Annotated in this window: 110 protein-coding genes and 3 pseudogenes (1 of these 113 cut by a window edge); 52 read left to right on the top strand and 61 right to left on the bottom strand. The window is 54.7% G+C overall.

Going from position 1 to position 114775, the window contains the following annotated elements; translation table 11 throughout:
* Positions 1 to 1314: the 5' portion of a diaminobutyrate--2-oxoglutarate transaminase gene (locus OMR58_RS18090; RefSeq protein WP_200546499.1), read on the bottom strand. The gene continues 69 nt to the left of window position 1, outside the view; the window shows 1314 of its 1383 coding nt (coding positions 1-1314); its start codon is at positions 1312 to 1314; its stop codon lies off the left edge, out of view.
* Positions 1315 to 1676: 362 nt separating this feature from the next.
* Positions 1677 to 2276, bottom strand: a complete 600-nt coding sequence (locus tag OMR58_RS18085; RefSeq protein ID WP_264546582.1) for a helix-turn-helix domain-containing protein — start codon at positions 2274 to 2276, stop codon at positions 1677 to 1679.
* A 298-nt stretch (positions 2277 to 2574) separates the two neighbouring features.
* Between OMR58_RS18085 and OMR58_RS18080 the strand changes: the two genes are divergently transcribed.
* From OMR58_RS18080 to OMR58_RS18065, 4 genes are all read left to right on the top strand, one after another.
* Positions 2575 to 3225 (top strand): amino acid ABC transporter permease, encoded by a 651-nt coding sequence (locus tag OMR58_RS18080; protein WP_105593830.1) that lies wholly within the window; start codon positions 2575 to 2577, stop codon positions 3223 to 3225.
* Position 3226: 1 nt separating this feature from the next.
* Entirely contained in the window at positions 3227 to 3994 is a 768-nt protein-coding gene (locus OMR58_RS18075; RefSeq protein ID WP_264546581.1) for an amino acid ABC transporter ATP-binding protein, read from the top strand.
* A 26-nt stretch (positions 3995 to 4020) separates the two neighbouring features.
* A complete protein-coding gene (locus tag OMR58_RS18070; protein ID WP_264546580.1) occupies positions 4021 to 4815 on the top strand; it encodes an ABC transporter substrate-binding protein in 795 nt (264 codons plus the stop codon).
* Between the two features lie 216 nt (positions 4816 to 5031).
* Complete coding sequence (locus tag OMR58_RS18065; RefSeq protein ID WP_264546579.1) at positions 5032 to 6183, top strand: tetratricopeptide repeat protein; 1152 nt, start codon at positions 5032 to 5034, stop codon at positions 6181 to 6183.
* A 121-nt stretch (positions 6184 to 6304) separates the two neighbouring features.
* Here OMR58_RS18065 and OMR58_RS18060 read toward each other — a convergent pair whose 3' ends face one another.
* From OMR58_RS18060 to OMR58_RS18010, 11 genes are all read right to left on the bottom strand, one after another.
* Positions 6305 to 6760, bottom strand: a complete 456-nt coding sequence (locus tag OMR58_RS18060) for an acyltransferase (protein WP_264546578.1) — start codon at positions 6758 to 6760, stop codon at positions 6305 to 6307.
* 75 nt (positions 6761 to 6835) lie between these two features.
* Positions 6836 to 8821 (bottom strand): Fe(3+)-hydroxamate ABC transporter permease FhuB, encoded by a 1986-nt coding sequence (fhuB, locus tag OMR58_RS18055; RefSeq protein ID WP_264546577.1) that lies wholly within the window; start codon positions 8819 to 8821, stop codon positions 6836 to 6838.
* A complete protein-coding gene (gene fhuD / locus OMR58_RS18050) occupies positions 8815 to 9738 on the bottom strand; it encodes a Fe(3+)-hydroxamate ABC transporter substrate-binding protein FhuD (protein WP_264546576.1) in 924 nt (307 codons plus the stop codon). The genes fhuB and fhuD overlap by 7 nt, the downstream gene beginning before the upstream one ends.
* The gene (fhuE, locus tag OMR58_RS18045; RefSeq protein WP_264546575.1) at positions 9728 to 11917 is read right to left on the bottom strand and encodes a ferric-rhodotorulic acid/ferric-coprogen receptor FhuE; all 2190 of its coding nucleotides are present in this window, start codon (positions 11915 to 11917) and stop codon (positions 9728 to 9730) included. The genes fhuD and fhuE overlap by 11 nt, the downstream gene beginning before the upstream one ends.
* A gap of 202 nt (positions 11918 to 12119) precedes the next feature.
* Entirely contained in the window at positions 12120 to 13256 is a 1137-nt protein-coding gene (locus OMR58_RS18040) for an MFS transporter (protein ID WP_264546574.1), read from the bottom strand.
* 282 nt (positions 13257 to 13538) lie between these two features.
* Positions 13539 to 14192: a leucine efflux protein LeuE gene (gene leuE, locus OMR58_RS18035; protein WP_264546573.1), complete on the bottom strand. Its 654-nt coding sequence runs from the start codon at positions 14190 to 14192 to the stop codon at positions 13539 to 13541.
* A gap of 141 nt (positions 14193 to 14333) precedes the next feature.
* Positions 14334 to 15308 (bottom strand): tyrosine-type recombinase/integrase, encoded by a 975-nt coding sequence (locus tag OMR58_RS18030; protein WP_264546572.1) that lies wholly within the window; start codon positions 15306 to 15308, stop codon positions 14334 to 14336.
* Between the two features lie 58 nt (positions 15309 to 15366).
* Positions 15367 to 15963 (bottom strand): cytochrome b, encoded by a 597-nt coding sequence (locus tag OMR58_RS18025; RefSeq protein WP_264546571.1) that lies wholly within the window; start codon positions 15961 to 15963, stop codon positions 15367 to 15369.
* A gap of 419 nt (positions 15964 to 16382) precedes the next feature.
* Positions 16383 to 17219, bottom strand: coding sequence for a helix-turn-helix transcriptional regulator (locus tag OMR58_RS18020; protein WP_200558836.1), 837 nt, complete (start codon positions 17217 to 17219; stop codon positions 16383 to 16385).
* A gap of 88 nt (positions 17220 to 17307) precedes the next feature.
* The gene (locus OMR58_RS18015; RefSeq protein ID WP_264546570.1) at positions 17308 to 18180 is read right to left on the bottom strand and encodes an MBL fold metallo-hydrolase; all 873 of its coding nucleotides are present in this window, start codon (positions 18178 to 18180) and stop codon (positions 17308 to 17310) included.
* 96 nt (positions 18181 to 18276) lie between these two features.
* Positions 18277 to 19173, bottom strand: a complete 897-nt coding sequence (locus OMR58_RS18010; RefSeq protein ID WP_264546569.1) for a LysR family transcriptional regulator — start codon at positions 19171 to 19173, stop codon at positions 18277 to 18279.
* A gap of 109 nt (positions 19174 to 19282) precedes the next feature.
* On the opposite strand from OMR58_RS18010, the gene OMR58_RS18005 reads away from it, so the two are divergent.
* On the top strand, positions 19283 to 20701 hold the full coding sequence (locus tag OMR58_RS18005; protein ID WP_264546568.1) for an aldehyde dehydrogenase family protein: 1419 nt from the start codon (positions 19283 to 19285) through the stop codon (positions 20699 to 20701).
* A 68-nt stretch (positions 20702 to 20769) separates the two neighbouring features.
* Here OMR58_RS18005 and OMR58_RS18000 read toward each other — a convergent pair whose 3' ends face one another.
* The 13 genes from OMR58_RS18000 to OMR58_RS17940 form a co-directional block, all read right to left on the bottom strand.
* Positions 20770 to 21960, bottom strand: a complete 1191-nt coding sequence (locus OMR58_RS18000; RefSeq protein WP_264546567.1) for a cytochrome c biogenesis protein DipZ — start codon at positions 21958 to 21960, stop codon at positions 20770 to 20772.
* A gap of 146 nt (positions 21961 to 22106) precedes the next feature.
* Positions 22107 to 23417: an ATP-binding protein gene (locus OMR58_RS17995; protein ID WP_264546566.1), complete on the bottom strand. Its 1311-nt coding sequence runs from the start codon at positions 23415 to 23417 to the stop codon at positions 22107 to 22109.
* Positions 23414 to 24154 (bottom strand): response regulator, encoded by a 741-nt coding sequence (locus OMR58_RS17990; protein WP_200546501.1) that lies wholly within the window; start codon positions 24152 to 24154, stop codon positions 23414 to 23416. Before OMR58_RS17990 ends, OMR58_RS17995 begins: the two co-directional genes overlap by 4 nt.
* Positions 24155 to 24168: 14 nt before the next feature.
* Entirely contained in the window at positions 24169 to 25161 is a 993-nt protein-coding gene (locus OMR58_RS17985; protein WP_200558842.1) for an alpha/beta fold hydrolase, read from the bottom strand.
* 278 nt (positions 25162 to 25439) lie between these two features.
* On the bottom strand, positions 25440 to 25796 hold the full coding sequence (locus OMR58_RS17980; protein ID WP_200546430.1) for a cupin domain-containing protein: 357 nt from the start codon (positions 25794 to 25796) through the stop codon (positions 25440 to 25442).
* Between the two features lie 279 nt (positions 25797 to 26075).
* Positions 26076 to 27188 carry a TlpA family protein disulfide reductase gene (locus OMR58_RS17975; protein WP_264546565.1) on the bottom strand — a complete coding sequence of 371 codons (1113 nt, stop codon included), beginning with the start codon at positions 27186 to 27188 and terminating at the stop codon, positions 26076 to 26078.
* A gap of 45 nt (positions 27189 to 27233) precedes the next feature.
* Positions 27234 to 28121 (bottom strand): hypothetical protein, encoded by an 888-nt coding sequence (locus OMR58_RS17970; RefSeq protein ID WP_200558844.1) that lies wholly within the window; start codon positions 28119 to 28121, stop codon positions 27234 to 27236.
* Entirely contained in the window at positions 28118 to 28456 is a 339-nt protein-coding gene (gene trxA / locus OMR58_RS17965; protein ID WP_200558845.1) for a thioredoxin, read from the bottom strand. The genes OMR58_RS17970 and trxA overlap by 4 nt, the downstream gene beginning before the upstream one ends.
* Complete coding sequence (locus OMR58_RS17960) at positions 28453 to 31203, bottom strand: M16 family metallopeptidase (RefSeq protein ID WP_264546564.1); 2751 nt, start codon at positions 31201 to 31203, stop codon at positions 28453 to 28455. The genes trxA and OMR58_RS17960 overlap by 4 nt, the downstream gene beginning before the upstream one ends.
* A 30-nt stretch (positions 31204 to 31233) precedes the next feature.
* The gene (locus tag OMR58_RS17955) at positions 31234 to 33732 is read right to left on the bottom strand and encodes a TonB-dependent siderophore receptor (RefSeq protein WP_264546563.1); all 2499 of its coding nucleotides are present in this window, start codon (positions 33730 to 33732) and stop codon (positions 31234 to 31236) included.
* Positions 33733 to 33814: 82 nt separating this feature from the next.
* Complete coding sequence (locus tag OMR58_RS17950) at positions 33815 to 35611, bottom strand: ABC transporter ATP-binding protein/permease (RefSeq protein ID WP_264546562.1); 1797 nt, start codon at positions 35609 to 35611, stop codon at positions 33815 to 33817.
* A 197-nt stretch (positions 35612 to 35808) separates the two neighbouring features.
* The gene (locus OMR58_RS17945; protein ID WP_264546561.1) at positions 35809 to 36798 is read right to left on the bottom strand and encodes a FecR family protein; all 990 of its coding nucleotides are present in this window, start codon (positions 36796 to 36798) and stop codon (positions 35809 to 35811) included.
* A gap of 64 nt (positions 36799 to 36862) precedes the next feature.
* Positions 36863 to 37378: an RNA polymerase sigma factor gene (locus OMR58_RS17940; protein ID WP_200558850.1), complete on the bottom strand. Its 516-nt coding sequence runs from the start codon at positions 37376 to 37378 to the stop codon at positions 36863 to 36865.
* A 331-nt stretch (positions 37379 to 37709) separates the two neighbouring features.
* On the opposite strand from OMR58_RS17940, the pseudogene OMR58_RS17935 reads away from it, so the two are divergent.
* The 5 genes and pseudogenes from OMR58_RS17935 to OMR58_RS17915 all read left to right on the top strand — a co-directional run bounded on the left by OMR58_RS17935 (position 37710) and on the right by OMR58_RS17915 (position 42974).
* Positions 37710 to 38855, top strand: a pseudogene (locus OMR58_RS17935) (Gfo/Idh/MocA family protein).
* The gene (locus OMR58_RS17930; RefSeq protein ID WP_264546560.1) at positions 38855 to 39745 is read left to right on the top strand and encodes a carbohydrate ABC transporter permease; all 891 of its coding nucleotides are present in this window, start codon (positions 38855 to 38857) and stop codon (positions 39743 to 39745) included. Before OMR58_RS17935 ends, OMR58_RS17930 begins: the two are co-directional and overlap by 1 nt.
* Positions 39742 to 40584 (top strand): carbohydrate ABC transporter permease, encoded by an 843-nt coding sequence (locus OMR58_RS17925; RefSeq protein ID WP_264546559.1) that lies wholly within the window; start codon positions 39742 to 39744, stop codon positions 40582 to 40584. Before OMR58_RS17930 ends, OMR58_RS17925 begins: the two co-directional genes overlap by 4 nt.
* 24 nt (positions 40585 to 40608) lie before the next feature.
* A complete protein-coding gene (locus OMR58_RS17920) occupies positions 40609 to 41808 on the top strand; it encodes an ABC transporter substrate-binding protein (protein ID WP_200558854.1) in 1200 nt (399 codons plus the stop codon).
* 44 nt (positions 41809 to 41852) lie between these two features.
* A complete protein-coding gene (locus OMR58_RS17915) occupies positions 41853 to 42974 on the top strand; it encodes an ABC transporter ATP-binding protein (RefSeq protein ID WP_264546558.1) in 1122 nt (373 codons plus the stop codon).
* On the opposite strand, the gene OMR58_RS17910 is transcribed toward OMR58_RS17915, so the two are convergent.
* The 6 genes from OMR58_RS17910 to OMR58_RS17885 all read right to left on the bottom strand — a co-directional run bounded on the left by OMR58_RS17910 (position 42934) and on the right by OMR58_RS17885 (position 48632).
* Positions 42934 to 43566 carry an NrsF family protein gene (locus OMR58_RS17910; protein WP_200558856.1) on the bottom strand — a complete coding sequence of 211 codons (633 nt, stop codon included), beginning with the start codon at positions 43564 to 43566 and terminating at the stop codon, positions 42934 to 42936. The two genes, OMR58_RS17915 and OMR58_RS17910, sit on opposite strands and share 41 nt — an antisense overlap.
* Complete coding sequence (locus OMR58_RS17905; RefSeq protein ID WP_105593811.1) at positions 43553 to 44110, bottom strand: sigma-70 family RNA polymerase sigma factor; 558 nt, start codon at positions 44108 to 44110, stop codon at positions 43553 to 43555. The genes OMR58_RS17910 and OMR58_RS17905 overlap by 14 nt, the downstream gene beginning before the upstream one ends.
* Before the next feature lie 14 nt (positions 44111 to 44124).
* A complete protein-coding gene (locus OMR58_RS17900) occupies positions 44125 to 45357 on the bottom strand; it encodes a protein-disulfide reductase DsbD family protein (RefSeq protein ID WP_264546557.1) in 1233 nt (410 codons plus the stop codon).
* Positions 45358 to 45372: 15 nt separating this feature from the next.
* Positions 45373 to 45942 carry a peroxiredoxin gene (locus OMR58_RS17895; RefSeq protein WP_172606622.1) on the bottom strand — a complete coding sequence of 190 codons (570 nt, stop codon included), beginning with the start codon at positions 45940 to 45942 and terminating at the stop codon, positions 45373 to 45375.
* A 94-nt stretch (positions 45943 to 46036) separates the two neighbouring features.
* Complete coding sequence (locus OMR58_RS17890) at positions 46037 to 47374, bottom strand: glycoside hydrolase family 10 protein (protein WP_200546502.1); 1338 nt, start codon at positions 47372 to 47374, stop codon at positions 46037 to 46039.
* 238 nt (positions 47375 to 47612) lie between these two features.
* Entirely contained in the window at positions 47613 to 48632 is a 1020-nt protein-coding gene (locus OMR58_RS17885) for an alpha/beta hydrolase (RefSeq protein WP_264546556.1), read from the bottom strand.
* 172 nt (positions 48633 to 48804) lie between these two features.
* Here OMR58_RS17885 and OMR58_RS17880 point away from each other — a divergent pair, with 172 nt between their 5' ends.
* The 6 genes from OMR58_RS17880 to OMR58_RS17855 all read left to right on the top strand — a co-directional run bounded on the left by OMR58_RS17880 (position 48805) and on the right by OMR58_RS17855 (position 55937).
* Complete coding sequence (locus OMR58_RS17880) at positions 48805 to 49227, top strand: MarR family winged helix-turn-helix transcriptional regulator (RefSeq protein ID WP_264546555.1); 423 nt, start codon at positions 48805 to 48807, stop codon at positions 49225 to 49227.
* Between the two features lie 394 nt (positions 49228 to 49621).
* A complete protein-coding gene (locus tag OMR58_RS17875) occupies positions 49622 to 51058 on the top strand; it encodes an NAD(P)/FAD-dependent oxidoreductase (protein WP_264546554.1) in 1437 nt (478 codons plus the stop codon).
* A 227-nt stretch (positions 51059 to 51285) separates the two neighbouring features.
* Positions 51286 to 52215 (top strand): LysR family transcriptional regulator, encoded by a 930-nt coding sequence (locus OMR58_RS17870; RefSeq protein ID WP_200558860.1) that lies wholly within the window; start codon positions 51286 to 51288, stop codon positions 52213 to 52215.
* 306 nt (positions 52216 to 52521) lie between these two features.
* The gene (locus tag OMR58_RS17865; protein WP_234471657.1) at positions 52522 to 53709 is read left to right on the top strand and encodes an amino acid permease; all 1188 of its coding nucleotides are present in this window, start codon (positions 52522 to 52524) and stop codon (positions 53707 to 53709) included.
* 41 nt (positions 53710 to 53750) lie between these two features.
* Positions 53751 to 54932: a cystathionine beta-lyase gene (metC, locus tag OMR58_RS17860; RefSeq protein WP_444861327.1), complete on the top strand. Its 1182-nt coding sequence runs from the start codon at positions 53751 to 53753 to the stop codon at positions 54930 to 54932.
* A gap of 255 nt (positions 54933 to 55187) precedes the next feature.
* The gene (locus OMR58_RS17855) at positions 55188 to 55937 is read left to right on the top strand and encodes a YoaK family protein (protein WP_200558862.1); all 750 of its coding nucleotides are present in this window, start codon (positions 55188 to 55190) and stop codon (positions 55935 to 55937) included.
* Between the two features lies 1 nt (position 55938).
* On the opposite strand, the gene OMR58_RS17850 is transcribed toward OMR58_RS17855, so the two are convergent.
* Entirely contained in the window at positions 55939 to 56547 is a 609-nt protein-coding gene (locus OMR58_RS17850; RefSeq protein WP_200558863.1) for a TetR/AcrR family transcriptional regulator, read from the bottom strand.
* A 238-nt stretch (positions 56548 to 56785) separates the two neighbouring features.
* Between OMR58_RS17850 and OMR58_RS17845 the strand changes: the two genes are divergently transcribed.
* Complete coding sequence (locus OMR58_RS17845; RefSeq protein WP_264546666.1) at positions 56786 to 57964, top strand: MFS transporter; 1179 nt, start codon at positions 56786 to 56788, stop codon at positions 57962 to 57964.
* An 88-nt stretch (positions 57965 to 58052) separates the two neighbouring features.
* Here the strand turns inward: OMR58_RS17845 and OMR58_RS17840 are convergent, their stop codons facing one another.
* Positions 58053 to 59147 (bottom strand): Fic family protein, encoded by a 1095-nt coding sequence (locus OMR58_RS17840; RefSeq protein WP_264546553.1) that lies wholly within the window; start codon positions 59145 to 59147, stop codon positions 58053 to 58055.
* A 199-nt stretch (positions 59148 to 59346) separates the two neighbouring features.
* Here OMR58_RS17840 and OMR58_RS17835 point away from each other — a divergent pair, with 199 nt between their 5' ends.
* The 6 genes and pseudogenes from OMR58_RS17835 to OMR58_RS17810 all read left to right on the top strand — a co-directional run bounded on the left by OMR58_RS17835 (position 59347) and on the right by OMR58_RS17810 (position 62044).
* The gene (locus OMR58_RS17835) at positions 59347 to 59868 is read left to right on the top strand and encodes a hypothetical protein (protein WP_264546665.1); all 522 of its coding nucleotides are present in this window, start codon (positions 59347 to 59349) and stop codon (positions 59866 to 59868) included.
* 179 nt (positions 59869 to 60047) lie between these two features.
* On the top strand, positions 60048 to 60311 hold the full coding sequence (locus OMR58_RS17830; RefSeq protein WP_347710573.1) for a helix-turn-helix domain-containing protein: 264 nt from the start codon (positions 60048 to 60050) through the stop codon (positions 60309 to 60311).
* Positions 60292 to 60646 (top strand): annotated as a pseudogene (locus OMR58_RS17825) (ISNCY family transposase); the annotation flags it as partial. The gene OMR58_RS17830 and the pseudogene OMR58_RS17825, both read left to right, overlap by 20 nt.
* 194 nt (positions 60647 to 60840) lie before the next feature.
* A pseudogene (locus OMR58_RS17820) lies at positions 60841 to 61119 on the top strand (helix-turn-helix domain-containing protein); the annotation flags it as partial.
* Between the two features lie 170 nt (positions 61120 to 61289).
* Positions 61290 to 61565, top strand: a complete 276-nt coding sequence (locus OMR58_RS17815; RefSeq protein ID WP_264546552.1) for an ECs_2282 family putative zinc-binding protein — start codon at positions 61290 to 61292, stop codon at positions 61563 to 61565.
* Positions 61565 to 62044, top strand: coding sequence for a hypothetical protein (locus tag OMR58_RS17810; protein WP_264546551.1), 480 nt, complete (start codon positions 61565 to 61567; stop codon positions 62042 to 62044). The genes OMR58_RS17815 and OMR58_RS17810 overlap by 1 nt, the downstream gene beginning before the upstream one ends.
* Before the next feature lie 193 nt (positions 62045 to 62237).
* Here the strand turns inward: OMR58_RS17810 and OMR58_RS17805 are convergent, their stop codons facing one another.
* Positions 62238 to 62570 carry a hypothetical protein gene (locus OMR58_RS17805; RefSeq protein WP_264546550.1) on the bottom strand — a complete coding sequence of 111 codons (333 nt, stop codon included), beginning with the start codon at positions 62568 to 62570 and terminating at the stop codon, positions 62238 to 62240.
* A gap of 188 nt (positions 62571 to 62758) precedes the next feature.
* Between OMR58_RS17805 and OMR58_RS17800 the strand changes: the two genes are divergently transcribed.
* Both OMR58_RS17800 and OMR58_RS17795 read left to right on the top strand, forming a co-directional pair.
* Positions 62759 to 63490, top strand: coding sequence for an alpha/beta fold hydrolase (locus OMR58_RS17800; RefSeq protein WP_264546549.1), 732 nt, complete (start codon positions 62759 to 62761; stop codon positions 63488 to 63490).
* 60 nt (positions 63491 to 63550) lie between these two features.
* The gene (locus OMR58_RS17795) at positions 63551 to 64066 is read left to right on the top strand and encodes a hypothetical protein (protein ID WP_264546548.1); all 516 of its coding nucleotides are present in this window, start codon (positions 63551 to 63553) and stop codon (positions 64064 to 64066) included.
* On the opposite strand, the gene OMR58_RS17790 is transcribed toward OMR58_RS17795, so the two are convergent.
* Positions 64063 to 65016, bottom strand: a complete 954-nt coding sequence (locus OMR58_RS17790; protein ID WP_264546547.1) for a LysR family transcriptional regulator — start codon at positions 65014 to 65016, stop codon at positions 64063 to 64065. The genes OMR58_RS17795 and OMR58_RS17790 overlap by 4 nt on opposite strands.
* Before the next feature lie 97 nt (positions 65017 to 65113).
* On the opposite strand from OMR58_RS17790, the gene OMR58_RS17785 reads away from it, so the two are divergent.
* Entirely contained in the window at positions 65114 to 65548 is a 435-nt protein-coding gene (locus OMR58_RS17785; RefSeq protein WP_264546546.1) for a DMT family transporter, read from the top strand.
* Positions 65549 to 65557: 9 nt separating this feature from the next.
* Positions 65558 to 66043, top strand: coding sequence for a DMT family transporter (locus OMR58_RS17780; protein WP_200558873.1), 486 nt, complete (start codon positions 65558 to 65560; stop codon positions 66041 to 66043).
* A gap of 118 nt (positions 66044 to 66161) precedes the next feature.
* On the opposite strand, the gene OMR58_RS17775 is transcribed toward OMR58_RS17780, so the two are convergent.
* The gene (locus OMR58_RS17775; RefSeq protein ID WP_200558874.1) at positions 66162 to 67307 is read right to left on the bottom strand and encodes an MFS transporter; all 1146 of its coding nucleotides are present in this window, start codon (positions 67305 to 67307) and stop codon (positions 66162 to 66164) included.
* Between the two features lie 200 nt (positions 67308 to 67507).
* Here OMR58_RS17775 and OMR58_RS17770 point away from each other — a divergent pair, with 200 nt between their 5' ends.
* Positions 67508 to 68254, top strand: coding sequence for an IclR family transcriptional regulator (locus OMR58_RS17770; protein WP_105593790.1), 747 nt, complete (start codon positions 67508 to 67510; stop codon positions 68252 to 68254).
* On the opposite strand, the gene OMR58_RS17765 is transcribed toward OMR58_RS17770, so the two are convergent.
* Positions 68255 to 69097 (bottom strand): nitroreductase family protein, encoded by an 843-nt coding sequence (locus OMR58_RS17765; protein ID WP_200558875.1) that lies wholly within the window; start codon positions 69095 to 69097, stop codon positions 68255 to 68257.
* Between the two features lie 72 nt (positions 69098 to 69169).
* Positions 69170 to 69811, bottom strand: a complete 642-nt coding sequence (locus tag OMR58_RS17760; RefSeq protein ID WP_264546545.1) for a TetR/AcrR family transcriptional regulator — start codon at positions 69809 to 69811, stop codon at positions 69170 to 69172.
* Between the two features lie 112 nt (positions 69812 to 69923).
* On the opposite strand from OMR58_RS17760, the gene OMR58_RS17755 reads away from it, so the two are divergent.
* Positions 69924 to 70277, top strand: coding sequence for a hypothetical protein (locus OMR58_RS17755; RefSeq protein WP_105593787.1), 354 nt, complete (start codon positions 69924 to 69926; stop codon positions 70275 to 70277).
* Between the two features lie 272 nt (positions 70278 to 70549).
* Positions 70550 to 72115, top strand: a complete 1566-nt coding sequence (locus tag OMR58_RS17750) for an ATP-binding cassette domain-containing protein (protein ID WP_264546544.1) — start codon at positions 70550 to 70552, stop codon at positions 72113 to 72115.
* A 102-nt stretch (positions 72116 to 72217) separates the two neighbouring features.
* On the opposite strand, the gene OMR58_RS17745 is transcribed toward OMR58_RS17750, so the two are convergent.
* Both OMR58_RS17745 and OMR58_RS17740 read right to left on the bottom strand, forming a co-directional pair.
* Positions 72218 to 72835: a nitroreductase family protein gene (locus OMR58_RS17745; protein ID WP_105593785.1), complete on the bottom strand. Its 618-nt coding sequence runs from the start codon at positions 72833 to 72835 to the stop codon at positions 72218 to 72220.
* A 37-nt stretch (positions 72836 to 72872) separates the two neighbouring features.
* Positions 72873 to 73745 carry a DMT family transporter gene (locus OMR58_RS17740; RefSeq protein WP_264546543.1) on the bottom strand — a complete coding sequence of 291 codons (873 nt, stop codon included), beginning with the start codon at positions 73743 to 73745 and terminating at the stop codon, positions 72873 to 72875.
* A 74-nt stretch (positions 73746 to 73819) separates the two neighbouring features.
* Here OMR58_RS17740 and OMR58_RS17735 point away from each other — a divergent pair, with 74 nt between their 5' ends.
* Complete coding sequence (locus OMR58_RS17735; RefSeq protein WP_444861326.1) at positions 73820 to 74317, top strand: MarR family winged helix-turn-helix transcriptional regulator; 498 nt, start codon at positions 73820 to 73822, stop codon at positions 74315 to 74317.
* An 86-nt stretch (positions 74318 to 74403) separates the two neighbouring features.
* Complete coding sequence (locus tag OMR58_RS17730; protein WP_264546541.1) at positions 74404 to 75303, top strand: Rpn family recombination-promoting nuclease/putative transposase; 900 nt, start codon at positions 74404 to 74406, stop codon at positions 75301 to 75303.
* A gap of 99 nt (positions 75304 to 75402) precedes the next feature.
* Here OMR58_RS17730 and OMR58_RS17725 read toward each other — a convergent pair whose 3' ends face one another.
* From OMR58_RS17725 to OMR58_RS17715, 3 genes are all read right to left on the bottom strand, one after another.
* Positions 75403 to 76428, bottom strand: a complete 1026-nt coding sequence (locus tag OMR58_RS17725) for a Gfo/Idh/MocA family protein (RefSeq protein ID WP_264546540.1) — start codon at positions 76426 to 76428, stop codon at positions 75403 to 75405.
* 74 nt (positions 76429 to 76502) lie between these two features.
* Positions 76503 to 76979 (bottom strand): VOC family protein, encoded by a 477-nt coding sequence (locus OMR58_RS17720; RefSeq protein ID WP_244913767.1) that lies wholly within the window; start codon positions 76977 to 76979, stop codon positions 76503 to 76505.
* Positions 76980 to 77050: 71 nt separating this feature from the next.
* A complete protein-coding gene (locus OMR58_RS17715; protein ID WP_105593781.1) occupies positions 77051 to 77944 on the bottom strand; it encodes a LysR family transcriptional regulator in 894 nt (297 codons plus the stop codon).
* A gap of 305 nt (positions 77945 to 78249) precedes the next feature.
* Here OMR58_RS17715 and OMR58_RS17710 point away from each other — a divergent pair, with 305 nt between their 5' ends.
* The 7 genes from OMR58_RS17710 to OMR58_RS17680 all read left to right on the top strand — a co-directional run bounded on the left by OMR58_RS17710 (position 78250) and on the right by OMR58_RS17680 (position 86926).
* Positions 78250 to 78594 (top strand): helix-turn-helix domain-containing protein, encoded by a 345-nt coding sequence (locus tag OMR58_RS17710; RefSeq protein WP_105593780.1) that lies wholly within the window; start codon positions 78250 to 78252, stop codon positions 78592 to 78594.
* 42 nt (positions 78595 to 78636) lie between these two features.
* On the top strand, positions 78637 to 79800 hold the full coding sequence (locus tag OMR58_RS17705; RefSeq protein ID WP_264546539.1) for an efflux RND transporter periplasmic adaptor subunit: 1164 nt from the start codon (positions 78637 to 78639) through the stop codon (positions 79798 to 79800).
* Positions 79800 to 82931 (top strand): efflux RND transporter permease subunit, encoded by a 3132-nt coding sequence (locus OMR58_RS17700; protein ID WP_264546538.1) that lies wholly within the window; start codon positions 79800 to 79802, stop codon positions 82929 to 82931. Before OMR58_RS17705 ends, OMR58_RS17700 begins: the two co-directional genes overlap by 1 nt.
* 156 nt (positions 82932 to 83087) lie before the next feature.
* Positions 83088 to 84227, top strand: coding sequence for a multidrug effflux MFS transporter (locus OMR58_RS17695; protein WP_444861328.1), 1140 nt, complete (start codon positions 83088 to 83090; stop codon positions 84225 to 84227).
* A gap of 143 nt (positions 84228 to 84370) precedes the next feature.
* Complete coding sequence (locus OMR58_RS17690; protein ID WP_105593777.1) at positions 84371 to 85048, top strand: heavy metal response regulator transcription factor; 678 nt, start codon at positions 84371 to 84373, stop codon at positions 85046 to 85048.
* A 14-nt stretch (positions 85049 to 85062) separates the two neighbouring features.
* On the top strand, positions 85063 to 86445 hold the full coding sequence (locus OMR58_RS17685; protein WP_347710574.1) for a heavy metal sensor histidine kinase: 1383 nt from the start codon (positions 85063 to 85065) through the stop codon (positions 86443 to 86445).
* A 97-nt stretch (positions 86446 to 86542) separates the two neighbouring features.
* A complete protein-coding gene (locus OMR58_RS17680) occupies positions 86543 to 86926 on the top strand; it encodes a DoxX family protein (RefSeq protein WP_200558882.1) in 384 nt (127 codons plus the stop codon).
* Between the two features lie 157 nt (positions 86927 to 87083).
* On the opposite strand, the gene OMR58_RS17675 is transcribed toward OMR58_RS17680, so the two are convergent.
* The 3 genes from OMR58_RS17675 to speC all read right to left on the bottom strand — a co-directional run bounded on the left by OMR58_RS17675 (position 87084) and on the right by speC (position 91344).
* Entirely contained in the window at positions 87084 to 87389 is a 306-nt protein-coding gene (locus OMR58_RS17675; protein WP_234471635.1) for a DUF1471 domain-containing protein, read from the bottom strand.
* 381 nt (positions 87390 to 87770) lie between these two features.
* Positions 87771 to 89126 carry a putrescine-ornithine antiporter gene (gene potE / locus OMR58_RS17670; protein ID WP_264546535.1) on the bottom strand — a complete coding sequence of 452 codons (1356 nt, stop codon included), beginning with the start codon at positions 89124 to 89126 and terminating at the stop codon, positions 87771 to 87773.
* Between the two features lie 55 nt (positions 89127 to 89181).
* Positions 89182 to 91344 carry an ornithine decarboxylase gene (gene speC, locus OMR58_RS17665; protein ID WP_264546534.1) on the bottom strand — a complete coding sequence of 721 codons (2163 nt, stop codon included), beginning with the start codon at positions 91342 to 91344 and terminating at the stop codon, positions 89182 to 89184.
* A 259-nt stretch (positions 91345 to 91603) separates the two neighbouring features.
* Between speC and OMR58_RS17660 the strand changes: the two genes are divergently transcribed.
* The 3 genes from OMR58_RS17660 to OMR58_RS17650 all read left to right on the top strand — a co-directional run bounded on the left by OMR58_RS17660 (position 91604) and on the right by OMR58_RS17650 (position 94259).
* Entirely contained in the window at positions 91604 to 93049 is a 1446-nt protein-coding gene (locus tag OMR58_RS17660) for a sigma-54 interaction domain-containing protein (protein ID WP_264546533.1), read from the top strand.
* A gap of 78 nt (positions 93050 to 93127) precedes the next feature.
* Positions 93128 to 93763 (top strand): carbonic anhydrase, encoded by a 636-nt coding sequence (locus tag OMR58_RS17655; RefSeq protein ID WP_105593773.1) that lies wholly within the window; start codon positions 93128 to 93130, stop codon positions 93761 to 93763.
* Positions 93764 to 93839: 76 nt separating this feature from the next.
* Complete coding sequence (locus tag OMR58_RS17650; RefSeq protein WP_264546532.1) at positions 93840 to 94259, top strand: hypothetical protein; 420 nt, start codon at positions 93840 to 93842, stop codon at positions 94257 to 94259.
* 111 nt (positions 94260 to 94370) lie between these two features.
* Here the strand turns inward: OMR58_RS17650 and OMR58_RS17645 are convergent, their stop codons facing one another.
* Both OMR58_RS17645 and OMR58_RS17640 read right to left on the bottom strand, forming a co-directional pair.
* A complete protein-coding gene (locus OMR58_RS17645) occupies positions 94371 to 95474 on the bottom strand; it encodes a YncE family protein (RefSeq protein ID WP_264546531.1) in 1104 nt (367 codons plus the stop codon).
* 135 nt (positions 95475 to 95609) lie between these two features.
* Positions 95610 to 96539, bottom strand: coding sequence for a nucleoside recognition domain-containing protein (locus OMR58_RS17640; RefSeq protein ID WP_105593770.1), 930 nt, complete (start codon positions 96537 to 96539; stop codon positions 95610 to 95612).
* Between the two features lie 234 nt (positions 96540 to 96773).
* On the opposite strand from OMR58_RS17640, the gene OMR58_RS17635 reads away from it, so the two are divergent.
* Positions 96774 to 97523 carry an HAD hydrolase family protein gene (locus OMR58_RS17635; protein WP_264546530.1) on the top strand — a complete coding sequence of 250 codons (750 nt, stop codon included), beginning with the start codon at positions 96774 to 96776 and terminating at the stop codon, positions 97521 to 97523.
* Positions 97524 to 97562: 39 nt separating this feature from the next.
* Here OMR58_RS17635 and OMR58_RS17630 read toward each other — a convergent pair whose 3' ends face one another.
* Positions 97563 to 98165, bottom strand: a complete 603-nt coding sequence (locus tag OMR58_RS17630; protein WP_200558889.1) for a helix-turn-helix domain-containing protein — start codon at positions 98163 to 98165, stop codon at positions 97563 to 97565.
* A gap of 43 nt (positions 98166 to 98208) precedes the next feature.
* On the opposite strand from OMR58_RS17630, the gene OMR58_RS17625 reads away from it, so the two are divergent.
* Complete coding sequence (locus OMR58_RS17625; RefSeq protein WP_200558890.1) at positions 98209 to 98904, top strand: B3/B4 domain-containing protein; 696 nt, start codon at positions 98209 to 98211, stop codon at positions 98902 to 98904.
* 71 nt (positions 98905 to 98975) lie between these two features.
* Here OMR58_RS17625 and adhP read toward each other — a convergent pair whose 3' ends face one another.
* Complete coding sequence (gene adhP, locus OMR58_RS17620) at positions 98976 to 100001, bottom strand: alcohol dehydrogenase AdhP (RefSeq protein ID WP_105593766.1); 1026 nt, start codon at positions 99999 to 100001, stop codon at positions 98976 to 98978.
* A 27-nt stretch (positions 100002 to 100028) separates the two neighbouring features.
* Complete coding sequence (gene exaC / locus OMR58_RS17615; RefSeq protein ID WP_200546480.1) at positions 100029 to 101549, bottom strand: acetaldehyde dehydrogenase ExaC; 1521 nt, start codon at positions 101547 to 101549, stop codon at positions 100029 to 100031.
* A 278-nt stretch (positions 101550 to 101827) separates the two neighbouring features.
* Here exaC and OMR58_RS17610 point away from each other — a divergent pair, with 278 nt between their 5' ends.
* Positions 101828 to 103621 (top strand): sigma-54-dependent Fis family transcriptional regulator, encoded by a 1794-nt coding sequence (locus OMR58_RS17610; protein WP_264546529.1) that lies wholly within the window; start codon positions 101828 to 101830, stop codon positions 103619 to 103621.
* Positions 103622 to 103681: 60 nt separating this feature from the next.
* On the opposite strand, the gene OMR58_RS17605 is transcribed toward OMR58_RS17610, so the two are convergent.
* Both OMR58_RS17605 and parS read right to left on the bottom strand, forming a co-directional pair.
* Positions 103682 to 104140: an RES family NAD+ phosphorylase gene (locus tag OMR58_RS17605; RefSeq protein WP_105593764.1), complete on the bottom strand. Its 459-nt coding sequence runs from the start codon at positions 104138 to 104140 to the stop codon at positions 103682 to 103684.
* A complete protein-coding gene (parS, locus tag OMR58_RS17600; RefSeq protein ID WP_200546482.1) occupies positions 104137 to 104580 on the bottom strand; it encodes a type II RES/Xre toxin-antitoxin system antitoxin in 444 nt (147 codons plus the stop codon). The genes OMR58_RS17605 and parS overlap by 4 nt, the downstream gene beginning before the upstream one ends.
* A gap of 244 nt (positions 104581 to 104824) precedes the next feature.
* On the opposite strand from parS, the gene mqo reads away from it, so the two are divergent.
* The gene (gene mqo, locus OMR58_RS17595) at positions 104825 to 106480 is read left to right on the top strand and encodes a malate dehydrogenase (quinone) (RefSeq protein WP_264546528.1); all 1656 of its coding nucleotides are present in this window, start codon (positions 104825 to 104827) and stop codon (positions 106478 to 106480) included.
* A gap of 124 nt (positions 106481 to 106604) precedes the next feature.
* Here the strand turns inward: mqo and OMR58_RS17590 are convergent, their stop codons facing one another.
* The 5 genes from OMR58_RS17590 to OMR58_RS17570 all read right to left on the bottom strand — a co-directional run bounded on the left by OMR58_RS17590 (position 106605) and on the right by OMR58_RS17570 (position 110008).
* Positions 106605 to 107633, bottom strand: a complete 1029-nt coding sequence (locus OMR58_RS17590; protein WP_264546527.1) for a hypothetical protein — start codon at positions 107631 to 107633, stop codon at positions 106605 to 106607.
* Between the two features lie 171 nt (positions 107634 to 107804).
* Complete coding sequence (locus OMR58_RS17585) at positions 107805 to 108080, bottom strand: VF530 family protein (protein ID WP_200546485.1); 276 nt, start codon at positions 108078 to 108080, stop codon at positions 107805 to 107807.
* Between the two features lie 59 nt (positions 108081 to 108139).
* Positions 108140 to 108415 (bottom strand): barstar family protein, encoded by a 276-nt coding sequence (locus tag OMR58_RS17580; RefSeq protein WP_105593760.1) that lies wholly within the window; start codon positions 108413 to 108415, stop codon positions 108140 to 108142.
* 1 nt (position 108416) lies between these two features.
* Positions 108417 to 108977 (bottom strand): ribonuclease domain-containing protein, encoded by a 561-nt coding sequence (locus OMR58_RS17575; RefSeq protein WP_264546526.1) that lies wholly within the window; start codon positions 108975 to 108977, stop codon positions 108417 to 108419.
* Positions 108978 to 109090: 113 nt separating this feature from the next.
* A complete protein-coding gene (locus OMR58_RS17570; protein ID WP_105593759.1) occupies positions 109091 to 110008 on the bottom strand; it encodes a sugar ABC transporter substrate-binding protein in 918 nt (305 codons plus the stop codon).
* Positions 110009 to 110222: 214 nt separating this feature from the next.
* On the opposite strand from OMR58_RS17570, the gene OMR58_RS17565 reads away from it, so the two are divergent.
* A complete protein-coding gene (locus OMR58_RS17565; RefSeq protein WP_264546525.1) occupies positions 110223 to 110411 on the top strand; it encodes a hypothetical protein in 189 nt (62 codons plus the stop codon).
* Between the two features lie 70 nt (positions 110412 to 110481).
* Positions 110482 to 110799, top strand: coding sequence for a hypothetical protein (locus OMR58_RS17560; protein ID WP_200558899.1), 318 nt, complete (start codon positions 110482 to 110484; stop codon positions 110797 to 110799).
* Between the two features lie 93 nt (positions 110800 to 110892).
* Here OMR58_RS17560 and OMR58_RS17555 read toward each other — a convergent pair whose 3' ends face one another.
* Positions 110893 to 111036 (bottom strand): hypothetical protein, encoded by a 144-nt coding sequence (locus OMR58_RS17555; RefSeq protein WP_200558900.1) that lies wholly within the window; start codon positions 111034 to 111036, stop codon positions 110893 to 110895.
* 164 nt (positions 111037 to 111200) lie between these two features.
* Here OMR58_RS17555 and OMR58_RS17550 point away from each other — a divergent pair, with 164 nt between their 5' ends.
* Genes OMR58_RS17550 through OMR58_RS17540 form a run of 3 tightly spaced genes read left to right on the top strand, consistent with a single transcriptional unit; the run spans position 111201 to position 112615 of the window.
* Positions 111201 to 111524, top strand: a complete 324-nt coding sequence (locus OMR58_RS17550) for an antibiotic biosynthesis monooxygenase family protein (RefSeq protein ID WP_264546524.1) — start codon at positions 111201 to 111203, stop codon at positions 111522 to 111524.
* Positions 111517 to 111909: an amino acid-binding protein gene (locus OMR58_RS17545; protein WP_264546523.1), complete on the top strand. Its 393-nt coding sequence runs from the start codon at positions 111517 to 111519 to the stop codon at positions 111907 to 111909. Before OMR58_RS17550 ends, OMR58_RS17545 begins: the two co-directional genes overlap by 8 nt.
* Position 111910: 1 nt before the next feature.
* Positions 111911 to 112615 carry an ArsR/SmtB family transcription factor gene (locus tag OMR58_RS17540; protein ID WP_264546522.1) on the top strand — a complete coding sequence of 235 codons (705 nt, stop codon included), beginning with the start codon at positions 111911 to 111913 and terminating at the stop codon, positions 112613 to 112615.
* Positions 112616 to 112748: 133 nt separating this feature from the next.
* Here the strand turns inward: OMR58_RS17540 and OMR58_RS17535 are convergent, their stop codons facing one another.
* Positions 112749 to 113600 (bottom strand): restriction endonuclease, encoded by an 852-nt coding sequence (locus tag OMR58_RS17535; protein WP_264546521.1) that lies wholly within the window; start codon positions 113598 to 113600, stop codon positions 112749 to 112751.
* A gap of 421 nt (positions 113601 to 114021) precedes the next feature.
* On the opposite strand from OMR58_RS17535, the gene OMR58_RS17530 reads away from it, so the two are divergent.
* Positions 114022 to 114138 carry a small membrane protein gene (locus tag OMR58_RS17530; protein ID WP_146114155.1) on the top strand — a complete coding sequence of 39 codons (117 nt, stop codon included), beginning with the start codon at positions 114022 to 114024 and terminating at the stop codon, positions 114136 to 114138.
* Positions 114139 to 114775 lie beyond the last annotated feature (637 nt).

Raw genomic sequence — 114775 nt, 5'->3', positions numbered from 1 at the left:
GTCGCTGATCAGCAGGGAAGGCAGCAGGCGCAGTACGCAACCATCGCGTCCACCACGTTCCAGGATCAGACCGTTTTCAAAGCATTTTTTCTGCAGCAGCGCTGACAGCGCGCCGTCAGCCGGGTAGCAACCCATGTGATCCTGCGCTTCATTTGGCTTAACGATCTCAATACCGATCATCATGCCCAGACCGCGAATGTGGCCAATGACCGGGTAACGCTGCTGCATTTCAGCCAGCTTACCTTTCAGCCATTCACCCTGAGCTGCCACTTTACCGGCAATGTTGTGCTCTTTCAGATGCTTCAGCGTGGTCAGGCCGGTGGCCATTGCCAGCTGGTTGCCACGGAAAGTACCGGTGTGGTGGCCAGGAGACCAGGCATCGAACTCTTTCTTAATGCCCAGCACGGCCAGCGGCAGACCGCCGCCAACGGCTTTCGACATCACAATGATGTCTGGCTCAATGCCAGCATGTTCAAAGGCAAACAGCTTACCGGTACGGGCAAAGCCAGCCTGAACTTCATCAAGGATCAGCAGGATGCCGTGCTCGCGGGTCACCTTACGGATACGCTGCAGCCACTCGGCAGGAGCCGGGTTCACGCCGCCTTCACCCTGAACGGCTTCCAGAATCACCGCCGCAGGTTTACGCACGCCGCTTTCAACGTCGTTGATCAGGTTGTCGAAGTAATAGGTCAGTGCTTTAACGCCTGCTTCACCACCGATACCCAGCGGGCAGCGGTATTCGTGAGGGTAAGGCATAAACTGCACTTCCGGCATCATGCCGTTGACCGCTTCTTTCGGTGACAGGTTACCGGTTACCGCCAGCGCACCGTGGGTCATACCGTGGTAGCCGCCGGAGAAGCTGATCACGCCGGAACGACCGGTGACTTTTTTCGCCAGTTTCAGCGCGGCTTCAACAGCATCGGCGCCGGAAGGACCGGTGAACTGCAGGCAGTACTCTTTACCCTGGCCTGGCAGTAAAGAAAGCAGATATTCTGAGAAGCTGTCTTTCAACGGCGTCGTCAGATCGAGTGTATGTAACGGCAAGCCGCTGGTAATGACATTTTGGATGCTTTGCAGGATATCAGGATGGTTGTGGCCCAGAGCCAGCGTTCCTGCACCGGCCAGGCAGTCAAGATATTGATTATTCTCAACATCGGTAATCCACACGCCTTCTGCTTTTGCGATTGCAAACGGCAGCTTACGTGGATAACTCCTAACATTTGACTCAAATTCAGCCTGGCGCGCCAAATAGGTTTCATTGTTTCCTTTTAATGAATCTGCACCGAAAGTATCAATACGGACTTTATCCGTCATCATATCTCTCCTACAACCGTGAGTTTCAGAACGTCACAGTTGAATAAATGAATGAAAAGTTAACTGCTGTGAAAAAACGCGGCCAATATAGGCCATTTTAAGTCGCTACTCAATGATTAATTTTAATTAGTTGCGTTTATGATTTTATCATAGGAATCAATACGTTGTTGATTTGCTGAACAATCGCCTTTCAGGGGATTTGTTCCAGTCGCTTTATGCATAAATTTTCGATTTATGAATATTTAAGGCAATAACAGAGGAGGGGGTATTGTTTGCAAAAACCACAATAAGAGCAAAAAGTGAACAATATCAAGGCGAATTGCTCAGTTAATCAGCAAATAAAGCGCGGGAATTACGTAGATTTACAGATGATGATGTTGCTGGATTTGCATAATCCACAGCACTTTTGCTGTCTCAGAACCGTGATTAAATACGCTATGGGTTAAATGACTTTTAAACTGGAAACTATCGCCCGCCAGTAACGTGACGCTGTCACCTGATACGGTAAGCGACAGTTCACCTTCCATCAGCAGGCCCGCTTTTTCCCCGTTCCCCATCAGCATTTCCCTGGGGCCGGAGCCGGGTGGAATGGCGATCAGCATAAACTGTAAGTCATGTTCACCGCTTGGCGACAGCAGCTCTTTGGCAACGCCGCTCTCACCAACGTGAAAATGAGGACGGTCCTGTCGCCGCCGCACAAAATGCTCCGGCCCGCCAGCGGGCGGTTCGTCGGCATCCAGCAGGGCGGTCAACGGCACGCCGAGGGCAATACGCAGCTGTTCCAGCATCCGCACCGTGGGATTGGTCTGGTTGCGTTCTATCTGGCTGATGGCTCCGGCTGAAACACCGGCCTTTGCGGCAAGCTCATTAATTGTCAGGCCGCGCAGTTTGCGCATTTGCCGCACTCGCAGGCCGATGTTGGCCTCAAGGGATAACGCTGCTGACTGATTTTGTTTACTCATTATTGCCTGCCCCATGGCGCATCGGATTTGCGATTTATATTCACTATAATGAATTAAGTCTGACCTTTGTCAATCCCACACCTTTCATCGACCCGCAATTCCCAATAGGAATATAGATCCATATAATCAGATGCTTGTATTAGTAAAGCTCTCTGTTTGGCGCTAATCAAGGGACAATAAGTAATCCATATGTCCAAAGCCCCACCGCGCGTTGACATCTTTTTTAGTGAAGCGGATATTCAATATGTTGAATATTTGCTGGCTATTTGAGCGCTAACACTATCGCCGGGGAGAAAGAATGGACTGGAGCAGCGTGCATAATTATCTGCCTTTCTTGCTGAAGGGTGCCGAAATGACCATTACGATTACCGTACTGGCGCTGATCATCAGCACACCGCTGGGCCTGCTGTGGGCTGCCGGGAAGATGAGCGGGCTGCGTATTATTGTCTGGCCGGTATCGATTATTATTAACATCACCCGCGGTTTGCCAATGATCGTGGTGCTGTTTTATATCTACTTCGTGTTTCCCGATATTGGCATCACGCTGACCGCGTTTCAGGCCAGCGTGATCGGTATTGCCTTCTGTTTTTCCTCCTATATTGCCGAAATCTTCCGCGCAGGGATCGAATCCGTCGATCGCGGCCAGCTGGAGGCCGCGCGTTCCATGGGCATGGGATTCGGCAAAGCCATGGTGCGCGTGGTGCTGCCGCAGGCGTTTCACGTCGCGCTGCCGCCGTACAGCAATACACTGGTAATGATGCTGAAAGATTCCGCCCTGGCTTCCACCATCGCCGTCACCGAGATGACCCGCCAGGGGCAGCTGATGGCCTCATCCACCTTTGATAACACCACCATTTATACGCTGGTCGCCATTCTGTATCTGGCGATGTGTCTGCCGCTGATGGCACTGACCAAACGCCTGGAAACGCGCCGCCTGAAAGGAGCCTGAGATGATCGAAATTAACGATGTGCATAAACGCTTTGGCCCGGTTGAGGTGCTGAAAGGCGTCAGTTTCAACGTCAAACAGGGGGAAGTCGTCTGCCTTATCGGGCCGTCCGGCTCCGGTAAATCGACCATCCTGCGCTGCATCAACGGGCTGGAAAGCTATCAGGGGGGCGAGATCCGCGTGCTCGGTCAACGTGTGGATAATCAACAGCGTTCGATTAACGATCTGCGTCGCCAGGTGGGGATGGTGTTTCAGCGCTTCAACCTTTTTCCCCATCGTTCTGTGCTGGAAAACGTGATGGAAGGGCCAATTCACGTCAACGGTGAAGCGCGTTCCGTCGCCGAGAAACGGGCGAAATCGCTGCTGGATCTGGTCGGTCTGGGCGAAAAAATAAACGCCTGGCCACAGCAGCTCTCCGGCGGTCAGCAGCAGCGCGTAGCCATTGCCCGTACGCTGGCGCTGCAGCCGAAGGCCATTTTGTTTGATGAGCCCACCTCAGCGCTGGACCCGGAACTGGTGGGCGAAGTGCTGCAGGTGATGCGCAACCTCGCGCAGGAGGGGATGACGATGATCGTCGTCACTCACGAAATGCAGTTTGCCAGCGAAGTGGCCGACCGCGTGTGCTTCCTGCACAGCGGCAACATCGTTGAGCAGGGAACCACCGATCGGGTGCTGGGAAATCCGCAGGAGCCGCGCACCCGGGATTTCCTGCGCCGCGTACTGCGCGAACCGGCCATTCATCACTGTGAGCACTGCCGAAAAATTGCCTGACCTTCACTCTCAATGGGACGATAAAAATGAAAATGATCTCCAACCTCAAGCGTTCACGCCTGTCTTCTCTGCTGCTGGCCGGTGCACTGTGCTGCGGAACATTTGCCAGCGTTGCACAGGCCGAAACGCTGAAGCTGCTCGCCGGTTCCACGCCTGCAAGCCGTCCGACCTGCTTTATGGATCTTGAAACCGGTAAGTACCAGGGCTTTATGCCGGAAGTGGCGGAAGAAGTGGCGAAGCGGGCCGGATTTGAAGTGAGTTTTAACGCTATTCCGTTCTCTGCGCTGTTGCAGTCCCTGCTGTCCGATAAAATCGATATGATCGTGGCGGGCATGTCGCCGACCGACCAGCGTAAAACCAAAGTCGACTTTTCCGAAGGGATCACCGGCATCGGCGAGGGGATTTACGCCCGCGATGATAATAAAAAGGTCTACCGCACGCCTGCCGATTTCAAAGGGGAAACCATTGGCATCATGGCCGGTACCGATTACGGCCGCCGTATTTCTGAAATGAACATCGCGAAAGAGGTGAAATTCTATGAAAATGCGGCGGATCTGGCACGCGATGTGTCGCTTGGCCGGGTCAGCATCGGTATGAACGATTATCCCATCCTGAAAGGCCAGGCCAGCATTGGCAATCTGAAGGGCATGCACGTGGTGGAAACTTATCAGGCTACAAAAGTCTCGCCGGTGGCGTTTGCCGTGCGCAAGGGTAATGGCCCGCTGCTGGAAAAAATCAACGCGGCCCTCACCAGCATGAAACAGGACGGAACGCTGGAAAAAATCCTGAATAAATGGGGCATTCAGTATATCCCAGCCTGATTGGCTGATTGGCTGATTGGCTGATTGGCCAGGCTAATGTGTCGGCGCGGGCTTACAGGATTGTTGTCGCCACCTACAGACGGCAGGCGGCAGGCGGCAGGCGGCAGGCGGCAGGCGGCAGGCGGCAGGCGGCAGGCGGCAGGGAATCTATCTGCCGCCTCTGGTGGAAGGCAACCGGCAGCGTTAATATGTCCGAAAAAAACGACAGGGTTTTTTATGTCCCGCCCCGAACTGCAAGACAGTCTCAAATTTGCCGAGCATTACACCCATCCTGATTTTCCTTTATATAAGGCAACCTCGCTAAGCGCCGATGCCGACTACAGCGAAGCAATCGCCTTCTTCGTTAATGGCGTTGAGGATGATCCACAGTGCCAGAACAATCTGGCGATATTTTTCGCCCTCGGCATTCACTATCAGCAGGATCTGGAAAAAGCACGTACGCTGCTTATCTCGGCTATCGAGCTCAAACTGCCGCAGGCATATTTCAACCTGGGCCTGTTGGAGCACTACCGCCTGATACCGCGCACAGCATCGACGCTACATCGCTTTACCAGCGCGCTGTCACTGGGCATAAAAGAAGCCAGCTATTATCTTGGCCAGCATGAAGAACGGAACATCAGCCATGCGGATTTCGATGGCAATGCCATGGATCGCTCCGAGGCGTTTGGCGATGCACGAGTCAGATCGTTGAGATACTACGCCGTTGCTGCGGACGTCGGGCACGTTCTGGCGCTGACCCGCATGGGGGATATTTATCATAGCGAAATGGAGGTGAGAGACGATGCGCTGGCGATGAAGTATTACTCGCAGGCGGCGCAGAAGGATCATCTTCCCGCCATGTTTTCGGCGGCAACGTTATTGACCCGTGGCTACAGTCCGCGGCTCAGCGTGACTGAAACAGATAAGTCCGCGTTTTACGTCCACGAAGAATGCGACCCGGAGCGCATCACGGCATTGCAGGCGATAATTATTGAACAAACCCGCGATCCAGAGGCTGCAATCACGCTGCTGAACCGAGCCTGGAATATACACCGGTCCGTAGAAGCGCTGGAAATGATGGGGGATATCCGTAAAGAAGAAAAAGACTATCGCGCGGCGGGGGCGTTCTACATGACGGGGATGCACAAAGGCAGTATTCCCTGCCTGGCGAAGTGCGGCGAAATGTTTTTAATCTGTGATGAAATACGCAGTAAAACGATAGCGAGGGACCTGTTTAAACAGTTCAAAACGCGGCTGGCCGAGTCACGTATTCTCAATCCTAAGATGCTGGAGCTGACCGAAATGATTAACAGCTATAAGGAAGCGCTGAAGCCAATCCCGAGGAAGAAAAAAACGGTCGACGGAGATAGTGATAAGACCGCCGAATGAAGCAATCAAAGGCTCAATCTGGCTATTGATGAGAATAATGCGGCTACTGTTCGTGCCGGACAACTTATCACAAGGTTCCGGCACATTGAGCTTGGGGATTTTACTCCCCCGGCACAAGTTCTCAGGGCAGCTTTCTGATCAAGCGCGCCGGGTTCCCGGCATAAATCCCTTTTACCGTCACCGGACGGATCACCACGCTGCCAGCGCCAATCACCGCACCGCTGCAGATCGAAGTGGTCAGCACGGTAGCACCGCTACCAATAGTGACGTTGTCACCGAGAGTAATGGTAATCCAGCTGCTGGCATCCGGGTCCGGCGCGCCGCTGCAGAAAAGATCGTTGGCGAAGGTAACGTTATGGCCTATAAAGCAGTTTTCACCCACGGTGACGTTTTCGCAGAGAAAGCTGTGTGACTGGATGCGGCTGCCGCGACCAATCACGCAGCCTTTCTGGATCTCAACAAACGGTCCGACTAAAACATCGTCGTCCAGCCGACACTGGTAAATATTTGACGGGGTGATGATTTTGACGTTTTCCCCGGTTTTGACATCACGAATGCTGCACTCAATGGTTTTCATCTGCATTTCATCCTTAAACTGCGTTGATACGATAGCGGTTAAGAGGTCGATACTAACACCATCTGAAGCCGGCCGTCAGGCGCGACCTTTACCCTGCTGGCGCAGCAGATAAATAAACCAGGGGGCACCGATAAAAGTGGTCAGCAGCCCTGCGGGGATCTGGTTAGGGAACATCACGATGCGGCCGCACCAGTCGGCGATCAACATCAGCAGCGCACCGATAATCGCCGCCATCGCCAGCTGCGGCATCGCCCGGCGGAATCCCATAATGCGCGCCATATGCGGCGACATCAGGCCGATAAAACTCAGTGGCCCGACCGTCAGCGTGGCACCCGCGGTCAGTATCGACGCCAGTAGCAAAATTGTCATGCGGGACCCTGCCAGCGGTACGCCTAACGACCTGACCGTATCGTTGCCCAGCGGCAGCATCGCAAGCCAGCGTCGGCAGAGCGGCATCACCACCAGCAGCACCAGAGCGAGCAGCATACTGGAGGCCGCCTGCACAGGCTCCACGCCGTAGGTAGAGCCGGAAATCCAGTTAAGCAGATTGCCCAACCGCGGATCGCCGCTGGCCAGAAGCAGGGAAACGATCGCCGAAAACAGCGTGCCCAATCCCACCCCCGCTAACAGCAGGCGCTGGGAGGAGAAATGCTGCCGCCCGGCGACGAGAAGAATGGTGGCCAGTGTCAGGGCCGCACCGCCGCTCCCGGCGTATAGCAGAGTGGCAAAACCGGCGGCGGGCAGGAAAAACATCACCGCAATAACCGAAGAGGCCGCACCAGCACTGATGCCCAGCACTTCCGGGCTGCCCATCACGTTGGCGGTTAGTTTTTGAATCAACGTGCCGGCGACGGCCTGCATAATACCGGCACTTAAGGCAGCAAGCGTGCGTGGCCATCGCCACGGCAGAACGTGCCACAGATTATCACCCGCCCAGCTCAGCCCGTGACTGTTGCGGCCGACCATCAGCACAATGGCTAACGCCAGCAGCAGCAGCCCGGCCGCACCGGCTATCCACAGCCAGGGGCGCGCACGTTCAGCGCCAGGTGCTGAAACCGAAGTGGCAGGCGGGGCGGAATGCCGCAGGCGCGGCAGCAGCCACAGCAGGATCGGCGCACCGATCAGCGCGGTTGCGGCCCCGGTCGGGACCTCCTGCCAGAGCTGCGCCAGCAGCACCATCGACTGATCGGACAGCCACAGCAGCAGCGCCCCGACCAGCGGAGCCAGCAGCAGGCGGGGGATCAGGCGACGCGCACCCAAAAGCCTCGCCAGAAGCGGGGCAAACAGCCCGATAAACCCAATAACGCCAACGGCGTTAACCAGCAGGGCGCTGAGCGTAATAGCCAACCCAAGCGCCATCAGCCGTGCCAGGTTAAGCCCCAGGCCAAGGTTGCGCGAAACGTCGTCATCCACACCCAGCAGCGTCAGTGGCCGCACCAGCAGCAGCGCGATTATCAGCGCGATAGAAAGGCGGGGAGCCAGTGAAATGACCTGCTGCCAGTCAGTCTGATTCAGCGCACCGCTGCTCCATAAAAACAGGCTTTGCAGATCCTGGTAGTGGAACAGCGCCAGCAGGCTGTTTATCGCGCTGCAGTACAGACTGAGAACCAGTCCGGCAAGAATTAATGTCACCGGCGAAAGCCGTTTTCCCCAGGCGGTGCCGAAAACCGCCGCGCCGATAATCAGCGCGCCGAGCAGGGCGGCAACCGGCTGCATCGCCGCGCCGCCGGGTAGCATGCCCAGACTGAAAAGCGTGATTCCCAGCTGCGCACCGCTGGCCACCCCGAGCGTAGCCGGTTCCGCCAGCGGATTGCGCAGCACCTGCTGGAACAGCACACCCGCCAGCGCCAGCCCTGCACCAACCAAAAGCGAAACCGCCACCCGCGGTAGCGTTGTGTAATAAAAAATGATCTGACGGATATCATCGTGGTCAGGATGAAAGAGGGCATCAGACCATAATTGCCGGGGCAGAACCTGCTGCGCGTTATACAGACTGAGCAGCAGCGCAACAAAGCCCACCAGTGCCAGCAGCGCGAGGGATTTGTACTGAATTCTTACCATTGTTTTTCCTGTTGCTGCAGCATCCGGCAGAAACGCAGTGCGGAAAGGGTGGCACCGAAAATCCACAGGGCGGGCACGGTTCTCAGCATATTTTCCCTGACGAAGGGAATAGCCTGCCACAGCGGTGTGGCGGCTACGCGAGCCCTTGCCTGTTCATCGCGATGGTCCAGACAGATGGCGCGCAGCGGCGCAAGGCTCGCCAGGCGCTCAAGGCCAACCATCGCCGTACCCCAGCCGTTATCATCGCCCTGCCAGGCGTTTTCAATGCCCAGACGGGTCATGACATTACCAAACAGGCTGTTTTTACCGAGGATCATTACGTGGCGATCGTCAACCAGGGTGAACACCAGCAGCGGCTGGCGGCGAAATCCTGCAAGCTGCCCGCGCGCTTCTTCTAACTGGCGATCGAACCAGGCTAAATGATCATGCCCTGCCTGCGTTTTATCCAGCCGATCGGACAGCTTAAGCAGACCATCACTGACGGTGCGCAGCGGCTCTCCCCGTTCACTGGTAAAGCTAAATTCCATTGAAGGGGCGATGGCGTTCAGCTGCGATGAGCGTGGCCCGTAGCCTTCGGAAAACAGCAGCAGGTCCGGCTTCAGTTCGGCGATGTATTCCAGGTTGGGTTCGGAGCGTCGGCCAATATCCAGCACCGACGCTGGAATAGTCGGTTCACCTACCCAGATGCTGTAATCGTGGGTATCGGCGGCACCTAACGGCGTAACGCCAAGGGCAAACAGCATCTCCAGCGGCAGCCACTCCAGCGCAATAATACGCTGCGGTACGGTGGCGCTTGCTGGTGCCAGCGGCAAGAGCGGTAAAAGGGCCAGCGCCGTCAGCAAACGACGGCGCGGCAAATCAACCCAATGCGGAGACTTCCCGGCGAACCGCCGGGAAGAATAAACATCAGAAGGCATAGGAAACGCTGACCGAGTAGTTACGCGGCGCACCGTACACGGCGTAGTCGCTCAGCCAGGAATAGTAGCTGCGGTCGAACAGGTTATTGACGTTGGCCTGCACGGCTACCTGCTTGTTAACCTGGTAGCGGGCAAACAGGTTCGCCAGCGGGTAGCTGCTCTGATAAACGCGGGTCGTTTCGCCGTCCGGCCCTGTCGCATCCTGGAAGGTACGGCTCTGCCAGTTGACGCCGCCGCCGACGGTCAGCTCACGCAGCATCGGCAGCTGGTAGCGGGTGAACAGTTTGAACGAGGTCTGCGGCATATTGCTGTTGAAGCGGCCTTCCGTATCTTTCGCGACATAGCGCGTGGCGCCGAAGGTCATTTGCAGATTGTCGGTTACTGCACCGTTGATCTCAAACTCGGCACCCTTGCTGACTGCACCTTTGGTCGAATAGTACGCCTGTTCGCTTGATCCGTTAACGAAGTTGTCGCCGTCGGCCTGCGCGGCGTTTTCCTGCTCGATGCGGAACACGGCGAAGGTGGCGGTCAGACGGCCGTTGTACCAGTCCGATTTCAGGCCGGTTTCATAGTTTTTACCGGTGACCGGCGACAGATATTTACCGTCGCGATCGCGGTAGGTTTGCGGCTGGAAGATCGAGGTATAGCTGGCGTAAGCCGACCAGGTATCGTTAATGTCGTAGACCAGGCCACCGTACGGCGTAATGTTGTTTTTACGCACGTCGCCGCTGCTGCCCATGGTGCTCCATTCGGTATAGCGCGCACCCAGAATCAGCGCTAACGGGTCGGCCAGCGAGAGGCGCGCGGCGGTATAGACGGATTTCTGCCGAACAATGTCATCGGCGTTCTGATACCAGTCACCCCATTCTGGCTCCTGCGCGCTGCCGTCCCAGCTGTTAAAATCGCCCATCTGGTCATAATCCAGCGAGCCATCGGCGCTGTAGGTGGCATTATGCTGGCGGCTGTAGCTGACGCCTGCAACCAGTTCATGCTGGCGACCGGCCAGTTCAAACGGACCACTGGCGTAGGTATCCACTGACTCCAGCTTGCGCTTGCCGCGATCCTGGCTACCGAAGCCGGACACGCCCTGACCGGTGGTCACATCAGGGAATTCCATCACGTACAGCAGTTTATCGTTAAAGGTTTCTTCCGCGTGGGTGGCATTAACGCGGAACGACCAGCCGTTATCAAAGTTATGGCTGACGTTGGCAAAAATTTTACGCGAATCGGTGCTGTAGCGCGTCCAGTCTGCCGCCGGGTTGGTACTACGGTTAAAGTGGGTGCGTGAACCGTCGCTGTACCAGGTCGGCAGACCGCCCCAGGTTGGATTGCCGGTATTACTCTGCTGATAATCGTAGCCGAGCGACAGGGTAGTGTTGTCGGTGACGTCGGCATCAATCACGCCATACAGGAACTTTTTGGTTTTGTGGTAGCGATCCAGCCAGCTGTCCTGATCCTGATAACCGGCTACGATTCTGCCACGCACCGTGCCGGCTTCGTTAAGCGGGGAGGAGACATCGGCCACATAGCGCTGCTTGTCCCAGCTGCCATAGCTGGCAGTGAGATTACCGGTAACCTCTTTGCTGTCCGCATGCTTACGTACCATATTCACCGAGGCACCCGGGCTGCCAGCGCCGGTCATCAGCCCGGTCGCACCGCGCACGATTTCAATGCGGTCATAGATTGCGGTGTCTTCAGCGGCATCGCCGTAGTTCCAGGTATCGCTGACCGAGGTAGGAATATCGTCATAGGTGTAGCTGCTGATCTGGAAACCTCGGGCGAAATAGGCTGACCGTTCGCTGTCGATCAGTTCGGTGGCGATACCGGTGGCGTTATCCAGCACGTCGCCCACCGATTGCAGATCCTGATCCTGAAAGCGCTGTTTCGTCACCACGCTAAGCGACTGCGGTACGTCACGCGGTGCCAGCAGCATTTTCGTGCCGGCATGGGTGGTTTTCACCTGATAGTCCTGTTCTTCGCTGGCATCGCCATCGTCTGCCGTCGCCGTTACCACCAGGTCCTGCTGCGCTTTATCCTTTTGCGACGGGGCCGTTGAATCTGCTGCGTGCGCCGGGTGGGTCAGCGTATGAATCGCCAGCGCCAGCAGTGAAACGGTAAAAGTATGTTTAACAACCGATGCGCGCTTAGCGACACCGTTTTCCCTGCCAACAAAAGACATAAAAGCATTCCTCATGCGGAATAGTGGTTTAAATGATTATGATAATCATTTTTCTTTGCAGGCTCATTGTAAAGATTTCATTGTCTTGTGTAAAAAAATATAAAACATTAGATTTCAATGAATTAAAAGACAGTTAAACGAAAACATGCGCCGCACAATGGATGCCAGTGTAAGGACCCGGATCTGTGGAGTCGGCAAGACATCAAGGATGATTAATTCGCTGATTTCTCTGCAACATTACGATGAAAATCGGAAACAGTAGCGCCGCCACGGCAGCGATGATTAACAGCCTTTCAAGATGCCAGGCTGCCCCGTCTTCCCCAAGCAGCAGCGGAACCAAAAAGAATGCAACGGTGGTAGCGAGGTGCATTAATGACGTTTGTAGTGCCACAAATTGGGCACGCTGCCCCTCGGAGGGATACGAAATGGTGACCGCCGATGACACCACCAGACGACTATAGGATGCGGCGAGAAACAGGACAATAAACAGTCCAGACAGCGGGGAACCGGACGCAGCCATGCCGAGACTGAGCAGAAAAATAAGCGTAGAACTAACGGCCAGTTGTCGTGTATTAAAGTGCACCAACAGTTTCCCGGTTATTTTGGTGGCCAGCAGGCCTGCAATGCCTCCGGCAAGAAACACCCAGGGTAACAGCGGCAGTGCCAGCCCCATCTGCCGTGTCAACAACGGAACCAGAATCGGAATAATCAGCATCGGACTGAACTGCACCAGGGCATTTGCTGAGGCAAAGAGCAGTGTATTTTTACTTAACGTCAGCGGAGCAGGAGCATACCCAATCGACGTCTCCGCGGGAACGAAAAGGGTAACAAGTGGAATCGCAAGCAGGCACAGCAGGCCTATGGCGTTCAGTGAAAGATGCCAGCCGAAATGGGTACAAATCAGTAATATCAGCGGCATTCCAGCAATGCTTACCATCGAAAACGCGGCAATGACCGTCGCCAGCATCTTCCCACGCATATCGGGTGGGGTTTGATTGATCAGCAGACCGATGGCGACACCCATCGTTGTACCGCCAAGCATACCGGCTAAGAACCGGAGTATCAGCAGCACGCCGAAACTCTGCGTTAGCGTGGCCATGACCGTCAACGTGCCCAGCAACGCCATATTCAGCATTAAAAAACGTTTTTTATTCACCCGACCCAGCCAGTAAAAAGCGGAGAAGCCGGAAATAACTGCACCTGCGGTATACAAACCCGAGACATAACCTGAGTAAGAGACAGGGACGGCGAAATCAATCGCCATAAATGCGAACAGTGGATTAAAAACCATATATTCCAGCGCATTAGCAAACTGAACAAGTGCGATAACCAGTGCCATATGGCGCAGTTGACGGAGATGAGGATTCGACATGGCAGATAACCTGAGTTGAAAGAAGAACCCAGCTTAATCTCTATCAATAATGATTATTAGCCGCTGAAAATTAATCATTGCATTATCAAAAATGGGATAATGAACGCAAGGTTATTACCCGGATGGCGCACGATGTCGCTCGAATTTATACCGTTGAAATTAGCAAAACGAATTCAATTTATGCCAGGCGAGAACCCGGTTTACTGATAATCGGGGAGGGGAAGCGGGCCACTAAGGGCCCGTATATTCTCAGGCAGAAAGCGTCGCCAGACGGGCAGCGAAGCCCATAAACAGCAGTGCAATAATACCGTTTCCAGCGCGCGAGACATTCTGACGCTGGCGGAAAAATGTTGCCATCGCTGCGCCGCCAAATATCAGCAGGGAGAGATAAATAAAGCTGAAGGCTTCCAGAATAGCCGCCAGCAGGAAATAGGACAGGCCGGTATGTGCATAGTTATAATCAATAAACTGCACGAAAAATGAGATATAAAAAAGAATGGCTTTAGGGTTGGTCAGGCTGAGAGTCAGCGACTTTCTGAAAACATTTTCCTGACTAAGGCTGACCGTTTCGCTGCGATGACTTTTAGCAAAAAAATTGGCGTGAATAATTCTGATACCAAGGTAGAGCAGATAAAAAGCCCCCAGTAAACGCACCAGGGTAAATAACAGCGGCGACGCTTTGATAATCGAGGCTACGCCGATAAAGGACAGGAAAATCAACAGGGCATCGCCGGTGAACACGCCCAGCGCAGCGCGATATCCGACGGCAACACCTCTGGATGCGGCGGTCTTCAGCACGTAAATCGAGTTCGGGCCTGGTGCAATAATAATTAACAACAGGCCCGCAATATATGTCCAGAGATTGATAACGCCAAATTGTTCCAGTAACACCCTGACCTCCATGATAATCAGACTTGCGCAGACCTTTACAGCCAGACGCAGATTGCAGGTCAGTATTCTAGCGCCTGATGTCGTCAGGGTTAACTTCTTTCGCAAAATCAGTGAGGCAGCGTGTCAAGATCCTCTGCCATTATTGGCGCAGGTTTAGTTAAACCCGTTCTCCATAAAATCAACCATCGCACCTTTGTGTGCATCGACATTACGGATATAACGCATCAGGGTTTCCGGTTTTTTCCACGTGCCTTCCTGCATAATTTGCGGAACGGAATAGCCCTGCCGGGCCATATCCTGGGCGGCCCCGACGCGAGCACTGTGTCCGCTCCATCCCTGATAGCGACCTTTATTTTTCTTTGCGGGCGTAGCCGGGCCTACCTCGCGCCACGCCTGCAAAAAAATATTTTCCAGCGCCGGGAGCGTTAACGGCCTGGCACTGTTGATCCTGGCCGAATTAGAACGGTGAACGGGGCAGAACAGGTAAGCATCCGGTTCGGCTGCCAGCCCGGAAATCATCAGCCATTCCGTCAGGCGCTGGGAGGAGTGGCTGCTCAGCGCTTTAATCAGCCCGCCGGTCTGAACAATGGTTTTGGTCCACGCCACGTCCAGAATAATTCGTCCATCCTCCGTCCGGCTGATATCGCCCACCCGAAGCCGGGAAAGTTCGCTGACGCGCAGCAGGGTGTTGTAGGCCAGATGCAAAAAAGCCAGGTCCCGGACCTGCTGCAGTCGGTCCGATCCTGCCCAGCGTGCATCCAGCCGGGAAAGATCGCTCAGCCGAAAAGGCACGGCCTGGCCGGTGCGTTCGCCGCTGACGACCGCACTGCGGTTAATCTTTTTGAGGGTGCGAAACACCAGCGGCGAAGTGCCGGGAGACACCAGACCGGCATTACGATGCAGCATAGCGATCAGCGCGGCGTGGCTGGCAATAGTTGAAGAAGACCGACCGCTGCTCTGTAGCCAGGACAGGTAGTCACGCAGATCGGCAGGGGAGATCGGGAAAAACGTTCGGCCATGTTCTTCCGCCCAGCGATAGCAAATGCGCATCACGCTGAGTAACTGCCGCCAGGTGTTTGGCGAGAAGGCATCTTTGTCCTCGACGAATTCTTCAAGCGCTGTTCGCATTGCATCGCCAGCTGTTGAAGAAAGAAAAAAGGACTGATTCTGAATGGGTTTGGTCATTTTACTCTCTGCCTTCCCGTGACGACTTAAGACCGGCCATCCGGCCAAATGTACCGTCACGCAGAACGAACCGGTGGTAAAGCGCCGCCAGAATATGCACGGCCATGATTCCGCAGAGCACCCATGCCAGCAGGGCGTGCAGCGCATTGGCCGGTGCGATCATCCAGCCGATTTCCGTGCCGGTTTCCGGAATGAGGGGCAGTCCCCAGGGGCTCCATCCCTCGCCGCTGCCGTACACGCGCAGAAGAGCAATCGCCGGGATGATAAACATCAGGGCATACAGCATCAGATGAGCGGCGTGAGCGGCGGTGCCCATCCATCCCGCTGAACGGGGCGGGCGGCGGCGACGGTTGATGACTCCCCATGCGGCACGCACGACGACGAGCGCGATGGTCAGCAGGCCAACCGTGCCATGATCGGGACCGAACCGGGCGATATTTTCGACAGTTTCTGAAGGGCTGAACGCCTTCCAGCTCAACGCCATGATCAACTGCCAGAGAAGCAGGTAAGCCATTGCCCAGTGCAGGATGCGGGTGACCAGGCCGTAACGTTCGGGCGTGTCCATCCACTGGCGGCCGGTACGATTGGGGTCTTTCATGCTGCACCTTCCGGGGTCGCGGGGAGAAAAGAGGGCAGGTATTGGATGAATTCTGTCATATTTGCTGAATAAATCGCCTGTCATTACCATCGATCGCGCTACGTGAATTCTGCCGAATCGGCAGAGGGATAATGCGCAATCTTTCACGTAGCGACGCCATTTTTTACTGTAGAATTGCCCGGTTGCAGCCCGGGCAAAATCAGGTGCTCAGACGGACGGCAAAGTCCGATCCCGCAGCGGATCGTATGATAGCGGAATTTTGATCCCAGATCCTGACTTTATATAATGCCTATTATATAAAGTTAGAAAACGATCCGATAGATCTTCTTTATAATTATTGATATTTATCATCAGGTTAGATTGTGAAGGGCGGCTGCGGTTTTATCATCGCGATCCCGTGAACAGAATGCGAATCTGCATTAGCGGAATCCCGAGGGTTCAATACCGTATCGATCGCTGAACTGCCTGCTAAAGCTGGTCACGGAACTGTAGCCGACGCGGCCCGCCACCGTTTTTACCGGAAGATCGGAGGACATCAACAAACGCAGCGCTTCTGCCACGCGGGCCTCGATAATAATCGCCCGCAGGCTGGTGGATTCAGCGGCCAGACGGCGGCGCAGCGTGGCTCCACTAAAACCCAGCTGCTGTTCTATTTCAGCGGCATGCCATAAATGGGCAGGATCTTTTGCTACCATTCGGCGAATCTTCATTGCCAGGCCAGGATCTCGTGCGCGCAGCAATCCGTGGCAGCCCATGGCATAAAGCATCAGCACCACTTCGACCATGGCATGGAGAGAAAGAGGGCGTATACCGCCAGTCATCGCCTTAACCCAGCGCTTAAGCGGTGCAAGCAGATCGCCGACGGACACGGCAACCACATCGCCAATCTCCTGTGGCGCGGGGTCGGCAAGCAGCAGCCGCGCGGCCTCCAGCTGTTCCTCCGCCAGCGACAGGCTCAGCGCAACAAATTCTCCGCTGATTTTGCAGGGGGCATACTCGATGTCCAGGCTTCTGGCATTCGGAACCACCAGCATCTCACCGGGGTGTACGGTTACCCAGTCACCGTTTTCCCGATAGCTGAAAGTGCCCTGAAGTGGAAAAGAGAAGGTCGCGACTTCCGCCTCAAAGCGTTTTACCTGATGGGTTTTCACCGCGCGCAGGCAAACGCAGGGCAACGGCGACTGAGAGCGCGCAAGCTGGAGCAGCTGGTGAAGCAAATGCTGCACCTCAACATCATGGGTTTCAGAAACCTGCATAGGACCGTCAAAAGGGAAATGGAGATTTTACTATATGCCGCCCGGGTCTGTTTTCTCAAGCGGCCTGTGCTTTCATCGCGTTTTAACCTCAGATCGCTGGCGACCAGAGGTCGTAGTCCAGTGCAAACGTTGCGCCATCACGTTTTACTTTGCCGGTTGTGGGCAGATTAAAATGCATCCCGCTGACCGACAAATTATCACTGACCGCGCGGTCAAGCAGCTGATGACGCACCGCCGATGCTGAAACCGGATCGCTGTCGAAGGCAATAGTCACCTCCGGCTGGGCAATCTGAATATGAGGGAAATGTACAATATCTCCCCAAATCAGCAGCGATTCGCGTTCATCTCCCAGTAAATAACCGCTATGCCCCGGCGTGTGGCCAAACAGCGGAACGGCCTGAATACCTGGCAGAATCGCTTCCTGACGGAACGGCACCAGCCGATCGTCATAGGCGTTAAAGGCGTTTCTTGCCAGATCGATAAACGGGCGATGGGCGTCCGGCACGCTGACGTAGCGATTTTCATCCCGCCAGAAAGCCAGCTCTTTTTCATGCACAAACAGCTGCTGCACATTGCGGAAAAGAGGCGTTTGTAGCGGACCGGCCAGGCCACCGATATGATCGGGATGGGCGTGCGTCAGCAAAACGGTATCAATCTGCAGCGGATCGATACCTGCGGCGGCCAGCGCCACCGGCAGCCGCCCGCCCCAGCCGTTAACGCCACCGGCACCGCTGTCGATCAGAATGGTGCGATCCGGCGTCTGGATAACATAAACGTTGATATTGATACGCGGCACGGCTGGTGCACCGCGTCGCTCTAACAGCGCTTCTGCCCGCGAACCGTCGATGCCGGAAAGGAGTTCAAACGACACGTCCAGATATCCGTCGCTGAGCATTGTCACCAGCATGTCGCCGATTTTTTTGCGGTTAATGGCCGGTGCCTGCCAGGTAAGCTGAGTCATTATTTTCTCCGTGAGCCGATTTCATTCAGTCAAATCATGCCGTTAAGCATAGCAAGACCGATCTCATCGTTTCGCTCACTTTGGCTCGCCAAACGCTCAATCCATCGCATTCACTTCCTGTATAAGGTCAATCAACGCTCGAAGCGCGACTGGAATATGGTGTCTTCCTGCATAGTAAAGTGACAGACCGGGCATCGGCTGTAGCCATGGAGACAGCACGCTAACCAGCTCGCCGTTGCGCAGCTCATTTTCGATATACCAGCGCGGGATCTGCGCAATGCCTGAATCATGTCGTACGGCGGAAAGCATCAGCTGCGGGGAATCAAGGATCAGCGGACCAGGCACATGCAGCGTGAAGCGTTCCCCTTGACGATGGAACTGCCAGCCAGAAGGCAGACCTCCGGGCAGGCGTCCGCGAATGCATTGATGATGCATCAGATCTTCCGGCCTTTGCGGCGGGGGATGGCGCTCGAAATAAGCCGCAGAAGCCACCACTGCCAGCGGGATTTCATTGGAAATCGGCACCCGGATCATATCCTGCGGCACGCTATGGCTTGCCCGTATTCCGGCATCAAATCCTTCACCGATAACATCCACCATCCGTCCATCGGTAACGATATCCAACGTCATTTCCGGATAGCGTTGCAAATAGCGATGCAGAATCGGTGTAAAAATCATCAGTGCGGCACCCAGCGCACAGTTAATCCTTAACGTACCCGACGGCGACAGGCTTCGGCCGCTGGCTTCTTCCATCGCCTGCTGGATCTCGGCCACGGCGGGGCCAATCCGTTCGACAAACTGCTTGCCTGCATCCGTCAGTGAAACGCTGCGGGTAGTGCGGTGAAACAACCTGATGCCCAGTCGGGATTCCAGTCCGGCGACAGTATTACTCACCGCCGAGGTTGACATCGACAGCTCCAGCGCCGCCGCGCGAAATCCCCGCCGCCTGGCCACGGCCAGTACCACATTCAAGTCTGTCACATCTCTGGACATTGTTTCGATTTCCGGGATTCTTCATGCCTGATTAACTATATTATCAAAACAATAAGCCATCGATACACTCCATTCTTCTTCCCCATCAAGACAGAACAGGAGCCATGCCATGTGGTATATCGACAAGGCCTATATAGGCGGTAAATTTGTTGCAGTCAGCGGCAGCAAGGAAATTGAGAGTATTAATCCGGCAAATGAAAAGGTTATTGGCCGCGTGCGTCTGGCGGATCGCAATGATGCCCGGCGGGCGATTATTGCCGCATCACAGGCGCAAAACCGACTACGGGAAACCTCCCGAAAAGATCGTGTTGAGATGCTGATGGCGCTCAAGTCTGCCGTTTTACGCCGGACGGCAGATCTTCAGCAGGCCACTATTGAGGAATATGGCGGGCCGCTTTCTCGTTCACGCTGGGTCAGTCAGTATGCTTCGCAGTGTTTTTCCGATGCTGCGGATACATTACAAAATTACCCCTTTACGAAGAAAATCGGTGCGGCAACGGTGGTCATGGAGCCTGTTGGCGTGTCGGCACTTATCGCACCGTGGAACAGCGTGACGGGCTCGGTATGCAGCAAGCTGGCCTTTTCACTGGCTGCGGGCTGTGCATCGGTGATTAAACCCAGTGAACTGGGGGCGATGCAGACGCAGGTGCTGGCGGAAGCGCTGCACGAGGCCGGTCTGCCCGATGGGGTGTTTAACATTCTGCTGGGCAATGGCGACGATGTTGGCGATGAAATCTGCCGACATCCGCTGATTGCCAGAATCTCTTTCACCGGTTCAACGGCCACCGGTAAAAACATTTCCCGTACGGCCACTGAAACACTAAAACGCGTCACGCTTGGACTGACGGGAAAATCCGCTTCGATTCTGCTGGATGATGCCGATCTTAACGTTGCGATTCCGCTGGCGATAAACGCTGCATTTCTCAATAACGGACAGGCCTGTGTTGCAGGGTCTCGGCTTCTGGTGCCAGAGTCGCTCTTAGAAGACGTCATCACGCGGGTCCGATTGCATGTTTCCACGTTGAAAACGGGGCTGCCGGACGATCCGGCGACGGAGATCGGTCCTCTGGCTAACCAGAGCCAGTACGATCGCATCCAGCGCTACATCCGCCTGGGCATTGAACAGGGCGCGGAGATTATCGTGGGCGGTGAGGGACGACCGGACGGATTGGAAAAGGGTTTCTTCGTCAGGCCGACGGTCTTTGCAAAGGTGCAAAACCAGATGGATATCGCCCGTGAAGAGATTTTTGGCCCGGTACTGTCCATCATCAGCTATAGCGATCGGGACGATGCCATCCGTATTGCCAACGACTCGCTCTACGGACTTCAGGCGTATGTGTTTACCTCCAACACAGAAAGAGCGTTACACATTTCCCGCCATCTTCAGGCGGGCAGCGTGCTGATCAATCGCATTACCCCTGAACTTCTGGCCCCATTTGGGGGCGTTAAGCAGTCCGGTATCGGGCGCGAATTTGGTATTTTTGGACTCGAATCCTTCCTGGAAGCCAAGTCCATTGTAACGGGCTAGCGTTCGCGGAAAGGCCATGTCGGTGCCAGAGACATCATTTCGCCGATGCCTCTGGCCGCTGACCTCACTCAGCTACGTGCTTCGCTTAGCAGCTGTTGTATAACCTGCTCCTGCTGTTCGTAATCACCTTCGCCAAAGGCGGTATAGCGCAACTGGCCCCTGGCATCAAAAATGTAGTGTGCGGGCCAGTACTGATTACCGAAGCGGTTCCAGATGGCATAGTTGTTATCGGTGACCACGGCGTAGGGCAGTTTCCAGCGGGCGATAGCAGCGGAAACCGCCTGCGCATCGCGCTCCCAGGGATACTCAGGGGTATGAACGCCCACCACCACCAGCCCCTGGCTCTGGTATTTATTGGCCCAGTCGCGTACGTGCGGCAATGTGTGCTGACAGTTAATGCAGTCAAACGTCCAGAAATCGACCAGCACCACTTTACCCTTGAGCGAATCAGGAGTGAGGGGTTCACCGTTCAGCCAGCCGGTATCGCCGGTCAGCGATGGCAGTGCGCTGCTGGTTTGCTGAACGGCTACCGGCTGCAGTTTGATCTGCGGCTGCGGGCGGGAAAAGTGCTCGCTCAACCGCTGCTCCAGGCGCTGGGCAAATTCCGGTCCACTCTGTAGCTGGCTCTGCGCACCGCTGGCAACCAGCGCCACCGACCCGAGCATCAGCCCGCCCGCCAGCTGGCGAAAACGGGTGGTGATCATCATCCCCGGCCGTATCCGCGCCAGCAGTTCACGACCGGCAAACCAGAGCAGAGCCAGCATCGCGGCACATCCGCTGCCGTAAGCGGTCAGCAGCAGTGCAACGGATACCGATGATGTGCCGCTTACCGACAGGCTGAGGATTGCGCCCAGTATCGGCCCGGCACAGGGTGACCACAGCAGGCCAATGGCCATCCCGGATAGCAGGGCTGCGGCCAGCCCCTGCTGACGATAGCTTTCATCGTTAATCCGGTTGCCGAGGGCAAGCAGCGGACGGCTGAGCCACTGGGCCACTCGGGAGGAGAGCAGCGTTAATGCAACGAGGGTGAGAAAACCGAGTGCTATCCAGCGCCCGGCGGCGGTAACGCCGGTAACCCACTGACTGGTCACCGACACCAGCAGTGCCACGGCGGTAAACATCAACACCATTCCGCCGAGCAATGCGATAATTTTACCTCTGCTACCGCGCACACCGGCAAATACAAAGGGGATCACGGGCAGAGTACAGGGGCTGAGTAATGTCAGCATTCCGGCAATAAAAGCAATCAACAGCGTCATAGAGAAACTCCTTCAATAGCAAACGAGGTCAGGGTCTGCCTCCTCGGGCAGTGGGCCTATTTAACCGCTCGAATGTATTGGTGGTGTTTCTCGATCTGGCCGATTTTGTCAGCTCATTTATCTGCGGGCGATAGCGATACACTTTGCTACAAACGCGTCTCACGCAGCATTACGGCTGCCTGCAATCCTCCCTGAGGAAGGTTGCTGAGCGTCAGCGTGCCGTTCATCTGACCGACCAGCTGTGACGCAATCGCCAGCCCCAGCCCCGTGCCGCCGGTGTGGCGACTTCGGGAGTTTTCCAGCCGATAGAAGGGTTCCAGCACCGCCTGCAGCTCCCGTTCGGGAATACCGGGGCCGCCGTCGCGCACGCAGAATTCAACGCCGCCGGGGCCGGGCGGGAAAAGCACAATGTCGGCACGATGACCGAATTTAAGTGCATTATCGGTCAGATTAGTGATGACCCGCCGCAGCGCCTGCGGGCGAACGCTAAAGCGATCGTCGCCGCCACACGGTGTAAAACTCACCGGCAGCCCGATATCCTGATAATCGCAGGCAAGGGTATCGATAAAGGCATTCAGGCTGACGGTTTGCGGTTTCTCTTCCAGCCCACCCGCGCTGCGGGCGTAAGCAATCCCTTCACGAACCAGCCGACTCATTTGATCCAGATCGCTGAGTAGCTTATCGCGCAGATCCGGCTGTTCCGACATCTCCACGCGCAGCTTCATCCGGGTAATCGGCGTTTGCAGATCGTGTGAAATGGCCGCAAGAATTTGCGATTTCTCTTTCAAATGTTCCTGTATACGGTTCTGCATATCATTAAACGCGCGGGCGGCCTGGCGAACCTCCAGCGGGCCGCCTTCCGGCATCGGCTGGATAGCCGGTGAGGCTGGTTTCAGGGTATCAACTGCGCGAATAAACTGCGTGAATGGCCGTGTGACCTGGCGAACCGCAAACCAGCCGCAGCCGATCAGCAGCATCAGCTGGGCGAACAGGACTAGCGGTAACCAGGTGGCAATGGCAGGCATGTGAGGCCAGAGATTAATAGTCAGCGGGCTGCCATCATGCAGGCGAAGGTGAACCTGAATATGTTCGCGACTGCCGGGAAGGGAGACGATCGTCATCGGCCAGGTACTACCCAGCGCGGCCTTCAGTGAGTTAACCGCATCGCGCGAACGCAGGCTGGTAGGAGGATGGCCTGTCTCATCCGACGACAGCTCGTAGCTGTAGTTTCCTCGCGCCAGTCGGCTCAGCCACTGCGGGCGTTCGGCCGCAGGGAGCCTGTCGAGGATCGCCACGCTGGTGGCAACATCGTACTCCAGATTCCCCAGCATCACCGTTTTGGCGCTGCTCATGCGTTCAATCAGCAGGCTGGCCAGCGTCATGCCATTTGCCAGCAGCAGGCCAAGCGTAACGATCAGCAGCAGGCGGGCCAGCAGTGTTCGTGGCCACAGCCTCATTCGAGAGCCTCTTTGATAATGGCGGCGGCAGCCAGTACATAGCCTTCACTGCGGACCGTCTTGATCAGCAACGGTTCCCGCGCATCTTCCCGCAGCCGCTGGCGGAGCCGACTGACCAACAGGTCGATGGAGCGTTCAAACAGCTCCGCATCGCGCCCCTGGGTCAGATTCAGCAGCCGATCGCGGGACAGCACCCGCTGCGGATGATCGAGAAAAACCCGCAGCAGTCGATATTCCGCACCGCTCAGCGCCACCACCGTTCCCTGCGTATCCAGCAAATGTCGGGAGGTGGTATCCAACTGCCAGTCGCCAAAAGCAATGATCCGTCCGGCTTCCGTCACCTGCAAATTCGGCGGCAGGGCGCGCGTGCGGCGGAGGATCGCTTTGATCCTCGCCAGCAGTTCCCGGGCAACAAACGGTTTCACCAGGTAATCATCAGCGCCCATCTCCAGCCCAAGAATACGGTCAGCGTCTTCTCCGCGCGCGGTGAGCATCAGTATGGGCATATTTTTCTGCGGGTCGCTGCGCAGCTGACGACACAGCGTCAGACCGTCATCGCCCGGCATCATAATATCCAGTACGACCAGGTCGATATGCCTGTTCCCCAGTACCGACCGCATCTCGCGACCGTTCGCCGCCCCGGTTGCGGCGTAGCCTGATTTAATCAGGTAGTCGACGATCAGCTCACGAATGTCGCGATCGTCATCCACCACCAGTATGTGATCGATATGTTCCAGGGGAGGCTCCTTAGTTACATGCCCGCTGCGTCAACGACGGCCTGAACGAATCGCTCAGGATCTTCCTGCGGAGGATTGTGTCCGATATTACCGCTAAACGTGCGGTGTTCATATTTCCCGCTGAACTTAGCCCGATAGGCCGCCGGGGCCGGATGCGGTGCACCGTTGTTATCGCCTTCAATGGTGATGGTCGGTACGCCGATAGTGGGGAGCGCCGCCAGCTTTTGTTCATAGTCCGCGTACTTTTCTTCACTCTTTTCCAGACCTAACCGCCAGCGGTAGTTACTGAGAGTGATCGCGACGTGGTCGGGATTGTCCAGCGCGCGGGCGCTTTTCTCGAAGGTGGCATCGGTGAATTTCCAGCCTGGCGACGCCTGCTGCCAGATCAGCCGGGCAAAATCTTTGGTGTTTTCAGCATAGCCTTTAGCACCGCGTTCGGTGGCGAAGTAAAACTGATACCACCACTGCAGTTCGGCCTGCGGCGGCAGCGGTTTACGGCCAAGCTCCTGGCTACCAATCAGATAGCCACTTACCGATACCAGAGACTTAACGCGTTCCGGCCACAGGGCCGCGACAATATCGGCGGTGCGTGCCCCCCAGTCATAACCGGCGAAAACCGCCTGCCTGATATTCAGGGCATTCATCAGATCGACCACGTCCTTCGCCATTGCCGCCGGTTCGCCGTTGCGCGGGGTTTTATCCGACAGGAAGCGCGTGGCGCCGTAGCCGCGCAGCCATGGAACAATCACCCGATAACCTTTAGCCGCCAGTTGCGGTGCCACCCGGGAGTAACTTTGAATATCGTAGGGCCAGCCGTGCAGCAGAATAACCGGCTGACCATCGCGTGGGCCGATATCCACATAGCCGACGTTCAGCACGCCCGCATTAATCTGCTTAATCTGTTCAAATCCGGTGCTGTAGTCCTGAACCGTCTGCGTTGCTGATGCCTGGCAGGCTGCAATCATAGCCATGGTGCCCAGCAGTAATGGCGATATGCGTGTTTTCATTTTTTTACCTCAGGAGTTGTTTTGTTTGTTGAGGCTATGAAAACACGCTGATGTATGCGGAATGTTTTTATCTTTGCGGGTTGTGCATCAACCTGTATCGCTTAATAAGGCAGATACAGTGTGATACAAAAATCCCGCAGGACAGCCCGGAGCGAGGATTGCGTGCGGTGCGTGATAGTCATGTTCGGTGGGGTCAACACGTTAATTTGCGGTCAGCCACTGTCGCTGACCGTTGCGCGTGTTGATGGGGTAAAAATGGAGGATAACTTTGGGGCCGATCAGTTGGCGTCAAAAATCACATAAACCTTACGCATCTGCGTTTCCACCACCCAGGTTCCCTGCGTATTGGCTTCGAAAAACAGCGTATCGCCGCCTTTAAAGCTGACCGGTTCTTCACCGTCGGTGGTGAAGGTGCCGCTGCCGCTGAGAATATGCATGACTTCCGCCTGCTTCACGCCGCGACGATAGCTGCCCGCCGAGCATTCAAAGATACCGGTATCGATATCCTCCTTGCCGGGGATTTTTTTCTCCAGCCCAAAGACCTTAATCGGCGGGCTGCCCGGTAAACCTTCCACGCTACCACACGCTTCAAGGGATTCAATGGCGGCGGGCTGTGCAATTTTCTGTACTTTCATTTCAGGGTATTCCTTGCAGTGGATGCCGGAGCAATATCGTAAGGTGATGAAAAAAATCAGGTTAATGATGTGATGGCATTAAGATTAGCGAATTGATTAAGCAGATGGTCTGATTTATCGGCGGGGGTTTAACATTTTTACGCGAAAATTGGCGGGGTTAAGGCAGGAAATTTTTGCTGCGCCGGGAAAAGGTCGCCCGTTGTCCGTCAGGAGCGGGGCAACCTTTATCAGTACCTGGCGACAGAGGCTTATTGCCCGGTCGTCGCCCGTTGGCGTAGCTTACTCCAGCCAGCAGCGATCGCCGTCGCAGACTACCTTTTTACCTGGTTTATCGTCCGCCGGGATATTCTTCTGGCACTGCGCAGCCAGATCGTTAAGCGCCTGAATAATATCCTCATGCAGACCCGCGTGCTGCGCCGCGTCTATTGCCTTCAGCGCATACTGGTGTGCATCCTGCCAGGCTTCCTGCCGGAATCTGACCAGCGTCAGGCTGCGGGCGATATGGCACCGGGTGATCCATTCACCGCTTTCCACCGCCTGGCTTTCAGCTTCCAGAAGCGTATCGGCGGCAAAGGCGAGCAGGGCATCCTGACGATCGATTTCCGGATTCACCTCTATACCGTCAACGATGATATAGCCGAGTTCCTGGCGGAGTCTTTCCGTCGAGTCGCCGAATTTTTCTTTCAGTTGGCGGGCGTAGCTCAGCGCCGCATCTCCGCCGGGCAGCCGCAGCATCAGGGCCAGTTTCTCCAGCCCCAGCACCTGTTCCAGGCCTGGATTCTCAGCAAATGCGGCCTCGCAGGCGGCAATCGCGCCAGGCAGATCTTTATCGGCGGAGAAGGCCATCAGCTGCTTTTCCAGCACTTTCCTTTCCGCCACCATGCTGTCTTTTACCCACTGCCGGTACTCGCTGGCCGCACGTTCAATATCAAACGTACCGGCGACAACCTCGGCCAGCGGCGCATCCAGCTCCATCGGGTGACCAAACCAGGCGATACGGCCCTGCTGGTCAATCAGGAAAGCCGTAGGGATACCCTCCTGCCAGCTTGGCTTCAGCCAGCTGCCGGGGATATCACCCGGCTGTTCTGCCGTTGCCGCCGGGTTAAAGGCCAGGGTATAGCCCATTTCAGCCTCGCGTTCGCTGGCGAATTGACGCACTTCGTTAATATCGTCTTCCCAGATCGCGGCACCGAGTATCGTCACCTGCGGATATTGCTGCTGTAGCTGGCTGAGATGCGGGAAGGTGGCGACACAAGGCCCGCACCAGGTAGCCCAGCACTCCAGTACATAAACCTGGCCGGGTTCAAACGCGGTAAACGCCTGCCCCTTGATAAATTCCAGGCGTGGGAATGAAGGCGCGGCATCGCCGATAAATAACGGGTTAACTGACATAGTGACTCCGGTAATGTTAACTGCCTGCTTATTCGCGCAGGGGATTTAATAGTGACCTGCCAGCAGGGTGATGAATTGCGCTTTCAGCCGTTCGCGATCCTCTCGGATCTGTTTCTCTATATTGTCGATCAGTGTGAAATAATCGGGATTGTCGGCGATAAGCCTGCCGACAATATCGCTGCGCAGTGTTGTCAGCTGCTCTTCTGAATATTCTCCGGCTTGATTGGCAGTGTGATTCGCCAGCGCTTCTTCAAAGCGTTGATTAATTTCCTGCTCGCGCTGCTGCCACTGAGCACTCCAACCGCAGCGTATCCTGGCAACATGGTAGTTAAGGCCCTGTACGGGCGACAGCAGGTCGGTAAACAGGGTGACCGACTCAGCGAGCGGCCAGCACAGCGCTTCCAGAAGTGCGATAAGGTAATAATTCAATATCGAATCATCCGGCGACTGCGGCAAATCCATTACCGCCTGCTGCACACTCTGCCAGGGCGCAGCGTTCCCCGGCAGCGGCGGGCTGGCGCGATGCAGCGCCGTCAGCCTCTCCAGCAGAGTCAGGATCGGCGGTGCAATCTCTTCGCGGCACACTTCCAGTTGTTCCTGCACCGTGCCCAGCAGTGCGCTTAACATCGCGGGTTCAATGCCGCTGAGATCCTGGCCCGCAGCCAGAGAGGTAAACCACTCTCGCGCCCAGTGGATATCGAACGCCTCATCCTCAAACGCAAGCCGGTCGGCGAGCAGGGCAAAAGACGCGGGGAGGCCGGTCACGCTAACGTAATCGTCCAGCCCGCCGCGCACCGCGCAGCCGCTGAAGGTGCCGGACTCGCCCTGCCAGAAAGCGCCGTGAGGATGAATTTTTCCGCTCAGCCAGCTGTTTTCAAGCTGGCTGAGCACCTGCTGTTTTCGTTGCGGGCTGCCGCCAAAGGCGATACTCATACGGCGGGTCCCTTGTCTGATTGTCCCAGCCAGGCGTTCAGGCGCAGTTTATTCATCACGCCGCTGTAGCGCGCCACTTCACTACCGTGACGGAACAGGATCAGCGTCGGAATGCTGCGAACCGCCAACAGGCTGGCAATCTCGGGCCGCTCGTCGATGTTGACCTTCACCACCGCCAGTTCTCCGTTGCGCTGCCGCGCCGTTTCATCGATCAGCGGGGCAATCATCTGGCAGGGCTGGCACCATTCTGCCCAAAAATCCAGCAGCACCGTTGCCTCACCGGCCAGCAGATCGCCCAGCAGGTCCGCATGTTGATCGTCGGTTTTTTCTGTCACAGCGTTGGCTCCTGCGGTAGAACGTTGAGCGGGTTCAGTCCCGGTAAGTCGTTGTCTTTCAAGCGGATGACCGGCAGTCCTGGCGGCAGTGCGCGGCAAATATCCGCTTCTGCCTCAGCCATGTCCGCCACCACCACCCACGCCATACCCAGCGGCTTGATTAAGGTCGCCGCCAGCCGTTGCAGATCGTCGGTGGTCAGGGCGGACAGCTGTTGCGCATATCTTTGCCAGTAGTCATCGGTTTTTTGCTGGACAACGATAAAGCGGACATCCTGCAGCTGCTGACCTACGCCTTCCGAACCGCCGCGCAGCCGCAGCAGCTCTCCCCGGCGGAATTTTTCCAGCTCTTCCACCGTTACGGGCCGGTCGCCGTCGATCGCCGTCAGCTGATGCCAGACTTCATTCAGGGCATCGCCGCTGCAGTCGGCCTGCACGGTGGTGTAGAACCCCTGAATCCGTGCGGCTCTGGCCTGGGTCAGGATGCCGTGAACGCCGTAGGTCCAGTTATGTTCTTCACGCAGAGAGGCGTTAAGCCGGGAAGCGAAGCCGTTGAGCAGCGCCTCATGCAGCAGGTTGAAAGCCGCATCGTCCTGCGTTTCACCCGGAGGGATCAGCGAGGCGGCGGCGATGGTCGTCTGGCTTACTCCCGGTTTATCAATCAGATACACGGCAGCCGTACTGGCAGTCAGCGCTGGCAGAACCAGGCTTTCGCTGGCGGATTCACTGCGCCAGTCGCCAAACAGCGTATTCAGCTGGCTGATGAGGGCATCGAAATCACCGCTACCGGCAATCACAAACTGCGCGCCGTCCGGCACCAGCAGCCGCTGCTGATGTTCTGACAGACCGGTAAAGCTCATCTCCGCCAGCGTGGCGGGCGTGCCGGAGCCGAACAGCGGCTGGGCGTAAGGGTGCCCGGCGGAGAACAACGTCTGCGACAGCAGCAGGGAAACCATGCCGTCCGCCGTGTTGAGGTGGGATTCCAGTCGATTAATTTTACGACTGCGGCTGCGCTCAAACTCCTGTTCGGTAAAGTGGCTGTGACGCACGCGGGCAGAGAACAGTGCCAGCGATTCGCCCAGACGAGAAGTCAGCGCCCGCAGCGTAACCAGCATATTGTCCTGGCCGATGCTGACATCCATATCCGCGCCCAGGCGCTCAGCGCGATCGGCTATCTCATCGGCGGTGAAATCCCCGGCTCCGCATTCAGAAAGCAACTGGCTCAGCAGTTGCCCGGCCCCCGCCGTGGCAAATACATCCCACGAAGAACCGCGCGGGATAACCAGTGAGATCAGCGTTTCCGGCTGCTGTGGGCGGGAGGAGAAAATAACCGGCATGCCGTTATCCAGCCGCGCACGGCGCAGTTCAGGCTGGGCGAACTCACCGGATAATACGATCGGCGGCACCTCTCGTGGCGGCGACGGAATTTCCGCGCTGCGGGCGGTAAACGGAATAATATGCAGACTGTAGCGGTCTTCATTTAACCAGCGTGCGGCAGTCTGACGAAGCGTCTCGCCGCTGACGGTCGCAACGCTGTTCAGCAACCGGCTGTAACCCTGCGCATCGCCGAGCATGCCGACGCTGAAAGAGAGCAGATCGGCGATATCCGTCACCGTCGAATAGCTCTTCAGCGCGCTGGTCAGATAAACCTCACGTACCCGTTCCAGGTTGTCTGCCGGGGTGCCGCTGGCGGTAAAATCGGCCAGAATCGCCAGAATCGCCGCTTCCAGTTCAGCGGGAGAAGCACCGTTCTGGACCTGGGCCGAAATGGTCAGCTGGCTGCACACCAGCCCCGGATCGATCCACGCATTAACAAAGGTCGCTATCGCCGACTCCTGTACCAGCTGCCGGTGCATCACCGACAGCACGCCGTGGGTCAAAAGCTGCGGCAGCAGCAGCAGGGCGGTGGTATCCGCATCACCGTACGGCGGTAAATTCCAGCTCAGCATCACGCGGGCATGAGTTACCCGATCTTCCAGGATCTCCCTGCGCCCGCCCTGGATCGCACTGACCCAAACTGCGGGGCGCTGTAGCGGCTCGCCCGTTGGGATATGTGCAAAAAATCGGCTGACTTTTTCTTTTGCCGTTGCCAAATCAATGGCCCCTGCCAGCGTCAGCACCGCGTTTGAAGGGCGATACCAGCGCTGGAACCAGGCGCGGGCATCCTCCAGCGTGGCATTTTTAAGATCGGCTTCTTCCCCCAGTACGGTATGCGCGTAGGGATGGCCGACCGGGAAGCAGGCTTTGATACTACGTACCGACGCCATGCCATAGGGGGCGCTTTCACGCTCCTGTTTTTCGTTCAGCACTACGTTTAGCTGGCGATCCAGCACGTCCTGCTGGAGTCCTTCAAGAAAATGCCCCATGCGATCGGATTCCGCAAACAGGGCAAAATCCAGCGCCTCCAGCGGTACGGTCTGATAATAATTGGTGCGATCGCGGCTGGTGGTGCCGTTTACCTGTAATGCTCCGGCCTCGAGCATCCGTTCCAGATATGAACCGGGCAGGTTGCCGCTGCCGCCAAACATCAGATGCTCGAACAGATGGGCAAAGCCGGTTTTCCCTGCGGGCTCATCCTTGGCTCCCACGCGATACCAGACGTTCACCGCCACCACCGGCGACTGGTGATTTTCGTGAACGATCACGGTTAAGCCGTTTTCCAGGGTGAATGTTTCACAGGGAATGGCCAGCGTATCGCTATCCGACAGCGCTCCTGCGCTATGCTGTTCGTTCAGATTTTGTGTATTCATGCAAACTCTCGATTAACCTGCTGCTGATTATCAGAATGTCCCGTCAACGCTAACCACCACATTGCGCGGCGCACCGTACCAGTTACCGGAGTCCACGCCGCCGGTGGTGCCGTAATAGCGGCGATCGAACAGGTTGTTGACGTTGAGCGCCACCGACCACTGGTCGTTAAACTTGTACGCGGTGCGGGCAGAAAACACGCTGTAGAAACCCTGACCAAACTGGTAGGCCACGTAGTTATCGTCGCAGGTGCCGTCGGCATTGACCTTGCCGCACACTTCACCGGCGGTGAAGCTGCGGGTCTGCGCAATCACGCCCAAACCGACGCGGGTTTTATTCAGATATTCGTTGCCGCTGAGCTGAAAATCATTCCACAGCTTGAACATATGCTTCGGTGTAAAGGACGACAGCGTTTTGTCCTGACTGGTGCTTTCCGGGTCGGGACGGGTTTTATTGTTGTTATAGGAATAACCAAAATTCACCGACCAGCGCGGCAGTGGTTCACCGGTAATATCGAAATCAACCCCTTCACTGGTTTCTTCAGCACTGCTCAGGCGATAGCAGCCGAGAGAGCAGTTGAAATTCAGGCTATCGAACTGCGCACCGTCACGACGCAGGGCGCGGTAGGCGGAAAGCGAGGCGTTGGTCGATCCGTTGCTGTATTTCACCCCGATCTCTTTGGTACTGCCGGTCATCGGCGGCAGCGGCGTATCGTTGGCGGTGCGCATATAGGCCTGGAACTGATAAAGATCGGTATAGCTGCCGTACACCGACCATTCCGGTGAAAAGTCGTAGCGCAGCGCGTAGTAAGGCACCGACGTGCGTGACGTTTTCACATTAAGCCCGACGACATCCACCACCTGATAGTTGGCGTCGTAGCGATCCCAGCGAACTGCGGACTGGAAGTGCAGATCCGGCAGAAAGGGCAGCAGTACGGCGTCAATTTTCGCCACCAGGTTCGCGCTGTTATAGCGGGCGAGGGTTGAGCCTTCTGGCTCCCAGTCGGGTTCGGGAACAGAGAGAGAGGCATCGCCGTAGGCGCGGTTATATGAGGTGCCGGTATACTTGTTTTTCTGATAGCTGCCGGAGAAGGAAACCTGCTGCGGCAGGGAGAAAACATCAAACTTTCCCACCAGATTGGCATCGGCCAGATACTGCTTGCCGATGGCATCCTCCGCGTTCATATCGGTATAGCGCGCATCGTCGATCAGATCCGGCACTGCGCCCACCAGCGATCCCTGGCGATTGGTGTAGTCCTGACTGAAGTAAGTCAGTTGAGAATTCAGCGCCCAGTGTTCCCCCAGCTCCTGTTTCAGTTGGGTAAACAGTTCGCGGGAGATCAGCTGACGATGGCTCCACGGCAGGGCCAGGCTGGTATCCCGGGCGTAATGCGCGTCCGCGCCGGACTGATAGCGCGACAGGCCGCCTTCCCACGGCAGATTCTTTTTCTGCGTGTAGCTGCCGCCGACAGAAAACAGCGTGGTGGGCGTCAGATCGGCTTCGAGAATACCGTAAAGCAGGCGGGTGCTGTCGCCGGAGGGATGATAATACTGATCCTTATCCTGCCAGGTGGCGACGGCGCGGCCGCGCAGTTTGCCATCAAACGCCAGCGGGCCGGTGACATCAACCGACGAGCGATAGTCATTCCACGAACCGGCCTGTACACTAATCGCAACCTGGCCGTGATCCAGCGGTCGTTTACGAGTCAGGTTAATACTGCCGCCGGGAGAACTGCTGCCGACGCTGTTCAGGCTGTCGCCGCCGCGCAGAATTTCCGCATGGTCAAACATCGACATATCGAAAGAGGAGAAAGAACTGTCGCCGTTGGAGATATTGTCATACAGCTGAATGGGCGTGCCGCCGTCCAGCTGAATATTGGTGACCCGCCAACCGCGCGAATAATATTCCTCGTTACCACCGGTTTGCCTGACGGTGATCCCGGCCACTTTTGACATTACGCCATCCAGATCGGTCAGGTTCTGATCTTTAATTTGCTTGCTGGTAATGACGCTAACGCTTTGCGGCGTTTCCTTCAGTGACTGCGGTGTTTTCGAGCCGATGCTGACCGCCGTGGTGGTGTAGCTGTCGCTGCCCTCGGTGGCTGTCACATCGGTACTGCCGTTGCCGCCGCCTTCCGCGACGGTGGCATCGCCGTCCACCCTCACCGCATCCAGCACATTTGCACCGCCGCCGGACGGCGTGCCGATCAGCGTGACGGCGTTATTCTGGCTGTCAAGAGTAAAGCTTAACGCGCTACCCGCCAGCAGCTGGTTCAGCGCCTGCGTTGCGCTGAATTTCCCACTCACTCCCTGAGTTGCGTGTCCGTCGGTTAAGCTGCTGGGCGCAATTAACTGTAGCCCACTCTGCATACTGAACTGCAGCAGCGCGGTGCCTAAATTACCGGCCGGTATGTGATATTCCGTTAGCGAATTCGTCGATTGCTGCGTATTTTCCGCCGAAGCGGAATAAACCACTGATGAGGGTAAAAATAACGCTACTGCTATCATTAACGACAATGTTTTTATATTCATCTTGCCTTGCTTCACCATTGAATCCCCAGAGTCATGACTGTTTTAAATAAAACGTAATGACTATTTAAAAACCTCACTGCCTTTAAAAAATAACTTCTTCACGGTTTTTTTCAGGCGGATTTAATTGATGTTCCTGCTGCTGCTGAACATCAATAACGGACGTATTCAGGCCAATACACCATTTTCCTTTCGGCTGTAATAGCAGCATTTCTTTATGGAATTCGGTAATTGAAGGGCGATGCCCGACGCTGATAAAGGTGGTGCCGATATCGGCCAGCAGCAGATAGAGACGGCGTTCAGTATCGATATCCACCGCGCTGGTGGCTTCGTCGAGGAAGGCGAACCGGGGCCTGGCGAGCAGCACGCGGGCAAAGCCAATCCGCTGCTGCTCGCCGAGCGACAGCACTTTCCCCCAGTCGCGCACGCTGTTGAAATCGCCGTATTTCTCGCAGAGGTCGGGCAGGCTGACCTTCTCCAGGCAGGCCTGAAGCTCATCATCCGACACCTCGCGTTCAGTGTTGGGATACAGCAGCTGGGCACGCAGGTTAGCCAGAATCATGTAGGGACGCTGCGGCAGGAAAAAGCACTCTTCAATCGCGGGCATGACGATTTCTCCGCGCCCACGCTGCCACAGCCCGGCCATCGCGCGCAGCAGCGAGCTTTTACCGATCCCGGTCTGCCCCTGGATCAGCAGATGTTCACCGGGCGACACGGTCAACGAGAGATCCTGCACCAGCGCCTGCTCTCCGCCCGGCGTTTCCAGGCTGACGTTATGCAGGGCGATCAGCGGGCCGCGCCGGATGCGGATGCTGTGCTGCTTTTCATCTTCACGCTGCTGGTCCAGTTCATCAAAGCGTTCGACAATCTGCGCAAGGCGTACCGCGCTCGGTGCCATACTGGCGATAGTCGGGATAAACTGGGACAGGGTGGTCAGGGCGGTCATCATCTGCGTGGCGGCGGTGGTGGCCATGGCAATGGCACCGAACTCAATTTTGTTTTCAAAAAACAGCGGGGCGATCAGAAAGAACGGCGCCAGGTTCCACAGCTGGCCCATACCGAAGTTGATCATCGACATTTTCAGCTGGTAGATCAGAATGGCCATCCGGCTGTCGGTGGCGCTGGCCAGCCGTCCGTCAATCTGCTTCTTTTCCGTCTTTTCACCGCGATAAAACGCCACGGTTTCCGCATTATCCCGGACGTGCAGCAGGCCGTAGCGTAAATCGGCTTCCGCCACCGTGCTGTTAAAATTCAGCCGAATCATCGGGGTGTACATCACCAGGGTTATCGCCGTGGAAATCACCGCGTAGATAATCACGTACCACATCATCGTTTCGCTGATCGACGCGATAATAATTCCGCCGGTGAGCAGCCCCATCAGCTGGCTGATGATTTGCAGTGGGATGCCGGTCAGTACGGTGACAAACGGGTCAACATCGCCCTGAATACGCTGGTCGGGGTTATCCAGATCCTCATGCACCGTGATGTTGTAGTAGGTGCGGTGGCGCAGGTAGCGGCTCACCAGCCAGTCGGTCAGCCAGCTGCGCCAGCGCACAATCAGCACGCTGCTCATGTAATACATCACCGACTGAATGAACCAGGTCGCCACAGTAACGGCGGTGATCAGCCAGAACAGGCTGGCGTAGGTACTCTGCTTGCGCGCCACAATGGCGTTGGTCATCTCGGCCGTCAGGTTAGCGGTCCAGTAACCGATGGCGGCAAACGAGGGCGTCATCAGCAACAGCACCGACATCAGCAGCCACCAGCGGCGGTGATCGCGCTGCCGCCAGAACGGAAACGTCAGCATTCCTATCCGGCGCATCAGCAGGCGGGAGATACGGTAATCTTTTTTATTGATTTCGGGGGTTTTGCTGTCTTTCATCGCACAGCTCCCGGAGAGATCTCGCAGGCAGGATCGTTGCCAGTACGCATTACTTCACCTTAACGTTTAGACGGTTTGGCATCCTCCCCGGTTACGGAGAGGATGAACGTGTCTCATTTAGAACGCGTGGGGTGTAGCGAATCTGCAATCAGCAGGAGGGAAAAAATTTTGCGGCGGCGACTGGCGTGCTGCGAAAATCAGCCTGCGTCAGGTGCCTGACGTATCCAGATCACCGGGCCAAGGCGGGTCACACGCAGCGGCAGCGCTTTTTCCAGCTGGCTGTACCAGTCGTCAACGCGGGCAATATTGATGCTGGCATTCAGGCGCAGCGTATCTTTCTGCGGATAATCCAGATACACCGCCCGGCTGTCGTAGTGGCCCAGGGTGTGAACAATTTCGTTAAGCGTGTTGTTTTCAAAAATCAGCAGGCCTTTCTGCCAGGCGAGCTGCCGCGCGGCGTCAACCTGCGCCACCGTCAGGCTGTTATCGCTGGGGTTCAGGGTAACCGACCGGTCCGGGTCAACGGTCACGGTTTTCTGCCGGTCGCCGGACACGCTGACTTTGCCGCGCTGCACGGTAACCACGGTATTTTCGCCGTCAATCTTCACGCCAAACGCGGTTCCCAGTACGCGGATATGGCCGCTGCCGGCGTCAACGGTGAACGGGAGTTGCTCATCGTGCTTCACGTCAAAAAAGGCTTCGCCGCGCGCCAGGGTCACGTGACGCTGGGAGCCGCTGATCTCAACGTTGGCCGCGCTGTCGGTATTCAGCCACATGGTGCTGCCGTCATTGAGCGACACCTCACGAAACTCGCCCAGCCGGGTAGCATAGTTAAAGCGCCAGTAGCTCATCCACTGGTAGCAGCCCATCGTGCTGATAACCAGTAAAAAAAGCGCCATCATCGCCCGTTTTGGCGGCAGGGCAAAAGGCCAGCCGGAGGCAACAACACTGTCGGCAGGATAGAGGATCGCACGATGGCTGGCTTCCAGCGGTTTGCCGAGCTGCACCCACAGATCGGTCGCTCGCGAAAGCGCAGCCTGATGCTCCGGGCTGGTCCGACGCCAGGCTTCAAACTGTTTTAATTCGGCGGACGAGAAGCTGCCGGACATCATTCTGACCAGCCAGTGGATGGCTTCATCTTCCAGAACTTCGTCCTCGGGCCTACAGGGATCGTTATTGAGCGCCACAGTTATTTTCCGTTTCGGAGCTTAATATTCCATAAATTCATGGTGTTGCCAAAGCGTGAAGCGGTCATCCCCCGGACTTTTTAATCACGTCACGGCACTGGATCAGCGTTCTGACCGCATATTTTTCAACCAGACTGATAGAGATATCCATCCGTTTGGCGATCTCTTTATGGGTCAGCCCCTCAACGCGGTTGAGGTAGAGGATCTCGCGGCACTTTTCAGGGAGTTCAGACAGCGCGGCATCAAGAAGATTAATTTTCTCCACGCTGTAGTGGCTGTCTTCCGGTGAGGGCGAATAGCTCTCGAACAGATGGAGTGCGCCGCTGAGGATCTGCTCCCGTCGCTTTTCGTTACGACGATAGTCGTTTGACGCATTTAACGCAACGCGAATCAGGTAATTCCTGGCATCGCTGTACTGCGGGAATTCATTGGCTACGTTGATGATCTTGAAGTAAATCTCCTGCGTAATGTCCTGGGCAATATGGGTTGCGCCAGTGCGATAGCTCACAATTTTAAACAGCGTGGCGTAAACGTCGACAAAGACATCAACAATGTTGACGTCAGCTTCTTTGGCTAACATAGCGGTGCCTTATTAGAATGGTTGAAACCAACCCCGGTTGGCGACAAAGTGGCACAGCGCATGAAAAAGTTACAGTCTTTGCGTTATATGATATTCGTATATCATTTTTCAACGGACGGAAAAGTACCGCAACACGCGACATTACGAATCGGTTAAGAATATTTTAATTGTCATCACCCATGATTATTTAAATCTCTAACTTTATGAATTGTAATGAGTTGGCTATATCTGTAATTCTGCATACGTAACCCGTAATTATTATTATCTTTCAGATAACAGGCTATTTACCCTCTGCCGTTGTTTAATTCAATCCATACGGCGGATGTAAAAAGTGAAAATTGCAATTATCGGTCTGGGGCTGCGCCTGGGCTATGTGGCAAGGATTTTTTCCGAACTGGTGCCCAATCTGGAGATCGTCGGCTATGCCGATCCTGAGCCGGTTGGATTGCCCTACACCAAAGAATTTGGGGTAAACACCGGAAAAGCGTTCTCCGCGATCGATGAACTGCTTGCCGTGCCCGATCTGGATTTAGTGCTGATCGGGTCGCCGAATCATCTGCATCTTGAACATATCACCGCCGCGCTGGAAGCCGGCCACCGGGTGCTGTGCGAAAAACCGATCGTCGCCAGTGAAGAACAGACCCTGGCGCTGGCCCGTCTGATCCATCGCTTTAGCGCAGACCGCATTCTGGTCGGGCTGGTGATGCGCTACACGCCGCTGTATGCCGACCTCAAATCCCTGAAAACCAACGGTACGCTGGGCGAAATCTCCAGCATTGAAGCCTCTGAACATATCCCGCCTTATCACGGCGCGTTCTTTATGCGCGACTGGCGGCGCTATGAGAAATATTCCGGCGGTTTCCTGCTGGAGAAATGCTGCCACGACCTGGATATCTACCAGGGGATCGTCGGCGCGCGCGCCGTTCGCGTGGCCAGCTTCGGCGGTAGAAAGCTGTTCGTGCCGGAAAATGCGGCGCTGGAGCGGGAAGATATTCACCACAGCAAACCGGCGGGCTGGCAGGGCAGCACAGCCGTATTTGATAACGACGGCGATATCGTGGACTACCAGACGGCGATTATTGAATACCAGAACGGTGCAACCATGGCATTTCACGCCAACCTCAACGTGCCGGATCTGTTCCGTCGCTTCTGCATCGTGGGTACTACGGCCACCGCAGAGGGCGATTTCATCCGCAATACCCTGCAGGTGCACCGCTCGCCGGACGGGGAGAAAATTGTCGACAACCATCACTATTCCCGCACCGAACTGGGCCATCACTACGGTGGCGATGAGCGGATGGTGAAGGACATTGTCGATCATCTGCTGCATAACTAGCCGCTGCCGGTATCGGTGATCGACGCGCTGGAAGCAGGGCTGACGGCGATCAAAATAGATGAAGCGCGCCGCAGCGGCAGCCTGCTGGATCTGACCGAAAGCTGGCGGCGTTTTGACGTGGCGCTGAACGGCGAAGCCTGATGTCCCGCTCGTATCGCCGCGACAGGCGGCTGGCGCTGCTGCTGATGGCTCCGGCCGTGTTCTATCTGCTGGCTCTGGTGCTGTGGCCGCTGATTAACACCGTGATCCTGTCGTTTACCAATGCCTCGCTGCGGCAGAGCTATCAGTGGGTCGGCTGGCAGAACTACCGGACTCTGCTTAACGACGACTTTTTCAGCGTGCTGCTGCGAACGCTGCTGTGGACGCTGTTTGCCGTGGCAATGAAACTGCTGTTTGGCCTGATTGGCGCACTGCTGCTGAATGCCTCACTGGCGGGAAAAAAGCTGTTCCGGCTGCTGATTATTCCGCCGTGGGTGATCCCGGTGGCCATCAGCATGTTCATCTGGAGCTGGCTGTATAACGGCCAGTTCGGCGCGATTTCCGGCCTGCTCCAGCGCAGCGGCCTGCTGGAAGGGCCGTTTGAGTTTCTGGCCTTCCCCAACAGCGCTTTTTTTGCCTCAGCGATTGCTGATATCTGGGTCGGTATTCCCATGGTCGCGCTGTTTCTGCTGGCAGCCCTGCAGGGTATACCGGGCGATTTGTATGAGGCGGCATGGGTGGACGGAGCAGGGCGCGGCTACCGCGTGCGGCGCATCACGCTGCCGCTGATGTGGCCCGCAGTCGCCAGTATGGGTGTGCTCTCTTCGCTGTTCACTCTCAATGCTTTCGATGCCATCTGGATACTGACGCGCGGCGGGCCGCTGGATGCGACCAACACGCTGATTATTGACGCTTACCGTACGGGGATTGGCAGTTTCCGCTTCGGGCTGGGTGCCGCAAAAAGCGTGATGATCGCCGTGGTGACGCTGCTGTTTGCCTTTGGCTATTTTGCGCTGCTGCGAACCCGGCAGCCGGGAGAAGTACGTCCGTGATTAACCGCTATCGTCTGCATGAAAAAATCGCGCTGTATGCGGCCATTTTCCTGTTTCTGCTGGTGCTGCTGTTTCCCTTTTTTGAGGCGGTCAAAGCCGCATTCAGCCCGCTGTCTTCGCTGTTTCGCACGCCCTGGCATCCTTTGCCGCAGCACTTTTCACTGGAGGCCTGGCAAAACATGTGGCAGCGGGTGCCGTATCTGCCACGTTACATCTTTAACAGCGTGCTGATCGCCGGTGTTTCAACGCTGCTGACGCTGCTACTGTCCGTGCCTGCCGCCTACGCGCTGACCCGGCTGCCCATACCCGGCGTGCGCTACTTCTGGGCGCTGTTTCTGGGGGTGAACGTCTTCTCAGGGGCGGTACTGCTGATCCCGCTTTACCGCATGATGAAAACGTGGGGGATGCTGAACAGCTATGCCGGGATGATCGTTCCGGGCACGGCGTTTTTAATCCCCACGGCGGTGTGGCTGCTGCGGACTTATCTGGTGCAAATCCCGCGAGATCTGGAGGATGCTGCGCGCTGCGACGGCGCAGGCCGGATCTATATTCTGCGCCGTGTCATCCTGCCGCTGATCAAACCCGGGCTGGTGGCCGTGGCGGTGATTACCTTTATCAACAGCTATGCCAATCAATTTATCTTCGCGCTGACCTTTAACTCAAAGCGTGAATACATGCCCATCGCGGTCGGCATCTTCGACTTCTTTGGCCGCAATACCGTGCAGTGGAATGAATTAATGGCGGCCTGTCTGGTCGGCATCGTTCCCGCACTGCTGATTTTCGTCGTCCTACAGCGGTATTTAATCGATGGGTTAACCAAAGGTGCCGTTAAGCATTAATTTTATCTTTCATTCAGGGGAAATATGAACAAGTTAGCCATGGGGATTTTACTGGCGCTGGCGGCATCCGGTGCGCAGGCGGCCAATGAAAAAATTATCAATTTCATCCAGTGCGGCAGTAAAGCCTCACCGGGAATTGAAGAGAATATCAGCGCGTTTAACCAGGCCAATCCCGGTTACAAAGTCGTGCTGGAGGTGGTCGGCTGGGATCAGTGCGAGCAGAAGGTCACCACGCTGGCCTCTGCCGGTAATGCCCCGGCGCTGGCGCAGGTAGGCTCGCGTACGCTGACCCGCTTCTATCAGAACGACCTGATCGTACCGGTGCCGCTCAGTGCGGCAGAAAAGGGCAGCTACTACCCGGCGGTGCTGGATACCGTAAGCTACGAGGGCCAATATCTTGGCCTGCCGGTGGCGCTGTCCACCCGCGCGCTGTTCTGGAACAAAGCGCTGTTTAAGCAGGCGGGCCTGAACCCGGAGCAGCCGCCGAAGACCTGGCAGGAACTGCTGGACGATTCGCGCATTATCAAAGAGAAAACCGGCGCGGCGGGCTTCGGCCTGACCGGTAAAGCCTTCAGCAGCACCACGCACAGCTTCCTGCTGTGGCTGTACAGCAACGGCGGCGCGGTGCTGGACGGCGACAAAGTGGTGTTTAACTCACCGCAGGCGGTGGAAACGCTGGAGTGGTACAAGAAGATCCTGCCGTACGCCGAGCCGGGTCCGGTGGCCTACGATGCCGAAGCGCTGCGTCCGCTGTTCCATCAGGGCAAAGTGGCGATGTTTATGTCCGGCTCGTGGGAGCGCGGTCAGTTCCCGGCGGGTCTGGAGTGGGGCGTTGCGCCGCTGCCGTATGGCCCGCACGGTAAGCCGAGCAATCTGCTGGTCACCGACAGCCTGGCGATTTTTAAAGGCACCGGCGTGGAAGATAAAGCGATTGCCTTTGCGAAATTTATTACCACCCCGGACCGTCAGCTGGCCTATGAGAAGGGCTACGGCTTTACCCCGGTGCGCCCGGATCACGGACCGAAACAGCTGGTGGCGGAAGATGCCAGCTGGAAGCCGTTTATCGACGGCGTGGCCCTGGGGAAAGCGGAACCGCTGTTCTACGATCCGGAGCAGTTCCAGCAGACGATCAACACCGCTATCCAGCAGGTGTTACTGAATCAGGCCACGCCTGAGCAGGCCGTGAAAACCGCCGCCCAGGCACTGGAACAGAACGGCAAATAAATGCCGGTGGCCCGCCTGAGTGCGGGCCATGACCTGAGGAAGCTATGCGTCAGTTACGTATTGAACATCTGGAAAAACGCCATCAGGGTCAAATAATCCTGCATGACATCAATTTAACCATTCAGCAGGGCGAATTTGTGGTGTTTGTCGGGCCGTCCGGCTGCGGGAAAACCACGCTGCTGCGCAGCCTGGCGGGGCTGGAGGAGATCCACGGCGGCCGCATCCTGCTGGACGATCGCGACGTCAGCGAGGCATCGCCCATTGAGCGTGAAGTGGCGATGGTCTTTCAGTCCTACGCGCTCTATCCCCATCTCAGCGTCTTTGAAAATCTGGCCTTTCCGCTGCGGGTTGCAAAGCTGCCGGAAGCGCAGATCGTCGCGGCGGTCCACGCGGCGGCAGAGTCGTTACAGCTGACGGCATATCTGCGGCACAAGCCCGGTATGCTCTCAGGCGGGCAGCGTCAGCGGGTGGCTATCGGCCGCGCGATCGTACGTAAACCGGCGATTTTTCTGTTCGATGAGCCGCTGTCTAACCTTGATGCCGGGCTGAGGGGCAGCATGCGGCAGGAGATCTCACGCCTGCACCGTACGCTGGGCGTCACCACGCTGTACGTCACCCACGATCAGATTGAGGCGATGACCATGGCCGATCGTATTGTGGTACTGAACAAAGGTCGCATCGAGCAGAGCGGCACCCCGCAGGAGCTGTACTTCCAGCCGCGCAGCCTGTTTGTGGCTCGGTTTATTGGTCATCCGCAGATCAACAACTTTACCACGGCGATTGAGCATCAGCGCGACGGGCGCTTACAGCTTGCGCTGCCGTCATTACCACATATCCCGCTGCTGACGCTGTCTGAGCCCCCTTTAAGTGACAATGTCACTCTGGCGATCCGCCCGGAGCATATCCTTCTCAGCCCGACGGCGACGGGCATTGAAGGTGAGCTGCCGTTTGAGATCATCAACGTGGAATGGCAGGGAAATCAAAGCATGCTGTACGGCGAAATCGGCGGGCAGCCCGCTTGTTGCGTGACGGCGGACTACATTGACAGGTCACAGCTTTCCCGCTGCTATGTGCGCTTTCCGGCTGACCGCATTCTGTTGTTTGACGCCGGGGGAAATCGCTGCGTTACTTATCCAGCGCCACCCAGCGTTTGCCGACCAGAATAGTCAGCGCCACAATCGACACCACTGCGGCAAGGTGCATGACAAAGTCCAGTACATGCAGATGTATCGGGTGACAGAAGGCCAGCAGGCTGACCGCCAGGCTGGAAATGCCCACACCCGCCATCGCCAGGCTGCGTACCGGATGCAGCGAACGGCTGCGGCGCAGGCTGGCAATCATCAGCAGCATCATCGGCGTACTGACCACCATCAGGAAGGTGAAACAGCGCGTGCTGTCGTCATCATGCAAGATCGCGCCGTTGCCCTGCATATTTATTACGCTCAGCCCGAACCACATCAGCGCAATCGGCAACAGCGCTTTCCAGCTCAAGGTTCGGCGCCCGGCGATGCTCAGGGTAAAAGCACCGCGGATGGCTAGCGTACCGAGTAAAAAGGCCAGGGCAATTTGAAGGATCGCCAGCTTTGCGCCGGGCTGCGACCAGTCGGTCAGCCCGCGCGGCACCAGAAAGCTGGCGGCGACGGCGCAAGGCAGGGCGACGGCAAGCCAGGCCATCACCCGCAGACCCGTGGGCCAGATACGCCTGACGGGCTTGATTTCCCGCCCGAGTTTTTCAATTAAAGCATTATGATCGGTCATGGTTGGCTCCAAAACGGCGCAGATTTTTTAGCGCCCGGTGCAGCAGGGATTTCACTGCGGCGACCGTCAGATGGTTATGCGCGGCGGCTTCCGTCAGGCTCATTTCGCGCAGGTGAACGTGTTCAACAATTTCCCGCTGCCGCAAAGGCAGCTGGCTCAGATAGCCTTCCAGCTCCTGCTGGCTTTCCGCACGCTGCATGTTCGGCTGGCTTACCGGCTCCGGCAGCGTCTCTTCCGGAATTTCCCATTGCTGGTAGCGCCCGCGCCGCCGCAGGGCATCGATCGCGCGTGCGGAGATAATGGCCATCAGCCACGGCAGAAAGGGAAAGGCGGGATCGTAGGTATGGCGCACACGATGTACCGTCAGCAGCACATCCTGCACTACATCCTCGGTTAACACATCGTCAGCAACCTGTCTGCGCACCTGTGAACGGATCACCGGCACCAGCGCTTTCAGCAGCCGGGTATAGGCAGGCCGATCGCCTGCCTGCGCCTGTTCCATTAGCGCGGGCCAGCTTTCGCGCGCGCTGTCGTTCATTTCCATCTTCCGCCTTGTTATTACGCTTTTTTACCGGCTGCCTGGTTCAGTGCATTGACCACAATACCCGGCGTCAGCACCTGCGGCAGCACTTTCGGTGGTCCGCCGTCGGCGGGATACACCACGTACAGCGGCAGGCCGCCCTGACCAAACTCGTTAAGGGCATCGTCCACGTCGGGGTTAAATTTGGTCGAATCCGCCACCATATACCGCGTGCCGGTTTTGGCCAGCACGTCTTTCACCGCCTGGGTGGAGAGCGAGGTTTTCTCATTAACCTGACAGGTTATACACCAGGAGGCGGTAAAGTTCACAAAGATGGCTTTACCCTGTCCGCGCTCGGCGGCAACGGTCTGCGGCGTCCATTTTTCCTGAACAACTTCCGCTGTGGCCGTTTCTCCGGGCAGTGCATCCCCCGGTTTGATCAGGCCAGGAAGCGGGGCCAGCACGGCCACAATCAGCACGGCGGTGAGCGCATACATCAGCCTGTGGCCTTTCCCCTGCAGGTGGCGATGTTGTGCCATACCGTACAGCCAGGCTGCGAAACTCAGCACCACGGAAGCGGTCAGCAGGGTTGCCAGCGCGGCGCTACCGGCCTGCTGCGCCAGTACCCACACCAGCCACGCGTAGGCACCAAACATCGGGAAGGCCAGCCCGCGCTTGAGGATATCCATCCACGCTCCCGGTTTCGGCAACAGCCGTGCCAGCGCCGGGAACAGCGAAATCAGAGTAAAGGGCGCGGCAAACCCCAGCGCCAGCGCAAAGAAGATCACCAGCGCCACCGCCGGCGGCTGCACCAGTGCATAGCCAATCGCGCTGGCCATAAACGGTGCGGCGCACGGCGTGGCGACGATAATTGCCAGCGCGCCGGTCAGCGCGGAGCGAACAAAAGCGCCACGGCCCACATCAAGCGCACCCACGCGCTGCGCGGATAAGCCAACTTCGAAAACGCCCAGCAGATTCAGCGCCGCCGCAAGGATCACCAGCGACAGCAGGGCGATAACCAGCGGCGACTGTAGCTGGAATCCCCAGCCCACCGCCGCGCCTCCTGCGCGTGCCGCAAGAAGTATCCCCGCCAGTGCCATCATGGTCACCGTTACGCCCAGCAGAAAGCCCAGACCTTCGCGACGGGTGCCGGCAGAGTTATCCGCATGGCGCAGCAGCCCGAATGCCTTCAGTGAGATCACCGGAAACACGCAGGGCATAAAGTTCAGAATGATGCCGCCAATAAAGGCGGCCAGCATGGCAGTTAACATCGCTGGCCTCGTTGCTTAGTGGGTACGTGGATGAGCCGCGTCGTACTGCTTCACGGCGGCCAGCGTCTTCTCGATATGGGTTTCCGGGTTTCTGTCAGTGTAGCTCAGCAGAATGTTGCCATCCGGTGCGATCACATAAGAGGTACGGTCCGAGAGGGTTTTGCCCTTCATCTGCATCTGGGTCTGGTATTCACCGGCGACTTTGGCTCCCGGATCGGCGGCCACGGCAAATTTATCCCGGCACTCCAGTTTGGAGAAGTCGCTGACCTGCTCGGTATTTCCGGCGGTTACGCCAATGACCGTTGCGCCCATTTTCGTAAAGTCATCGGTCGCTTCGGCAAAGTCGTGGGCTTCAATCGTGCAGCCCGCGCTGAAGGCTGCCGGGAAGAAGTACAGTACGACCGGGCCTTTTTGCAGCGCTTTTTGCAGCGAGAAGGTGATCGGCTTACCGGCCAGTGCGCCCTGCAGCTCAAAATCCGGGGCCTTCGCCCCGGCGGGCAGAGCGGCTCCGGCATTAAAGGCAAGGGCGGACAGGCCCAGCGCGGCGGAGAAGGTCAGTGTAGAGGCGAGTTTTTTCAGTTTCATTATCTGCTCCTGCGAAGTAAGTGAGTACCGGTTTGGTTGACTCCTTAATCAGTTCGCAGCAGCAGACAGAAAAGTTGCGCCGGGCAGAAAATAATTATTCTCCCCAGCGTTTCCTCAGATAGTTAACCGCTTCCTGCGTCTGTGGCTGATTCAGGTAGTTCTCCCGGAACAGGATGGTGCCACTGATTTGTGGCAGCGACTCATTCAGATCGAGCTGTTTCTTCAGCTCCGGCACGCCGCCACCGATGGTCCAGTCCGGCTCGTTCTTCGATGGTTCACCGACTTTATACAGCGCAATGCCGATATAAAGACGGGTTTTGGTCGGTTTCACTACCTCCGCCCACCACTTTGCCAGCACGTCATAGCGGGCGGCATCGCGGGCGAAAGGCCAGTAGATTTGCGGGGCAATGTAGTCCAGCAGCCCCTGCTGCACCCAGCGGCGGGTATCTGCATAGGATTCGTCATAGGCGGCAGCGCCGCGCGTGTCGGAGCCTGCGGCGTCATGGGAACGGTTGCGCCATACTCCGGCCGGGCTGACGCCAAACTCCACATCTGGCTTCAGCTGTTTAATGGTGCGTGAAACCTGTTCAATCAGCAGCTGGGTGTTATGCCGCCGCCAGTCGGCTTTGGAGGCAAAGCCCTGGCCGTACTGTCTGAAGGTCTGGCTGTCGTTAAGGGCAGATCCTGGCGACTCGGTATAGAAATAATCATCAAACTGCACGCCGTCGACGGGATAGCGCGCGACCACCTCTGCGACAATGCTGGTGATCCAGTCGCGGGCGTCGGGAATGCCCGGGTCAAGCACATAGCGATCGCCGGAAGTACGAATCCAGTCGCGGTGCAGCACAAAAACGCTGGCCGGATTCTGCGACAGAGTGCGGTTCAGTTCGGCAACGGTTCCGGGTTTAGTATTGACCGTGACACGATAGGGGTTAAACCAGGCGTGAACCTTGATGCCGCGCCGGTGCGCTTCATCCAGCATAAACTGCAGCGGATCGTAGCCCGGGTCCCGGCCGATTTTGCCGGTCATCATATCCGACCACGGCAGGATTTTTGACGGCCACAGCGCAGTGCCATCCGGTTTCACCTGGAAGAACACCGTATTGATGCCGAGGCTTTTCAGCTTGTCCAGCTTATCGGTCAGCGCTTTTTTCTGCTGGCTGATGCGTACGGCATCGTTGCTGATATTAACCGACGCGATCGGCGGCCAGTCCAGGCGGGAAACGGTGGTTAACCACACGCCGCGCATCGGCTGCTGGCTGTGTGGCGATATCGGCGGCTGAGGCTGATTCGGATTCGCTACGGGCGGTAGCGGCGTGACCAGAGAAACCGGCGGTTTGCTGGCACAGCTGGCAAGGAGCAGCGCGGCGGCGATAAGCAGGCCGGACTGACATTTAGCCCGAGGCGAGAGGTGACGGAACCGGACGATGATTGACTTCCTTTTTCATACCGACGTTGAGTGAAAGGTATTTTCTTATTATCTGCAACGTTGTCAATGTAGCATCTTGCGGATGATTTCGTGTTTCGCACTATGGCGGCAGGAAAGATTAAGCAGGCAGTAACATCGGGGACTGAGGCGGGGACAGGAGAATTCTTTGTTCAGGTTCCGGGCAGGCTCAGCCATTATCGCTGTGATTAACAGACGAGAGCTGAGCCTGCCCGTGATGAGATTATTTCAGATGCTGTTGCAGTTCGGCACCCGCCTGCGACAGGGCGGTTTTCACCGTTGGCTCTTCACTTAACGGATTCAGTAAACCGTAGTCATGGATCATGCCATTGTAACGGGTGACGGTCACCGGCACGCCTGCGGCATCCAGCTTACGCCCAAACGCTTCACCTTCGTCACGCAGCACATCCAGCTCCGCCGTCTGAATCAGCGTCTGCGGGAAGCCTTTCAGCTGTTCAGTGCTGGCACGCAGTGGGGAGGCCAGAATGTTGTTACGATCCGCGGCACTGGTGGTGTAGTTATCCCAGAACCACTTCATCATGTTGCGGGTCAGGAAATGGCCGTTGGCAAACTGGTGATAGGACGCATCATCGAAGTTCGCATCGGTCACCGGCCACAGCATCACGTTATAGCGAATTTTCGGTGCGCCGAGCTGTTTGGCCTGCAGGGCAACCGCCGCCACCATATTACCGCCCACGCTGTTGCCCACCAGAGCCAGACGGCTGCCGTCAACGCCGATTTCACTGCCGTGCTCGGCAACCCAGCGGGTGGCCTGATAGGCCTGATTAATCGCGACCGGGAAATGCGCTTCCGGGGAAGGGGTGTAATCGACGTAAACCGCCGCCGCGCCAGAATCACGGACCAGATCGCGGATCAAGCGTTCATGAGTCGGGTAGTCGCCCAGTACCCAGCCGCCACCGTGGAAGAACATAAACACCGGAAGGGTGCCCGTCGCGTTTTCCGGTTTGACGATTTTCAGCCTGATGTTCTGACCGTTCACCTGAATTATTTTATCGCTAACCTGCGCGGCAGGCAGCTTCGCACCCTGCTGGGCACCGATCAGCACCTGACGGGCTTCATGCGGGGTCATCTGTTCCATCGGTTTACCTTTGCCTGAATTCAGCACGTCCAGGAAAGCTTTTACACCGGCGGTAGGGGCAGGCGCGTTCAGTGGCTGAGTGGTCGCTGCGGAAGCGGCTGAAGCAAAGACGGCGGATGTTAATAAAATCGATGCAATTTTCATTAGTGTAGCCCTCTGTATTTTTTGAATAAAAACTTAGTGTTGGTTTATCCCGGTTAGTGATGTCTGACTGCTCGCTCACTTGCCTTGTGCGAATAATACTTGCACGCAAGATACTTATGGTCAAACTTTATTTATAATAAAATTCTGCAACCTCGTTCAGCTGGTGGAAAAAATGAAAAAAAACAGCATATTAGATGGGCAACTTTGTTTCTCACTCTATTCGGTCACCAATGCGCTTATCCGTCAGTACCGCCCGTTACTGAAAGAATTCGATCTGACCTACCCGCAGTTTGTCGTGCTGCTGGCGCTCTATGACCAGGATGATATTCCGCTGCGTGAACTGAGCGAAAAAACGCTGTTCGACTCGGGGACGTTAACGCCTTTGGTACAGAAACTGGAGGCGAAGGGGTTCCTTAACCGGGTATCGATCGCCGAAGACGAAAGGGTGAAAAAAGTGGTTCTGACGCCAAAGGCGAGGGATCTTCAGGATAAAATCGTCGCCATTCCGAAGCAGATGCGCTGCTTTATGCGCATGGACGATGAAGAACTGGAAATGTTACGAATCTTCTCGAAAAAGCTTCTTCTCGACCTCTGACAGACGCGATCTGCGCTGAATTTCATTTTGCGCAGATCGCTGTTTTTACCTTCATCTCTATCGTTATCCTTTGATCCCGTTATCCCATTCTGGCATCTGTTCCACGACCCCTATAGCCACATTGAACGCCTCGCTCCCGTCTGAGATCTCACGCCCATAGCCACGGCATCGATCTGCTATAAGCAGGACGCAGAGTCGTACTTCAACACAGCCTAAACCCCTGATCTTAGTGTTACAAATTGGTTGAAAGTTTGCATGGTTAGTTGACAGAGTATTTACAAATGTAAATAATAAAAATACTTGGTGTATACATGCAATACACAAAAGAAATGCATGAAGCCTCGCTTTCGGGTTCTTCAGGGCAGATCTGTTCTCATCACGGAGTTTATTCTTAATGGGTATTTTACGAAGAAAATTGCTGGTTGGCACCGGGATCGGCGCTGGTATCGTCGCGGCGGGTGGGGGAGCTTCCCTGCTGACCGACAATCTGCCCGCAGCGCCGGATTCACTGCTGAAAATTGATGCGCTGCCTTCCGACGATCCAACGCCTGGCTGGTTCCACACCAGCCGTAAACGCCAGCCGCAGCCCGCGCTGGTGGGCGATGCGAAAGCACCATGGGTAGTGATTGGTGCCGGTTTCACCGGACTGGCCGCCGCACGTCAGCTGGCACTGAACTTCCCGGACGATCAGATCATCCTTGTTGAAGCGCAGCAGGTTGGATTCGGCACGTCCGGCCGTAACGCCGGATTCCTGATCGACGTACCTCACGATATCGGCGCACCGGACTATATCGGCGATAAAAAAATTGCCCGTAATATCCTCAATCTGAACCAGACCGGGCAGCGCATCCTGAAAGAGCAGGTGGAAGAGCACAATATCGTTGATGCCCAGATGCGTCATTCGGGTAAGTACCAGGCCGCAGTGGAAGACAGCGGTATTGCGGTGCTGGAAGCCTATCGCGGCGGTCTGGAATCGCTGGGGCAGCCATGCAAGATTATCGACGGTAAGGATCTGCCCGATCATCTCGGCACGAAATTCTACCGTAAGGCGCTGTACACGCCGGGAACGATTCTGGTTCAGCCATCAGGACTGGTAAAGGGCCTTGCGGACAGCCTGCCGGCCAATGTTAAGCTGTACGAAGAAACGCCGATCACCGCCATTGAATACGAACCGCAGATTGTGCTGCATCACGCAACCGGCCGCATATTTGCCGATAAGCTGATCCTCGCCAACAATGCCTTCGGTACACACTTTGGCTTCGGCGAGCGCACCATTTTCCCGATCTTCACCTACGGCAGCCTGACCCGCCCGCTGACCAAAGCGGAGCAGGAAAGCATTGGCGGCCAGGAATTCTGGGGCGTTATTCCTGCCGATCCGTTCGGAACCACCTCGCGTCGTACCCACGATAACCGCATTCTGATCCGTAACAGCTTCAGCTTTAACTCGGACGGGCGCTACAAACCGGGCTACACCCAGAAGTATCGTGAAACCCACCGTCAGTCGTTTGAGCGCCGTTTCCCAACGCTGCAGGACGTTAACTTTGAACATACGTGGGGCGGTGGTCTGGGCATGACCCGTAACGGATCGAGCCTGTTCGGCGAACTGAGAAAGAACGTCTACGGCTCGCTGGGCTGTAATGGCCTGGGGACCGTGCGCGGCACCGCGATGGGCACCATGCTGGCCGACTGGCTGGCGGGTAAAAGTAACGACACGATTAACTTCCTGCTGTCGCTGCCAAAACCAGAGTGGAACCCGCCGGAACCGCTGCTGACCATGGGCGTTAACTTCACCCTGCGGAAAGGCATGCACGACGCGGGCCAGGAAGCGTAAATCCGACAGTAAGTCGACATCCAGGCTGTGTTCGTTAACCGAATGCAGCCTTTTTTTATGCGTTATCAAATGCATGATCTGCATTGCATGTTGAAAACAACACACTGCATAAAATGTGTGGGATAGATTAGACTCGATTTTTAATATTTGATTATATTGAAAAAAGAGAAAACTATGCACATCAGGGACATCCGCATATCACATTTATCAACGCGCGACGGTGATAAATGAACATTCCCAACCTCTCAGGCTATCTGAATCAGTTTCAAATCTTTATTAAAATTGCCGAAACCGGCAACCTCTCGCGAGCGGCCAGGGAACTGGGGCTGACGCCGTCGGCGGTAAGCAAGAGCCTCTCCCAGTTAGAAAGCATCACCGGCAATCTGCTCATCAATCGCGAAAGCCGCCCATTCCAGCTGACTCTGGATGGACGGCGTATTCTACAGCTGGCGCAGCGGGTTATTGCCGATATCGAAAGTATTGCCGACGGCAGCCGCGTGCCGGGTATGCAGGGCGAAACGCTGCGCATCAGCTGCTCGGTGGCCTTTGGCTGTACGCATATTCCCACGCTGTCGAGCGATTTTCAGGCCCGGTATCCGGGCATTGGTATTAACGTGATGCTGGACGATCGCTTTATCAACCTCGATCGTGAGGATATCGACGTGGCGTTCAGAATTACCTCAGAAGCGGCAACGCAGAACGAGGATGCGGAGCAATTGATGGATATCCGCTGGTTTTACTGCGCTTCCCCCGAGTATTTACGCTGTCATCCACCGATTACCGTTCCCGCCGATTTACGTTTCCATCACTGTCTGGTTTACCCGCAGATGACCCATGATGGTAAATGGATGTTCCGCCATCATACCCGCAGTGAAACGGTTGCGGTGACCCCACATCTGTCCTGTAACTCCAGTCTGCTTTTGCTGCAAAGGGCACTGCTGCATGGCGGCGTGGCCTGCCTGCCGGATTATCTGGCCTGTCATTACATTAATAGCGGCAAGCTTGTCCGCGTGCTGTCGGACTACGATCCAGGCGTCACCCATCGGCTACAGGCAAGAGTCCGCCATTCGGCCAGAGATAATAAAACGCTGAATCTTTTTCTGGCGTTTATTAAAAGCCGCCTGGTGCAGAACTGTGACCCGACAGCCGATATTTAGGAAACTAACTGTGAAAGGCATTCACAGTTGACGGAGAGAAAGCCGCGCACATCACAAATCATCTTTGCCGTGGAAAACACTTCATGGCAAACGATCGCCGTTCACGGAATATAAGCCTGCGGAACGGAGAGTTAAAAACTTCGAGCGCGTTTTCTACGTTAATGCGGCTTTCTGCAATGCAGATAATTCGCGGGCATGTCTCTTGAACCGAGGTTTAAAATGACGATAAATAATGAAGAGGCGGTAAATCATCTTAAGATCCCATTCACCAGTTACGATCTTGGCTGGGTGGTGTTATGTATTGGCATGGCGATTGGGGCAGGGATTATTTATATGCCCATACAGGCCGGGGTGAAGGGGATTTGGGTCTTTGTTTTCGCTATTGTCCTGAGCTATCCGGCGATTTACTGGTTGCAGGATCTGTATCTGAAAACGCTGACGCAGACGGAATCCTGCGACAGCTACGCCGAGATTATTACCCAGTATCTGGGGAAAAACTGGGGAGGACTGCTGGGCATCGCCTATTTTCTGATGCTGCTGATGGGTATTCTCAATTACTCGATGAGCCTGGTGAACGACAGCGCAACTTACTTACACAGTTATCATCTTACCGATACGTTTCTTTCTAAAACCAGCTGGTATCCGTTGATTCTTCTGGCGATTATTGTGGCCATCGCCAATCAGGGCGAAAGGCTGCTGTTCCGTATTTCCGGGCCAATGATTCTGTTCAAGCTTGGGGTGATCGTTTTCCTTGGTCTGGTGATGCTGCCTTACTGGAGCCTGAGTAATATTTCAGCTTTCCCTCCGCTGCTGCCGTTTTTACGTGATGTGCTGCTGACGTTACCGTTCACGCTGTTTTCTATTCTGTTTGTGCAGATCCTCAATCCGATGAATATCGCATTTCGTAAGGTTGAGCGCGATCCGCTGGTGGCCTCGTATCGCGCGGTTCGGGCAACCCGCATTGCCTATATCGTCCTGGCGGTCAGCGTGCTGTTCTTTGCTTTTTCCTTCAGCTTTGCGATTAGTAAAGAGGAGGCGATTTCGGCATTAGACCAGAATATATCTGCACTGGCGCTGGCTTCCCAGATTATGCCGGGAAACATGGTGAATATTTTATCGGTGACGCTAAATATCTTTGCCATACTTACCGCGTTCTTCAGTATTTATCTTGGTTTTAAAGAAGCCGTTATTGGGCTGGCGGTGAATATCATTTCGCGCATTGCCGGAACGAGTCATATTAACCGTGCAACGCTATCGCTGTTCGTGGCGGTCGGCATTGTTATCTTCCTGTGGATCTGGGTCAGCTTTGACTTTTCCGTGATGCTACTGATGCAGATTTCCGGTCCGATATTTGGGCTGGTGGCCTGTTTAATTCCTTACTATCTGGTATCGCAGGTTCCCGCCCTGGAAAACCTGCGAGCTAAACGAAATTACTATATTGCCTTCTACGGCATCCTCCTGTGCATATCGCCTTTTTTGAAATTCGTAGAGTAATCCGCCGGCAGAGGCTGGTGGCACACTGAATGGACATAAATATGAAAAATCTTAATCCCGAAAAATTAACCCTGGCAACCCGGTTAACCCAGTTAGGCAGGAGCACGCAGGATCAGCGGGGCTTTGTTAACTGCCCGGTGTATCGCGGATCGACAGTGGTGTTTAACAGCGTCGAGGACCTTGAACACAGCCGGGCGGAGTTCGCCTACGGCACGCTGGGTACGCCAACGATTAAAAACCTTGAAGATGCCTGGACCGAACTGGCCGGTGCGGCGGGAACGGTGATGTCACCCTCTGGCCTCGGGGCCGTGGCGCTGGCGCTGATGACCACGCTTAAGGCGGGCGATCATCTGCTGATGCCGGACACGGTTTACCGGCCGACCCGCAGCTTTTGCGATCTGACGCTGAAAAAATTTGGTGTGACAACCACCTATTACGATCCGCTGGTGGGAGAAGGTATCGTCAGCCTGCTGCGGCCGGAAACCACTACGCTATTCCTTGAGTCCCCGGGGTCGCAAACTTTCGAGATTCAGGATGTGCCGCTGATGACCCGCATCGCCCGCGAGCGCGGTATCAAAACGATTATCGACAATACCTGGGCCACGCCGGTGTTCTTCCAGGCGCATCGTCACGGCTGCGATCTCTCGGTGGAAGCGGGAACCAAGTACCTGAGCGGCCACTCGGATCTACTGATGGGGATGGTGAGCGCCAATGCCGAAACCTGGCCGGATTTACGCGCTACCTATGACAGCATGGCGATGCTACCCGGCGCGGAAGACTGTTTCCTTGCCCTGCGCGGGCTGCGAACGCTGCATATCCGCCTGAAGGAAGCAGAAACGCGCGCGCTGAACATTGCTGCCTGGCTGGCGGAGCAGCCGGAGGTTAAGACCATTTTACATCCCGCCTTTGAGAGCTGCCCCGGGCACCATTTGTGGCAGCGTGATTTCACGGGTTCGACAGGGCTGTTCTCAATCATCCTCGACCCGGCATTCGATAAACCAGCGGTCACCCGGCTGCTTGATGGCCTTGAGCTGTTTGGCATGGGCTATTCGTGGGGCGGTTTTGAAAGCCTGATCATCCCGTTCAACTGCCGTGATTATCGCACCGCAACGCAGTGGAATGAGCAGGGCGCAACGCTGCGCCTGCAGATTGGCCTGGAAGATCCGCAGGACCTGATAGCAGATTTACGGGCGGGGCTGGATCGCCTGCACGTCGGGGGATAGCCTTGCAGTGCATAACCTGAGCGGTGAGTTAATGTAATTTTCCCGGAGCTGATTAATAACAATCAGCTCCGGGAATAAATTTTTAAACGGGAGATAAGTCGTTATCTCGCTGCTGACATTAATTTAATTATCTTTTATATAATTTTCATTATCCATTTCAGGTATAGGATTTATCTATTTTAACATTCTACTCCACGAACTTGCCCTATACTCAGCTTCTCAGAGGGTTATGCATTACCTGTGGAGACATTAACGATGTTGCAGATGTTGATAAAGCGAAAGAAGGGCCGAACGCATAATGAGGATCGTAACTTAGCCTTATTATTAGCCACCACCGCCGGAATTCTCAACGCGATGGCGTTGGGTGCTTTCGGTATATTTCCTTCCCATATGTCCGGCAATACCTCACAAATTTCTTCTGAAGTTTCTAATTCCGACTTAAGTGATTTATCGTTTCTTGCTGCGATTATTTTGGCGTTTGTCGTCGGGTCGATGGCTTCACGAATGCTGGTGATTAGCGGTGTCAGAAATAATATCAGAACCATTTTCAGCATCATTCTGCTGCTGGAAGGTATCGCGCTGGCGATGATGTCGCTGTTTGAAAAATTCTACTATTCCCACGCCAACAACCGTGAAGTGATCGTGTTCCTGGGCTTTCTGATGGGGCTGCATAACTCCACCTCCACCCAGCTCTCTAACGGGCGGGTGCGGTCAACTCATATCACCGGAACGCTGACCGATGCCGGTATTGCGCTGGGATCGCTGCTTTGCGTCAGCCTGCGCCGGGACCCGTCGCGCGATCTGAAGGCGCACAGCAACCAGCTCTTTACGCACCTGGTCACTATCGTTTCCTTCCTCGGCGGCGGTATCTGCGGGCTGCTGCTGTTCAAGATTTTCGGCTTTAACTCGATGATCGCCATGGGCGTATTTCTTACCCTGGTCGCCGTGCTGTCGATTACCGCAACGGTTTATCAGGTAAGACGGCGCGGTTTGAGCACCTGCTGATTCACGCCGATGCATCCCACAGCTGCATGATCTGTGTAATCGCGTTATTCAGCTGGTCGAGGCTGGCACCATCACGTGCCTGGATCGACAATCCGAACAGGAAGGTGGTGAAAAGGGTGGCGAGAGCGTTGACATCAACCCCTTTTTTCAGCTCGCCGCTGTCGGCCGCTCGCTGAAAAGCAGCCAGAATTCCTTCACTGGTGCGGTGACGCGAACGGGCCAGCGGTTCGGCAACATCGGCGTGCTCGGCGGAGGTGGCGCTCATTGTGCCCAATGCCACCATACATCCCGGCGGGTGACTGGGATCGCACTGCATTTTCGCTGAAGATCGCAGCGTGGTTTCAATCGCTTCACGCGGTGACAAACGGCTGTTCCACAGAAATTCAGTTACCTGGCCATGGGTAGCCAGATATCGCTGCACGCACTCGCGAAATAGCGCCTCTTTAGAACCGAAGGCCGCATAGAAGCTGGGCGCGGAGATGCCCTTGTTAATTCTGGCCTTGAGCTGGGCGAGAGAGGTGGACTCGTAGCCGTGCTGCCAGAACAGGTGCATGGCATCTTCAATCGCTTTATCACGGTCAAATGTTCTTGGTCTTCCCATCGCAGCCATGTCTGCCTCCGTTACCTGAGTGATCGGATTACTATACTAAACGATACATATATCGTTGACAAAAAAATCCTCGCCCACTAATGTACCGATCGATACACATCGCATCAGCCGATAAATAATCGTGGCTGAGGGATCGCTTATCGCCAAATACATACCAATCGATACATATACTAGATAAGAAGGGCATATGGAGAAAGAAATCGCGCTACCTTGTTCACATAAAACCGATGTCTCACGAATGCGAACGGAAGTGCCTGCACTGCCGGTTTCCGCGCTGCTGGCGCTGGCGATGACGGGGTTTATCTGCATCATAACGGAGACGCTGCCAGCGGGATTATTGCCGCAGATAGCGGCAGGGCTGAACATTTCTAACTCACTCGCAGGACAAACGGTTACCGCCTATGCGCTGGGATCGTTGCTTGCCGCCATTCCTCTCACCATCGCCACACAGAGCTGGCGACGCAGAAATGTGCTTCTGCTGGCCATTGTCGGATTTTTTATTTTTAACACGATTACCGCATGGTCATCCGACTACTGGCTGACCCTTGCCGCACGGTTTTTTGCCGGTATGGCAGCCGGACTGTCGTGGAGCCTGCTGGCCGGTTACGCCCGACGGATGGTGGCCGTTCATCAGCAGGGGAAGGCGCTGGCTATTGCGATGGTGGGTACACCGATCGCCTTATCCCTGGGGCTACCGCTGGGTACCTGGCTTGGCGGCATAACGGGCTGGCGCAGCATATTTACGGCGATCTCCGCGCTGACGATCGTACTGGCAATATGGGTACTGGCCAGGGTGCCTGACTATCCCGGGCAGCAGCGCCATGAACGCATGCCCCTGCGGCAGGTGCTAACCACCAGAGGGGTACGGCCGGTGCTTAGCGTGGTCATTGCCTGGATGCTGGCGCATAACATTCTCTACACCTACATTGCGCCGTTCCTTGCATCCGCCGGTCTGGCGTCCTCCGTGGATATTGTGCTGCTGATCTTTGGGTTATCCGCGCTGTTGGCGATTGTCGTCACCGGGAAGTTAGTGGATCGGCATCTGCGCAGCAGCGTACTGGTGAGCCTGGCGGTATTCGCGCTTGTTTCACTGGTATTTATGTTCTGTTCGCAGCAGCCTGTTGCGATCTACCTCGGTGTCGCGGTCTGGGGATTAAGCTTTGGCGGTGCGGCCACGCTACTGCAGACGGCGCTGGCGGATACGGCAGGCGAGGGTGCAGACATCGCGCTGTCGATGAACGTGGTGGCCTGGAATGGTGCGATTGCTGCGGCGGGTATTTCCGGCGGGATACTGCTGGATAACTGGGGCGCACCGGCGCTGCCGCCGGCACTGATTCTGTTGCTGGCCGTCGCTTTTGTTATCACCTGGCGGGCACGGCAGCATGGCTTTCGAAAAGGAGCGCGAATGGGGCATTAATTGACACGCGATTCGCTCTGCGGAAAATATCGTCAGGCCGTGGCAGATCTCGCAGGTAACTGAATAAATTACGGTTCGTTTCCTTCATTTAGAGACGATTCAAACCATAACGAGCGCTGCGCCCGCCGCCGGGACAGGCCAGCAGATATCCGAGCTCAACCAGCTGTGCCAGATGGCGCGTGGCGGTGGCGCGGCTGACCTTCGCCACCGCCTTGTACTGGCTGTTATTGATGCCGTCGCTAAAATCGCCGTCCAGCAGGCGGTTCAGCACTTTAATCTGCTCGGTTCCAATCTGCGCGGCGTCGAACTGCTGCCAGTAGCGAGTTTTAAACACGGTTTTATCGATAACCGCCAGCGTTTCTTCAATCGAGGCTCTGAGCATGTCGATAAACCAGCTCAGCCAGACGGTGATATCCAGCTCGCCGCGCTGGGTATTTTCCAGCACCTGATAGTAATCCTGCCGGTGGATATTAATAGTGCGGGACATCGCGTAGAGCCTGACTGTGTTGCTTTCCGCCTGGGCCAGCGCCAGATCCATAATCAGGCGGCCAATCCTGCCGTTACCGTCTTCAAAAGGATGAAGCGTTAAAAATCTCAGATGGGCAATCCCGGCGCGCAGCAGCGGGTCTAGTTCCGGATCGTTGCGGCTGTCGTTAAACCACTGTAAAAATGCATCAACGTCGTCGGCAATCGACGCGCTATCCGGTCCTTCAAAATGCACAACCGGTTTTTCAAGACGGCCCGAAACGACCTGCACCGGGCCGCTGCGTAACTGGCCGCCGACAATGGGATAGAGCAGGCCGGAACCGGCGGGGAAAAGCAGGGCGTGCCAGTGCAGCAATCGCGCCATAGACAGCGGCTGGTCGAGGTTTTCAATAGCGTCCAGCGCCGATGCCACCAGGCCTTCGGTTTTTTTATCCACGGCATAGGTCATGCCGTCCTCAATACCGAGATGGTGCGCCAGGGAAGATCGTACCGAGTGGGCGTTAACGCGTTCTCCTTCGATATCACTGGAGTAGAGAATGTTGGCCAACACATTATCCAGCGTGCTGTTTGCCTCATCCAGCAACATGCTGCTACCGTAGAGTTTTCCCTGCAAAAAACGCGTGGCGCGCAGCAGCGGCTCGATGCGCTGACGATCCCAGCTGAACGCTGGCCAGTTTTCCTGCTGCCAAATCCACATATGCGGCTCCTGAGCTGAATAGATGTCTTATTCTACTCACAGAATGAGTCAAATGTAATGCGTATTTGCATCATGGCGGGATGAAGATCAACTGATGTCGCTACGTGAATTGTCGCTGGTTATCCCACACGATAAACTTCAGAATTCGCGTAGCGCGATCGGTTTTAAACGGAAAAATAGAGACAGAAGGGTCATCACAGTGCGTATTCATCATTCTACTAAAGCCAGGAAGCTTTACCGCAAGATCAATACAACCACCAGGGGCGTTGATCGCAACGATAACGGCGGTGAGTACCGCTGGCAACGACACAGCAAAAATAAGGTGGATGAAAATCTGCCATCGCGTGAAGGCATGCATGGCCAGCGTGGCCGAGGCCGTGACTACACGCCGTTATATAAATTTCTGCTCAGCAAAGTGGGCCAGGTCTGGGACGACGTCTACAGTGAGGCGGTCAGCCGATTGGACAAGCCAGATCCGATTTTCTACATGGTCATGCTGCGCAGAAAAGAATGGCGCAGCTATGTTCGCTGCGATGAATCGAGTTTTTACAGTGGGCTGTGCATCGATGATGCAGGTTTATTGCAAAAGGTGAACCCGGCATTTACCGCAGAAGACATCCCGGTGAGGTGCGATTGCTGCACTTATACATTTAACGGCGAACCAGTACCGGTAAGCAGTAAGAACTGGATGAAGCCATATGAAGAGGAGAATTGGGAATGAGGGATTCTGGTGATACAGCGAGCCGGTGGAACGGTCTAAGAGGGAGCAACTCAGGTCGTTACTTGAGAGGAGGTAATGTGGCTGGGTGTGGTGCTGCTACCAATAGCTGATTTAACATAATATACATTATGCGCACTTTTATTGTAAGTCCCATTTGATAATGTCACTGCTAGTTTATAATGTCACCCAGATGCGGCGCGTTTGCCACCTTTTCTGGGAGATTTCTGCTGATGCTGGTGACCATGTCGAATAAAGAACTTCACCGTCTTCCCGTCATTCAGGCTGTTATCGAAAAACGTCTGCGCCGCCGTGATGCAGCTACACAGTTGCAGCTCACTGAACGTCAGGTTCAGCGGTTGATGAACCGCTATCGCGAGTCCGGCGCTGCCGGGCTGACGAACGCGCGCCGCGGTAAACCCGGTACAAATTTTATATCTTGTTGAACCTACGGAGGAAAACTCACGTATTGCCGGAAAAAAGATCCTTGCGTTTGATTACCCGGACGGTACGCTCGCATTCCGCCACGGCAGCAGAATCCTGGAATATCAGATGTTCGATAAGCTGGAGTGCATTAGTCAGGGGCGCATCGTTGACAATAAAAAGGCTCGACGCAGTGCTGAAGCTCACGCAGGAAAAGCAGGATGAACTGGAAGCCGCAGGAAAGAGAAATCGCAGCCGTCATATGCCTAAAAGACGGGCGCAGGTTCAGGAACAACTCAGAGCAATCAATCCGGTTCTGGCTGACCCGTCACTATTCAAATCCAGCCTGAAAAAATGAGCTCACTGCCCTTTTCTTTCCATTGGGAAACAACAGAAAGTGACATTTACAACCGGGAAATCAGGGTGACATTTTAAACTGGGATAGACATGCCTCAGGCTTTATTGAGATGTCCGTCATGTAGATTCACCATTGAGGGATTCTGATGACGGCTCATGCAGCGGAGTTTTTCACTTTGAGCGGACTTTTTCACTTTGGATGAAGTTAACCGACTCAAAATCATTCAGGATGTTGTCGACCGGCGTCTGACCACACAGATGGCCGCACTGCGGCTGGGTATCTCCGATCGCCAGTGCCGACGTCTTCTTTCACGTTACCGCGAACATGGCCCGCTTGGTATGGCTAACCGTCGACGTGGAAAACCCAGTAATAATCAGCTTCCCGAAGGTCTTGCCCGGTATGCACTCAACATAATTCGTGAACGTTATACCGACTTTGAGCCAACGCTGGCGTGTGAAAATGATGACGATATGCTCGATGCATTGAAGACATTACAGTCACGTTCTGAGGAAATATTCGGTACAAGGTAATAGCTTCAGTGTTATGATATTAAAGGGGAGTTAAAGCGAGCCTCCAAAGTTTTAATTCAATAGCATCCATATCGTCAGAAACTAACAATGACATATAAGAAAGGTGAAAACATATGAAATTGAATCCTGAAAAATATGACAGAGAAATCACTCTGTTATGCCCTGTATGCGGGAACTCAGAAATGGAACATGACGTAGATTCTGAGATCGTCAAATGCATAGGATGCGGAAAAGAACTCGTTTGCGATGAGTTAATCCAAGAAAATGGCGTAAGTGTTGATTCGTATGTTAATGAAGTAAAAGAAGAATTGACAAAGGATATACAAAAGCAGTTTAACGACATGTTGAAAAAAGCTTTTAAGGGAAGTAAAAATATAAGGATAAAATAATGACGACAAGTGACTTCATCGCTTTGGGTGCGCTTGCAGTATCAATTTACACCATCATATCATCCGAGCTTAAATCAAGAAAAAGCGGTAGAGAACAGAAAGTTATTAAGGAAGAGCAAGATAGATTACGTAAATTGCTTCTGGAAAAAGAAACAAAGTCAGCTATCAATGAAATGAAGGCTGAGCTTGGTGCTCGCTTGGTAAAAATAGCCAGAAATAATTACAAGCTAAAAATATACAATAGAGGCAAAGTCGAAGCTAGGAATATAGAAATTCACTTTCCTGATAATGACGGTGATGAATACCTTGTAATATCGGATGTAGAAGACAAGTTCCCATATGAGATACTGCACCCGCAACACGGAATTGAGATCATTGCGGGACTAAGTTTCGGTAGTAAAACCAAACATCGAATAAAGCTCATATGGGATGATGATTATAAGAGAAGAAATGAAGAGGAGTTTTTCATTTCAATATGAATTGACTCACTCAATGACTGCATGCCAAAAAGGTCGCTGTGGAAGATATTTTCATAGCGGCCTTTTTAACTTTGCTGGCAGGTGGACATTTGAACTTAGCCTTGACATTTATTGTTAGCGCAAAATAGGCGTTCAGACCCAGTCTGAAACGCCAGCCCCCTGCTCTTTTGGTTGGATGCCGGTTTGGGCAAAATCAATGCTGTTTCTCACCCATGATCTCTCGACATCGCTGCTGGTCTTCGATGATAGCTGATTGCTCCTGTGTACTAAGCTTCTTCCAGGTGCTGAGCATCCTTTCACCCAGTGCGGGGATATAGTGATTTTTATGCAACGCGTAATCAGAGTTTCCACCTTCGACGAGGTTTTCCATATCACGCAAAAAAAACTGCGAGTCACTGTGATCAATCGAGCAGAATACCGCGCGGTAATAGCTTTCATCTTCCTCGGAGTAGTGCGGTGTAAGCCAAAAAGCGATAACGCCGCTCAGTGCAAGTGCAGGGAGAATGAAACGTATTTTTTTTATCATTGGTGCATTTAGCAGAAAGAATTAAGCGCGCAGTGTACCTTATTGGCCACCGCGCACTACGTTTTTTTCTGGTACCAGCCCTTCCCATGGAGTAAAAAAGACCGGGACGGGTAAAAAAACGGCTGCGTGAAACTTGCTGAGCACCTCAGACCCGAAGTCAAAATTCTGTCCCACCTATGGAGCTATTTATGACGGTAAATGAAGACCACACTCTCTTGCACTACGGTATTACTGGCGACGGTCCCCTGGTTATCCTGCTGCATGGCCTGTTAATGGATGGCAATAGCTGGGTTTCCAATGGACTGGTCGATGCATTACGTGATGATTTTACGGTTGTTTATCCTGATTTATTAGCCCATGGCAAAAGCGCAAATATCATCAACGCTGCATTCGATCAGAAAAGTCAGGCAGATGGCATCAGGCGCTTAATTGACAGTTTGGGCGCTAAAAAAGCCCATGTTGTTGGCTATTCTTCTGGCGCATGGCTGGCGATTAGCCTGGCCAAATATCATCCAGAGAAGTTATCTTCATTAGTCATTGGTGGATGGGATGTGCAGAATGGCTTACCCGAGGGACCAAACGGTCGCCTTGATTTCGATGCATTTTTCGCCTTTGCTCAGGAAACGGCTCCCGCATTAACAACATGGGTATCCGCTGAAAATAAAGCACCACTGCGCTCAACCTTTGAGGCATTAGCTGGGTATGAGGGCTTACAAGACGCCCCGCAGATCGCTGATATCAACATTCCCAAACTGTTTTGGGCAGGCGAACAGGATATCTATTATCAACCGTTAAAGCACTGGTCGGAAAAAAATCGGCAGGCATTTATATCCGCGCAGGGCGACCATGTCAGTGCGATAACAGAACTTGCACCGGATACTATTGCGCGAATTCATCACTTCATGAAAGACGCGCGTTAACCACAATCGGCAGGAATAGCCGCCTGCCTGATTAACCCCGTAATCACTGATGGAGCAAATGTGCGCCCCGAACGTATCGTCATCTTAGGTAATGCAGGAAGCGGAAAATCAACGTTGTCCCGAATCCTTGGTGCAAAAACGAATTACCCGGTGGCGCATCTGGATCGGTTATTTTGGGGACCACAGTGGACAAAACCAGAACCGGCAGCTTTCCGCGCCCGGGTGAGCGATGTGGTAAACACGGAAACATGGATCAGCGAGGGAAACTATCCTCGCAGAACGTTCGACCTGCGTATACCTGCTGCCGACCTGATCGTCTGGATGGACACGCCCCGTATCATCTGCCTGTTCAGGGTATTAATGCGGTCACTGCGTAATCAAAAAAGATCTGATTTACCAGACGGCTGCACGGAGAAAATCAATGCCGAGTTTTTCGCATTTCTGCACTACGTCTGGAAATTCGAGAGTAACGACAGGCCAAAAATCGAGAGGCTTCGCCTTGAATATGGCCCGGAGGTGCCGGTGATCCACCTTAAGAATAAACGCCAGATCGAGCAGTTCCTGTCTTCTCTTTAACTTCCCTGCCCCATTCCTCCCAGCTGCCAGTAAGGTGGCGTTCCGTAAACACCAACGAAATGGTCAATCACCGCCCGTACATTCAGCGGTGGATGGCGGGCGTTGGGATAGATGGCGGCGATATGCTGCGGCTCGGTGTGAATGGCCGCCTCGAAGTCGGGCATGATGCGCACCAGTCCTCCTTTATTCAGGCTGTCATTGATCAGCCAGTCGGGAAACAGCACCAGTCCCATCCCATCAAGTGCGCTGGTCAGCAGAGATTCCGCATTATTGGAAGTCAGTAACCCTGCCACCGGATAGTGTGTCCAGCCCTCCCCTGGCTGACGGAAAAGCCAGCGATTGGGGCCGGAAGAACCGCGGTAAACCAGACACTTGTGCTGACTGAAATCGGCAGGCGTCGCGGGCTGGCCGTGCTGTTCTAAATACTCGGGTGATGCCGCCAGATAATAACGCTGCGTGGCGAATATACGCGCATGGAAAGAGGAATCGGTCAGCGTGCCGATCCTGAACAGCACGTCGGTGGCATCACGGTGTGGATCGATAAAATCATCCGTCAGCATCAGCTCCATCTGTAAGCGGGGATATCGCCGGGACAGCGCAGTCAGCCAGGGCGCAATATGGCGCTGACCGAAGAAAACCGGCGCGTTAATACGTATCAGCCCGGCGGGTTCGAGGGATCGGTCCTGCATCTCTTTACGGGCTTTATTCAGCTGTTCGGTCATGCTGCGGGCGTAGTCAATAAACAGTCGGCCAGCTTCGGTTGGGATAACGGCGCGGGTATTGCGGTAGAACAGCTGCTGGCCAAGCGAGTCCTCTAACTGAATGATCACGCGCGAAACCATAGAAGCCGACACACCTTCCCGCCTGGCAACGGCGGAAAAGTTCTGTTCATCATACACGCCGATAAAAAATACCAGCGTGCGGAAATTTATGCTGCCAGCATCAAACATTATCCCGATTCCTGCAAAGGTGTTTCCTGAATTATACCGTTTTTCATGATTCGGTGCTGCTATACCATCGCAACCCTAAATTATCGGGGACTGATTTATGCAGCTTATTTTTATACTACTCGTCGTTGCTGGCGGCATGGGGTTATCGGTTGAGGCGGGATTGCTGGGGCCATTAGGAAATGAAGTCGGCGGGCTGTGGGCAACGTTCAGCGTTTTTGGCGTGGGTGCCGCGCTGACCTTCCTGCTGATGCTGTTCTTTAGCCCCCGCAGCAGCCCTTCCTTCTTCACGCAGCCATCATGGACCCTGCTGGGCGGTATTCTTGGCCCGGTGTACGTGGTGATCCTGACCGTGGCCGTGCCGGTGATTGGTATTGCGATGACGATGATCGGCATTCTTGCCGGGCAGGTTTTCAAAAGCGTGGTGATTGACCACTACGGGCTACTCGGTACGGCGCATCGCAAAATTGACCGTAAGCGGTTTATTGCGCTGATCTTTATTATTGTCGCACTGATTCTGGTGGCAAAGGGCTAAGGTGAAACAATGAATATAGTGATGATTATTCTGGCCGTGATCGGCGGTGCGGTTCTGAGTATTCAGGCTGCGATAAACGGTAAATTAGGCAGCGAGGTCGGCGTATTTCGCAGCGCATTTCTGACTTTCTCACTTGGTGCGCTGGTCAGCGCCCTGCTTATTTTCTTCTTTGAACCGGCGCATGACTTAAGTCTACTGGACGTGCCGAAATGGCAGCTGCTGGGTGCACTTTGTGGCGTACCTTATATCGTGATCATGGTGCTGGCCGTTCAGCGTATTGGGGCAGCGGTGGCAACGGTGGCGGTTATTTTTGGTCAGCTGGCAATGAGCATGCTGATTGATAATTTTGGCTGGCTGGGGAACGAATCGATCCACTTTTCAGCAACACGGCTGGGGGCGGTTATCTGCCTGGGGATCGCGCTTTACTTTATTTATTCCAGCAATAAAACAGATGCCGAAAAATCTGGCGACAGTCAGGCTTCAGCAGAAGCCTGAAGCCTGAAGCCTGAAGCCTGAAGCCTGAAGCCTGAAGCCTGAAGCCTGAAGCCTGAAGCCTGGTAATATTCGGCACCACGAATGCCCTGCGGTAACAACTATCTCGTTGCCGCCGGGCTTAATCTTCCCGCATCCCGCGCCGCAGTAAATACAGCATCACCATGACCGCGATGCCAATCAGAGCCGCACCCGCAAAAATCACCGATGCATTGCCGGGGATAAACTCCATAAAGGAGGACAAAAACTGCCCGGAAAAAATCGCCATTGACAGCCAGGCAAGATTTCGCCCACGTACGTGCGCTTCGCTCAGTTCGACGGTCATGTGATTAACCAGCGGCACCGACAGGCCGAAACCGCATCCCATCAGAACCCCTCCGGCGATAAACGGCACTACCCCAGATGATGCAGAAAAGATCAGGTGCGCCGCGGCATAGCAGGCAAAAGCGGCGTAGAGCGTACCGAACTCCCCCAGACGTTTTACCATTTTGGGCATGATTGCTGCGGCGATGACGGCGATTAGCGAGACAAATGACAGGAAATAGCCCGTTTCCGCCGCGCCGATATTAAGCTGATGAAACTGCTGCGGAATAACGATTACCCCGGTAAAGAAGCACAGCATAGAAGCTGTTGCAGCAAATAATACCGTTTTGAGCTGACCGATAGCGGGCGAAAGATCTCTGATTTCATTCCCAATTCTTTCTTCCTCCGGCTCGGCGGATGGTCTGGGCACAAACATTAACTGCATCGCCAGCAACAGCCAGGCGACAAGATAAAGCAGAAACGGCCAGCGCCAGCCCAGGCTGGCCAACAGTCCGCCGATGAAAAGGAAGATCACACCGCCAAGTTCGATCGACATGCCCTGAGCAGCGATCATTTTCATCCGCGCCTGTCCGCTGTAGAACTGAGAAATCAGCACAGTACCTGCTGCCATCACCACCGCCGTTGCACCGCCAAGCAGTAACCTGTCTACCATTACCGGGAGCGTGCCGTGAAGAAGCACGCCACCGCTGCCTGACAGACCGTAGCAAAATAGCCCCCACAATAGCGCCCGGTAAGCCCCTACCCGGTCAATAAAGCGGCCAGCCAGCGGCCCAAAAATTACCACGCCCAGCGACGGAACGGTTACCAGCCAGCTGGCCGCTGAAGGCGCGCCCAGATTTTCAGCGACCGCCGTTAATCCGGGTACGATTACACAGCCCACCATGATGGTCAGACAGGCTACCGCCAGTAGCGTGAACGCGCCCGCTGTTTTTAGTTGATGCATTATTGCCTCGGATTGTCCGAATGATGGATGAATAATCCAATATGTGGACAATATTTTTAAACCATCTGTTTAACAAGTCAACGAACAAAAGGTAAATCGAATGTCAGCAACGTACGTTCAGCCCGGCAGGCAAGCAATATGTCCACCAGGCGGATAACGCGTGGTATCCTGCTGCAGGATGTTTTAAACCGGAGATGAAGATGAGCAATGATGCAGACAGCAGTGGTTCACAGGTTATTGCCCGGGCCGCCACAATTCTGCGGGCGCTGGAGCTACAGCCAAAAGGCATGACCATCTCCAGCCTGTCGCGCGAGACGGGTTTGCCCCGCACCACCGTTCACCGACTGGTCACCTCGCTGGAGTCACAGCAGCTGCTGATATCGGGTAGCACCGGCGTTCGGCTTGGACCAGCGCTGGCACGCCTGGCGGCCTCCGCGCACACCGATGTGATCGCCCTCGCGCAGCCGTCGATGGAAACGCTGGGACGCCGTACGCGTGAAACGGTGGATTTGTGCGTTTATCGCGGTAGCCATGCCGTCTCCGTCAGCCAGTTCGTTTCTGACCAGGAGCTGCGCGTGGTATCCGCTGTGGGTACGGCGTTTCCCTGCCATTGCACCGCACACGGTAAAGCGATTCTGGCGATGCTTGCCGATGAGAAAATTGCGGACCTGCTCGGCGGCCAGCCGGATGTGAGAACGGATAATACCCTGCGAACGCTGCCTCTGCTGCTGGATGACATCCGGCAAACCCGCGCGCGACGTTATGCGATCGATCGCGAGGAACATGCGCGTGGCGTCTGCGGGATGGGCGTTTATCTGAATACCGGGGCCGGTGAACATTACGCGATTTCGGTTGCCGTCCCGGCCCTGCGCTTTGAGGAGAAGTTCGATCACCTGCTCAGTTCGTTGATGCAATGCAAAGCGGAGATCGAAGCGCTAACGAGCTAACTATTTAAACCCGAAGCCGCTTTTTTCCAGCGTTTCTCGCAGATTCTGGCGGCCATCCATGTACTCCAGGCTGACAGCGGCAGACTGCACCGCCTGTTTCCACGTTTTGTCCTTCATGCCCAGGCCTTCACGAAAGGCATGAAAAACCGCCTCATAGCGATCAATCTGTACATCCAGGTCATCAGCCTGATAGAGGTTATGGTGTGCAACCACCGACTGCGGTAAGCGGGGTCGAATATCGCCGGGATGCCGGTCATCAGGCCAACCGATCAGCAGTCCGCAGACAACATAGCTTCGTTCAGGCAGGTTAATCAGTTCCGCCAATTCTTTCGCTTTATTTCTGGCCGCACCAATGTAAACCGTTCCCAGCCCGATGGATTCCGCGGCAACAGTGGCATTCTGCGCCGCAAGCGCGGCGTCAACGGAAGACATCAGAAAAGCATCCAGATAATCATGAACCTGCGGATAAAGCCCGTCGGCGGAGGTGATAGCGTGGTTGCGGGAGAGATCGGCAATCCACAGCAGTATCGCCGGAGCCTGTTCAATATAGCCGTTCGCCAGGCCGTTATCACCGGCAGCGAGCATTCGTACCTGTGCTTTCAGCGACGGTTCAGTGACGGCGACAACGCTCCACTGCTGTAGGTTAGAAGACGTAGAAGCCGACTGCGCAGCGGCAACCAACGTTTCCAGCCAGCCGGCCGGCAGTGGCCGATCGGTAAAGTTCCGTACGGAGCGATGACGTAAAAGCCCTGCTATCTGTGTATTCCAGATGATGTTTTCAGGCTGCTGGTCCGCACCATATCTGGCTGCAAGTAGCTGTTGCTGAATGAGTTTGTCAGGCATGTTTTCCTCTTTAAATAGTGGAATGATCGTTAAAGAAATAGGTAAATAAAAAGCCGTGAGGCTTTTTATGGCTTAAATCGTTCTTAACAGCGCGTCGATTGCCTGCTGTTGGTAATCCGCTTCGTGAACAATGCGGCCAAATACTCTGAAGCCGAAATAACCACACATAAAAGATTTCGCCATCACGCTGGCATCTCTATCAGCCGGAAACTCACCGGACGTAATACCCTGAGCGAACAGTAAGGCAAACATCTGTTCAAGCTGTTTAATGTAGTGGCGGCTGAGCCGATCAACGGTCGCATCTTTGGCGGACCTTTCGAGCGGAGAGAAAATCGCCATACAGCCATTGCGTTCAACATTGCTCAGATCGATTTCGGTCCCCTTTTGTAAAAGCAGGCGCAGGCGCTCAGCTACGCTGCCTGAACGGGCGAATATCTCCTGATGAAAATCGATACTGTTTTGGTGATAGCGGCGCAGTGCCTCGTGATAAAGCTTTTCTTTATTACCAAAAGCCGCATACAGGCTGCCTCTGCCAAGACCCGTGCTTTCGACCAGAGCCTGAGCAGACGTTGCCTCATAGCCATCACGCCAGAAAGCATCCATAGCAGCGTCGATCACCTGCTGGTCATCAAATTCTCTGGGTCTTCCAGCCATAGTTATCAGCTCTTTCAGTTGTGGATTGCACAACTTATCAATTATGGAATGAACAGTCAATAATCGTGGGCAGTGTACTTTTTACAGTTTTTTCCTAAAGCCATTGGTCGCTTCGCGTGGCATTGTTGACCACGTTGTTAACACTAATGACGTATTTTATGAGGGAATATTTATGAAAAAGACGATTATCGCCCTGTCAGCCATTTTACTGGCCACTTCCGCATTTGCCGCCACACACGCAACCGATGAAACCGTCGCCAACGCGCAGGCCGGTGCAAATACCGCTAAAGAAAAACTGCACGAAGCGCAGCATCAGGGCCAGGAGCAGCAGCTCAAAGCTAAACATGCTGCCGAAGGCAAAAGCGACAGCTTCACCAGTAAAGTGAGTGAAGGCTCGCAGAAGACCTGGAATAAAACCAAAGAAGGGACTGAGAAAGGCTGGAATGCGACCAAAGAAGGCGCGCAGAAAGGCTGGAACAGTACCAAAGAAGGTGCCAGCGACCTGAAGAAAAAAGTGACCGAGTAAACGCTCCTCGCTGATTTACCGTTTGATGCCGCAGCCCGTCTGCGGCATTTTCTCGTTCACCACCGGGTTTACAGCCTGCACGATTTTTGCCACTATACCTCCTTCACCTTCCCTGAGGATGTCTGCCGACATGATTTAATGCCTGTATTCCATCGCAATATCTCCCACATCTTAACCGATGTGAATTTTGATATTGGGCAGGCAGCTATCCTCGTCAGCGTTAATTTCCGATCCGGCATTTCGGCCTGCCCTGTTTATTCAGGAGCACAACTATGCCTGTACACTGCCATTTTTCTGAACTCTCAATTACGTTCAACGACACCGCTCTGTTTCAACAGATTAGCGGCACTCTGACACAGCAAAACCAGGGGCTGACCGGAATGAACGGCTGCGGCAAGTCAGTACTGATGTCGTTACTGGCACAGCGTCGCCAGCCTTCAAGCGGCACGATTAACTGGCTGACACCTTTTTATTACGTCCCGCAGTTAACACGTTTGCCCGGACTGACTCTGGCAGATGCGTTGGGGATCGCCGATATCCGTGCGGCTTTTCGCAGAATGGAAAACGGCAGTGCCAATGCCGATGATTATGATTTCCTTGCCAACAAATGGCATTATCCACTCCGCTGGCAGTCACTGCTGGACAGTGCGGCGCTGGGTCATCTTTCGCTGGAAAGCCCTTCCTCACAGCTAAGCGGTGGCGAACAGACCCGCCTGGCACTGTGCCGGGCATTTTTGCAACAGGACTCATTTTTACTGCTCGACGAGCCGGAAAACCATCTCGACAGCACCGGTCGCCGCTGGCTGAGCGAACAGCTGCAGCGGCATCCTTCCGGGTCGCTGGTGATTAGCCACGATCGGCGGCTGCTGAATGAAATGCAGCGCATTTACGAACTCAGTTCTGGCGGGCTGGTGGAATATGGCGGTAATTACCGCGATTTCTCGCAGCAGAAAGAGCGTCAACTCAATGCGTTACGCAGTGAGGAAAAGCAGTTACAGTCCGGCCTGCGTAAAGAAAGGGATGAGCTACAGCGCACGCTGGAGAAAAAAGCCCAGCGACGGCGTCAGGGCGATCGCGTCCGTTCTTCGGGGTCGCAGTCTCTGCTGCTGCTGGATATGAAGAAGAACAAAGCGGAGAAGCAGCAGTCAAAAATTACCCAGCGCCACGAACGCGTCATGGCCAGCCTGGCTGAGCAACGAAGTGTAGTTAACGAGAAAATCGAGCACGTAACACCGCAAATGCTGAAATTTGCCTACACCGAAGAGCAAAAGCGCGTTCGCGTTAACACTCAGGATTTACGTCTGCCTTTTGGCTCGTCGCAGCCGCTTTCCCTGACCATTTCCGGCGGCGAGCACTGGCATATCGCCGGGCGTAACGGCAGCGGAAAATCTACCCTGCTTAAAGTGCTGACGGGCCAGCTGGCGGCAGCGTCGGGGCGTTACTCACTACATGGCCACTGGCGCTATCTGGATCAGCACCTTACCCTGCTGAATTCCGCACTGCCGGTGGTTGAAGCCTTATGCGAATTTGACCCTTTAGTTACCGCTGAAAGCTGGCGTACCCGCCTGGGTGCTCTGCGCATCAGGGGCGATAAAAGTCTGATTCCGCTTGAGAAGTTGAGCGGCGGAGAACAGCTGAAAGTTATCCTGCTGGCCTTAACCTGTTCATCCCCCCTGCCGGATATCCTATTGCTGGATGAGCCGGACAATCATCTGGATCTTGATTCCCGTCGGCTGTTAGAGGGAGTGTTGAAATCATATAAAGGGGCGCTGCTGTTAGTCAGCCATGACGAAGAGTTTGTGAACAACTGCGGCGTGACGCAGACTTTGAAATTATGATCGGGCGGACTTGATTTCAACCGTAATCAGATCCGCCCTGTATTCTGACTCACCGATGCTGGCACAGAATCTATTCATCGCCAGCATCGGTAAAGTATTTCATTAAGCCAGGGTTAACACGTCCGCGACGGGTTTACGCGGCTTCTGCGGCCAGTTGTTATCCAGCGGATAGCCCACGACGACCACCATCAACGGCAATTCCGTTGGCAGCAGAGCAAAGTCTTTTGCCACCTGTTCAGCATCAAAGCCAATCATCGGGCATGAACCCAGCCCCATCCCCTCGGCGGCCAGCATCAATGTCATCGCCCCCAGAGAAGCGGAACGCACGGCCTCATCACGCTGTAACACCGCGTTATTTTCATGGGACGCCGTAGCCTGCTTTACCCAACCTTCGACAGTACGCTGCTCCATGATCTGCGCGTCCACGCTGGGCTGGAGTGCCGCCGCCAGCTGCTGATGTGCAGAGAGCGTACCGCAGATGATGAAAGCCACGGAAGCGTCGACGATCTTCTGCTGGCCCCAGGCGGACTCTTTCAGCAGATTTTTCCCCTCAGGCGAGCGCACGGCAATAAACCGCCAGTTCTGCATATTAAATGCCGTTGGGGCTTTGGTTGCCAACGTGACCAGAGAGGTAATTGTTTCATCATCAAGAGGACGATCGGCCTGAAAACGGTTAATGGAGATACGTGATTCAATAGCGTTCTGTACGGAAGATTTCATGTAATTACCTTATATAATAGCCGGTTAAAGAGGGTCATTATCCACGGCGAACCGTTGTCCACTGCACGGCGAATACGCTGAGCAGCACGACGATTAGCCCAATAAAGGCGGTACCGGTCATTGACTGGGAAAGCACGATCCAGCCCAGTGCTACGGCGGCCAGTGGGCTAAGCAGACCGAGTGAGGCAACGGCCACGCCGGGAAGCCGGGTTATTCCACGGAACCACAACGCATAGGCAAGTAGCGCACCGGCAAGGCTGAGATACGCATAGGCACACCACTGCGGCAAGGTCAGCACCGGTAGTGGCGCATCGACCAGCCACGCAACGGGGGCCAGCATCAGCCCGCCAATCACCAGCTGCCATCCAGTAAGCGACAGTACGGGCAGATCGACCTGCCAGCGCCGGGTCAACCAGACTCCGGTGGCCATACAGGCGGCACCCAATAGCGCAGCGATCACCCCTATTGGTTCAAAGGTGGTTTGCGGCGACAGCAGCAAAACCGCCATTCCGATCACCCCGGCCACGGCGGACCACAGCGTAATTTGTGCGGGTGCGCGCCGGTCAACCGCCCATGCCAGCACCATCACCAACAGCGGCTGAATGGCACCCAACACGGCGGCCAGTCCTCCCGGCAGACGGTAAGCGGCAACGAATAACAGCGCCTGGAAAACCCCGATATTCAGCGCGCTCAGCACCACTAAGCGCCACACATCGCCCCTAAGCGGAATGCGGCGAGTGAACAGCAACAGCAGCAAACCCGCCGGTAAAACTCGGATCAGCGCAGCGGTAAATGGCCTGTCCGGCGGCAGGATTTCCGATGTGACGATATAAGTAGACCCCCAGATCGCGGGGGCCAGCGCCGTGAGGATCACGTCACGCCAGTAATGCATTGAGGATGTAATGTTCATGACTTTACCTTCAGTTCAAGATATTATCAGTGTGTCGATCAGTTATCTTGAAGTCAAGACAAATGGATGTACCTATGAAAAATCGTGAACATGATGCCGTGGATGCCATTCTGCAACAGTGGCTGCGCGAACGGCCCGATCTGGACGCCAGCCCGATGGGACCAATTGGACGTATTAATCGATGCGCGGCCCTGCTGCAGCAGAAACTGGAAACGGCCTTTGCCCGATTCGATCTCAGTATGTGGGAGTTCGATATGCTGGCAGCTCTGCGCCGTTCAGGTGAGCCAAGCCTCAGCCCGACCGAACTGTTTTCAACGCTGATGGTCACATCGGGGACGATGACACATCGGCTTAAGCGGCTGGAAACTCGTGGATTTATCGAGCGAGTGCCCAATGCTCAGGATGCGCGCAGCATGCTGGTTAAACTGACGGAGAGCGGGCGGGAGCTGATCGATCGGGCGATTGAAGAACACATCGAGAATGAGCGGCAGATCCTGTCGGGGCTGTCATCTAATGCACTAAGTGATCTGGATAATTCGCTTTCGGCGTTTTTACGCACGCTGGAGGAGTGATTTTATCCTTTTTTGGATAGCGTCTCGCAACCTCTCTTTTGATACGTTGCTAAACTGACTTTTCCTGAGGGAAACAGGTCAGAACAATGAATTCAATGAGATTTATACCGCATGATGCGGTTTTCAAAGCATTCCTGACGAGCCCGGATACGGCCCGCGATTTTATTGAACTTCACCTTCCGGTGGAGTTCAAATCCGTCTGCGATCTGCGTACGTTAAAACTTGAATCAGGAAGCTTTATTGAAGAAGATCTTCGCGCCAGCTATTGTGATGTTCTCTACAGCTTAAAAACAACGTCGGGCGACGGCTATATTCATGTACTGATTGAACATCAGTCTACTCCAGATAAGCATATGGCCTTCCGCATGTTGAGATATGCTATCGCGGCAATGCAGCGACATTTAGATACCGGGCATCATAAACTACCGTTGGTTATTCCATTATTATTTTATACCGGAAGCCGAAGTCCCTACCCCTGGGCTTTGAACTGGCTAGACGAGTTTGACGACCCTGTGCTGGCCAAAAAACTCTATACCCGTGATTTTCCTCTAATCGATGTTACCGTCATACCCGATGATGAAATCATGGAGCATAGAAGTATGGCAGCCCTGACTTTGTTGCAGAAACATATCTATCGCCGAGATCTGTTAAGTCTGGTGGAAAGACTGTCCACGATCATTCTTGCCGGGCATTTGACAGGACTTCAGCTGGTTGCACTGATAAACTATCTTTTACAAACTGGCGAAACCGCTGATGCTAAAACATTTCTTCATCAGTTGGCACGCCGGGTACCACAGCATGGGGAAGAACTGATGACCATAGCACAACAGCTGGAACAAATTGGCATCGATAAAGGATTACAGCTCGGTAAAATAGAAGGTAAACGGGAGATTGCCCGTAAACTGTTGCAGAGCGGTATGCCTTTAGAGAAGATCAAAGAAGTAACCGACCTTTCTGATGCTGAACTCGAAGAGATTAATCGATAAGTCTGCTTAATACTGTGGCCAATCATCGTAGCCGTATTCAATCAGAATTACCGTAACGCTACCGATCGGGCCCGCCTTTACCGACGGGCCTGATGTTTTTTACGCCAGCGTTACCGGGCGGCCCTCGCGCGCGCTGATAAGCGCAGCATCCAGCACGGCCAGCGTCTGGATAGCCTGCTCGGTGGTCACCGGGGGCTCCACACCGCTGCGGACAGCTTCAACAAAGGCTTCATAGTAGGCATGGTAATTCCCCTGCTCGGAGGGAATGGCCTCTTCGCCGTTGGCGGTGCGCAGCACTCCCCACCGCTCCTGTTTTTCATAACCCCAGGCCACCAGATCGTCAGCCGGGCGCTGACCGGCGAAAATCGCCTGCGCCTGCACATCGGTGCCGTTAGATGTATAGCTACCCTTGTCGCCATAGATTATCAGCTCGCGGGTGGCTAACCGGTTGAGTTTGCTGGCAGAGATATGTGAGTGAACGCCGCTGGTATGGGTCAGCGTAATAACGAAACTGGCATTGGTCGGGCCGTCTGGATGGTCAACAATATCCGTATGAGCATAGACCGATTTAACCGGCCCCAGCAGCCAGAGGGTCTGATCGACCAGGTGGCTACCGATATCCCGCAGCAGGCCGCCCGCTTCACCGCCTTCCAGCGTATGCGGATCGTCAAGATCCATGCGATTATGCAGACGCCACAATTTGCCAACGCGCTGCTGTTCAATCACCTTGCGCAACGTCTGAATGTCAGCATCGAAACGGCGGTTATGATAAACGCTCAGCACCACGCCTTTGGCCTTCGCCGCATCGGCAAGCTCGCGACCGGTTTTCGCATCCGGTGCAAAAGGCTTATCGGCAATCACCGCCACGCCTGCCGCAATCGCTTCCAGAACCAGCTCGCGGCGGGTGGCCGGCGGCGTGGTGATGGTAACAATATCAACGCCTGCTGCCAGCATAGCCGTCAGGCTGGGGTAGATCGGCACATCAGGAAAATCTGCCTGAGCGCTGGCGATAGTTGCCGGTGCGCGAGCAACGATTCCCGCCAGCTCCAGCCCTTTGGCCGCCGAAATAAACGGCGCGTGAAAATTTTTACCGCCTGAACCGTATCCTACGATGCCTATTCTCATGCTTTCCTCATTGTGGGTGGGTAATTAATGTTATGAGTGCTATCTGAGTACTTAAAAGTCGGATGCAGGAGGCGCTATACGCGCAGCCGCTGGCCGACATCAATGCGGTTTCCGTGGGGATCGGCGAAGACAAATGCACGTAAGCCGTAATCTTTATCCTGCACGCCTTTTATTATTTTTGCGCCATGCTGTTTGCAAAGCGCAAACATTGCGTTGGCGTCGTCGACCAGCAGATGGGCTATCGGGAACGGGGCGGCTTTATGCCGGGGCTGGAGCGATAAATGCAGTTCGCTTTCGTCGCGTTTCAGGATGATAAAACCGACGGGATCGCCATTTTGAAAGGTTTTGGTGAATCCTAATCCATCAATATAAAAACGCTGCGCAACTTCCATATCCTGCACGGGCAAAATAGCCGCGATACGGCCAAAATTCATCGCAGTGAGTGTCATATACACCCTCAATATTTTCAGAGCGATCGCATATATCAGACGGTGCTGTTGCCGGAAGGCGTCGATCGAATGGCTGGACGTTGCCAGAACAGCTTTCAGCATATCCGGCAAGCGTCATCCCTTCAAATTGTTTTCACCCATATTTCGGGTGAAATTGCTGAAAATATTCTGTTTTATCCCGGATAGCGAACCGCATCGATAAGCTTTGAAAATGCAGCAGTGTGCTGTTTTCGGCTGGGATAATAAAGATAGTAACCGGTGAACGGTTCGCACCAGTCCTGTAATACGCTTTGCAGTTTACCCTGTTCTATGTATGTTCTGACCGAATCTTCAGGAACGCAGCAGACCCCCATTCCGGATAATGCCGCATCAATTCGCGCAGAGAGCGTATTGAACACTAACTGCCCTTCTACCTTGACCCGAATGGCTTTGCCATCCTTGCTGAATTCCCAGTGATACAACCCGCCGAGCGTGGGCAGACGCATGTTAATACAGCGATAATTTTGCAGCTCATAGGGCGTTTGTGGCACGCCGTGTTCAGCAAAATAGTCCGGTGTGGCAACAATCGCCATTTTCCAGTCAGGGCCAATACGCACCGCTACCATATCTTTTTCTATCGACTCACCCAGGCGTACGCCGGCATCAAAACGCCCGCTGACGATATCGGTCAGGGTGTTATCAATCGATAATTCCACGTTAACGTCCGGGTAGCGCAGTAAAAAGGGTTTCAGCAGCGGCCACAGCGTGCTGGAAAGCGCATGTTCACCGGCGGTAATGCGGATATTTCCCGAGGGATTTTCCTGATTATCCGCCAAATCCTGCAGCGCTTTTTCAATTTCCGTAATCATCGGCGCGACGCTCTGAATCAGCCGCTCCCCGGCTTCCGTAGAGGCAACGCTGCGCGTCGTTCGGGTTAACAGGCGGGTTTTCAGCCGTTCTTCCAGTCCGCGGATGGAATGGCTCAGCGCTGACTGTGATACGCCCAGCTTGGCTGCCGCTCGGGTGAAACTGCGCTCGCGTGCGACCATCACCAAATAGATGAGATCATTAAAGTTTTCTTTGAGCATTGTCCGCCTTTGACAAGTAAGTTTGACCCTCGCTTACCACTATACACAAAATGAAATACATGTGTATTCTTCACAAATCTTTCGGAAAAATTTCACTTTATGTGAGAAAGGTCGAATTTAAAGCACACAGTTTTTGCGAGACAACTCGCAAACTCATCGGACCATCACCTCAATAAATGAATTAAAATCATAAACCCTATCGTTTTCACCCCGCTAATCGGTCGTAATCCATCATGTTATTCTGCTCCCGCATCAGGCCGTTCTGGTCATCTTTTTAATCCTGAAATTATGGCAAAGGTGAAAGAATGGATAGACAGGAACTCATCATTCATGAACTGATTGCCTGGATTGACAGCAATATCCGTCAGCCGCTGAAAATTGAAGATGTTGCGCAGCGTGCGGGATATTCGAAGTGGCATCTGCAGCGTATGTTTCAACGTATTATGCGAATCAGTCTGGGAAATTACATTCGCGATAAAAAACTGGCGTCTGCCGCTCAGGATTTAATCGCTAGCGGCGAAAGCGTGATTGATATCTCCACCAAGTATGGCTACGACTCGCAGCAGTCATTCAGTCGTTCATTCAGCAGAAAATATCATGTGCCTCCGGCTACATGGCGTCGTTTAAATTCTCAACAATCCCATTTTTGAGGTTTTTCCTCTCTTAATACCGGCTTCCGGGAGAAAATAATAATGCCCATCAAGGTGGCAATTAAGCCTCTGGCTTTGCTATGCGCGCTGTTCGCTTTAAATCTAACCGGCTGCGATGATTCATCCGTTAACTCAACGCAGTCAACGGTGGTTCCCGAAGTCCAGGTCACTACGCTGGCCGCGCAGTCGCTGCCGGTCACGGCGGAACTGCCGGGGCGTATTCTGGCTTACCGCATCGCGGAAGTCCGTCCGCAGGTTTCCGGCATCATTCTGCAGCGTCTTTTTACCGAAGGGAGTGACGTTGTCATCGGTCAGCCGCTCTATCAGATCGATTCCGCTCCCCTGCGCGCTGAATTCGATCGCACCGTCGCCGCCCTCGCACAGACCAGGGCCAACGCGCAGCTGGCGCAGGCCACCCTTGCGCGCTATCGCACATTGATCGGTGCGCAGTACGTCAGTCGTCAGGACTTTGACCAGGCGGAGGCGACGGCGGCTCAGACGCGCGCTGCCGCTGAGGCGGCCAGGGCCGCTGAGGAAACGGCGCGGATCAACCTGGGGCGAACGACGATCACCTCGCCGCTTAACGGCAGAATCGGGCGTTCATCGGTAACCGAAGGCGCGCTGGTGCAGGATCAGCAGAGCGATGCGCTGGCCACGGTGCAGCAGCTTGATCCGCTTTATCTGGACGTAACGCAATCGAGCCAGGAATTTCTGCGCCTGCAGCAGGAACTGACCTCCGGCAGGCTACAGCGCCAGCCCGGCATCGTGCCGGTCAGCGTAATCCTCAGCGATGGTTCACTTTATCCACACCCCGGAACACTGGCGTTTTCGGACCTGACCGTTGACCAGACCACCGGCGCAATTACCTTGCGCGCTATCGTACCTAACCCCGATCGCCAGCTGCTGCCGGGCATGTTTGTGCGGGCACGTATCAATCTGGGGAGCGATCCGCAGGGGCTGACCGTTCCGCAGCAGGCGGTCAGCCGCACTCCGCGTGGCGAAGCAACCGCACTGGTGGTGGATCAGGATAATCGCGTTGAAGTCCGCCATATCACCGTTTCAACAGCCTCGTCCGATCGCTGGGCGGTCACCAGCGGCCTTAAGCCCGGTGAAAGAGCGATCGTTTCCGGGCTACAGCGTGCACAGCCGGGAATGAAGGTCTCTCCTGTTGATATTGCCGCTACGCCAACCGGAGGCGCAAACTGATGTCCAGATTCTTTATCGATCGCCCGGTTTTCGCCTGGGTTCTGGCGATAATCGTCATGCTCGCCGGGGGCATTTCCCTGTTGAAAATGCCGGTGGAGCAGTACCCCGACGTCGCCCCCACCGCCGTGCAAATTCGTGCAACCTATCCCGGTGCCGATGCCACCACCCTGCAAAACAGCGTGACGCAGGTTATCGAGCAAAACATGAGCGGGTTGGACGGGCTGATGTACATGTCCTCGACCAGCGATTCTTCCGGCACGCTGCAGCTGACGTTGTCGTTTGAAAACGGCACCGACGCGGATATCGCCCAGGTACAGGTGCAGAACAAGCTCCAACTGGCCACGCCGCTGCTGCCTCAAGAAGTTCAGCAGCAGGGAATTACGGTGCGTAAATCTTCCAGCGTGTTCTTCCTGGTACCGGGATTTGTTGATGAAAGCGGCCGGATGAGCATGGAAGATATTGCCGATTACGTGGCGGCAAACCTGAAAGATCCCATCAGCCGCATCAACGGCGTGGGCGATACCACGCTGTTCGGCTCGCAGTACGCCATGCGCATCTGGCTTGATCCGAACAAGCTGAATAACTACCAGCTGACGCCGGTGGATGTTATTGCACGGATCCGTGCGCAGAATGCTCAGATTGCCGCAGGTCAGCTCGGTGGTGCGCCGCCGGTGAAGGGGCAGCAGCTTAATGCGTCGATCATCGCGCAGACGCGGCTGACCTCCCCAGAGGCGTTCGGCAATATTCTGATGAAGGTTAACGGCGACGGATCGCAGGTGAGGCTGCACGATGTGGCGCGGATCGAGCGCGGCGGCGAAAACTACAATTTCGTGGTGAAGATTAACGGTAAACCGGCCTCGGCGCTCGGCATCCAGCTGGCGACCGGCGCGAATGCGTTGGATACGGCGAATGCCATCCGCGCACGGATCAATACCCTGAAGCCCTTCTTCCCGCAGGGACTAACGGTGGTGTATCCCTACGACACCACGCCGTTTATCAGTATTTCGATCAATGAAGTGGTGAAAACGCTGATTGAAGCCATCGTGCTGGTTTTTCTGGTGATGTACCTGTTCCTGCAAAGCTTCCGCGCCACGCTGATCCCCACCATCGCAGTACCGGTGGTGCTGGCTGGGACGTTTGCCATCCTCAGCGCCTTTGGTTATTCGATCAACACGCTGACGATGTTCGGCATGGTGCTGGCGATTGGCCTGCTGGTCGATGATGCCATTGTGGTGGTGGAAAACGTTGAGCGGGTGATGGCGGAAGAAGGCCTGAAGCCGAAGGCTGCCACGCGCAAATCCATGGGGCAGATCCAGGGGGCGCTGGTCGGCATTGCGTTGGTACTCTCCGCAGTGTTTGTGCCGATGGCGTTCTTTGGCGGCAGTACCGGTGTGATTTACCGGCAGTTCTCTATCGCTATCGTGTCGGCCATGGTGCTCTCGGTGCTGGTGGCGCTGATCCTTACCCCGGCCCTGTGCGTCACCCTGCTTAAGCCGCTGAAGCCGGGCGAACACGGGCAGAAACGCGGTCTGTTCGGCTGGTTTAACCGAAAATTTGAGCAGAGTACGCAGCACTACAGCAGCTCGGTGGCCCGCATGCTGCACCGCAGCGGCCGCTGTCTGCTGATCTACGGCGTCTTGGTGGCGGGTATGGCGCTGCTGTTTGTGCGTTTGCCGACCTCATTCCTGCCTTCAGAGGATCAGGGCGTGCTGGCAACGCAGGCGATTCTGCCCGCCGGGGCAACCCAGGAACGAACCCAGGCGGTGCTGGATCGCGTCAGTGACTACTACCTCAACTCGGAAAAAAGCAACGTTGAAAATGTGCTGACGGTGAACGGCTTTGGCTTTGCCGGGCGCGGGCAGAACGTCGGCATCGCCTTTATTGGCCTGAAGGACTGGTCTGAACGCGGGGGCGATGAGAATAAGGTCGATGGCATTGTCAGCCGTGCCGCCGGGGCTTTCGGTAAAATTATGGATGGCACCGTAGTGGCGTTTAACCTGCCGCCGATAATCGCACTGGGCAACGCCACCGGCTTTGACTTCGAGCTGATCGACCAGGCCGGGCTTGGCCATGAAAAGCTATTGCAGGCGCGTAACGTTCTGCTCGACCTGGCGCGCCAGCATCCGGAGACGCTGACGGCGGTGCGAGCCAACGGCATGGAAGACAGCCCGCAGTTCAAACTCAATATTGATGAAGAAAAGGCCACCGCGCTGGGTGTCGATCTGACCGATATTAACAGCACGTTAAGCACGGCGTGGGGCGGTAACTACGTCAATGACTTTATTGATAGCGGCAGGGTCAAAAAAGTTTATGTGATGGCCGATGCCCGCTGGCGCATGCTGCCACAGGATCTCGATAACTGGTACGTGCGTGCAGCCAACGGCAAAATGGTGCCCTTTGCCAGCTTCTCTACGGCGGAATGGATTTACGGCTCACCGCGCCTGGAGCGCTACAACGGCCTGTCATCGGTGGAGATCCTCGGTCAGCCCGCTGCGGGTAAAAGCTCGGGCGAAGCGATGGCGTTAATGGAACAGCTGGCGCAGCAGCTGCCCGAGGGTATTGGCTTCGACTGGACCGGGATGTCGTATCAGGAACGGATGACCGGAGAACAGGCCCCTGCACTGTACGCGCTGTCTCTGATCGTCGTATTCCTGTGCCTGGCAGCGTTGTACGAAAGCTGGTCGGTACCGTTCTCGGTGATGCTGGTGGTGCCGCTCGGTGTGTTCGGTGCGCTGACAGCCACCCTGCTGCGCGGACTGAACAACGACGTTTATTTCGTGGTAGGTCTGTTAACCACGATCGGGCTGTCGGCGAAAAACGCCATTTTGATCGTCGAATTTGCAAAAGACCTGATCGAAAAAGAAGGCAAAGGCGTTATCGAGGCCACGCTGGAGGCGGCGCGCATGCGGCTGAGGCCGATACTGATGACCTCGCTGGCCTTTATCCTCGGGGTACTGCCGCTGGCCATCAGCACCGGCGCCGGTAGCGGCGCGCAGAATGCGGTGGGTACCGGCGTTATCGGCGGGATGGTCGCCGCAACCCTGCTAGCGGTTTACTTCGTTCCCCTGTTTTTTGTCGTCGTGCATAACCGCTTCGGCGGCAGTGCGCGCGGCGAAGACGACGATGACTGATTGATCGGGCTGACCGGCAGCCGATCGGGTTTTCAACCCGCTTGCTGCCGGTCACTTTCTACGACTTATGCCCTGCGACTCAACGAGATAACACCCGTGAATAATTCCACCCTTGCCAAAACCGGCATCGCCTTTATTGCCATCCTCAGCGCGCTGATGGCCTTTACTTCACTGTCGACGGATATTTATCTGCCCGCGATGCCGGCGATGTCGATTTCGCTACACGGTGATGCCGCGCTGACCGTAACCGGTTTTTTGATTGGTTTCGCGATTGCCCAACTTATCTGGGGGCCGATAAGCGACAGATTTGGACGCAAGCCACCGCTGTATATCGGCATGATTTTGTTCGCTATTGGCTCAGCGGGATGCGCCCTGTCTACTGAAATGTATCAGATCGTATTCTGGCGAGTTTTCCAGGCGGCCGGTGCCTGTACCGGTCCGATGCTGGCGCGGGCGATGATCCGCGATCTCTTCAGCCGCACCCGTGCCGCGCAGATGCTTTCAACGCTGATTATTGTGATGGCGATTGCGCCTATTGCCGGTCCGCTGCTCGGCGGGCAAATTATCCGCTATTCACAGTGGCCGATTATTTTCTGGTTTCTCGCAGCCGTTGGCGTGCTGATGTTTATCGCCCTGTTCTGGCTGCCTGAAACCCTGCCGCCGGAAAAACGCGCGGGTGATTCGCTCGGCGGCGCGTTTACTACCTATCTGCAACTGCTGCAAAACCGCGGCTTTATGCGGTTCACGCTGTGTGTAACTTTTTACTATGTGGCGGTCTATGCCTTTATCGTCGGATCGCCATCTGTCTATATCAGCGGGTTCGGCGTGGATCCCCAGCACTACGGCTGGCTGTTTGCGGTCAACATTATTGGCGTAGTGGGCATGAGCTTTATCAATAAGCGACTTGTTCAGCGATTTCCTCTGGAGCATATGCTTAAAACTGCTGCCGCTATTGCCTCAATAATGGCGTTACTCATGTGCATATCGTTGGCGATCTTCCCCAAAAACATGCTGGCCATGGCCGCCTGTATTTTTGTTTTCTTCTCGATGAACGGCATTATTGCCGCTTCGGCCACCGCTGCGGCGCTGGATGCGGTGCCGGGAACTGCCGGTTCGGCCTCGGCGCTGATTGGTGCCCTGCAATACGGTAGCGGCATTATCTCTTCGCTGATGCTGGCAGCCTTGAATGACGGTACGCGGTGGGCGATGGCGGGAATAATGACGATATTTACCCTGCTGAGCGGAATGATGGCATTTGGACGAATGAGACATCAGGCCCTGGCTGGCGCGGAATAGGCAGGCAGGAAAAGGAAAAAGATCGAATTTAGCACCCATCGTCATTTTGCTGACAAAAATGTCAGCAAAAAGTCAGCCTGCGGACCAGAGCCGTATTTATAATAGCGGCCGTAAACCGAGTAAGAACAGAGAAACACCCGATCATGAAAATACTGCTGGTGGAAGACGAGCTGAAAACGTCCTCCTATATCACCATGGCGTTGAGAGAACAGGGATTTATTGTCGATACCGCCCATGACGGCAGAGACGGCCTGTTCCTGGCCGTCGAATACGATTACGACGCGATCATTCTTGATGTCATGCTGCCAGAGATGGACGGTTATGAAATGCTCGCCAGCCTGCGCGAAAGCAAAAGAACACCGGTGCTGATGCTATCCGCGCGCGGCTCGCTTGATGAGCGGGTCAAGGGGTTGCGCCTGGGGGCCGATGACTATCTGCCGAAACCATTTTCACTGACCGAACTGATTGCCCGATTGCAGGCGCTGCTCAGACGCCGTTCGATGGACAGCTACGATATTGCCCATTTACAGGTTCACGACCTGACTATCGATCTGCTGGCGCGCCGGGTAATCCGCGACGGCAGCCGGATTGATTTAACCCAGAAAGAGTTCGCTCTGCTCAGTTTGCTGGCCCGACATCAGGGCCAGGTCATGTCAAAAATGATGATCGCCGAACAGGTGTGGGATATGAATTTTGACAGCGATGCTAACGTCGTTGAAGTCGCCATTAAGCGGCTGCGGACCAAGGTCGATGCGCCGTGGGATATCAAACTGCTGCACACCGTGCGCGGTATGGGCTACGTGCTTGAGTTTCGAGATTAACCATCATGCTCAATCTGTTCAGAAAATCCATTTCCGCCCGTCTGGCATTAATGTTCACCGTGGCGACGGTAAGCATGGCGCTGGCCTACGCCGTTTGCCTGCGCGTGACGTTACAGGAGTCGCTGGAAAAGCAGATGCATAACGAACTCCAGTTTCGTTATTCGCTGGTTGAACCGATGATTGTCTCCCGGGCTTCTGCCTATGACTGGCAGCTGCTGAAAGCGAAATTCGTTAATCTTTCTACCTCCGAAGGGGGGCGCGTACAGTACTGGATTATCAGCGACGACCCGTTTTATCACCTCGGCGGACCGGTGCCGCAGGCTGTGAACCTGAGAGCGCTGGAAGATGGTTTCAGTAAAGTAGACCTGCCCGATGCCAAAAAATGCCCGTTGTTCCTGATGACAAGCACCCTGCCCGCCAGCGGTAACAGACCCGCATTACGCTACGTTGTAGCGATCGACTCCACGCCCTATATGGGCACGCTGGAAGAGTTCACACGGGTACTGCTGTTTATCACCTTCTTCGGCGTGATTATGGTCGCTCTGCTGGGTTACTGGATTTCCCGCGCGGGCATGAAGCCGATAAAAGCGCTGAGCGCCCAGTCGCATCAGCTGGTTCCCGGGAAACAGAAACAGCGGCTGTGTATCGATTCGCTGCCGGAAGAACTGCATGCGCTGGCAGAGGCCTTTAACGGCGTACTGGTCCGCCAGGAAAAGGCCTGGGAGCAGCTTGAGAGCTTTAATGCCGACGTCGCGCACGAGCTGAAAACACCGTTAACCAATTTGATAGGCCAGACCCAGCTGGCGCTATCCCGCGACCGCAGCGTAGAACAGCTGCAAAATATGCTGGGATCGAATCTTGAAGAGCTTGAGCGCATGTCGTCGATTATTAATGACATGTTATTCCTGTCTCATGCCCAGACCGGTAAGTTTGCCGCTCAGATGGCGCAGGTTTCCCTTCGCAATGAAAGTCAGAAAGCGGCTGAATATCTTGAACCGTCACTAACGGAACGCCATTTGTCAGTGCGCATCAACGGCGACGCTACGGCATATGTAGACCGCAGATTGTTTACCCGCTCTCTGGCTAATCTTCTCAGCAACGGTTCACGTTACGCCCGCGAAGGCAGCACAATCGATATCAATATCGTGCAGTCCGAGAGGTTCATTTCGGTATCCGTGTTAAATGAAGGTGCAGAGATTGAGTCTTATCACCTTGAACGCCTGTTTGAACGTTTTTATCGCGTGGACGGCTCCAGAACGCAAAGCAGCAGTAATCACGGGCTGGGGCTGTCGATTGTAAAAGCAATTGCGCAGGTGCACGGAGGCGATGTTTTTGTTAACAGCCGCGACGGCGTGAATACCTTCGGTTTTACCCTTGCTGTAGCCGAAAAGCGCTAACCTTACCGCGCTGTCAGCAAGCGGTCATCTTAATGACAGCCCCTGTTTGCCAGGATGATGATGAACTTTCATCCTTCCAGACAAACAGGGATCTATCATGTATGAAAAAGTCGTTTTAATTATTGCCCGCATTATTATCACCCCGCTGTTTATTTATAGCGGGCTGGGTAAAGTTCTGCATTTTTCAGATAACGTGGCCAAAACGCCTTTCGGGGATACGTTGGTCGGACAGTTAATGATCGTTGCGGCGATAATTATTGAGTTAGGCGGCAGTCTCTGCTTCTTAACTGGATATCGATTAAAGGCCGTGTCGATTATCTGGATTGTCTATGTATTCCTCACCAGCGTGCTTTTCCATCAATTCTGGCTATACACAGGTGCCCAGCAGAGCAGCCAGTTTATTGCCTTCGGTAAGAATCTGAGCATTATTTCCGGGCTGATTTACTTCTCCCTGTTCTCCCCCGAGCGCCGTCAGTCGTAACGTCCGTTAGAGTGGAGAATGGTTTAAACCGGCGGTCTGTCCCTGCCGCCGGCGATCTCGCCACGATACACGACAAAAAGGTTCAGACGTTAAAAAGCCAGCCTGATTATCAGGCTGGCTAAGGATGTCGTTGTAAGAAGTGAGTCAGTGCAGCTGATTACTGATAAATAATCGCCGTTCCGCTCAGCAAATTATGCCCACCGGCAGCGATAATTTTATAGCGGCTGGCGTGCTGTTTATCCGCTTCCTGTTTAATCATGCTCTCGAGGTTTGACAGCGTGGTGGCACCAGAAACGGATACGGTTCCTTTCCTCACCAAGCCGTTGGTATCTTTAACAGCTTCCGCCGCATTAGCGAAGGATGAAATAACCAGAGCACCGGTTAGCAAGGTCATAGCGATACGCTTTTTCATAAATATCTCCCATTTAAATTCATTATTTCTGATGGGATAATTATATTTCATCGACCCTGTTCTTTAGCTGACATGAAAATGACATTGCTGTCATAATCCGGAATTAACGTGCTTCTTTACCCCTGATTTTCCTGGATTGACAATAATGTGTCAGTCTGTTTCAGGTTCCGGTTAATATATCAACAGCGTATCGGCAACAGGGGAATTTAAGTTCTCAGGTAATTATCTTGCCGACCTTTTATCCCCTGCCAGAACCAGGTTAACACCGTTGCTGAGGCGGAGTATATCCGGATTAATTTGCATGTTGTAACTAATGAGGATTCCTGTGATAAAACCATTTGGTACTGCATAGCCATACGGGAGATTGACGGGGGATTGATCTTGCCAGACGCAGGCGACGAGCAGTTTCACCTGCCCGCCGCCTGCTGCGGATTACTTATCGTAGTTTTCCAGATACTGCTTGTCTTCAATACGGTTGCGCTCTAACTCAAACTTCGGCGCGATAAAACCATACAGATTCCAGCCAAGGAACGTTGCCAGCGCGCCCCACGTCAGTGCCTCAAAACCGGCGCTGTACAACGCATAGTAGGTATAGAGCGTCGCGATAACCATGATGGTATTGGTCACACGCATTTCGCGTTTACTGACATCGGCCAGTCGCTGCATAGTGATCAACGCAGCCATCGACAGTAAATACGGGATCAGGTTGGTAATCACCGCCAGGTTAACCAGAATATCAAACTGCTTGGTCAGCGACGGGCTGATGGTCATAAAGGTAACGATAGTCTGCCCCACCACCAGAATCAGCATGCCTTTTACCGGTGCGCCCATCTTGTTCACGTGGGTGAATACACGATGGTAGAAACCGGCTTCTGCCCCGGATTTACACACCTGAGCAAAAGTAAACTGCCAGCCCAGCAGCGAGCCGATACAGGCCAGGCACATCAGCGCCATAATGATTTTACCCACCAGCGGCGTAAACATATGGCTGAACGCCACACCAAACGGCGCAGTGGAGTTAACCAGATCCAGGTTCGGCACAATCCCGGCGATGACGTTGGTAGAAATGATATAAATCACCGCAGCGCCCAGAGTTCCGCCCAGTACCGCAATCGGCACGTTGCGCTCGGGATTTTCAACCGCATCGCTATTGGCGCAGGCGGATTCCAGACCCAGGAACGCCCACAGCGTAATAGAAATCGAGGAGCTGATTGCCGAGAACAGCGGCTTGTGATGCGGGTTCCATGCATCTATATACTGCTGTGGACTGAACCAGAACCAGCCGATAATGCACAGCCCGACAACCGGAATGATCACCCCCCAGATAGTGATTGAACCGAGCTTACCAGTAACGGCGGAACCGCCGAAGTTGGCCAGCGTGGTCACCCACAGCACGGCCACGGTGGCCAGGCAAACGCCAACCGGCGTAAGCAGCACATCGAACAGCTCAACCCCGTAGCCAACCGCCGTAATGCCTATCGTTACGTTGGTGACCAGGCAGGAAATCACGTAGGTATAGTTAGAGATAAAATTACCACCGGTGCCCAGCGGATACTGTGCGTAACCAAACATCCCGCCGGGTTTACGGCTGAATCGACCGCATTTCGCAAAAGAGTAGGCCAGCGCCAGCGAACCCAGCGCGGTTACCAGCCAGGATAATATTGAGATGGTGCCGACTTCCGCCAGCTTGGTCGGCAGCAGGATAATCCCCGAGCCCATCATGTTGATGATGGTCAGGATGATCAGCTGCACGACGCCCATTTTTTTCGTCGGTTTTGAATCAGACATAGTTTCTTATCCTTATGACGGCCGCCCGGCAATACTGCCCGCGCGGCCGTTCTTATTATTGTTTAATAACGTATCCGCAGACCTGAACCTTACCCTGAGCATTTTCCCGGCAGTACACGCCCTGAAGTTCCGGGGCGAATCCCGGCAGCAGATCGATAACTGTCTCCCAGACTTTGAAATACTTCAGTACCGCCCCGCCCCACACTTCGCCAGGTACGATACAGATAATTCCCGGTGGATAAGGTAAAGCCCCCTCTGCCGCGATCCGCCCTTCGATCTCATTCAGGGCCACCAGCTCGGTATGGTTACGCACAAACTCCAGATTGGCTTTTTGTGGCAGCATTGCCTGCTTTGGCAGAGTCTCCTTACGGAAGAGCGCCTTTTGCAGATCCTTGATGTTGTTACGAACGTAAATGTCGTGCATTTCCTGGCACAGACGACGCAGGGTATAGCCCTGATAGCGTTCGGCGTGGTCGGCGTAAATGGACGGTAGAACATCGCAGAGCAGCGCATCTTCAGCCACCAGCTGTTCGAAGCGCGAAATCAGCGCCACCAGATACTGGATTTTCGGCAAGTCAGAAGAGGGAGTGATCAGGAACAGGATCGAGTTGAGATCACTTTTTTCCGGCGTAATGCCGTGTTCACGCAGGAAGTTACACAGGATAGTGGCCGGGATACCGAAGTCGGCATAGCCACCGGTATCAATATCAATGCCCGGCGTGGTCAGCAGTAGCTTGAACGGGTCAACAAAGTACTGATTTTTTTCGAAGCCCTGATAGGCGTGCCACTTTTCGCCCGGAACATAGTCAAAAAACTTCAGATCGCTGGCGATTTCGTCGGTGCTGTAATCCTGCCACGGTTTACCTTCAATCATCGGAGGAATAAACGGTTTGATCATGGTGCAGGTTTTCAGGATCAGTTTCCGCGCTTCAATGCCAACCTTAATCGCATCCTGCCAGATTTTCACGCCGGCCTGGCCTTCGTGCATCTGGGCATTCACATCCAGCGAGGCGAAAATAGGATAGTTAGGACTGGTGGAGGCATGCAGCATATAGGCATTGTTCATATGCTTGTGGTTGCAGTAATAAGGCTGATGCTTCATATGGCGATCTTTTTTATGGATCTGTGATGCCTGGCTGAATCCTGCCAGCAATTTATGCACTGACTGGGTTACCAGGATACCCGGATCGTTCTCTTTCAGCTCCAGCAGCATCGGCGAGCAGTCACGCATCATCGGGATAAACTGTTCGTAACCGACCCAGGCCGAATCAAACAGAATGTAGTCACAGAGATGACCAATTTTGTCGACAACCTGACGGGCGTTATAAATACAGCCGTCATAGGTGCCAAGCTGAATAATCGCCAGACGGAATGGACGCGGGCAGTCGACCTTCTCCGGCGCAACGGCTTTGATCTCTTCCCGGAGATAGCTTTCTTTAAAGCAGCGGGCATCAATTCCGCCGATAAAGCCAAACGGATTACGACAGGTTTCAAGGTAAACCGGCGTTGCTCCCGCCTGAATCAGCGCACCGTGATGACAGGACTTATGGTTATTTCGATCGAAGAGCACCAGATCGCCCGGAGCAAGTAGCGCGTTGGTCACAACTTTATTCGAAGCCGACGTGCCGTTTAACACGAAGTAGGTTTTGTCGGCGTGGAACACTTTCGCGGCATGCTGTTCGGCCTGACAGGCAGCGCCTTCATGAATCAGCAGATCGCCCAGACGCACCTCGGAACTGGCCATATCAGCGCGAAAGGCCGTCTCGCCAAAATAGTCAAAGAAGCGCCTTCCTGCCGGGGTCTGGCGAAAGAACTGGCCGCCGTTATGGCCCGGTGTTGAAAGCGACACGTTGCCTTTTTCGGTATAGCGAGTCATCTCTTTGAAAAATGGCGGCAGCAGGCTTTCTTCGTATTCGCTTGCTGCAAAATTGATTTGCTTACCAAAAAATTCCGTGGTCACTCCGTTCATATTAATCACGCCGCGCATCTTCTCTAGAATGTCTGGCGGCAATATTTCCCCTTTTTCCAGCACGGCAAAGACGGGGATATTGAACTCATTCTGCAAAGCAATTTCCAGCAACCCTCTTTTAATATCGGAGGTTGTTAAAACAACAGCCCCCACATCCGTAAAGTCGGTTTCTGTGACACCCACAATATCCCTGTCGGTGACGAAACTGTTCAGCGTTTCCTGTGTGGCAGCAATTTTAAGCTTTTTCATATTTTTCCCTTAGTCTATTTCACGGTCCATTTTCTGGTTGTTAATCAACACTCAACAGGAGTATTGCAAGCGCCGTGCCATAACAAACAAATCATTTAAGTCAACAGCTTAAGTCTTTTGATGCTGTTTAATATTTAGATAAGGTTCTAAATATTGTACTTGTGTCTGTTTTTCGACACACTTCACGCCATCCCTCAAGCCATTTTTTAAACCAGGGATAAAAACTAATTAAAATTACTATTTAAGGAGCTGTACACGAATGGAATCGCAAAAAGAACTGGTGCGTATGGTGTCGCTGTTTTCCCGTTTTTTTGACTTAATTCATCAACCCATCACGATTATCGATCGGCAGGCAAAATTCATTTATTACAATCAGGAAAGTGCTGGCATAGACGGCTACAGCGTCCAGTCTGCGCTGGGGAAGAGCGTGCAGGACGTCTATGGCCTGTGCAAAGAAAAGAGCACCATGCTGCAGGCGCTGTATGACGGCAAAGAATTTATTGGTAATTATCAGATTTATTACAACCGTAAAGGGAAAGCCGTTGAGTTTCAGCACACTACCGTTCCGCTGTATAACAGCAGCGGAGAGATCCAGGGAGTGATTGAAATTGGCCGCGATATCTCCTCTACGCGGATCTTGCAGGACCAGGTAGTTGAGCTGAACAGCCTGCTTTACAACCATAACCAGAGCGAGAAGAAGTACGAAATTATTACCGCTGATCCACGGATGCAAAAGTTAATCGACCAGGCTAAACGCCTTGCCATAGGTGACGTTCCGGTGATGATCGTCGGTGAGACGGGAACGGGAAAGGAGCTTTTTGCCCGGCTTATTCATCACTACAGCAACCGGGCGGACAAACCGTTTATCGCACTGAACTGCGGAGCCATTCCGGAAGCGTTGATTGAAAGTACCCTGTTCGGAACGGAGAAAGGTGCGTTTACCGGTGCCGAACATCGCCAGGGTTATCTGGAACTTGCTCAGGGAGGTACGCTGTTTCTGGATGAGCTGAACTCCATGCCGGTCGGCTTGCAAAGCAAGTTATTGCGCTTTTGCCAGGATAAAACATTCTGGAAAGTGGGTGGATCACGCCAGCAGACGTCAGATATTCGAATTCTATCAGCGGTGAATGAACCCCCGTCGGAGCTGCTTAACAGCGGCCATCTGAGGTCCGATCTCTATTATCGTTTGTGTGTCGGTCAGCTGGTGCTACCGCCTCTCAGCGAGAGGCCGGCTGACATCCGCCTGCTTTCAAATTATTTTATTGAAAAATATAACAATATTGTCAGCTGCCAGATCACCCATATCAGTGAAGAGGTAACCCGGCGGCTCACGCAGTTGCCCTGGCCCGGCAACGTGAGAATGCTGGAGAATGTGATACTGCGCAGTATGCTACAGCAGGAGCACAGCGGCCCGCTGGACGTGCTGGCCTATGATGATGAAATATCTTCCCCGGTTTCCTTCCGCCAGGTGAGTAAACCGGAAGAAGACATCGGCCCACAGTTTATTCCTCAGGAGGGCCTGGATGTGGCGATTGATAAATTTGAACGTCAGCTGATTATCAACGCACTTAACAGTACTCAGGGCAATATCGCCAGAGCGGCACAGGAGCTGCAGATAGCCAGGACCACGCTATACTACAAAGTGAAAAAACATCAGCTTACGCTGTGCGTTGATGATGGCCGTTCGCCGTTAGGCCAGATGTAGAATTTTCTGATAAGTTGCACGCGGCGGTGCTTCGGTGTCAGAATATTATTTCACGATAAAAGAAGGTAGAGATCTGCTATGCAGCACATTGTTGAAGGTTTTCTGAATTTCCAGAAAGATGTTTTCCCTAATCAGAAAGAATTATTCCGCAGCCTTGCTTCCAGCCAGAATCCCAAAGCGTTGTTTATCTCCTGCTCCGACAGCCGTCTGGTGCCTGAACTGGTCACCCAGCAGGAACCCGGACAGCTCTTTGTCATTCGTAATGCCGGCAATATCGTGCCCTCTTTCGGCCCTGAGCCGGGCGGCGTTTCTGCGACCATCGAATATGCGGTAGTGGCTCTGGGCGTCACCGATATCGTTATCTGTGGCCACTCCAACTGCGGCGCAATGAAAGCCATCGCTACCTGCCAGTGCCTGGACCCGATGCCTGCTGTTCAGCACTGGCTGCGCTACTCCGATGCGGCGAAGGCCGTTGTCGAGAAGAAAACCTACGCCAGCGAAGAAGAGAAAGTGAATGCCATGGTGCGTGAGAACGTTATCGCACAGCTGAACAATATCAAAACGCATCCGTCCGTCGCGGTGGGCCTGCGTGATAAGGCGTTGCGCCTGCACGGCTGGGTTTACGATATTGAAAGCGGCGTTATTCGCGCGCTGGATAAGCAGACCCAGGACTTTGTGCTGCTGTCTGAGAATCCGGGCGTTTGCTACGAGTAATCACCAGAGGGGCAAGGATGCCCTCTTCCCCCTGTTACAAAATCAGTACGTCGCCACTCCTGAACGGACCCCAAGATTGAGCCGAAAACGAAAGAAGACCGGCGGTAATCCGGCTATACATCCCCCCAAAGCCCCCCTTGCCACACCGATGCGGCGCTATTTACGCAGCGGAGAATTAGGCTGGAACTTTCTTAGCGGCCTGCTTGTTTATGGTATCGCCATGTTTACCTTAATTAAGCACTTTTCCCTGTGGTTTCTTCTGCCAGCGCTGCTACTTATTGCTTTGTATCCCTTCGCGAAAAAGGCAATGGATTCCCTGGTGATACACCTGTTCTCCGTTCGAGTCTGTAATTTTCTGAACGGGTCGCCACGAGGTCTGGACGCGATTTATAATATCCTTGTCATTATGCCACTGACGTTGCCACTGGCGCTGGGCTGGTTTATCTATTGCCACCGTGCGGCGCGCAAGATGCGGCAGCAGGAAAGTATGCAGTAAAAGCGCGGATAAAAAGAACGGGCAGCAAGCCTGGCAGAATGTCTGGGTGAGAGTGAACCGAACCGCGGGGAATAAACTGCCGGGGCAAATTCTTCCCCGGCAGAACAAAGCTTAGTTCAGCACGATACGCGCTACGCTGTCCGGCCCTTTTGCCGTATGCGATTTATCCAGCCCCTGCTTTACGCTGACGTACCGCGTCTGGCCGTCCGGGGAAAGTTCCAGGCTGTTTGGATGGCTGTCAAACGACCAGCTGTTTTTCACCGCGTAACTGGTCGCATCCAGCTGCAGTACCTTCTTCGATTCGCGCTGGCTGATGTAGATCTCGTTGCGTTTGGCGTTAAACTTCACCGCCAGCGCATCGCCCGGCAGGCGTTTGATCACTTTGCCGCTACGCTCATCAAATACCAGTGTCTCTTTCGCTTTAGAATTATCGGTCACGAACAGACGTCCGGTGGCAGGATCTTCCGCCAGGTTGAGGAACAGGTACTGTTTGTCGTCGCCTGCCGTCCAGCGCTGTTCGATTTTGTGGCTGCGCGGATTGATCACCAGAATTTCACCGCCGCCGTTGGCCGCGTAAACCTTATTGGTCAGCGGAGACCAGATAATTCCGGTAACCCATTTTCCGGCGTTTTTAATGGTGGTTTTCAGTTTCAGCGTTTTCGCATCCACCACCCAAATTACACCCGGATCGCCCACGCCGCCAACGTACAGCAGACCATCGTGCGCAAGGATTTCGCGGCTGCCCAGCGCATCCCCTTTCTTGCTGCGATCCTTAAACATCAGGCGCTGTAATACTTTACCGCTCTGCGCATCAACCTTAGTGATGCCGCCATCCACCGTGTTGGTGATGTAAATCGCGCTGCCGTCAGCGTCCTGCGCCACGCCAAAGTTTTTCAGATCGGTGTGCGTTTCGCTAACTGTCTCAAGCGTTTTGGGGTCCAGACGGTAGATAACCCCGCCGTTAGACGTTTTGAATCCCTGAGCGCTGGCAACGTACAGCCCTCCCGCCGCCGGAGAATAAGCCATTTCATACAGCCCGGCGGCGAGTTCGCGCTGGGTGAGTCGGCTATCTGCGGGTTTAGATTCGCTGGCGGTAGCAGCAGGCTGCTGAGCGGCCTGCGCCTGTTTCTGCGGAGCCTGACAGGCCGTCAGGCTGAGTGAGGTCACAATCGCCGCAGCGACAAGGGCTTTACGTGGGGTAAACAACGATCTCATTTCTGGCTCCATCAATGGACAGGCATCCCGGCCGGTTTATCCGGCACGGGAGCATATAAAGAGAATGAGAATCATAAGCATTTACAAATCTTATGTAAATGCGTTGTTTACAGAAGGAGTAACAGAATGAACCATTCAGAACATCGTGCTGTGCAACACCGTACGCAGCAGAATACCCACCAGCGCACCGGGCAGCGCAAAGCGGAACAGCCTGACAAAGCGGCTGGCAATACCAAGGTAAATGCCAATGCCGGGCAGATCCAGCGTCTGCACCATAAACCCGGCGGAGGCGTTAACCTGCTGCGCGGTCATTAATCCACGGTGCAGCAGATCGGATACCACGCCGAAATAAGCGGTTCCCCCCGCCAGGCATTTGGTTAACGCCGGAAGAATAAACACTTCGGAGACATGAAAGAAATCCAGCACCGGGGCAATCAGCCGGGTCAGCAGTTCAATCGCCCCCGCCTCTTTCAGGATACCCACCACGGTCAGCGAAAGGATCAGCATCGGGACCGAGCCCAGCGACAGGCGGATTGCATCCGACCCGGCGCCGTTAATAATGGCGATAAGGCCGGTTGCGGATTTATCTTCCGGCGGCGTGTCATCCCGCTGCAGCGAGGCGACCGACAGCCTGCGGCCGAAGAAATACCAGGTGATTGCCGCAGCGGCCAGTCCGCCCGCCACCGAAATACCCAGCGCGGCCCCCCAGTGCAAACCGAAGGGGATCAGCGGATAGAAGACGTTTCCCTGCCCCATGGCAAACAGCATGGCCAGCGTCGCCGCCAGATGGCGGTCCGATGCGCCCCTTTTTTCCATAATGGCCAGCGCGGCCAGCGGTGCGGCGAAGCTGACAAAGTTAAGCTGGATCAGCGCAAAAATCCCCATCCCGGTAATACCAAACGGCTTCAGCACCGGGGTCATCACCTGCACGATACGGTCCAGAATTCCCCTGACCTCCAGGTATTTCATAATAATCAGCATAACAACCATAATGGGGATCAGCGTATAAAGCGCCACATTCACCGAGGCTTTACCTGCCGACATAATGATCCCAATGATATCCATCAACAACTCCGAACGGGGGAAATTGCCAGTACGTTAACTCAGCCCGGGATTGACCGCTATGGTCGCGAGGATTCTTTTTTTGAATAGCGGCTTAACGGATTAAAATAACAACGCAGCTAAAATATAACCGCCAGGAATCATCCTGGTTGGTTATCCCCCCATTTTCGGTGAATAACCGGCCCGGGCATGTTAATCTCTGACTGTAAAAAATATCGCATATATAAAGGGAACACGGTGACAACCTATATCTTTGACCTGGATGGTACCATTATTACGAACGGACAACCGTTACACTGTAACCTGGCAGAAAATATTATCTCGCTCGCCAACTCCGCCCGCGTTATCTTTGCCTCCGCCCGCCCGGTGCGCGACATGCTTCCTTTGCTGCCGCGTGAACTGCACGACTGCCTGATGGTCGGCTGTAACGGGGCGATGGCCTGGCAACAGGGTGAGTGCCTGTTCAGTAACCGCTTTGATGATCGGGCAGCTGAAATGATGATCGACCTGCTTCAGCAGCATCAGGTGCCTTATGTACTTGACGGCCACTGGGGTTTTTCCACGTCGCAGACCGCGCATACCTTCCACGACTATATGCGCAGCCTTTCCGACAGTGAAATCCCGGAGAGTGAACTGGTCAGTCAGGGAGTGAGTAAAATTCTTATTCTTGATGGTGAATTCCGCGCGAAGACGGATGCATTTCTGCAGCAGAATAGTTTCGAATTTACTCTTCATCACCACAGACACGAGAATATATTCGATATTACCCCGCGTCAGGAGAATAAATATCTGGCGCTGAAGACGCTGGGAGTGGATTTCAGCCGCAGTATCGCCTTTGGCAATGACAGCAATGATTTTGAGATGCTGAATAATGCCGGAATATCCATCTTTACCGGCGAACCGTATTATTACGTTGGTGCCAGCCACTATTGCAAAACAGAGCAGCTGCCTGCCCTGCTTCGCGAATTTTCAGTGGTCCAGGCGTAATAGTCTGGCCCGGGGCTTCCGATTAACGGCCCCGGGTTATCAACTGTGCCGTTCGCTGACCGACATGGTAAAGACCAGAAGTCGATCGCTGTGGTTGGCATAACTGTGAGGTAAATCGGTTCTGGCGACTGCGGCGCAGCCGTTGGACACCTGCAGTTCGCTGGCCTCGACGTTCAGCGTCAGGGTTCCCTCTTCCACATGCAGCAGCTCAACGGTACCCGATGGATGGCCGGATGAGGTAAATTTCTCTCCCGGATGCATTTCCCAGCGCCATAATTCCAGCATATCCGGGCCGCGTGTACCGGCAAGCAGACGTGCCGAACCGCCGTTTTCGCCCTGCCACAGTACCGGCATCTCTTCCCGTTTCACCAGAAAGGCAGCGGGAGCCGCAGTCACGTTAACGATATCCGCTACCGACATACCCAGCGCGGCGGCAATCTTGCACAGGATGGCAATACTGGGGTTCGCACTGCCTTTCTCAATCTCCACCAGCATGCCCTTTGATACGCCTGCGCGGCGCGACAGCTCGTCAAGAGAAAGCTTTTTATCTTTACGCTGTGTTTTAATGCTGAGTGAAACAGCCTGGTTCACACTCAGTACATCCGCACCCGGCTCGGTCATTATATTGACTTTATTGGTCATCGGTCACTACTATAGAATAAATTAGTCACCCATGGAGTATGCAATGTTTGCCGTTTTACCGTCAATCGACAATCAGATCGGGGAAATCGCTCCGGGCTTCAGGGCCTTAAGTATCAGCGTTGAGGCCGCCCCCCTTACCCGACCAGAGTATGCCGCAGAGGCCCTGAAAGAGGCCTGCCGATTTATCAGCGAGCAGCAGCCCGACTGGGCAGTGGCGCATCTGGCTGCCTGGGCGGACGTTTTTCAGAGATTCGGGGCGAAACCAAAGCGCACCCCCTGTTCCGCCGAAGCGCTGCGCAAGCGCGTACTGCGCGACGGAACGCTGCCTGCTATCGATCCTGTCGTTGACCTGTATAACGCCATCAGTATTCGCTATGCCATTCCGGTCGGGGGCGAAAATATCGCGGCATATCAGGGACAGCCTTGTCTTTGCGTGGCGGAAGGCAACGAGCAGTTCGATACGGTGAAGGACGGCGTTACCACGCTGGAAACGGTAGACGCGGGAGAAGTTATCTGGCGCGATGACCAGGGCGTAACCTGCCGTCGCTGGAACTGGCGTCAGGGTGTCAGAACTCGCCTTGATGCCAGCGCGACCCGCATGTGGTTTATCCTTGAAAGCCTGCCCGCGATGCCGCTTTCTGCGGTGCAGGATGCCGGGGATGCGCTGATTGCCGGGCTGGAAGCCATGATGCCGGGAGTGGTATGCCACCAGCAGTGGCTGGGTAACACCCAGGCATAACTGACAAACGTAAAACGGGCGCAGCAAACAGCACTGCGCCCGTGGCTACGGCTTACTACTACACTCAGGAATTACAGCGCCAGGTCGACGACGATACGTCCTTCAATCTTACCGGCGTGCATACGGGCAAAGATATCGTTGATATTAGTCAGCGGTTCAACGGCAATGTTCGCTGCCACTTTATGGCGACCGGCAAAGTCCAGGGCTTCCTGCAGATCCTTACGGGTGCCGACGATGGAGCCACGAACGGTAATGCCGTCCAGCACCATGTTGAAGATCGACAGATCGAAGGTTCCCGGCGGCAGACCGTTCAGGACCATGGTTCCGCCACGGCGCATGGTGCCGATAGCCTGCTCAAACGCCTTCGGTGATACCGCCGTCACCAGCACGCCGTGCGCGCCGCCAAACTCCTCGTGGAACACTTTTGCCGGGTCAACATTACGGGCGTTGGCAGTGACGGTGGCACCCAGACGTTTAGCGAAGGCCAGCTTCTCGTCATCGATATCCACCGCCGCGACGTTCAGGCCCATCGCCACCGCATACTGCACCGCCATATGGCCCAGACCGCCGATACCGGATACCACCACCCAGTCGCCCGGCTTGGTGTCGGTCATTTTTAGGCCTTTATAGACGGTTACACCGGCGCAGAGGATCGGCGCAATTTCGTTGTATTCGACGTTATCCGGCAGGATACCCACATAGTTAGCATCGGCCAGGCAGTACTCAGCAAAGCTGCCGTTAACGGAATAACCGGCGTTTTGCTGCGAATGGCACAGGGTTTCCCAGCTGTCCAGACAGTGTTCGCAGTGGCCACAGGCGGAATACAGCCATGGCACGCCCACGCGATCCCCTTCCTTTATGTGCTTTACGCCTTCACCTACCGCAACCACGTAACCTACACCTTCATGACCTGGAATGAACGGCGGCTGCGGTTTTACCGGCCAGTCACCTTCGGCAGCGTGCAGGTCGGTATGGCATACGCCGGTCGCAACTACTTTCACCAGCAGCTGGCCGGGGCCAACGTCAGGGATCGGTACCTGCTCAATGACCAGCGGTTCGCCAAATGCCTTCACTACTGCGGCTTTCATCGTTTTCATCTTGTCACTCCGTAAAAGATAACAGGCTTAGAACAGCCCTAAAGGTGCCGTGTCGTAGCTGACCAGCAGATTTTTGGTTTGTTGATAGGCAGACAGCGCCATCTTGTGCGTTTCACGCCCGACGCCGGACTGTTTGTAGCCGCCAAACGCCGCGTGTGCCGGGTAGATGTGATAGCAGTTGGTCCACACGCGTCCGGCCTTGATGCTGCGCCCCATGCGATAGGCCAGGTTGGTATCACGCGTCCAGATCCCGGCACCCAGACCAAACTGGGTTTCGTTGGCAATCGCCAGCGCTTCGGCTTCGTCCTTAAAGGTGGTCACGCCGATCACCGGCCCGAAGATCTCCTCCTGGAAGCAGCGCATCTGGTTGTTGCCTTTAATCAGCGTAGGCTGAATGTAATAGCCGGTATCCAGCGCCGGGGTAATCGATGCACGATCGCCGCCGGTGAGGATCTGGCCGCCTTCCTGGCGGGCGATATCAATATAAGAAAGGATTTTGTCGAACTGCTGACGAGAGGCCTGTGCGCCAATCATCGTATCGGTGTCCAGCGGATCGCCACGGCGAATAGTGGCCACCTTCGCCATCACGCGCTCCATAAACGGCGCGTAGATCGATTCGTGGATCAGCGCGCGCGACGGGCAGGTGCAAACTTCGCCCTGATTGAAGAAGCCCAGCACCAGACCTTCTACCGCTTTGTCGATAAATTCCGGCTCGGCATTCATGATGTCGGCAAAGTAGATGTTCGGCGACTTGCCGCCCAGCTCGACGGTGCAGGGAATAATATTCTCCGCCGCGCAGGCCATAATGTGGCGGCCCACCGGCGTTGAACCGGTAAAGGCGATTTTCGCAATGCGCTTGCTGGTCGCCAGCGCTTCTCCGGCCTCGCGGCCAAAGCCCTGTACCACGTTCAGTACGCCAGCCGGGAAGATGTCGCCAATCAGCTCCAGCAGCAGCGTAATGCCCAGCGGAGTCTGCTCTGCCGGTTTCAGCACGACGCAGTTACCCGCCGCCAGCGCCGGAGCCAGCTTCCACGCGGCCATCAGCAACGGGAAGTTCCACGGGATAATCTGCCCGACCACACCCAGCGGTTCGTGGAAGTGGTAGGCGGCGGTGTGCTGGTCAATCTCTGCCGCGCTGCCTTCCTGAGCGCGCAGGCATCCGGCGAAGTAGCGGAAATGATCTACCGCCAGCGGCAGGTCGGCGTTCAGCGTCTCACGCACTGCCTTACCGTTGTCCCAGCTTTCGGCAACCGCCAGGTATTCCAGATTGGCTTCAATTCGATCCGCAACCTGCAGCAGCAGGTTAGCGCGATGCTGTACGCTGGTTTTTCCCCAGGCGTCGGCCGCACGGTGAGCGGCGTCCAGCGCAAAATCAATATCGCGGGCATCGGAACGCGGGAACTGAGCAATGTCGCTACCGTTCACCGGAGAGGTGTTCATAAAGTACTGACCGCTAAGCGGTTCGACGAATTTGCCATCAATAAAGTTACCGTAGGCCGCTTTGAAAGAGACTAAAGCGCCGGGCGTTCCGGGATGTGCATAACGCATCGCAAACTCCTTAATGTAGGGTAAACAGGCAGCCGTGAATGAATCCTCGTAGCGGGTGTTTTTTTGGCTGCATTCAGATATTGCAGGTAGCGTGCCAGTTTTTTTAGCTTGCGATATTCTAAAAAATGATGATACTTATCATGCTGTTACAACGCTAATAACCTTCTTTTCGGCATGGACTATCGGATAATTTCTCTATCTGTGTCGCAAATCGCAACACTAAAAAAACCAGATAGCTACAATGCTGCAACACATTCGCTACAGGCATGGGGTTACCAATGCAGGGAAATACGTCAGCTGCCAGCACATCGAACGTCGCCACTACACCGCTATTGAACGACTCATGGTTTCGCAGCCAGCTCTACGGCCTGGACCGTACCGCTGATGACTTTCCCCGTATTCGCCCCGGTGAACTGGCCGATGTGCTGGCCAGTAATACCGGCCTGCAAAATTTTGCCCAGCATGCGGTGAAGCGGCTGGCGGAAAAGGTTTCCGGCAAGCAGTCGGTAGTGATCCTGTCCGACGCCAGCGGGCTGGTGCTGAACACCTTCGGCGATATGCACGCTCTACAGAAAGCCCAGCGCTTTGCCCTTGCGCCGGGAAACTTATGGAGCGAGTGTGGCCGGGGCACCAACGCAATTGGTACCGCGCTGGCGATAGATGACGGCTGCGAAATTTTTGGCGATCAGCACTACCTCACCAGCAATCAGGACCTCTACTGTGCGGCGATGCCGCTACAGGCGCCGAACGGGCAGATTGCCGGCGTGCTGGATATCTCCGGCCCGGCTCACTATCCTCATCCCGCCACGCTGGCCTGGGTGAAAGAGGCAGCGAAGCAGATTGAATATCTGTGGGTGAAGCAAAGCCTGCATCCCGACCAGTGGCTGATGAGCCTGCACCCGCAGATTCAGGGCATCGATCACGTTGAAGAGCTGCTGCTGGTGTTTTCCGACAATGTGCTGATGGCGGCAAACCGGCTGGCGATGCGCGAGCTGGAACTGAGCGCCGATCTGTTTGGTATTCTCACCTTTGCCGATCTGTTCCCGCAGGCCGAGCAGGCCGCGAACTGCGTGCCTCAGCCGGTACAAACCCGCAGCCAGCAGCGCTACTTCTACCGACTGCGCGCCCCGGCGCGAGTCAACTTCCCCGTAGCCCCTGCCGCCGCGCCGGTGCTGCCGTTCTCGCTTGGTGCCGCCGGGGATAAAATGGTTCGCCTGCTGAACGCCGGGGTATCGCTGTGCATTCATGGTGAAACCGGCAGCGGTAAAGAGTACGTCAGCCGCGCACTGCATCAGCAAAGCCGCTGGCGTGAAGGAAAGTTTGTTGCCATTAACTGCGCGGCCATTCCCGAATCATTGATAGAGTCGGAGCTGTTCGGCTATCAGCCCGGTGCATTTACCGGTGCCAGCAAAAACGGCTACATCGGTAAAATCCGCGAAGCCGACGGCGGCGTGCTGTTCCTTGATGAGATTGGCGATATGCCGCTGGCGATGCAGACGCGACTGCTGCGCGTATTGCAGGAAAAAGAAGTGGCACCGCTGGGATCGAGCCGCAGCTGGCCGGTGAATTTCGCGGTGATCTGCGCTACCCACCGTAACCTGCCGCAGCGGGTGGCAGATGGCGAATTCCGCGAGGACCTGCTCTACCGCCTGCAGGAGTTCTCCCATACCATTCCGCCGCTGCGCGAATGGCCCGCGCTGCCTGAGTTTATTTCACAGCTCTGGCTGGAGCTGGGCGGCGGCGAGCGCGGCATTGTGATGAGCGCAGAGCTGCTGGATACGCTGGCGCAGCAGCCGTGGCCGGGTAACGTTCGGCAGATGCGCAGCCTGATGAAAGTGCTGCTGGCGCTGGCGGATGATAATGAAGTGCTGGACGTGGACAGCCTGCCGGAAGAGTACCGGTTACTACGCAGCGAGCCGTTGCCTGCTTTGCAGGAACATGATGAGAAGCTGATTGCCGCTACCCTGGAGCGTTTCAGCGGTAATATCAGCAAGGCCGCCCAGGCGCTTGGCGTGGCGCGGAGTACGCTGTATCGCCGTGCGGCAAGGCGTGAGACCGGCGATAACTGCTAACCCATTTTGTAGAATGGCCCGCTTTCTGAACCGTTGAGCCCGCGAATTACCGCGTAGCCATTATTTCAGTCGGGCATCGAACTGGAAGTCAATCTTCACCGCCCTGCTGACGATTGACAAAAACTGTGGATGTCGCGGATTCAGCAGAAAGTTAAACTCCACCGGCGACAGCGCGCTCGGCACTCTCAGCGCCACCGCATCCCCGCTCTCTACCCAGCGATCGCCAATCTCCGCCAGTTCCGGCGGGGCTTCCGCTGCCGCCCAGCTGGCGGGAAGAATCTGGTTATCGATCATCTGAATCAAATCATCATCGACATCAATGGACAGCAGGGTAAAACTGTCCAGCAGATTCGCCGCATGCAGATGCACCAGCGTTTCCAGCATGGTCAGTGAGGCCGCCTCGGCGGCGTACACCATTGCCGTGCCGACGCTGTTCCAGCGCCCGCCCGCTTCCTTTGCTCCCTGCCCGCTCCAGGCTCCGGCCGCGAAGCGGGTTTTGGTCAGGCGATAGAGGATCAAGACCAGACCCCGTGCTCCAGACGGGTGATCAGGCGCATCACCTCCCAGGCACCGGATTCAGAGGCCAGCAGGTCGGCGGGTGCTTTCCATCCCAGCGCGCGGCTTGGCTCATTCAGCCACTTCTGCGCGGCGAGCTTATCGCCTTCAAACAGATCGACAGCGCGGTCCAGTACGCGAATAAAACGCACCAGCCGCTCGCTCTGATCCGGACTAAAGCGCTTTTTGATATTGCGGCTGAAGGTCGTGCTGGGGATACCGGTGATGCGGCGCAGTTCGGACTGCGTAATGTGCGCCCAGCTGGCAATGCGGTTAGCCACTTCGCCCTCCAGACCCTTATCAATTTCGCCCACCAGCAGAACGCCGTCGGCTACGTTAAGGCCAACGTGCTGCCACAGCGTTTCAACACGCGGCACGGATACGGCAGGGGTAAACATTTTCATCGCATATCCTCCATATGGTCATTTCAGTATAACCAAATGGGCAAGAAGGACGCAAATTTAACCCGTTCGGTTGAAGGACCGATTCTCAGAGTCAATGGCATGCGCGTTTTATCGTCAAATATCACGCTGTATCAACGAAATATGACCAGATGTGAAAAAAAGTGAAGAAAATTTTTATCTGGATCACAATTTACGTTAAAATAATCACCCAGTTTTTAAACTTTTATTGATGTGTGTTAAAGAAATGTCTAATTCCAGAAGATTTATACCCGTTCTTTCCCTGTCAGCGCTGCTGGTTTGTTCTGCCAGCTATGCTGAAACGCCAGTCAACCAGAAAACCGACGTACTGCTAATCGGCGGCGGCATCATGAGTGCTTCGCTGGGTACCTGGTTACAGGAACTGCAGCCAGACTGGAAACAGCTGATGGTTGAGAAACTGGACGGTGTCGCCCTCGAATCTTCCAACGGATGGAACAACGCCGGTACCGGTCACTCGGCCAATATGGAGCTGAACTACACGCCGGAGCGCGCGGATGGTTCGATTGACGTTACCAAAGCGCTGGAAATCAACGAGCAGTTTATGATTTCCCGTCAGTTCTGGACGGCACAGGTGAAGCGCGGCATCCTTAACGACCCGCACTCCTTCATCAACTCTACGCCACATATGAGCTTTGTCTGGGGCGACGCCAACGTTAACTACCTGACCAAGCGTTATCAGGCGCTGCAGCAGACCACGCTGTTCCAGGGCATGCAGTTCTCCACCGATCAGAACCAGATTAAAAAATGGGCGCCGCTGGTGATTGAAGGCCGTGACCCGCAGCAGAAAGTCGCTGCGACCTGGACTCCGGTCGGCACCGACGTCAACTACGGCGAGATCACCCGCCAGCTGATCGGCAGCCTGAAGAAAGACAAAAACTTCACGCTGGAAACCTCTGCGGAAGCCACCGAGTTCGCGCGTAACGCCGACAACAGCTGGCATGTCACTATCACCGACGTGAAAAGCGGTGAGAAGCACAGCGTCGATGCGAAGTACGTGTTTATCGGTGCCGGCGGCGGCGCGCTGAAGCTGCTACAGAAAACAGGTATCCCGGAAGCGGACAACTATGCAGGCTTCCCGGTAGGCGGTTCCTTCCTGGTGTCTGAGAACCCGGAAATTACTAAGCAGCATCAGGAAAAAGTGTACGGTCAGGCTTCAGTCGGTGCACCACCGATGTCCGTTCCACACCTGGATGCCCGCTTCCTTGACGGTAAGCGTGTCGTGCTGTTTGGGCCGTTCGCGACGTTCTCTACCAAGTTCCTGAAAAACGGCTCGCTGTTCGACCTGCTGAGCACCACCACCACCAGCAACTTTATGCCGATGACTCACGTAGGCATGGACAACTTCGATCTGGTGAAATACCTGGTGGGCCAGGTGATGCTGAGCGACGACGACCGCTTTGCCGCGCTGAAAGAGTACTATCCGAACGCGCGTAAAGAAGACTGGAAGCTGATTCAGGCCGGTCAGCGCGTGCAGATCATCAAGAAAGATGCGGATAAAGGCGGCGTGCTGAAACTGGGTACGGAAATCGTGACCGATCAGCAGAAAACCGTGGCGGCCCTGCTGGGTGCTTCGCCGGGTGCATCTACCGCTGCACCAATCGCGCTGAACGTGGTGAAGAAGCTGTTCCCTGAGCAGTTCAACAGCCCGGAATGGCAGAGCAAGATCCGCGCTATCGTACCAAGCTACGGTCAGGAGCTGAACGGTAACGTTGCGCTGACTCAGCAGGTGTGGAATGACACGGCTGCCACACTGCAGCTGACCACGCCACCGGTTATCCAGATGGGTAACTCAGCCGACGCGGCCCCACAGGCTCAGCCGGAAAAACGCGCGGAAAGCGCTAAACAGGATATGGCGCTGTAATTTAACGCCCCTGCAGCCCCGGCATTCGCCGGGGCTTTTTTTTATCCCGTCGTGACCATCAGCCGTTCCAGCATGCAGCTTAATGTTTCAAGCCTTCCTGCTTCCTGCTTCCTGCTTCCTGCTTTCAGCTATTCCCTTTCTTAGTCAGCGTAAAGCCCGGTTTATCTTTGGTGACCGCATAGGAAATTTTGGTGGCGGCCCAGGATGATGTGGTGATATCCAGCGCGGGGATGGTCACGCGGCCCATACCAAACAGCGTGCGAACGTAGCCGCCCAGCTTATGCTTACCCGGTGCCACACTCAGTGAAGTCACTTCACCGCGTTTAAGCACGCCCGCTTCCTTGCCGTCCACCGTGAGGATAATTGACGAACCGTCGTCGGTCTTGGTTAACGCGTGATATACGTGAATGACAGACTGCGCGGGGGGCTTGTTCACCGGATCAATTTGCATCTGAGCTGCGGTGGTGACCACAGGAACAATCGGTGGGGTGATGCCGGCGGTTTCTGCCGGGGCACTGTCCGCAGGGGCTGCGGGCGTCGAGGCTGTCGATGTAGCGGTTGTTGCGCCCTGAGCCTGCGTGTTCGCGGTGACCGTTGAAGTCGCCGGAGCTGCCGAAGCCTGAGCCGTGCTGCTATCTGCTGAGGCCGACGGAGCTGCCGTTGTAGCCGCAGCGGTAACAGAGGTCGCTGCGGTGCTCTGGGCCGGGGCGTTCGCTGCATCCGCCGCTGCGCTCTGAGTGGAAGCACTCGCCGTATCTGCGGCAGCATTCTGCGCCGCTGCGGTCTCGGTTTGCGTTGACGGAGTCAGAGAACCCGCAGACGCCGGGTAGCCAGCACCGGCATCAGCGCTGCCTGAAGTCGAAGCCGTGGCCGGACTGCTGTTAGCCTGCGTGCCCGTCGAGGCAGTCGAGGCAGTCGAGGCAGTCGAGGCAGTCGAGGCTGTCTGATTTTGCGTCTGCGTTGCAGAGCTATCCACCGCCGCCAAAGTCTGATCCTGAATATGCGTGGTGTTCACATAAACGCTGGACGCCTGAGCAGCGGCGGGCGAACCCTCGTCAATGGCGCTGATAGACGCAGTACCGGAAGACTGCGGCGCGCAGCCGGTCAGAATACCTGCGGCAACGATAACGGTGAGGGTGGAACGGGTAAACATCCGGCAATTTCTCCAGCCAATAATGAACGGTCAATTATAGCGTCCCTCACGTGCCGGAGTAAGCGGAACAGGGTTAAGCCTGTTCTGAAACTGCATCGATCGGATAAAAAAAAACCGCTATCCGCTGAGGGATACCGGCTTTTTTCACATGGTTCTCATGGTGACGGTGAGTTACCGATCGCGCCCGCGATGGTTGGCCCACGGGCTGTCAGCGGGGATATCCTGCGGCTCGTCAAGCGAGGCGATATACAGCGCTTCCACTTCGCTACGCGCCCACGGCGTGCGGCGGAGAAATTTCAGGCTGGACTTGATGCTGGGCTCGTTTTTGAAACAGTTGATGTTGATACGTGATGCCAGTTCGTCCCAGCCGAAGCGCTCTACCAGACGGGTCAGCAGGGCTTCCAGGGTCACGCCGTGAAGCGGGTCTTTTGAGTGATTCGCAGTCATGTTTTGTCCGGGTCGGTAACGATGCGCACACCATACTGACGGCGCATCCGTTATGCAAGCTACAGCGGCTGGCTGGTCCGAACGCTGAAGGCCCCTGCCGTTTCGGATTCAGCTTCCTGCATCACCGTCACAATGCGCCGCAAGCCTGCCTCGGCAGGGTGCTGCGGCAAATGCCTGAGCATAATGCGCAGCGGCAGCGAAACCTCGCCGGTCAGCACATCCCACAGCGCATCAAGGTTATTACCAAAATCATGCAGGCCGAATTTCTCCGCAAACTGCCGGTAGAAATCCTGCTCATCACGCACATCATGGAGATCAAAGCTGACCAGCTGCATCTCAGTTCACCTGTTCAAAGTGGCGATAGTGATCGCGGGTGACGTAAATCAGGCCATCGCTGGACCAGAGCATCCGGTCGGCGCCACGACGACCGCACTGATAGTTCACGTCCGCTTCAAACCATTTCCGCCCTGCTTTATCCGGCAGCCCACCTTCGCGGTTACTGAAACGATCGCCGCCGATAGCCCTGCCCGGCAAAACCTGGCACAGGTTACCGCGGGACGGGTCCCAGCCCTGGCGGCGCGCTTCATTCTTACGGATATAGTAGTCCGGCAGGCGCCGATGCTGCTGGAGGTAGTTCGCCACGCGAGTTTGCTGAGTCAGTGCGCTGATATCATTGCTTTGCGGCGCACTGGCCGTGCGCGTATCCTGCGCCGACTGCCCGTAACGTTGCTGATTCTGCTCTGTAACCGACCTTTCTGATGCTGAACTCGAAGAGTGTTGCTGTTGTTGTTGTTGCTGAGACTGCTGCTGGCGCGGGCTGTGTTCGGCCGAAGGCCTGAGCCCGGCGTAGCTGGCGATAAGAGCGAGGATTCCGGCGATAATCAGTTTTTTATTCATATTCCGTTCGGTAACTGGCGTTCTCTTGCTGAGAATCAGGAGGTTCGTCAAAGGATTATAAAGTAAAAAAGGGACCACTGAGGCCCCTTATCTGATTAAGTCCGCGCAGTTCGTTATTTATTCTCGTACTGCTTCATGTTGGCCTGCGTAACCAGTTCGAACGGGATCCAGTGATAGGAATCCAGTTTCTCACCTTTGATCATCCGCTGCGCCACATCAACCGAAGCTTTACCCTGGCCCACGGCATCCTGGAAGACGGTGACCTGCATTTTACCGCTGGCCAGCGCTTTCAGGCCGTCCGGCGTCGCATCAATCCCGCCCACCAGCACTTTGCTGTCCTTTTTACCGGCCTGCTGCAACGCCATAATCGCACCAATCGCCATCTCATCGTTGTTCGCGGCGACGATATCAATCTCTTCCCCGTTGGTCAGCCAGTTCAGCATCAGGTCCATCCCCTCATTGCGGGAATAGTTCGCGGTTTGCTTCTGCACGACCTTCATTTTCGGGTACTTGGCCACCACCTCTTCCACATCTTTAGTACGCTGCAGCGCACCGGCATCAGTCAGGTTACCGATCATCACGGCGACTTTACCTTCGTAATTTGCCTGGCGCGCCAGCTCCTCCATTTGCAACGTGCCGGACTGCTTCTCATCAGAACCGACAAACACCACGCCCGGCGGCAGTTTCGGATCGCCCGGCGTGCGGTTGACGTAAACCAGCGGAATTTTTGCCGCAGTAACCAGTTTGGTCATCGCAGGGGTTCCGGCCGAGTTTACCGGGTCAACAATAATGGCATCGACCCCGGCGCTGATAAAGCTCTGCACCTGGTCCGTCTGCCGACCGACATCACCGCGTGCATCTTCGAACTGCACCTTGATACCACGCTCTTTCGCTTCTTTATCGATGGCATGACGGATAATAGTCAGGAAGTTCTGGTCAAAATAGGCCATTGAAACGCCGATGGTTTCTGCCAGTGCAGACGTGGAACAGCTCAGTGCGGCAACCAGCAAAATTTTCTTCAGATGCTTCATTATTCTTCTCCAGAGGCAGATCGGGGTAATGTCTTCGGATGCAAAATGAAATGCATAAACCGTAGAGAGAGAATAATGAAATAAATGATTTTATCGCAATCGCTATCTAACAAAATCTTAACATCCGTCACGCTTTACGATCGGATATCACCTTTTAACGCTAGACTTAGCGGTATGGGATCGCGCTTTTTCAAATAACCAACAGGGAGATACCGTGAAAATTACGCTGCTGCTTTCACTGGCTTTACCACTTATCCTTACCGCCTGCTCGGAGAAGCGCTCTGAGCAACCGCGCGAAGAAACCCCGGCCTGCCGTAACTACCGGATGATGATGACCGCACCGATTCCACCGGACGTGCACAACCGTCTGAAGCTTGCCTGCGAAGCCAGCATGGCTGAATGAAGCCCAATGGGTTTCTGGTGAAAATGAAATTCATTATCATTTATAAAAAATAAGGCGCGGGGAAACCTGAGTGAGAATTTACTGGACGATAAAAAGCATCCCTGAGCTGAGCGGTTTGCCACGTGAAGTACGCAAGAAAAACTACAACGAGGCGTTGCGCAGGCTGAAAACACATCGTGCATTCTGGGCGGGTGGCCTGGTTTATATCGCCGTGTTGTTAAGCGTCTCTTATCTGCTGGAGATGCTCTATACCGGCGATAAAAGTGGGCCATGGGGCTTCTTACGTCTGATTATTGCAACCATTCCGGCATCGTTAATCTGGACTCAGATAAACATTCACCTTCTAAGAAAATATTATAAATCCCTGCTTTCAAGACAGGCTGAGTAAAAATTGACACGAGTCATCCAGACTGAGACCTTGCCCGCTCTGGTACATCGGCGGGCCATAATTTAAGATTCAACGCACACCGGCCTAAATTGATCATTTATCCAGCGGATCCCTTTCATCATCGTCGCTATTATCTGGGGTGCGCGGTATTTCTCCGTGTTCTCGCGGATCGTCCTTCGCCGGATGATCCCTCTCCTTTCTGCGCTGCTGGTCGGAATTGCGTTCAGACTTCGACATTGCTTTCTCCTTTTACTGGCTGAAACTTAAGTTTAGACGATGATCACGCCCTCCACTTTTCCCCTTTATGCCAACCGCGACAGGCATAGTTCGCTCGTCGCCGAAGCATGGCTATCTGATAGCGATAAAGTGAAGCCCAGTCTCCACAATCAAAGGGCAGAAAAATGATTGCCGTACTTTTTGAAGCAGATGTGACTCCGGCACAGCAGGCGCGTTACCTGCAGCTGGCCGCAGAGTTAAAACCGCTGCTGGCGGATATCGAGGGTTTTATATCCATTGAACGGTTCCAGAGCCTGACCACTGAGGGAAAGATACTCTCCCTTTCATGGTGGCAAAATGAGGTAGCCGTCCTGCAATGGAAACGTAATGTGATTCATAAAGCCGCCCAGGAAGAAGGCCGAAAATCGATTTTTGCTTTTTATCGCATCAGAATTATGCAGCTGGCGCGGGAATATTCATCAGAAAACAGGGAGAAGGCTCATGCATGATATCCATATTATTTTACGCAACGCGCCCGGTGAACTGGCGGCGATGGGCACTTTACTGGGGCAAAACGGCGTAGGGCTGGAAGGCGGCGGCGTATTTACCGCTGGCGAACAGGCACACGCCCATTTTTTGGTTGAGGACGGTAACCGAGCCAGAGACGTACTGGAAAAGGCCGGCTTTCAGATTGCCGCCGTGCGCACGCCGCTGATTCGTAAACTTAAGCAGGAGCGCCCGGGAGAACTGGGTGAAATCGCCGCCGCACTGGCTAATAACGGGATCAATATTGTTGTGCAGTACAGCGATCATGCAAACCAGCTGATTCTGCTGACGGACAATGATAAGGTTGCCGCTGCGCTAACCCAAAAATGGGCGGTCAATCCGGAGTGATATGCTAAAACCCGTCGAGTCAGAGGAAAACAACCATGCGCTTGAACACGCCATGGCGAATGTTGCAGCGGCGATGGCCGATCCTTCCCGGGTAAAAATCCTCTGTGCCCTGATGGATGGCCGGGCGTGGACAGCGACGGAGCTGGCTGCGGTTGCCGACATTGCGGCATCTACCACCAGCGCCCATCTTTCCCGGCTGGTCAGCGGCAGTTTGATTACCGGCCTGTCACAGGGCCGGCATCGTTATTTCCGGCTTGCCGGGCAGGATATTGCCGAACTGTTGGAAAGGATGATGGGCATTTCCTGGCGCTCTCCCTCCGCTGCCAGGATCAGCACGCCGGTGCCGCTGCGTCTTGCCCGTACCTGCTACGATCATCTGGCCGGTGAGGTCGCGGTCGATATCTTTGACGCTATGGTCAATCTTGAGTGGCTTACCGATGACGGCACGGTCCTGACGGATAAAGGGCACCAACAGTTTGCCCAAATGGGTATCGAACTGAACGGCAAAAACCGGCGAAAACACTGTTGCGGTTGCCTGGACTGGAGCGAAAGGCGCTTTCATCTTGGTGGTGAAGCCGGTGCCGCATTTTTCAGCCACTGTGAACGCCAGCAGTGGATCGCCCGGACAACGGGATTTAGGGAAATCACCATCACGTCGGTCGGCAGGCTGGCCTTTAAAAAGTGGTTTGGCGTTGAACAACGCTGAGTAGCACTCTTAATGTTGAAAAGTTGCAGGTCGATGGTTGTTCGAGTGCATCTTACGATGGCGACGATATTGCGCCCCTGCCCGGCAGTTATCCTGGCGGCACAGGGACGAAACCATTTGGCAGCGTCATCTATCAACCCGGGGATTCCTGTATCCCCAACAGTTCATCGATATTTGCCAGATCTTCATGATGCAGCAGGATAATCGAATGCGACAACGCTAACTGGCGGGCAGAAAGCGTGTAAGTGTTATTACTCACCACCAGCCCAACATCCGCACCATAAAATCCTTTACCGGCAATAATTTCCTGAACGGCTTTATTACCCACGGGTGACGCGTATTTTTTACACTGCAACGCCAGCTGGATGCCGTACTTCACCGCCAGTACATCCACTCCCTGATCGCCAGAACCTTGTGTAACTCGAGTATCCCATCCCTGCTGCCACAACAAATCGGCACAGTGATGTTCATACTCGATCGGTGACATTTCTTCAGAGTAAACGCTCTCTTCATCATGAGAGGCCATGTATTCCTCGACAATATCATCCAGTAGACGGCGCTGTTCACGAGGATAAAGCCCGTTATAAAATGGCGTGGAGTACGCAACATAATCCAGTTTATTAATGTAATACTCTTTTTCTTTTGCCCATCGATCGTAAATGACGTTGCCATAATCATCATAGGTCACCAACATTCTTTTTTTACGCGCCAGAACAGGAAGGTGTTGAGCGGTCAGAGAACGAAACTGTTCTTCATCCAAATCGCGTGATTCCTGAATATGTTTATCATGCTGCTCCTGCCATTCTTCTGGATAAATTGTATTTTTTAAATACCCATATCCCGCAGTCGCAGCCAGAGCAATAAGTGCGATTATTTCGAAAGAAAAATGAAATAAAACCAACAGCGCGAGAATAGCTAAGCCGGCAAAAATAATGGGTCGCATCTTTTTCTTAACATACGATTCCCGATCTATCAGAGTCATCATGCACCCTACGCTAAATTCTGGAACGGCGATTGTATTGGATAATTCTTAATTATGGAATATGACAACCACTTATGAACAAAATCATCGCGTTCTGAGCCGAGGAAAGCCCTTACCCTGCCCAGCATTTTATGCTGCACTAAAAATTATAACCTCGGGAATCGCGGAGACCAGCGCAACAAAAAACAGTGTGATTGTGCTGGTAATCGTATAGATTTCAATCAAATGGAAGAGTATTGTAAAAAATGGCTAAAGCGTCGTTCTGAACCAACAGGAGGCAACCAGCTGTAATGTCAAAGTTTATCGCTAACAATAAAACGCCTCACAGCACCTTTATCCATTGCAAGAATTATCTTATGTTTAGCTCTGACGTTAACCCATACACTTGCAGTCTTGTATTTCATGCTAACGCAAGAGGTATTAGATGAAAGACTGGCTGCTTCTTATATTTGCTATTGTATTATTAATCGTCACTATTTACAGTTTTGTTTCTTATTATCGCCAGAGAAGAGCAATTAAGCTTCAGTTTAAGAGAAAATAATTATTTTACATTGATGTTTTAACACCATCGGGTATTCAATTATTTCTATCAAAACCCGAGTTAAGGTTGTGCAACGCCAGTTTGCACCCTTCTCGGGCTTACTTAAATCTCGCCACCGCAGCCCGACTCGCCCCCCCCAACTTGTAGCTTGTGACATCATTCACATTTTTTTAAAGAATCACGTACCCTCTTCCTTACCAGTATCAAAGAGGCAAAAAAAGACAAAAATCAGGGGAAAAAAACTTCGCTACCGAGAGTGTACATGGCAGGATAAATCCTCCTAACACGAAGGCGGCAACCATGATTAAAAAAATTGTTTCAGCGATAGTGATTTGCTTCGGTATCGGGCTTTGGTACTTTGGCGTTGACCTGCACAGTTTCTTCAACGAGGCATTTTCCCCACCAAAGTAAAGCGTTGACGGTCAGGTCTTCTACCCAAAAACCATTATTTTTATGATTACCTGACCCGTTTTGACTATAACTTTATTTTGTAAAACCCCTTAAAATCATAAAGATAAGAAAGTTATTAGAAACAAACACAATAAATAACTCACAACACTCTGTAAGTAGACCGGATTTAGTTCCAGGCACTTTTTGAGATTTCCGTATTTTCCGCCATCAACCGGTACTCGTCCGG

This window comes from Erwinia sp. INIA01, assembly GCF_025947915.1.
GTDB classification, from domain to species: Bacteria; Pseudomonadota; Gammaproteobacteria; order Enterobacterales; family Enterobacteriaceae; genus Erwinia; species Erwinia coffeiphila.
Note: the sequence above shows the minus strand (reverse complement) of the source record. Positions and strands in the feature narration are given on the sequence as shown.

Coding starts and splice junctions, on each gene's coding strand:
- OMR58_RS17570 (WP_105593759.1), bottom strand. CDS start 110,008: ATGAAGCATCTGAAGAAAATTTTGCTGGTTGCCGCACTGAGCTGTTCC.
- OMR58_RS17870 (WP_200558860.1), top strand. CDS start 51,286: ATGAACATTCCCAACCTCTCAGGCTATCTGAATCAGTTTCAAATCTTT.
- OMR58_RS17630 (WP_200558889.1), bottom strand. CDS start 98,165: ATGACCAATAAAGTCAATATAATGACCGAGCCGGGTGCGGATGTACTG.
- OMR58_RS18025 (WP_264546571.1), bottom strand. CDS start 15,963: ATGAAAGACCCCAATCGTACCGGCCGCCAGTGGATGGACACGCCCGAA.
- OMR58_RS17845 (WP_264546666.1), top strand. CDS start 56,786: ATGCGAACGGAAGTGCCTGCACTGCCGGTTTCCGCGCTGCTGGCGCTG.
- OMR58_RS18015 (WP_264546570.1), bottom strand. CDS start 18,180: ATGACTCAGCTTACCTGGCAGGCACCGGCCATTAACCGCAAAAAAATC.
- OMR58_RS17695 (WP_444861328.1), top strand. CDS start 83,088: ATGGCCTTTACTTCACTGTCGACGGATATTTATCTGCCCGCGATGCCG.
- OMR58_RS17875 (WP_264546554.1), top strand. CDS start 49,622: ATGGGTATTTTACGAAGAAAATTGCTGGTTGGCACCGGGATCGGCGCT.
- OMR58_RS17865 (WP_234471657.1), top strand. CDS start 52,522: ATGGCGATTGGGGCAGGGATTATTTATATGCCCATACAGGCCGGGGTG.
- OMR58_RS17800 (WP_264546549.1), top strand. CDS start 62,759: ATGACGGTAAATGAAGACCACACTCTCTTGCACTACGGTATTACTGGC.
- OMR58_RS17555 (WP_200558900.1), bottom strand. CDS start 111,036: ATGTCGAAGTCTGAACGCAATTCCGACCAGCAGCGCAGAAAGGAGAGG.
- fhuE (WP_264546575.1), bottom strand. CDS start 11,917: ATGTCTTTTGTTGGCAGGGAAAACGGTGTCGCTAAGCGCGCATCGGTT.
- OMR58_RS17700 (WP_264546538.1), top strand. CDS start 79,800: ATGTCCAGATTCTTTATCGATCGCCCGGTTTTCGCCTGGGTTCTGGCG.
- OMR58_RS17540 (WP_264546522.1), top strand. CDS start 111,911: ATGCTAAAACCCGTCGAGTCAGAGGAAAACAACCATGCGCTTGAACAC.
- OMR58_RS17850 (WP_200558863.1), bottom strand. CDS start 56,547: ATGGCTGCGATGGGAAGACCAAGAACATTTGACCGTGATAAAGCGATT.
- potE (WP_264546535.1), bottom strand. CDS start 89,126: ATGTCTGATTCAAAACCGACGAAAAAAATGGGCGTCGTGCAGCTGATC.
- OMR58_RS17645 (WP_264546531.1), bottom strand. CDS start 95,474: ATGAGATCGTTGTTTACCCCACGTAAAGCCCTTGTCGCTGCGGCGATT.
- OMR58_RS17640 (WP_105593770.1), bottom strand. CDS start 96,539: ATGGATATCATTGGGATCATTATGTCGGCAGGTAAAGCCTCGGTGAAT.
- OMR58_RS17740 (WP_264546543.1), bottom strand. CDS start 73,745: ATGAACATTACATCCTCAATGCATTACTGGCGTGACGTGATCCTCACG.
- OMR58_RS17725 (WP_264546540.1), bottom strand. CDS start 76,428: ATGAGAATAGGCATCGTAGGATACGGTTCAGGCGGTAAAAATTTTCAC.
- OMR58_RS17690 (WP_105593777.1), top strand. CDS start 84,371: ATGAAAATACTGCTGGTGGAAGACGAGCTGAAAACGTCCTCCTATATC.
- OMR58_RS17830 (WP_347710573.1), top strand. CDS start 60,048: ATGTCACCCAGATGCGGCGCGTTTGCCACCTTTTCTGGGAGATTTCTG.
- OMR58_RS17655 (WP_105593773.1), top strand. CDS start 93,128: ATGCAGCACATTGTTGAAGGTTTTCTGAATTTCCAGAAAGATGTTTTC.
- OMR58_RS17880 (WP_264546555.1), top strand. CDS start 48,805: ATGAAAAAAAACAGCATATTAGATGGGCAACTTTGTTTCTCACTCTAT.
- OMR58_RS18020 (WP_200558836.1), bottom strand. CDS start 17,219: ATGCAGGTTTCTGAAACCCATGATGTTGAGGTGCAGCATTTGCTTCAC.
- OMR58_RS17940 (WP_200558850.1), bottom strand. CDS start 37,378: ATGTTAGCCAAAGAAGCTGACGTCAACATTGTTGATGTCTTTGTCGAC.
- metC (WP_444861327.1), top strand. CDS start 53,751: ATGAAAAATCTTAATCCCGAAAAATTAACCCTGGCAACCCGGTTAACC.
- OMR58_RS17970 (WP_200558844.1), bottom strand. CDS start 28,121: ATGAGTATCGCCTTTGGCGGCAGCCCGCAACGAAAACAGCAGGTGCTC.
- OMR58_RS17900 (WP_264546557.1), bottom strand. CDS start 45,357: ATGTTAACTGCCATGCTGGCCGCCTTTATTGGCGGCATCATTCTGAAC.
- OMR58_RS17580 (WP_105593760.1), bottom strand. CDS start 108,415: ATGCAGCTGGTCAGCTTTGATCTCCATGATGTGCGTGATGAGCAGGAT.
- leuE (WP_264546573.1), bottom strand. CDS start 14,192: ATGGAGGTCAGGGTGTTACTGGAACAATTTGGCGTTATCAATCTCTGG.
- OMR58_RS17775 (WP_200558874.1), bottom strand. CDS start 67,307: ATGCATCAACTAAAAACAGCGGGCGCGTTCACGCTACTGGCGGTAGCC.
- OMR58_RS17625 (WP_200558890.1), top strand. CDS start 98,209: ATGTTTGCCGTTTTACCGTCAATCGACAATCAGATCGGGGAAATCGCT.
- OMR58_RS17855 (WP_200558862.1), top strand. CDS start 55,188: ATGTTGCAGATGTTGATAAAGCGAAAGAAGGGCCGAACGCATAATGAG.
- OMR58_RS17955 (WP_264546563.1), bottom strand. CDS start 33,732: ATGAATATAAAAACATTGTCGTTAATGATAGCAGTAGCGTTATTTTTA.
- OMR58_RS17545 (WP_264546523.1), top strand. CDS start 111,517: ATGCATGATATCCATATTATTTTACGCAACGCGCCCGGTGAACTGGCG.
- OMR58_RS17720 (WP_244913767.1), bottom strand. CDS start 76,979: ATGCTGAAAGCTGTTCTGGCAACGTCCAGCCATTCGATCGACGCCTTC.
- OMR58_RS17765 (WP_200558875.1), bottom strand. CDS start 69,097: ATGCCTGACAAACTCATTCAGCAACAGCTACTTGCAGCCAGATATGGT.
- OMR58_RS17910 (WP_200558856.1), bottom strand. CDS start 43,566: ATGACCGATCATAATGCTTTAATTGAAAAACTCGGGCGGGAAATCAAG.
- OMR58_RS17535 (WP_264546521.1), bottom strand. CDS start 113,600: ATGATGACTCTGATAGATCGGGAATCGTATGTTAAGAAAAAGATGCGA.
- OMR58_RS18030 (WP_264546572.1), bottom strand. CDS start 15,308: ATGCGAACAGCGCTTGAAGAATTCGTCGAGGACAAAGATGCCTTCTCG.
- OMR58_RS17895 (WP_172606622.1), bottom strand. CDS start 45,942: ATGAAACTGAAAAAACTCGCCTCTACACTGACCTTCTCCGCCGCGCTG.
- OMR58_RS17705 (WP_264546539.1), top strand. CDS start 78,637: ATGCCCATCAAGGTGGCAATTAAGCCTCTGGCTTTGCTATGCGCGCTG.
- fhuD (WP_264546576.1), bottom strand. CDS start 9,738: ATGCCTTCTGATGTTTATTCTTCCCGGCGGTTCGCCGGGAAGTCTCCG.
- OMR58_RS17680 (WP_200558882.1), top strand. CDS start 86,543: ATGTATGAAAAAGTCGTTTTAATTATTGCCCGCATTATTATCACCCCG.
- OMR58_RS17715 (WP_105593781.1), bottom strand. CDS start 77,944: ATGCTCAAAGAAAACTTTAATGATCTCATCTATTTGGTGATGGTCGCA.
- speC (WP_264546534.1), bottom strand. CDS start 91,344: ATGAAAAAGCTTAAAATTGCTGCCACACAGGAAACGCTGAACAGTTTC.
- OMR58_RS17750 (WP_264546544.1), top strand. CDS start 70,550: ATGCCTGTACACTGCCATTTTTCTGAACTCTCAATTACGTTCAACGAC.
- OMR58_RS17745 (WP_105593785.1), bottom strand. CDS start 72,835: ATGAAATCTTCCGTACAGAACGCTATTGAATCACGTATCTCCATTAAC.
- OMR58_RS17960 (WP_264546564.1), bottom strand. CDS start 31,203: ATGAATACACAAAATCTGAACGAACAGCATAGCGCAGGAGCGCTGTCG.
- OMR58_RS17920 (WP_200558854.1), top strand. CDS start 40,609: ATGAACAAGTTAGCCATGGGGATTTTACTGGCGCTGGCGGCATCCGGT.
- OMR58_RS17885 (WP_264546556.1), bottom strand. CDS start 48,632: ATGAAAATTGCATCGATTTTATTAACATCCGCCGTCTTTGCTTCAGCC.
- OMR58_RS17805 (WP_264546550.1), bottom strand. CDS start 62,570: ATGATAAAAAAAATACGTTTCATTCTCCCTGCACTTGCACTGAGCGGC.
- mqo (WP_264546528.1), top strand. CDS start 104,825: ATGTCTAATTCCAGAAGATTTATACCCGTTCTTTCCCTGTCAGCGCTG.
- OMR58_RS17780 (WP_200558873.1), top strand. CDS start 65,558: ATGAATATAGTGATGATTATTCTGGCCGTGATCGGCGGTGCGGTTCTG.
- OMR58_RS17950 (WP_264546562.1), bottom strand. CDS start 35,611: ATGAAAGACAGCAAAACCCCCGAAATCAATAAAAAAGATTACCGTATC.
- OMR58_RS17585 (WP_200546485.1), bottom strand. CDS start 108,080: ATGACTGCGAATCACTCAAAAGACCCGCTTCACGGCGTGACCCTGGAA.
- OMR58_RS17905 (WP_105593811.1), bottom strand. CDS start 44,110: ATGGAAATGAACGACAGCGCGCGCGAAAGCTGGCCCGCGCTAATGGAA.
- OMR58_RS18085 (WP_264546582.1), bottom strand. CDS start 2,276: ATGAGTAAACAAAATCAGTCAGCAGCGTTATCCCTTGAGGCCAACATC.
- OMR58_RS17730 (WP_264546541.1), top strand. CDS start 74,404: ATGAATTCAATGAGATTTATACCGCATGATGCGGTTTTCAAAGCATTC.
- OMR58_RS17840 (WP_264546553.1), bottom strand. CDS start 59,147: ATGTGGATTTGGCAGCAGGAAAACTGGCCAGCGTTCAGCTGGGATCGT.
- OMR58_RS17790 (WP_264546547.1), bottom strand. CDS start 65,016: ATGTTTGATGCTGGCAGCATAAATTTCCGCACGCTGGTATTTTTTATC.
- OMR58_RS17810 (WP_264546551.1), top strand. CDS start 61,565: ATGACGACAAGTGACTTCATCGCTTTGGGTGCGCTTGCAGTATCAATT.
- OMR58_RS18070 (WP_264546580.1), top strand. CDS start 4,021: ATGAAAATGATCTCCAACCTCAAGCGTTCACGCCTGTCTTCTCTGCTG.
- OMR58_RS18010 (WP_264546569.1), bottom strand. CDS start 19,173: ATGTCCAGAGATGTGACAGACTTGAATGTGGTACTGGCCGTGGCCAGG.
- OMR58_RS17975 (WP_264546565.1), bottom strand. CDS start 27,188: ATGTCAGTTAACCCGTTATTTATCGGCGATGCCGCGCCTTCATTCCCA.
- OMR58_RS17815 (WP_264546552.1), top strand. CDS start 61,290: ATGAAATTGAATCCTGAAAAATATGACAGAGAAATCACTCTGTTATGC.
- OMR58_RS17735 (WP_444861326.1), top strand. CDS start 73,820: ATGAAAAATCGTGAACATGATGCCGTGGATGCCATTCTGCAACAGTGG.
- OMR58_RS17590 (WP_264546527.1), bottom strand. CDS start 107,633: ATGTTTACCCGTTCCACCCTCACCGTTATCGTTGCCGCAGGTATTCTG.
- OMR58_RS17660 (WP_264546533.1), top strand. CDS start 91,604: ATGGAATCGCAAAAAGAACTGGTGCGTATGGTGTCGCTGTTTTCCCGT.
- OMR58_RS18060 (WP_264546578.1), bottom strand. CDS start 6,760: ATGAAAACCATTGAGTGCAGCATTCGTGATGTCAAAACCGGGGAAAAC.
- OMR58_RS17770 (WP_105593790.1), top strand. CDS start 67,508: ATGAGCAATGATGCAGACAGCAGTGGTTCACAGGTTATTGCCCGGGCC.
- OMR58_RS17985 (WP_200558842.1), bottom strand. CDS start 25,161: ATGAAAACACGCATATCGCCATTACTGCTGGGCACCATGGCTATGATT.
- OMR58_RS17710 (WP_105593780.1), top strand. CDS start 78,250: ATGGATAGACAGGAACTCATCATTCATGAACTGATTGCCTGGATTGAC.
- adhP (WP_105593766.1), bottom strand. CDS start 100,001: ATGAAAACGATGAAAGCCGCAGTAGTGAAGGCATTTGGCGAACCGCTG.
- OMR58_RS17915 (WP_264546558.1), top strand. CDS start 41,853: ATGCGTCAGTTACGTATTGAACATCTGGAAAAACGCCATCAGGGTCAA.
- parS (WP_200546482.1), bottom strand. CDS start 104,580: ATGAAAATGTTTACCCCTGCCGTATCCGTGCCGCGTGTTGAAACGCTG.
- OMR58_RS17980 (WP_200546430.1), bottom strand. CDS start 25,796: ATGAAAGTACAGAAAATTGCACAGCCCGCCGCCATTGAATCCCTTGAA.
- OMR58_RS17785 (WP_264546546.1), top strand. CDS start 65,114: ATGCAGCTTATTTTTATACTACTCGTCGTTGCTGGCGGCATGGGGTTA.
- OMR58_RS18075 (WP_264546581.1), top strand. CDS start 3,227: ATGATCGAAATTAACGATGTGCATAAACGCTTTGGCCCGGTTGAGGTG.
- OMR58_RS17610 (WP_264546529.1), top strand. CDS start 101,828: ATGCAGGGAAATACGTCAGCTGCCAGCACATCGAACGTCGCCACTACA.
- OMR58_RS18065 (WP_264546579.1), top strand. CDS start 5,032: ATGTCCCGCCCCGAACTGCAAGACAGTCTCAAATTTGCCGAGCATTAC.
- OMR58_RS18080 (WP_105593830.1), top strand. CDS start 2,575: ATGGACTGGAGCAGCGTGCATAATTATCTGCCTTTCTTGCTGAAGGGT.
- OMR58_RS18040 (WP_264546574.1), bottom strand. CDS start 13,256: ATGGCACTGGTTATCGCACTTGTTCAGTTTGCTAATGCGCTGGAATAT.
- OMR58_RS17930 (WP_264546560.1), top strand. CDS start 38,855: ATGTCCCGCTCGTATCGCCGCGACAGGCGGCTGGCGCTGCTGCTGATG.
- OMR58_RS17995 (WP_264546566.1), bottom strand. CDS start 23,417: ATGAGGCTGTGGCCACGAACACTGCTGGCCCGCCTGCTGCTGATCGTT.
- OMR58_RS18005 (WP_264546568.1), top strand. CDS start 19,283: ATGTGGTATATCGACAAGGCCTATATAGGCGGTAAATTTGTTGCAGTC.
- OMR58_RS17550 (WP_264546524.1), top strand. CDS start 111,201: ATGATTGCCGTACTTTTTGAAGCAGATGTGACTCCGGCACAGCAGGCG.
- OMR58_RS17575 (WP_264546526.1), bottom strand. CDS start 108,977: ATGAATAAAAAACTGATTATCGCCGGAATCCTCGCTCTTATCGCCAGC.
- OMR58_RS17530 (WP_146114155.1), top strand. CDS start 114,022: ATGAAAGACTGGCTGCTTCTTATATTTGCTATTGTATTATTAATCGTC.
- fhuB (WP_264546577.1), bottom strand. CDS start 8,821: ATGGTAAGAATTCAGTACAAATCCCTCGCGCTGCTGGCACTGGTGGGC.
- OMR58_RS17675 (WP_234471635.1), bottom strand. CDS start 87,389: ATGAAATATAATTATCCCATCAGAAATAATGAATTTAAATGGGAGATA.
- OMR58_RS18000 (WP_264546567.1), bottom strand. CDS start 21,960: ATGACGCTGTTGATTGCTTTTATTGCCGGAATGCTGACATTACTCAGC.
- OMR58_RS17755 (WP_105593787.1), top strand. CDS start 69,924: ATGAAAAAGACGATTATCGCCCTGTCAGCCATTTTACTGGCCACTTCC.
- exaC (WP_200546480.1), bottom strand. CDS start 101,549: ATGCGTTATGCACATCCCGGAACGCCCGGCGCTTTAGTCTCTTTCAAA.